Here is a 107594-nt window from a genome sequence, read left to right on the forward strand (position 1 = left end):
CCGACGAGGCCGGCGGCGGGGATGAACCCGATGACGTACCCGAAGCTCGGCAGGGCGAGGGCCTGCAGGCCGCCCTGCATGTCGGCGAAGAACGGGGCACCCGCGAGTCCGGCGACGGCGTAGACGAGCAGCGAGAGCATGCCGCGGCGTGCGCCGAGGGTCGCGCCGACGAGCACGACGGCCAGCGTCTGCCCGGTGATCGGGACCGGCCACATCGGGACCTCGAGCTGCGCCATCGCGGCGGTGAACAGGGCTCCGCCGGCGACGAGGGCGGCGTCGGTGGCCAGCCCGTGCGTGCGCAGACGGTCGGCGAGGACTGCGCGGGGAGCGAACCCGGTGGCGTTCGTCATGGATTCTCCTAGAATGGACTGCTGGTTCCGTTCGGAACCATCGGTCCCGTCAGCGTAGCGGTGCACCTCACGCACACACCGTTGTGCAAACCCACCAACTGATTGGACGTCCACTGTGCTTGCCGTGCACGAACTCGAGATCCGCGTCGGAGCTCGTCTCCTCATGGAAGAAGTGTCCTTCCGTGTCGAGAAGGGCGACAAGATCGGACTCGTCGGCCGCAACGGCGCGGGGAAGACGACGATGACCAAGGCCCTCGCGGGCGAGACGCAGCCGAACGGCGGCACGATCGACCGCGGCGGGGAGATCGGCTACCTGCCGCAGGACCCCCGCTCCGGCGACCCGGAGGAGACCGCGCGGAAGCGCATCCTCGACGCCCGTGGGCTCGGTGAGCTCGTGGAGGGCATCCGCCTCGCGACCCTCGACATGGCGAGCGACGACGCGGCCGTGGCCGAGAAGGCGATGCGCCGCTACAGCCGCCTGGACGACCAGTTCAATGCGCTCGGTGGCTACGCGGCCGAGGCCGAGGCGGCGTCGATCGCCTCGAACCTCAAGCTGCCGGACCGCATCCTCGACCAGCAGCTCAAGACGCTCTCGGGTGGTCAGCGCCGTCGCATCGAGCTCGCCCGGATCCTGTTCTCGGACGCCGAGACGATGATCCTCGACGAGCCGACCAACCACCTCGACGCCGACTCCGTCGTGTGGCTCCGCGAGCACCTGAAGACCTACCCCGGTGGCGTCATCATCATCTCCCACGACGTGGAGCTCGTCGAAGAGGTCGTGAACCGCGTCTTCTACCTGGACGCCAACCGCCAGACCATCGACATCTACAACATGGGCTGGAAGCTCTACCAGCGGCAGCGCGTCGCCGACGAGGAGCGCCGCCGCAAGGAGCGCGCGGGCGCCGAGAAGAAGGCCGCCACGCTCAAGGACCAGGCCGCTCGGTTCGGCGCGAAGGCGTCCAAGGCCGCGGCCGCGCACCAGATGGTCGCGCGTGCCGACAAGCTGCTCGCCGGCCTCGAGGACGAGCGTGTCGCCGACCGGGTCGCGAAGATCCGCTTCCCCACGCCGGCCCCGTGCGGCCGCACCCCGCTGATGGCCGAGGGGCTGTCGAAGTCGTACGGGTCGCTCGAGATCTTCGCGGGTGTCGACCTGGCGATCGACCGCGGTTCGCGCGTGGTCATCCTCGGCTTCAACGGTGCGGGCAAGACGACGCTGCTGCGCATCCTGGCGGGAGCCGACAAGCCCGACACGGGCGAGATCCAGCCCGGTCACGGTCTGCGCATCGGGTACTACGCCCAGGAGCACGAGAACATCGACATCAACCGCACCGTGATCGAGAACATGGTGTCGGCGTCGACCGACCTCAACGAGACCGAGGCCCGTCGGGTGCTCGGCTCGTTCCTGTTCACCGGCGACGACGGCTACAAGAAGGCCGGGGTCCTGTCCGGTGGAGAGAAGACCCGTCTGTCGCTCGCGATGATCGTGGTCTCCGGCGCGAACGTCCTGCTGCTCGACGAGCCGACGAACAACCTGGACCCGGCTTCGCGCGAGGAGATCCTCAACGCCCTCGCCGGCTTCGAGGGTGCGGTCGTCCTGGTGTCCCACGACGCCGGCGCGGTCGAGGCGCTCAACCCCGAGCGTGTGCTGCTGCTGCCCGACGGCACCGAGGACCACTGGAACAAGGACTACGCGGAGCTCATCGAGCTCGCGTAGTTGCCGCGCGTGTGGTCGGGCGAGGCCCGTCCGCACGGTGCCGCGTTCGCCATCCGGTGCGGCGTTGTGTGCTGGGTGCCTGCTTGTGGCGCTGCACGGTGCGCGGAAGCGCGCACGGGGTTGCGAGGTGCGCACGGTGCGGTCTGGAGGCGCGGTGCCGGTCGTGCGTCGCGCCTCCCGTCCGCACGGTGCCGGTTTCGCCATCCGGTGCGGCGTTGCGTGCTGGGTGCGCGCTTGTGGCGCTGCACGGTGCGCGGAAGCGCGCACGGGGTTGAGAGGTGCGCACGGTGCGCCGACGCACACACACGCGCACACACGGCCGCGTCTCAGCCGCGCCTCGGCCGCCCGTCAGCGACGTGACGCGATGAGCTCGTCCTCGATCTCGGCGTCGGTCTTCGGCTTCGCGTTCTTGCGGCGTTCGCGCTCGAGGGCGCGCTCGCGCTCCTCCGGGTCGTCCTGGTTGAGGTTCCGGTACTCCTGCACCATCACGTACGCCAGGAACCCGAAGCCCCCGGCGGCGAACAGGAACCACTGGATGAAGTAGCTGAGGTGCAGCCCGGTGTCGGCGTTCGGACGCTCCCAGCCGAGCGGGCGGGCCTCGGTCGGGGCGGGGGTCTCCGAGGCGAGCTGCCCGTACGCGCCCGTCCAGATCGGGTCGTCGACCTTGTTCGCCACGTCGGCCAGGGTCACCGACTGCACCTGGTCGGTGTCCTTCGGGTCGGAGCGGCCGGGGATGCGCGGTTCGCTCTGCTGCAGGCGGACGATCGCGGTGACCTCGCCGGACGGGGGAGCGGGCACGTGGTCGGGGGCGTCCTGGGCGTTGCCGGTCGGCACCCACCCGCGGTCGACGATGAAGGCGCGGCCTTCGGACGTGACCAGTGGCGTAAGGACCTCGAACCCGGGCTGCCCGTTGTGCACGCGGTTGCGCACGAGCAGCTGCGAGTCGACGTCGTAGCGGCCGGTCACGGCGACCCGGAGCCACTCCTGCTCGTCCTGCCAACTCGAGGCCTTCGGCAGCGCCCGGTCGAGGGGGACGGGGGTGTGGTCGTAGTTCTGCGCGACCTGCTCGTTCTGCCGGACGGCCTCGTTGCGGCGGTCCCACTGCCACATGCCGAACAGTGCGCACACGATGGCGAAGGCGACGGCGATCGCGAAGTAGCCGAGCCAGCGGCGGCTCCGGACGAAGCGCCAGCCGACGAACGGTTCGTCGGGGTCCCGACCGGACGGGCCCGACCTGGCGTCGTCGGTCGAGCGGGAACCCGCCGCGGTGCGCTGCAGCTTGGCGGCGTGCTTGCGGCCGTACCGGGACTGCGGGTCGAAGCCGTCGGTCATCGCGAGGTGCCGGTGGAGCGCACCCCGACGTCGTTCTTCGGCGCCGCGGTCGCCTCGCGCTCGTCGTCGAGGTGGTCGACGTCCTCGTGCATGCCGGTGACGCGCACCGGGAACGAGCGGGACCGCAGGTAGTCGGCGAGGAAGTCGCGGTGTTCTTCGCAGGCCGCCCAGATCTTCACGCGGTCGATCGCGTGGATCCGGGGGTTGCGCCAGTTCACGCGCCACCCGGCCGTCGAGGTGCAACCAGCTCGCGAGCACACCGGGGTGGATCCCGGCTCGGTCTGCAGGTCGAACGTCGCACCCATCAGCGGGGTCCCCACATCTTCGATCGGTCGCCGTTGCGCTGCCACTCGTCCTGCGCGTGCTGCGCCTGCTGGCGGAGGCGGTCCTGCTCGTCGCGGTAGGCCTGGGCCCGGGCGTCCTCCTGCTGTTCGCGGAGGCGCGGGTCGACGGCGTCGTAGAGCTCGATGGACCCGGCGGGGGAGATCATGTCGCTCTCGGTCCGGCTGCCGGCGTTCGCGATGACGACGGCGACCCAGGGGATCACCGCGGCGAGGACGATCGGGATGACCGCGACCCACGAGTGCCAGATCGAGTACACGAGCACGGCGGAGATGAAGAGGACCACTCGGATGGCCATCTGCCAGACGTAGCGGGACAGGCGGTGCGCCCGGTCCTGCTCCGGTGTGTCCGGCAGCGACGTGATGCTCGTGTGCGTGCTCTTCATACAGATGGTCTCCGTCTACCCGTGGTCAAGCCTAATCCCGCTGGACCGATCGTGGGTGCGCCGCGCGCGAACCGGCGGGGTGGTCCGCTCCGGTACGCTCGTCCGGGCGTGTCCGCCGGGTCCCCGGCACCGCGTGCCGAGCAGATCCCACCGAACGGAGCGACCATGAGCACCCCCCGTACCGTCCTCATCACCGGCGGCAACCGCGGCATCGGCCACGCGCTGGCCGAGCGGTTCGTCGCAGCCGGCCACCGGGTCGCCGTGACGTCGCGCAGCGGTCAGGGTGGTCCCGAGGGCGCGCTGACGGTGCAGGCCGACATCACCGACACGGCGTCCGTCGACGCCGCGTTCACGCAGGTCGAGGCCGAGCTCGGTCCGATCGAGGTCCTCGTCGCGAACGCCGGCATCACGAACGACCAGCTGCTCCTCCGCATGTCCGAGGACGACTTCACCAGCGTCGTCGACACGAACCTCACGGGTACCTTCCGCGTCGTCAAGCGCGCCACGAAGGGCATGATGAAGGCCAGGTTCGGCCGCATCGTGCTGATGTCGAGCGTCGTGGGCGCCTACGGCCAGATCGGCCAGGTCAACTACGCGTCCTCGAAGGCCGCCCTGGTCGGCATGGCCCGGTCGATCACCCGTGAGCTCGGCTCGCGCGGCATCACCGCCAACGTCGTGGCGCCCGGCTTCATCCAGACGGACATGACCGCCGCGCTCTCCGACGAGCTGCAGGCCGAGTTCAAGAAGGCGATCCCGGCCGCCCGCTACGGCACGGTCGACGACGTCGCGGACGCCACGCTGTTCCTGGCGAGCGACGGCGCCGGGTACGTCTCCGGTGCGATCATCCCGGTCGACGGCGGCCTCGGGATGGGCCACTAGCCCTCGGACTGATCAGCCGCGCAGGCCGAGCGTCGCGAGCACGGCGGACAGGTCGCGGTCGACGACCGCGACGTCCGCCTGCTCCCGCACGCGCGGCTTCGCGTCGAACGCCACCGACAGCGCGGCGACGCGCATCATCTCGAGGTCGTTCGCGCCGTCGCCGATCGCGATGGTCCGTGCCGGGTCGACCCCGTCGGCGTCCGCCCACTCGCGGAGCGCGACGGCCTTGGCGTGTGCGTCGACCACGTCGCCGAGCACGCGGCCGGTGAGCACGCCGTCGGTGACCTCGAGGCGGTTCGCCCGGCAGTGGTCGAGGCCCAGCTGCTCGGCGAACGGGTCGAGCACCTCGTGGAACCCGCCCGACACCACGCCGACGGTGCCGCCGGCGGCGTGCACCCCGCGGACGAGCTGGTCGGCGCCCCGCGTCACACGGACCGCCTGCTGTGCGCGGACGAAGACGTCTGCCTGGAGGCCCGCCAGGGTCGCGACACGCTCCCGGAGGCTCTCGGCGAAGTCGAGTTCCCCGCGCATGGCGCGCTCCGTGATCGCCGCCACCTGTGGCCGGCTCCCGGCGCTGTCGGCGAGCAGTTCGATCACCTCGTCCTCGAGGAGGGTGGAATCAGCATCGAGGACGACGAGGAAGCGGGGCACGCACCAACGGTACCGACTGGCGGAGGCACGGCCGCGTCCGTGACGCGAGCCGTGCCTCCAGGCCGTCCGTCCGGGGCTGCGCCCCGGGTGTCTGCGTCGTTACGCGTCGTGCTCACGCATCGACGCGGACGCCCTTGCCGACCACGGTGATGCCGGATTCGGTGACGGTGAAGCCGCGTGCCTCGTCGGCCTCGCGGTCGACGCCGACCTGCGCGCCCGGTGCGATGACGACGTCCTTGTCGAGGATGGCGCGGTTGACGACCGCGCCAGCGCCGATGGTGGCGCGCTCGAACACGATCGAGTCGAGGACCTTCGCGCCGGAGTCGATCGAGCACCAGGGCCCGATCATGCTGCGCTCGACCTGCGCACCCGACACCAGGCAACCGAGCGACACGAGCGAGTCCACCGTGGACCCGGTGTTGCCGTTGGCGTCGCGGACGAACTTCGCCGGCGGCAGGTTCGTCTGCTGGTTGAAGATCGGCCAGTCCTGGTTGTACAGGTTGAAGACCGGGACGGGCGCGATGAGGTCCATGTGGGCGTCGAAGAACGAGTCGATCGTGCCCACGTCGCGCCAGTAGTACTTGTCGCGGTCGGTGGAACCGGGGACCTCGTTGCGCTGCAGGTCGTACACGCCGGCGTCGCCGCGGTTGACGAAGTCGGGGACGATGTCGCCGCCCATGTCGTGCGCGGACGTCTCGAGCTGGCCGTCGCGCAGGACCGCGTCGACGAGGGCGTCCGCGTTGAACACGTAGTTGCCCATCGAGGCCAGGATCTCGCCGGGGGAGTCAGCCAGCCCGACGGCGTCCTTCGGCTTCTCGAGGAACGCGTCGATCTTCGTGGGGTCGTCGTCGGCCACTTGGATCACGCCGAACTGGTCCGCGAGCCCGATCGGCTGACGGATCGCCGCCACCGTGGCACTGCGGCCGGACGCGATGTGCGCCTCGACCATCTGGTGGAAGTCCATCCGGTACACGTGGTCCGCACCGACGACGACCACGATGTCGGGGCGTTCGTCGCGCAGCAGGTTGAGCGACTGCAGGATCGCGTCGGCGGAGCCGGCGAACCAGCGCTTGCCGAGCCGCTGCTGCGCGGGGACGGACGCGACGTAGGAGCCGAGCAGCCCCTCCATGCGCCACGTCTCCGCGACGTGCCGGTCGAGACTGTGCGACTTGTACTGGGTCAGGACGACGATCTTCTGCAGACCGGAGTTGACCAGGTTCGACAGTGCGAAGTCGATGAGACGGAAGTTGCCGCCGAACGGGACGGCGGGCTTCGCGCGATCGGCCGTGAGCGGCATGAGTCGTTTGCCCTCGCCGCCGGCGAGCACGATGCCGAAGACCTTCTTTGGTGCCATGCCGCTCACAGTAGGCGTCAGCACTGGGAACCGGTTACGTTGAACCAGTGCGAGTCGATCTGCTGACCAGGGAGTATCCGCCGGAGGTCTACGGCGGAGCGGGTGTCCACGTGTCCGAACTCACCGCCGCGTTGCGGTCGGGGACGGACACGGAAGTCCGTGTCCGGGCCTTCGGGGCCTTCCGTGACGAACCCGACGTGTGGGGCTACCGGACCCCGGACGGCCTCGGCCAGGCGAACGGCGCGCTGCAGGCCCTCGGTACCGACGTGGCCATCGCGGCCGACGTCGAGGGTGCCGACCTCGTGCACTCGCACACCTGGTACGCGAACTCCGCGGGCCGGATCGCGCAGCTGACCTACGGCATCCCCCACATCGTCACCGCCCACAGCCTCGAACCCCTCCGCCCGTGGAAGGCCGAGCAGCTCGGCGGCGGCTACCGCCTGTCCAGCTGGATGGAGCGCGAGGCGTTCGAACACGCCGACGGCGTCATCGCGGTCTCGAAGGCCATGCGTGCGGACATCCTGCGCTCGTACCCGTCGATCGACCCGACGAAGGTCCACGTCGTCTACAACGGCATCGACATCGATGCGTGGAAGCCGACCGTCGACGAGGACGCCGTGCGCGCCCTCGGCATCGACCCGACGCGCCCGAGCGTCGTGTTCGTCGGACGCATCACCCGCCAGAAGGGCCTGCCGTACCTGCTCCGCGCCGTGGCGTCGCTGCCGTCGGACGTGCAGATCGTGCTGTGCGCCGGCGCGCCGGACACCCCCGAGATCCTCGCCGAGGTCACCGAGCTCGTCGAGGGCCTCCGCGCGGAACGTGAAGGCGTCGTCTGGATCGACCGGATGCTCGCGCACGAGGAGATCGTGAACGTGCTGTCCTCGGGCACCGTGTTCGTCTGCCCGTCGGTCTACGAGCCGCTCGGCATCGTGAACCTCGAGGCCATGGCGTGCGGCATCCCCGTCGTCGGCACGGGCACCGGGGGCATCCCCGAGGTCGTCGCCGACGGGCTCACCGGTCGCATCGTCCCGATCGACCAGGTGCAGGACGGCACCGGCACCCCGACCGACCCCGACCGCTTCGTGGCCGACCTCGCCGCGACCCTCACCGAGGTGCTCGCCGACGAGGGGCTGGCGAAGCTCATGGGACGCGCCGGACGGCTTCGTGTCGAGACCGAATTCACCTGGGACGCGATCGCCACCAGGACACGGCAGGTCTACGACCGGGTGCTCGGCCAGAACCCGTAGGCTGGTCGCATGCCCTCGGTCGTGCGCTTGTCAGACGTCTCCGTGGTCCGCAACGGGGCCACCATCCTCGACGCGATCTCGTGGGAGGTGCAGGACGACGAACGCTGGGTCGTGCTCGGCGCGAACGGCGCCGGCAAGACGACGCTGCTGCAGGTCGCCGGTGCCCAGACGTTCCCGACCTCGGGTGACGTCGAGGTGCTCGGGACCGAACTGGGCGGTGCCGACCTGTTCGAACTCCGCCCGCGCATCGGCTTCGCGTCGACCGCGCTGGCCCGTCGCATCCCGGTGACCGAGAAGGTCATCGACGTCGTGCTCACCGCGGCGTACTCGGTGACGGGCCGCTGGAACGAGGAGTACGAGGAGCTCGACGTCCGCCGTGCGCAGCGCGTGCTCGAGGAGTGGGGCCTGGGGTCCTTCACCGACCGCACGTTCGGCGACCTGAGCGACGGCGAGCAGAAGCGCGTGCAGATCGCCCGTGCCGTGATGACCGACCCGGAGATCCTGTTCCTCGACGAACCGGCCGCGTCGCTCGACCTCGGTGCCCGTGAGAGCCTCGTCCGCACCCTCGGCGGCTACGCCCAGAGCGCGGACTCGCCAGCCATCGTCATCGTGACCCACCACGTCGAGGAGATCCCGGCCGGCTTCACCCACGCGCTCGTCCTCGCCGACGGGCACGTGCAGGCCGCAGGCCCCATCGACGAGGTCCTGACGGACCAGACCCTGACCGAGGCGTTCGGCATCGACCTCTCGGTCACCAAGGACGCCGGTCGCTACACGGCACGCGCCGCGTAGCGCTGCGATCCCGCCGTCTCTCTGGTATCGTGGACGGCTGGCGCAAGCCGACGACTTCCCGCGCAGTTCGCGCAATCCCATCACCGCTATCGAGGAATCTCCATGAAGACCGACACCCACCCCGAGTACCGCGCCATCGTCTTCCGCGACCTGGCCTCCGGTGAGACGTTCCTGACGCGTTCGACCGCGAACAGCGACAAGACCATCGAGCTCGACGGTGCGACCTACCCGGTCATCGACGTCGAGATCTCGTCCGCTTCGCACCCGTTCTACACGGGCAAGCAGCGCATCCTCGACTCGGCGGGTCGCGTCGAGAAGTTCAACCAGCGCTTCAAGGGCTTCAGCAAGTAAGCAGCCCCACGCAACGCCCACGGGCGGTCCTCCTCCGGGAGGGCCGCCCGTTCGCGTTGTGCGGTGTCTCCGGCTGCCGCTGACCCAGGGACGCGGGACACCGGTGTTCGCGCGTCACACCGCGGTCTGCGGGTGTTCGGCGCGCGAACACCGGTGTCCAGTGGGGCAGGGCGGTGTCAGGCGCCGTTGCGGTGGGGCCAGCGGCCGTCGGCGGTGAACGTCGGGTCGCGCTTCTTGCGCATGTAGTCCTGGAACGAGGCGGCCTGCTCGGCGCACCATCCGACCTGCTTGCGGTGGAGTTCCTCGGCGGAGATCCCGAGCTCGTCCGGGAACTTGCCCGCGATGGCCTGGGCGACACGCCCGGCAGCGATCGCGTCGGCACCGGCGTCGTGCGCGTCGTCGAGCGTGACGCCGTAGAGCTCGGACGCGGCCTCGAGCGTGCGCTTGCCCTTGCGGAAGGTGTCGAGCGCCTTGTCGATCACCAGCGGGTCGACGACGTTGCCGATGACGGGGGAGGCGAACCCGTGCCGCTTCGCTTCGCGGTCGAGCACGGTGAGGTCGTACGGGGCGTTGTAGATCACCAGCGGGATGCCCCGGGCGAACACGGCCTCGATCGCGGCGATGATCTCGGCCACGACCTCGGCCGCGGGACGCCCCTCGGCCTGGGCACGCTCGGTGGTGTAGCCGTGCACGGCCGCGGCGCCCTCCGGGATCGGGACGCCTGGGTCCGCGATCCAGGCACCCTCGACGATGGAGGCCCCGGTCATGTCGATGAGCCCGACGTGGGCGGTGACGATGCGTGCCGTCTCGACGTCGACCCCGGTGGTCTCGAGGTCGAAGACGCCCAGCGCGTGCCACCAGGGCCGACCCGTGAGGTCCTGGGACGGAGCGGGCGCGTCGAGCTGTGCTGTGGGGAACGTCACGCGGTCAGGCTAACGGGACGCACCGACACCCCCGACTACCGGGTCGGCGCGCCGACGTGCAGCCAGTAGAACGACTGCGTGCCCATGGTGAGCGTGACGGTGCCGTCCTCGTCGAACGACGGGAACGAGCTGCCGCCGAACAGGTCGTAGAGCGGGCGCCCCGCGAACTCCGGCGCGGAGATCGTGACCGAGGTCGGGTTCGTCGCGAACGAGAACACGCACAGGACGTCCTCGGCGGACGGCCCGAACTGCTGCCCGGAGCCCTCCCACGAGCGGACGAAGGCGAGGACCGAGTCGTTCGAGGTCTCCTGCACGTGCAGGGACCCGAGGCCGAACACCGGGTGGGCCTTGCGCGTGTGGATGACGTTGCGGACCCAGTGCAGCAGCGAGCGCGACTGGGCGAGCTGCGCCTCGACGTTGACCTGCGCGTAGTTGTACACGAGCGACTGGACGACGGGCAGGTAGAGCTTGCCCGGGTCGGCGGTGGAGAAGCCGGCGTTGCGGTCCGGCGTCCACTGCATCGGCGTGCGCGAGGAGTCACGGTCCGGCAGCCAGATGTTGTCGCCCATCCCGATCTCGTCGCCGTAGTACAGGAACGGCGAACCGGGCAGCGAGAACAGCAGCGCGTGGATGAGCTCGAGCTCCGCGCGGGAGTTGTCGAGCAGGGGAGCGAGGCGTCGGCGGATGCCGATGTTCGAGCGCATCCGCGGGTCGTAGCCGTACCAGCCGTACATCGCCTGCCGGTACTCCTCGCTGACCATCTCGAGCGTGAGCTCGTCGTGGTTGCGGAGGAAGACGCCCCACGCCGCGCTGGCCGGCACGTCGAGGGTCTCGGACAGGATCGCCTTGAGCTCGGCGGCGTGCTGGGCACGGAGCGAGTAGAAGATGCGCGGCATCACCGGGAAGTCGAACGCCATGTGGCACTCGGGCTCCTCGTCGGTGCCGAAGAACGCCGCCGTCTCGCGCGGCCACTGGTTGGCCTCGGCCAGGAGCACCCGCCCGGGGTACTCGTCGTCGACCATCGCGCGGAGCTTCTTGATGAACTCGTGGGTCTCCGGCTCGCCCTCGCCGTTGCCCTCCTCTGATTCGAACAGGTACGGGATCGCGTCGAGCCGGAGCCCGTCGACGCCCATGTCGAGCCAGTGCCGGACGACGTCGTAGATCGCCTCGATGACCGCGGGGTTCTCGAAGTTCAGGTCGGGCTGGTGCGAGAAGAAGCGGTGGAAGAAGAACTGGCGTCGGACCGGGTCGAAGGTCCAGTTGGACTCCTCGGTGTCGACGAAGATGATGCGGATGTTCGAGTAGTCCTCGTCGGTGTCCCGCCAGACGTAGAAGTCGCCGTAGGGGCCGTCCGGGTCCTCGCGGGACTGCTGGAACCACTCGTGCTGGTCGCTGGTGTGGTTGATCACCATGTCGATCACGATGCGCATGTTCCGCTCGTGCGACTTCGTCACGAGCTCGCGGAAGTCGTCGAGCGTGCCGAACTCCGGCAGGATCGCCCGGTAGTCGGCGATGTCGTACCCGCCGTCGCGCATCGGCGACTGGAAGAACGGTGGCAGCCACAGGGCGTCCACGCCGAGCCACTGCAGGTAGTCGAGCTTGCCGATCACGCCCTGGATGTCGCCGATGCCGTCTCCGTTGGAGTCGACGAACGACCGGATCATGCACTCGTAGAAGACCGAGCGCTTGTACCACTGCGGGTCGAGCGTCAGGCCGGGCAGCTGGATCGGGGCTGTGAAGGTCACCGTGCTCCTCGTCGTCATCGACGGACCGGTCGACGGCCCGCCCCGGACACGATAGGCGCGAGATGCTGCGGGTGTCCGGGGTTTCGTGCGGTTCGCTCCCTAGACTGGCGCGGATGCAACCGCCCGTGCTCTCCCCGTACCAGTCGTTGATGGCCGCCACCCCGGTCGTGCACCGGGCCGTCCAGGTCGACGGCCGGACCACGCACTACTGGGTCTACGGGCCCGAGGACGCGGATCGCACCGTGCTCGCCGTGCACGGGTTCCGCGGGGACCACCACGGGCTCGAGACCATCGCCGCGCACCTCGAAGGTGTCCGTGTGATCGTGCCGGACCTGCCCGGCTTCGGCGTGTCCGATCCGCTGCCGGTGTCGGACATCGACGCGTACGTGGCCTGGCTGACCGGGTTCCACGCCGCGCTCGGGCTCGGCCGCGACACCGTCGTGCTAGGACACTCGTTCGGGTCGATCGTGGTGTCGGCCACCGTCGCCGCCGGGCTCGACACCCGACTGCTCGTGCTCGTGAACCCCATCGCCGCCCCGGCACTGCAGGGTCCGCGTGCCGTCGGGACCGCGATCGCGAGCGGGTACTACCGCGCCGGTGCGGTGCTGCCGAAGCCGATCGGGCTCGGGATCCTGCGGAACGGCGCGATCGTCCGGGCGATGAGCATCGCGATGCTGAAGTCGCACGACCCCGCCGTCCGCCGGTGGGTGCACGACCAGCACGACCGGTACTTCTCGGCCTTCGCGAACCGCACGAGCGTGCTCGAGGCGTTCCGCACCTCGGTCACCCACGACGTCTCCGAGTACGCCGACCGGATCACGGTGCCCGTGCTGCTCGTCGCGGCCGAGCACGACGACATCACCGCCGTCCCCGAACAGCGCGCACTCGCCGAGCGCCTGCGGGACGCCGAGCTCGTCGTGATCCCGGGTGTCGGCCACCTGGTGCACTACGAGACGCCGGCTCCGGCCGCGGCGGCGGTGCTCCGCCGGATGGCGGACACGACCGGACGTGGCGCACGCCATGGACGCACTGGACGCGGCGCGGCCGCGACGGACAGCCGACCGTCGGGGGCGGGGCGGGCCTCCCGGACGGCGGACGCGTCGTGACGCGCCTGCGCATCGGCATCGACTGCCGGTACGTGCGGATCGGCCGGCACGACGGCATCAGCCGGTTCACCGCCGGGGTCGTCGCGCACCTGCCGGACCGGCACGAGTACGTGCTGCTCGTCAGCGATGAGCGCCAGCTCGAGTCGCTGCCGAGGAACCTGCCGTGGGAGCTGCTGCCCGCGCCGACGGACGCGGGTGAGCCGCTCGTCGCCCGGCGCGTCAACCGGCTCGGGCTCGACGCGGTGTTCTCGCCCATGCAGACGATGGGGTCACGGGGTCGTCGGTACGCGCTCGTCCTGACGCTGCACGACCTGATCTACTACCGCAACCGCACGCCCCCGCGGGAGTTCTCGTGGCCGCTGCGGCTCGGCTGGCGGGCGTTCCACCTGTCCTGGGCGCCGCAGCGGTTCCTGCTGAACGGCGCCGACGGGGTGGTGACGGTGTCCGAGACGACCGCCGGGCTGATCGCCGAGCACCGGCTGACGAAGCGACCCGTGACGGTCGCCTACAACGCGGCCGACCCGGCGACACCGCGGGTGCCCGGAGCGCCACGTGGACGCTCGCTCGTCTACATGGGCTCGTTCATGCCGTACAAGAACGTCGAGACCCTGGCGGCGGCGCTGCCGCTCCTCGGGGCGGACTGGACGCTGCACTGCATGTCGCGGGTGTCCGACGCCGACCGTGCACGGCTCGAGGCGCTGGCTCCCACGGGGACGATCGTGTTCCACGACGGCGCCACCGACGAGGAGTACCTGTCCGTGCTCCGTTCGGCCACCGCGCTGGCGACCGCGTCGTACGACGAGGGGTTCGGCATCCCGCTCGTCGAGGCGATGGGCGTCGGGACCCCGGTCGTCGTCAGTGACATCCCGATCTTCCGGGAGATCGGCGGCTCGGCTGCGGAGTACTTCGACCCGGCGTCGCCGTCCGCCCTTGCCGCGGCCGTCCGGCGGGTCGAGGAGCGGTGGGACGAGGCCTCGCGGCAGTCGATCGAGCGTGCCGGTCGGTTCCGGTGGCAGGACTCGGCGGAGCAGGTCGTCCGGGCCGTCGAGCGGGCCGTGGGGGACCGGCGGGGCTGAGGGCGGTGCGGGTGCGCGCGCGCGGCGCGGCACGGGCTCGTGGTTGGTGGCGATGCGGAACGACGATGCCGATGTCGTACGACGTCGACAGTGTCGTTCCACGTCGGACGCGCCACCACCACGCCACACCACGCCACACCGCACGTCACTCCGGCGCGATCACCTGCACGTCCGCCCCGGGGAACACCTTCTGCGTCTCCTCGGTCACCCGCGACACGATCGGTGGCACAGCGGCACCCCGACCCGGTGTCCGCACGACGATCGACTGGTCGCGTGCTGCGTCGGACGGATCCCCGCCGCGCTCCCACGAGCAACGGACCTCCGTCACACCGCCGATGTGGTCGAGCGTGTCCGCCAGTGCCAGGCGCTTCGCCGCGACCTCACCGGCACCGGTGACGCCGATCTGCAGGGTGCCGAGGTCGGCGACCACGACGACGCGGACACCGTTGCCGCCGGAATCGTCGGCCGCACGGCTGATGGCGGCGACCAGGTCACGCCGGGCAGCGGGGTCGAGTGCCGGGTCCGCCCGGACCGAGGCGACGGCGTCGTAGCTCGCGAACGCCGTCTTCGACGGGGCGTGGTGCCGAACGTCGGTGACGCCGGGCAGGGCACGCACTCGCGTGTCGAACCGGTCGAGCGCCACGTCGGGCCGTGGGAAGACCCCGCCGATGCCGTTCTGGACGCTCCCGATGATCGAGCCGAGCACCACCGCGATGACGGCGGCGACCGCCAGGACACTCCCGCCGATGATGAACCAGGTACGGGCCCGGGTGCGGGTGGGGACGCTCGCCGTCTCGGGACCGAACACCCGGTCGAGGTCGTCGTCCTGCTGGTCGAGGGCACGCTGACCGTGTCGGTTGGTTCCGTCGTCGGACATGTGGCTCCCCTCACCCCGGTGTGCGGGTGCGTCGGAGCCTAGTCCCCGGTCAGCCCCGGCGCTCCAAGGGGTTCTGGTACTCGAACGCGGACCCTCCGGTGGCGTCGGACACGTCGTCGATCGGGTCGTCGAACCGGACGAGTTCGGCGTGGAAGCGCTCGGGGTCCCACCGGAACGAGTGGATGGACCCGTTGCGGATCGGGGTGTTGCGGCGGTCGGCGGTGCCGGGGGCGGCGGCGTTCACGACACTGCGGATCACCGCGCCGTGGGTCGCGACCACGACGACGCCGGCGTCGAACCGGACCGCGATCTCACCGAGGGTCTCGGTGACGCGGGCGAGCAGCGCGGAGCGGGACTCCCGACCGGGGATGTCGTCGTGCGGGTACCGTGCCGACACCTCGTCGTCGGTCAGCCCCTCGGCTTCGCCGTAGGAGCGCTCGGCCAGGCCCGGGTACGTCGTCGGTGCGTCGAGGCCCAGGCGGTCGGCGATGATCGCGCCCGTCTCGGCCGCACGGGACAACGGGGAGGCGACCACCGCGTCGAACGGCCGGCGGGTCAGGAGTTCGGCGGCGTCGGCGGCCTGCCGTCGTCCGGTGTCGTTGAGCGGGATGTCGGTCGAGCCCTGGATGCGGCGCTGCGCGTTCCAGTCGGTCTCGCCGTGCCGGACGAGGTACAGGAGGGTCGTCACCCGTCGATCTTCGCAGACGCGCCCGGCAGGTCCGTCCGGCGGCAGCGCCCGCGCTGGTCCGTCCGGCGGCAGCGCCCGCGCTAGTCGGTCGACGCCGCCGCGCTGAGCCGCTCCGCCAGGTGCACGAGCGTCTCGGTGGTGCCGGCGTCGAGCTTCACGGCCGCCCGCCGGTCACTGCGGGTCTCGCCGCGGTTCACGATGACCACCGGGTTCTTGCGGCGCGCAGCGTGGTCGACCAGCCGCACGCCCGAGTTCACGGTGAGGGACGAACCGACGACGAGCAGCGCGTCGGCATCGGCGACGATCGACACGGCCTCGCGGAACTTCTCGGCCGGCACGAACTCGCCGAAGAAGACGACGTCGGGCTTCAGGTCGCCGCCGCACACGGTGCACGCGGGCACGACGAACCGTTCGACGTCGGTGATCTCGACGTCACCGTCCGGCTGCAGCTGCACGGACCCGGGCTCGTCGATCCAGGGGTTCTCGCGGTCGATGGTGGCGGCGAGGTCGGAGCGGGAGAACACCTGCCCGCAGCGCAGGCACACGGCGCGGTCCATCGAGCCGTGGATCTCGACGACGCGGCGGGACCCGGCGCGCAGGTGCAGGCCGTCGACGTTCTGCGTGATGACCCCGGCGACGATCCCGGCGTCCTCGAGTGCGGCGAGCGCCCGGTGTCCGTCGTTCGGCACGGCGGCGGCGAAGCTCCGCCAGCCCAGGTGGGATCCGGCCCAGTAGCGCTGGCGCTTCGCGGGGTCGGCCAGGAACTCCTGGAACGTCATGGGCTTGCGCACCACCCGCCCGGCACCGCGGTAGTCGGGGATACCGGAGTCGGTGCTCAGGCCGGCACCGGAGAGCACGGCGATCCGCTTGCCCGCGAGCACCTCGACGACGCGGTCCAGGTCGTCTGCGGTCACCGACCCGGCGGCCGCCCCGGTGGTCGGTCCGGTCGTCGACGCAGCATCATCCAGCACCCTGTTCACGGTACCCTCAACACCCGACCGTCCCGGTCGCTTCCCAGGCGGAGCGCATCCTCGGTGGACCCGTCCGGCGGGAGCTCGGAGCAGCCCGTCGGCAGCCCGGACCTGCGCCGGCCCCGGGCCGCCGGACCCGCGCTGGCCCCGGCCCACCGGACCCGCGCCGCCCCGCACCACACCGAAACGAGCCCCGTGCACCCCGTCCGCATCGACTCCCTCGACGATCCCCGCCTCGACGACTTCGCCCGTCTGACCGACGTGGCACTCCGCCGGGTCTCGGAGCCCGAGGGCGGCCTGTACATCGCCGAGTCGAACACGGTCATCGAGCGTGCGGTCCGCGCCGGGCACGTGCCGCGGAGCATCCTGGTGCAGGAGAAGTGGCTCGACAGTGTCCTGCCCCTGGTCGCGGAGCACGACGGCCCCGTCTTCGTCGGCGCGGACGCCCTGCTCGAGGAGCTCACCGGCTTCCGGATGCACCGCGGTGCGATCGCCGCGATGCAGCGCCCCGAGCTGCCGAGTGTCGCCGACGTGGTGCGGGACGCGAAGGTCGTCGTCGTGCTCGAGGACATCGTCGACCACACGAACGTCGGTGCCGTGTTCCGGAGCGTCGCCGGTCTCGGCGCGGACGCGGTGCTCGTCAGCCCGCGGTGTGCCGATCCGCTGTACCGCCGCAGCGTCAGGGTGAGCATGGGCACGGTCCTGCAGGTGCCGTGGACCCGCATCGGCGACTGGCCCGCGGCGGGCGAGGAACTCCGCGCGCAGGGCTTCCACCTGGCCGCGATGGCGCTGACGGACGAGTCGGTCGACCTCGACGCCTTCGTGGCGGACCTGCCCGACAAGGTCGCCCTCGTGATGGGCACCGAGGGACAGGGGCTGACGCCGGCCGCGATCGCGTCGGCCGACACGACCGTCCGGATCCCGATGGCGCACGGCGTCGACTCGCTCAACGTGGCCGCGGCGAGCGCCGTCGGTCTGTGGGCGGTCACCCACGCCCGGCGGCTCGCCTCCTAGCGCACCACCGAGACGGTCGGGAGGCCCGGGGCGGCCTGGTCCGACAGCATGCGCCCGGCACGGATCACCAGGGCACGGTCGGTGGCCGGGCCGCCGACCAGGCAGACGCCGACGGGCGCCCCGTCCACGGTCAGCGCCGGTGCGCTCACCGCGGGCAGGCCGCCGACGCTCGCGAGCGCGGTCATCGCCGTCGTGGCGGTCCGGGTGCGCTCGAGCGCAGCGGTGTCCGCGTCGAGCAGCGGAGCGGGTCCGGGCACGGTCGGGAACAGCAGGGTCCGACCGGCGAGGGCACGGCGGATCGTCGCACGGACCTCGTCGAGGTGTGCGACGGCGTCGGCGGTCGCGTCGGGGTCGTTCGCGCGTGCCGCCCGGAACCGGTCACCGACGACGGCGCTCAGTGCGCCGGGGTGCGCGTCGATCCAGGGGCCGTGGGCGGCGAGTGCCTCGGCGGCCTGGACGAGCCGCATCTGCTCCTGCAGTGCTGCGGGGTCCGGGATGCCGAGGTCGCGCAGCCGGACGGTCGCGACGGGTTCGTCGAGTGCCTCGACGAAGGCGGTGAAGGACCGGGCGACGTCCGGTTCGACGAGTGCGACGAGTTCCTCCGGGACGACGAGCACGGTCGGGTCGGGCGCCTCTGCCGTCGCGGGCGGTGGCACGGTGGCGTCGAGGGCGGCGAGCAGCACCCCGGGGCTCCGCGTGAGCCACCCGACGGTGTCGAACGACGGTGCGAGCGGGAGCAGCCCGTCGCGGGACACCGTGCCGTGGGTCGTCCGGAGGCCCCAGAGTCCCTGGTACGAGGCGGGGACCCGCACCGATCCCGCGGTGTCCGTGCCGATCCCGATCTCAACCGTGCCGAGGCCGACGGCCGACGCGGATCCGCTGGACGAGCCTCCAGGCAGTCGAGTGGGAGCCGCGCTGTTCGGCGGCGTGCCGTGGTGTGCGTTCCGGCCCGTCAGGTTGTAGGCGAACTCGTCGGTGCGTGCGATCCCGCGGATCGAGGCGCCGGCGGCGAGGAGCGCGGCGACCGCTGCGGCGGGCGCGGTCTCGACGGGTGCCTCGCGCAGGTACGTCGGGTTGCCCGCGCCGACGGGCTGGCCGGGGACGGCGTAGAGGTCCTTGACGGCGACGGTCAGGCCGTCGAGCGGTCCGGAGGCGGTGGGGGCGACGAGCGGGTCGCCGACGGCCCGCCAGACGGTGGTGTCGACGGCCTTCGGGCGGCCGGTGACGTGGGCCGCCTCGATGCGCCAGCGGGGGCGGGCACCGGTGTCGCCGTCGTTGGTCTCGCGTTCGCCGGTGTCGCCGTCGCGGCGCCAGAGCTGGGTCTGGAGGCCCTGCCCACCCGCGGCGAACCGGGACACCGACACGACGAGGGCGCGGTCCTCGGTCAGGGGGCGGACCTCGACGTGCGTCAGCGACCGGGTCGCGATCCCACCCCGTGCCCCGCGGAACGCGCGGATCGCGTCGTGCCCGACGAGCAGGCCACGGTCGTCGCCGCGCATCGTGCCGGGGGAGTCGACGAAGGCGGCGTCGAGGGCGTCGAGGTCGTTCGCCAGCAGGGCGGCCTCGTAGGCGTCGAGGGCCTCGAGCAGGCCTTCGGGCGCGGCGTCGGGCGCGGGCGACGCCGAGGAGGTGGTCATCGGGCGGGCTCCTCGAAGTCGGCCTTGCGGATGCGGGCGTGGACCCCGGTGACGAGGTCCACCACCTGCGAGATGTTGAAGTCGGTCGCTGCGGACAGGTACGCGTACGCAAGGTGGCGTTCCATGCCCCAGCGCGCGCCGAGGATCGCGACGGCGTGCCGGACGCACTGCCGGACGGCCTCGTCGAGGTCCGGGTCCATGCCGGTCGGCACGAGGAACTCCTGCGTCTCGGCGACGGGCCAGACCAGGTCCCCGAAGCGCGCGGCGGCCTCGGCGGCCGGGGTCAGGTCGAAGCGGATCGTCGCACGGAGCGAGGCCTCCATCGCGGTGAGTGCCACCTCGCCGTCGCCCTGGGCGAAGTGCGGGTCACCGACGTGGGCGAGCGCGCCGGGGACGAGCACCGGCAGGTGCAGCTGCGACCCGGCCTGCAGCAGGTTGACGTCGATGTTGCCACCGTGGCGACCGGGCGGGACGGAGTGCAGCCGCTCCCCGGGGGTGGCGACGCCCATGATCCCGAGGAACGGGGCGAGGGGGAAGTGCGCGAAGCGGTCGCCGGCGGCGGTGAGCGGGATGCGGCCCCGCCGGCCCTGGTCGGTGTCGACGACGTCGGCGAAGACGCTCACCGTCGTGCCGTCGACCGGGAACTCACCGTGCAGGGCACCGCGGCCGTGCCGGTTCGACACGACGCCGTAGTGCACGCGGGGCAGGGTCTCGAGGACCGTCATCGTCAGCACGTCACCGGGACGGGCACCGCGCACCGCGATCGGCCCGGACACCACGTGCGGTCCGTCCGACGCGGGGTCGCGGTGACCGGAGCGGGCGATCGCGACGGCGTCGGCGAGGACGTGCTCCGGAGCGACGCCGTGGTCGCCGAACCAGGCGACGGGGTCGCTGCCCTGGTCGGGGAGGATCCCCTCGTGGCTGACGGTGTCGATGGTGACCGACTCCCCGGTGCCGATCGTCAGGGCCGGGGTGTCACCGTCGCTCGGCAGCCGGCCCCACAGGACGGTCTCCGGGTCGACGGGCAGGGCGTGGTCGCCGCGGACGGGTCCGGCACCCGGCTGCAGGGTCGGGACCGCGGGGGCGGTGGTCTGGTGTGCAGTGGTGCGGTGGGTGGTGGTCATCGGTCCGTCCTCCGTTCGACCAGGTGGGCCACGTCGGCCAGGTGGTCGGCCATCGCCCGCGTCGCGCCCGCGACGTCGTGCTCCCGGATCCGGTCGAGGATCCGCTCGTGCCACTCGAACGACGACCGGCGCCCCTCGCTGGTGCTGTGCGAGCGGGCACGGACGTCCTGCACCCAGCCGCTGCTGAGCTCGCACAGGGAGACGAGCAGGGGGTTCCCCGAGGTGCGGGCGACCTGCACGTGGAAGGCGACGTCCTGGGCGAGCGACTCCTCCGGACTCAAGCCCGCGTGCGTCGCGGCGAGGATGCGTTCCAGGGTGAGCAGGTCGGCATCGCCCGCCCGCGCGGCCGCGAGTCCGGCGACCTGCGGCTCCACCACGGTCCGGAACTCGGCGACGTGCTCGGCCCGGTGGTCCAGGTCGTCGCGGTGGTGGTCGAGCAGCGCGGACGCTTCCTCCGGCCGCGGCAGCACCACGGTGCCACGACCAGGGGTCCGGGAGACCAGGCGACGACGCTCGAGCTCCTGCAGCGCCTCGCGGATGGTCGTGCGGGACACGGCGAGGTCCTCGGCGAGGGTGCGTTCCGGCGGTAGCTTGTCGCCGGGCTGCAGGTCGTCGAGCACGAGCGTGCCGAGGTGGGCGGCGGTCGCCGCGCTCAGGGTCCGTCCACGGTGCATGCCCTCGACCGTAGGGCCGGTTGGTCTGCTTGGTTCATTGGTACGACCATCTTTTACACGGCCGTCACACGCGGCGTCGGAAGCCGAAACACGGCGGGCGAATGGTGGAGCACGTCCCACCCGCACCGACTGAGAAGAGGGGTTCGACGTGGACCTGGTCCTCACCAACGCACGGCTGACCGACGGTCGATCCGTCGACGTCACCATCGCCGACGGCGTGATCGTCAGCGTGGCCGATGCGCTGCCCGGTGCCGCCGCTCCCGCTGGTTCCGCTCGCGTGGTCGACTGCGCCGGACGTGTGCTCATCCCCGGGCTCATCGAGGCACACCTGCACGTCGACAAGGCCCTGCTCGACCGGGAACGCCCGAACCCCGACGGCACCCTCGCCGGCGCCATCGCCGTCACGGGGGAGCTCAAGCGCGGCTTCACCCACGCCACCGTCCGCGACCGCGCCCGCACCCTGCTCGACCAGGCCATCACGAACGGCACCACGCTCGTCCGCGCACACCCCGACGTCGACCCGATCGTCGGGCTCACCGGCGTCGAGGTGCTGCTCGACCTGCGCGACGAGTACCGGGACGCCCTCGACCTGCAGATCGTCGCGTTCCCCCAGGAGGGCATCGCCAAGGCACCGGGCACCCTCGCGCTGCTCCGCCAGGCGCTCGCCGCGGGGGCGGACGTCATCGGGGGCTGCACCTACAACGAGCACACCCTCGCCGCGTGCCACGAGCACGTCGAGACCGTCCTCGACCTCGCCGAGGAGTTCGGGGTGCCGGCCGACCTGCACGCCGACTTCGCCGACGACACCTCCGACCCGCGGTACGCGCTCGCCGGGCACATCGCCGACCGCGTGACCGCCCGCGGGCTGCAGGGGCGGGTGGCGCTCGGGCACGTGACCTCGGTCGCGAGCCTGCCCCGCGGCGAGCGCCGGGTGCTGTTCGACCGTCTGGCCGCAGCCGGGGTCGCCGTCGTGCCGCTGCCCGCGACCGACCTGCACCTGGGCGGCCGGTCCGACGACCACGACGTGCGGCGCGGGGTCGTGCCGGTCCGCGAACTCTGGGACGCCGGGGTCACGAGCGCGTACGCGTCGAACAACGTCCGGAACGCCTTCACCCCGTTCGGCAACGCCGACCTGCTCGACGTCGGGCTGCTCCTGGCGCAGACCGGGCACCTGTCCGGCCCGGACGACCTGCGCCGGGTACTCGCCATGGCCACCACGGGGGCGGCCGAGGTCGTCGGCGTCGCGGACACCCACGGCATCCGGCCCGGTGCCGCCGCCGACCTCGTCGTGCTCTCCACCACGGACCCGGACGGCGTCCTGCTCGACCGGCCGGACCGCGCCCTGGTCGTCAAGCGAGGCCGGGTCGTCGCCGAGACCACCCGGACCACCCGCCTCACCACCAGCCGCACCACGAACCGATCGAAGGAACTCAGCCATGCGTGAACGGATCCCGCACGAGATCGTCGCCTCCGTCCTGGCCGGTGCCACGGCGTTCATCGGTGGCAACGCCCTGCACCTGCCGACCTGGGCGATCTTCATCAGCTGGGCGGGGATGTTCCTGCTCGGCAGCAAGTCGACGCTGCGGAACGCCACGCGCCTGTGGGCCGCGATGCCGATCGGCTCGGCGTTCGGCCTGGTCATCGTGCTGCTCGACCAGCGGTTCGGCACGCTGTTCGGCGAGGGGCAGGCGGCGCAGAACACCGTGCTGGCACTGCTCATCCTCGTCGTGAACTGCGCCCTGATGTACACCGGTCGCACGAGGCTGTTCGGGCTCGTCCCCGGGATGTTCCTCGGGTTCGCCTCGTTCTTCGCGACCTGCTTCGGCGGCTTCGGGTTCGACCCGGGGAACGCCTGGGCCGCCTGGGTGTCGGTCGTGCTGATGAACGCGCTCGGGCCGGTGTTCGCCTACCTGTCCCGACGCCTGACCTTCGCGCGGGCCGACACGACGGGCTCGGCCGGTTCGGCAGGCTCGTCCGACCCGGCCGCTTCGGCCGACCCGGTCGTCGCGACCGACGCCGGCGGCGCAGCGACCCCGGCTCCTGCTCCGGAACGCCAGCCCGACCAGCCGGTCGCAGCCTCGGCCTAGGAGCGGACCGGTACGCTCGGGTCCCGTGTCACGAGTCGTCCGCCGCCCCCGCTCCGCCGTCCGGAGGCCGGTCACGATCTCGGTGGTCGCCGTCCTGCTCCTGGTGGCCGGGTACCTCGTCGCCGCGGCCGTCGTGCCGTTCGGCCCGGCGAGCGCCAGCACCACCACGTACTCGGCACCGAAGACGACCGTCCCGGCGCTGAGCTTCCCGGGGTACGGCGCGACGGCGGTCGAAGCGACGGACTTCCCGGAGAGCCTGCGCACCAGCGGCGACACGAAGCCCCGGTCGATCGCGAGCATCACGAAGGTCGTCACGGCGCTCGTGGTGCTCGACGAGAAGCCGATGGCGGCGGGGGAGTCCGGCCCTTCCATCCGCTTCACGAAGCAGATGGAGGGCCTGTACGCCAAGTACGCGGCGCAGAACGGCGAGGTCGCCCCGATGCCCGCCGGCCTGAAGCTCACCGAGCACCAGACGTTCCAGGTGATGCTCATGAAGTCGGCGAACAACTACGCCGGCGCCCTCGCCATCTGGGCCTTCGGGTCGATCGCCGCCTACGAGCGCGCGGCGAACGACTGGCTCGACGAACACGGCCTGGACGACACCACGATCCACGAGCCGACCGGCCTCGACCCGGACAACACCTCGACCGCCACGGACCTGGTCGAGCTCGGGCAGCTCGCGCTGGCGAACCCGGTGGTGAAGGACATCGTCGGCACCCAGGACGTCACGATCCCGACGGTCGGTGAGATCGAGAACTCGAACAAGCTCCTCGGGCTCGACGGCATCGAGGGGATCAAGACCGGCACCCTCGACGAAGCCGGCGCCTGTCTGCTGTTCGCGGCGACGTACGAGCGCGGTGGCAAGGACGTCACCGTCGTCGGGGTGATGCTCGGCGGTGTCGACCACGACTCCCTCGACGTCGACGTGCAGCGGTTGCTGCGGTCCGTGGCGGACAACTTCCAGGTGGTGACGCTCACGCACCAGGGGCAGACGTTCGGCACCTTCTCGACCCCGTGGCAGGACGAGGCCGACGCGGTCACGACGAAGGCCGCCGAGGTGCTCGTGTGGGGCAAGACCACCGTCACCGCGAAGGCGAAGCTCGAGCAGGTGACCTTCGGCACGAAGGGTGAGCGGGTCGGGCAGGTGCGGTTCCGCATCTCCGACCACGACCCGGTCACGGTGCCGCTCGTGCTCGAACGCACGATCGACGACCCCGGCGTCTGGTGGCGCTGGACGAACCCGTTCCAGGGGGCGTGACGCCCGTCGTCCGCCGACCGTAGAGTCGGTCGGGTGACGACGATGACGACGTTCCCCCGGACCACCCCCGCCGCCCTCGGCATCGATCCCGGCGGCGTGACCGCCCTGCTCGACGCCCTCGAGTCCACGCCTGGCGTGGAGCCGCACAGCATCATGTTGCTGCGGCACGGCCAGGTCGTGGCCGAGGGCTGGTGGCAGCCCTACGCCGCGGACCGCGTGCACCTGCTCTACTCGCTGAGCAAGAGCTTCACCGCCGCCGGCGTCGGCATCGCCGTCCGGGCGGGCCTGATCGACCTCGACGCGACCGTGCTGTCGTACTTCCCGGAGCTCGACGCCGACGTCACCGACGAACGCAGCCGCCGCATCCGCGTCCGGCACCTGCTCGCGATGGCGAGCGGCCACCGCGAGGAGACGATCGACCGCGCCCAGGCCCTCGACCCGACGAACACGGTGCGCGGGTTCCTGCTGCTCCCGCCGGACGAGGAACCCGGCACCGTCTTCGCCTACAACCAGCCGTGCACGTACACGCTCGCCGAGATCGTCCGGCGGGTGACCGGCGGGTCCCTCGTCGCGTGGCTCCGCCCGCACCTGCTCGACCCGCTCGGCATCGACGACCTCGCCTGGCGCCGCGACGACACCGGCGCGGAGCTCGGCTACAGCGGGTGCTACGCGCCGACCGACGCGGTCGCCAAGCTCGGCCAGCTGTACCTGCAGGGCGGCGTCTGGGACGGCGAGCGGATCCTCGACGCCGACTGGGTCGAGCAGGCCACGAGCACGCAGGTCGCCAACCCGGACGAGGTCAACCCCGACTGGTCCCAGGGCTACGGCTTCCAGTTCTGGATGGCCCGCCACGGCTTCCGCGGCGACGGTGCCTACGGCCAGTTCTGCGTCGTCCTGCCGGAGCAGGACGTCGTGCTCGCGATGACCGGCCAGAGCCTCGACATGCAGGCCGTCCTCGACGCGGTCTGGGAACACCTGCTGCCCGCCGTCGACCGCACGTCCGACGCGTCCTCGGCATCCGCCCTGGAGGCCCGGCTCACCTCCCTGGGACTGTCCCCGGTACAGGGAGGTCGCCTTCCGGAGCACCTCGCCGACGTCGAGCTCCGGTCGCGTCCCCGCGGGATCCTCGATGCCGTCACGTTCGCCCGAGGTGCGGACGGGATCCGCCTGACGATCACCGACGACGGCCGGTCGGAGTCCGTGCCGCTCGGCGAAGGACGGTGGGCCGTCGAGGGCGCCCTCGCGGCGAGCGCGGCCACCGAGCCGGAGGGCAGCGTGCTCGTCGCGGTCCGCTTCCTGGAGACCCCGCACCTGCTGCACCTGCGCGTCGACCTCGACGCGGGCACGGTCGGGGCGAAGTGGAAGACCGAGCCGCTGCACGACGGTCCGATGACGCTCCGTCGCCCGGCGGACTGACCTGCGCGGACTCGGACGGGCGTCTGGCTACGGGGTGTCGGAGGGGTGCTCGGTGACGATCTGCAGCTCGGGCCGCTTCGCCGACACCCCGTCGCCGGACGAGGTGTGCTTGATGCGCCGGACCACCCACGGCACCAGGTACTCCCTGGCCCAGCCGAGGTCCTCGGCGCGGGCCTCACGCCACGGCCGCGCCTCGAGCGGGTCCGGGTTGAACGGTTCGAGCCCGTGCGGCACACCGAGGGTGTCGAGCACCGCCGCGGCGATCGTCGAGTGGCCCATCGGGGAGTGGTGCAGCCGGTCGGGGGCCCACATCCGCGGGTCCCGGAGCACCCGGAGTGCCCACATGTTCGCCACCAGGGCGCCGTGCTTCAGGGCGATGGCGTGCAGGTTCTCGTTGTAGATCGCCGTCTTGCCGCGGACCATGCCGAGCACCGGGGTCATCCCGACGTCCGGGCCGGTGAACAGGACGACGGTGGCTCCGTCGCGGCGCAGGTCGGCGACGAGCCGGTCCACGCGCTCGGCGAGCTCGTCGGGGTCCGAGCCGGGGCGGATGATGTCGTTGCCGCCGGCGGACACCGTGATGAGGTCCGGGTGGAGGGCGACGGCGGCCTCGGCCTGCTCGTCGATGATCTGCTGCAGCAACCGCCCGCGGATCGCGAGGTTCGCGTAGGCGAAGTCGTCGGTCTGGTGTGCGAGCACCTCGGCCACGCGGTCCGCCCAGCCGCGGTTGCCGCCCGGGACGGTGGGGTCGGGGTCCCCGATGCCCTCGGTGAACGAGTCACCGATCGCGACGTACCTGGTCCAAGGATGACGATCTGACACGTCCCGGACCCTAGTCTCGTGGCATGACGAAGGCCAACACGGACGCCGTCGGCTGGTCGGTGCCGGACGAGATGCTTGACCGCATCGCCGAGCGAGCCCCCGGCTACGACGCCGCGAACGCGTTCTGCACCGAGGACCTCGACGACCTCCGCGCCGCCGGCTACCTGCGGATCGGCGTGCCCGTCGAGCAGGGCGGGGCGGGCCTCGACCTCCGCGCCACCGCTCGGGTGCAGCGCGCCCTCGCCCAGGCCGCACCGGCGACGGCACTCGGCCTCGGCATGCACCAGGTGTGGGTGCAGGCGGCCCGCGCCGTCCGTGCGCGAGGCGAGTCGTTCCTCCAGGCCGTCACCGACCACGCTGCGGACGACCACCTGCTCGCCTTCGGGGTGAGCGAACCCGGCAACGACGCCGTGCTGTTCGACTCGTCGACGACGGCGGAGCCGGACGGCGACGGCGGCTACCGGTTCACCGGCACGAAGGTCTTCACGTCGCTCGCACCGGCGTGGGACGTCATGAGCGTCTTCGGCAAGGACACCTCGGGGCCGGAGCCACGGCTCGTGCACGGGTTCGTCCTGCGGTCCGACGGCGACGTCGAGCACCTGGACGACTGGGACACGCTCGGGATGCGCGCGACGCAGAGCCGCACCACGAAGCTGCACGGCGTGCACGTCCCCGCCGACCGCATCGTCCGGTCGCTGCCGGTCGGGCCGAACCAGGACCCGCTCGTGTTCGGCATCTTCGCGTCGTTCGAGCTCCTCATCGCCTCGGTGTACGCCGGGGTCGCGGAGCGGGCGATCACGCTCGCGACGGCCGCCGTGGCGGGGCGCACCGGGGCCGACGGCACCCCGCGGTCGCAGGACCCCGACGTGCGCCGGGCGATCGCCGACCTGCGCGGTGCGGTCGACGCGATCACGCTGCAGGTCGACTCGTTGGCGCGGTCGGTCGACGAGCTCGACGACCTCGGAGCCCGCTGGTTCCCGCTGCTCGTCGGCACGAAGGCCCGGGCGGTGGACACCGCGCAGCACGTCGTGGACGAGGCCATGCGCGTCGTCGGCGGCTCGGCGTTCCGGTCGTCGAGCGAGCTGGCGCGGCTGGCGCGTGACGTCCGGGCGGGGCAGTACCACCCGTCGTCGCGGGACTCCGCGGCGCGGACGATCGCCGCGTCGGTGCTCGGTCCGCTCGGCTGAGCGCTGCGCTCGTACGGTGCGAGGCGTTGCGCTCCGGGGCGCTCCAGTGCGAGGTTCCGCATTTGGTGGCATCCGCGCTCCCTCGCACCACGTGCGGAACCTCGCACCGTCCGATCGCGATCGGCCTCGGGCGCGGCGATGTCGGTGGTGCCTGGCATCATCTCGGTGTGAGCAAGCAGGACGGACGGAACCGCCTCGTCTCCGACGCACCGGTGGACGACGTCTCGGCGACCGTGCTGCACGTCGACATGGACGCCTTCTTCGCCTCCGTCGAACTGCTCGACCGCCCCGACCTGGTGGGGCTGCCGGTCATCGTCGGGCACGACTCCGACCGCTCCGTCGTCACCGCCGCCACCTACGAAGCCCGTCGCTACGGGGTCAACTCCGCGATGCCGATGGCCGTCGCCAAGCGACGCTGCCCGAACGCCGTCATCGTCGAGCCGCACTTCGAGAAGTACCGTGCGAAGTCCGCCGCGGTGATGGCGATCTTCGACCGGTTCACCCCGCGGGTCGAGCGCCTCGGCATCGACGAGGCGTTCCTCGACGTCGCCGGCGCCCTCCGCCTGTACGGCACCCCGTGGCAGATCGGCCAGGCGATCCGCCGCACGGTCTTCGCCGAGACCGGTCTGCACTGCTCCGTCGGCGCGGCATCGACGAAGTTCGTCGCGAAGCTCGCGTCCAGCCGGTCGAAGCCGGACGGCCTGCTCGTGGTGCCCGCCGCCGACACCGTGGCGTTCCTGCACCCGCAGCCCGTGTCCGCGCTCTGGGGCGTCGGCGGCAAGACGCAGGAGACGCTCGAACGCCGGGGCATCCGCACGGTCGGCGACCTGGCGAACACCCCGCTCGGGTCGCTGGTGTCGGCACTCGGCCCGGCCGGCGGGCAGCGGCTGCACGACCTGTCGTGGGGTCGCGACCCCCGCGTGGTCGACACCGGCGTCGGCGAGAAGTCCATCGGGCACGAGGTCACGTTCGGCCGCGACCTGACCGAGCGCGACGACGTCGCCCGCGAACTCCTGCGCCTGGCCGACAAGGTCGCCGTCCGCCTGCGCCAGGCCGACGTGCAGGCCCGGACCGTGGCGCTCAAGGTCCGGTACACCGACTTCACCACCCTCACCCGGTCGCGCACCCTGGCGGAGCCCACCGACGTCGCGAAGCGCCTGCACCGCGAAGCCGTCGAGCTGTACGACGTGCTGCACCGACCGGGCAACCAGATCCGGCTGATCGGGGTCCGCGGCGAGAACCTCGTGCCCGCGGCCGCGAGCAACGCCCTGTGGGACGACGACGCGCCGTGGCGCGACACCGAGACCACGGTCGACGCGGTCGCCGCACGCTTCGGCGCCGGCGTGCTGCGACCGGCATCCCTGGTCCGCCGGACTCCTGACGGCGGCGTCCCGCACGCTCGGCAGGACTGACGGTGGCGGTAGAATCGGGTTCAGTGAGCGCAGCGGAGTACGAAGACCAGCAGCCCGCCACGCTGTGGGCGGAGTCGGGTGACGACCAGTCCGGCGCAGGCGGATCGTCGCCGACGCACCAAACCCAGGCGCACCAAACCCAGGCGCAGGGTGACGCCACCCGTGACGAAGCCGACGCCGCGGCCCTGGCCGAAGCGGCCGGCAACTCCGCCGTCCAGCACCTGTCGCCGGCGTTCCCGGACCGGGCCGCCTGGGGCACGGCCTCGAAGCTCCGCGCCTGGCAGATCGAAGCGCTCACGAAGTACTTCGAGAAGGAACCCCGCGACTTCCTCACGGCCGCGACCCCCGGCGCCGGCAAGACCACCTTCGCGCTGCGTCTGGCGACCGAGCTCCTCGCCCGCGGCACCGTCGACCGCATCGTCGTCGTGGCCCCGACCGAGCACCTGAAGCGCCAGTGGGCCGACTCCGCTGACCGTGTGGGCATCCGGATCGACCCGATGTTCAAGAACGGCGACGGCATGTTCGGCCGGCACTACCAGGGCGTCGCGATCACCTACGCCCAGGTCGGCATGAACCCTGAGGTGCACAAGCGCATCACCGAGGGCGGTCGCACCCTGGTCGTCCTCGACGAGGTCCACCACGGTGGCGACGCCCTGACGTGGGGCGACGGCATCCGAGAGGCGTTCTCCGGCGCCACCCGCCGGCTCTCGCTGTCGGGGACCCCGTTCCGGTCCGACACCGCACCGATCCCGTTCGTGCAGTACGCCCCCGACGAGCAGGGGATCCGCACCTCGATCTCCGACTACAACTACGGCTACGGCCGAGCGCTGAAGGACGGCGTCGTCCGCCCGGTGCTGTTCATGGCCTACGCGGGCCAGATGCGCTGGAAGACCCGGATGGGCGACGAGATGTCGGCGTCCCTGGGTGAGCAGGTCACGAAGGACATCACGGCCCAGGCCTGGCGCACCGCGCTGTCACCCGAGGGCGAGTGGATGCCGGCCGTGCTCTCCGCGGCCGACAAGCGCCTGACCGAGGTTCGTCGTGGTGTGCCCGACGCCGGCGGCCTGGTCATCGCCACCGACACCACCACGGCGCGTGCCTACGCCCGGATCCTGCAGCAGATCACGGGGGAGCGTCCCACGGTGGTGCTGTCCGACGAAGCCGCCGGGTCGAGCCGCATCAGCGCGTTCGCCGAGGACACCTCGCGCTGGATGGTCGCCGTCCGCATGGTGTCCGAGGGCGTCGACGTCCCACGGCTCTGCGTCGGGGTCTACGCCACGAGCGCGAGCACGCCGCTGTTCTTCGCCCAGGTGATCGGCCGCTTCGTGCGTGCCCGTCGCCGCGGGGAGACCGCGAGTGTCTTCCTGCCGAGCGTCCCCGGCCTGATGGCCCTCGCCGCCACCCTCGAGCTCGAGCGCGACCACGCCCTCGACCGCCCGAAGGACGCCGACGACGGCATGTACAACCCCGAAGACGCGATGGTCGCCGAGGCCAACAAGGAAGACCGCGCGTCCGAGAGCCTGCTCGAGGTCCAGCCGTTCGAGGCACTCGACTCGCAGGCGTCCTTCGACCGCGTCCTCTACGACGGCGGTGAGTTCGGCACCGGCGGCGAGGTCGGTTCCCTCGAGGAGCTCGACTTCATCGGCATCCCCGGGCTCCTCGAACCCGATCAGGTGCGCGACCTCCTGCGCGCGCGACAGGCGACGCAGGCGAAGCGTTCCAAGGGCCGCACGGCCAAGGACGGCATGCCGAAGCCGCCCGAGCCCGACCGACCGATGTACATGACGATCAAGGAGCAGCGCACCGAGCTCGCCCGGCTCGTGTCGATCTGGTCCCGCCACTCGAACGAACCGCACGGATCGATCCACGCCGAACTCCGACGGATCAGCGGTGGCCCGGCCGTGGCGCAGGCGAGCATCGAGCAGATCCAGAAGCGCATCGACATCCTGCGCTCCCGCATCGGCGGACGACGGTGACGGCGGCGTGATCGAGCCGGTCGACGACCGCACCTGGTACGTCAAGCGCGACCCCGAGGCGTCACCCGAGGCGATCATCGACCGCTTCGGCGGGGGCTACCGACTGCGCCGCTTCTCGCTCACCGAGTCCCGCCGCACCCCGCACGGGGTGTTCACGGGGCCCGAACTGGCCGAGACCGCGTGGTGGCGGCTCCGCGACAGGCCGCGGAACTCATGACGCGCCAAGCCAAAGTCCGGTAGACCGGAGGAATGGCAGACTCGATCCCTCACGTCCTCGTCCTCGGCGGCGGCTCCGCTGGCTACACCACGGTCAAGCAGCTCCAGAAGCACGCGGCCACGGTGCCCATGCGCATCACGCTCGTGGACCAGAACACCTACTACACGTACCTGCCGTTCCTGCCCGAGGTCGCCGGTGGCCACATCGCGCCGAAGGACGTCACCGTCGAGCTGCGCCGTGCACTGCGCAAGACCCGGGTGATCCAGGGCAAGGTCACCGCGATCTCCTCGGCGGACAAGACCGTCTCGATCGCGACCGCCGGCGGCGACGACCGCACCCTCGGCTACGACCACCTCGTCGTCGCCCTCGGTTCCGTCACCCGCACCTTCCCGACCCCCGGGCTCGAGGAGTACGGCGTCGGCTTCAAGAGCGTCGAAGAGGCCGCCTACGTGCGCGCCAAGCTCCTCGACAACATCGCGAAGGCCGCTGCCACCCGTGACGAGGACGAGCGTCGCCGTCTGCTGACCAGCGTCTTCGTCGGCGGTGGCTACACCGGCGTCGAGGCGATCGGTGAGCTCTTCGACGTGTCGCAGGCTGCCATCAAGACCTACCCGTCGCTCGCCGGTGAGCAGCCCCGCTGGGTGCTCATCGATGCCCTCGACCGCGTCGCGCCCGAGGTCGGCCCGGAGCTGTCCAAGTGGACGCTCGAGTCGCTCCGCGCCCGCGGCATCGACGTCCGCCTGAAGACCACCATGCCGAGCGCCGAGGGCGGTGTGGTCAAGTTCTCCGACGGTGACGAGTTCGCCACCGGCCTGCTCGTCTGGACCGCGGGCGTCAAGCCGAACCCGCTCCTCGACGCCTCCGACCTGCCGCGCGGTCCGAAGGGCCACCTCGCCGCGAACGCGAAGCTCCAGGTCGAGGCCGAGGACACCCACCGGGTCGTCGAGGGCGTCTGGGGCCTCGGTGACGTCGCGCAGGTGCCCGACCTGACCGCCGACAAGCAGCCGGCGTTCTACCCGCCGAACGCGCAGAACGCCGTGCGCCAGGCCGTGGTGGCCGCCGACAACATCGTCGCGACCATCACCGGCAAGCCGCTCGAGGAGTACCGTCACCCCTCCATCGGCACCGTCGCGTCGTACGGTGTCGGCAAGGGTGCCGCGAACATCAAGGGCATCAAGATGACCAACCTGCTCGCGTGGCTCGCGCACCGCGCGTACCACGTGTACGCGATGCCGACCCTGAACCGGAAGGCCCGCATCATCATCGGCTGGATCACCGGTGCCGTGTCGGGTCGCGACGCGACCTCGCTCATCAAGGAAACGGACCCGCGACGCAACTTCGTCGAGGCGTCGAAGAGCTAGACGCGTCCGCGGACGGACGGACGGGAGGCGCGGTGCCAGCTGGCACCGCGCCTCCCGTCCGTCCGTCACGTGCGTTCGCACCCACCTGCCGCTCTCCGGCATACTGACTCCCTCGGCGCCCACGGCGGCGAGGTCCCGGAAGTCGACCGACACGTGCGCCCCACCACCACCACCACCTCCTCCGTCCGATCGTGCCTCCGATGCGGCGCCGAGCGTCACGACAGCACCGTCCACCGGTGCCCCGGTCCGGCCGACCCGCTCCGCGCCTTCGGCCTCGACGCCGGAGCCCGAACGGTGCTCGAGGTCCTGGGCGGGATCGGGCAGCCCTCCCTGGTCGGCGGAGCAGTCCGCGACGCGCTGCTCCGGGAAGCCGGGCGCGGACCGACCACCACCGGTGACGTCGACGTCGAGGTGCACGGCACCAGGACCGATCTGGTCGTCGGAGCGTTGCGTGCGGCCGGCGCGATCGTCGTCGAGGCCGGTGCGGGGTTCCCGGTCCTCAAGGTGGTGCTCGACGGATCCCGCGTCGACGTCGCAGTGACGGCGGAGTCCGGTGCGCTCGATCCGGTCACGGTGTCCGCCCTCGGTCGGGACTTCACGGTGAACGCCGTCGCCTGGGACCCCCGCACGAACGTGTTCCTCGACGCGGTCGGTGGGATCGACGATGCCGTCATCGGCGTGCTGCGGCACGCTTCCGAACGCTGCAGTGAGGACCCGCTCCGGGTCTTGCGTGCCGTGCAGCTCGTCGCCCGGTTCGACTTCGCCGTGCACCCCGCGACGCTGTGTCTGGCACGGTCGCTCGCGGCGCGGTTCGAGTCGATCGCCACCGGGCGGATCTGGCCCGAGATCCGCAAGCTGGCACTCGGCGACCACGTGTCGGCTGCCCTCCGAACGCTGCACGACAGCGGCTGGGAGCGACACCTGCCCGAGCTCGCCGCGGTCCGAGACGTGCCGCAGGACCCCCGGTGGCACCCGGAGGGTCCCGTGCAGGTCCACATCGGAGCGGCGGGGGACGCTGCCGCCCGCGCCTGCACCGCGGACGGGATCCGGGGTGACGACCGGGTGGTCATCGTGCTCGCCGCCGTGCTGCACGACCTGGGGAAGGCCGGCTCCGGCACGCAGGTCCTCGCCGACGACGCAGGTGCGGTCCGGATCCGCAGCCTGGGCCACGAGGTGTCCGGCGCTGCGGCAGCAGCAGCGCTGCTCGGTCGCCTCGGCGCGCCACGCCACATCGTCGAGCGGGTCGTCCCGCTCGTTCGCGAGCACATGGTCCCGCACTCGTCCAACGGCGCGCCACCGTCCGTTCCCGCTGCTCGGCGGCTGTTCCGACGGCTCGGATCCTCCCTGCCCGCGATGGAGTCGTGGGCCCGGGTGTGCGAAGCCGACTCGCAGGGGCGTGGTCCGGGGGCGAGTCGGTCCTCGGCGTGGTCGTGGTTCGACGTCGCGCTCCGGGACCAGGTCGCGCGTCGGCCCGTACGGCTGCTGTCCGGCCGCGACCTCGTCGACGCGGGACTCACCCCGGGGCCGGTGTTCCGCGAACTCCTCGTGGCGTCCGCGGCGGCGCAGGACGACGGCGTCTTCGATGACGTCGCCGGAGCCCGCGCGTGGCTGCGCCGAGCGGTCGACGCACGCCGGTGACGGACGGGAGGCGCGGTGCCAGCTGGCACCGCGCCTCCCGTCCGTCGGTGCGGACGCCCACCGCCTGTCCACGATCTGCGGTCCTGGGGCCGTTCCAACGTGGCGCGCGTCAGCGTGGACGCGACGAACGAGAGGAGCGTCCATGCGCGCCATGACGTACCGCGGCCCGTACCGGGTCCGCGTCGAGGAGAAGCCGGATCCCCGGATCGAGCACCCGAACGACGCGATCGTCCGGGTGGAACGGGCCGCGATCTGCGGGTCGGACCTGCACCTGTACCACGGCATGATGCCCGACACCCGGGTCGGGCACACGTTCGGCCACGAGTTCATCGGGGTGGTCGAGCAGATCGGCTCGTCCGTCGAGACCCTGTCGGTCGGGGACCGCGTGATGGTCCCGTTCAACATCTTCTGCGGGACGTGCTGGTTCTGCGCCCGCGGACTCTTCGCGAACTGCCACAACGTGAACCCGAACGCGACCGCGGTCGGCGGGATCTACGGGTACTCGCACACCACCGGCGGGTACGACGGCGGGCAGGCGGAGCGCGTGCGGGTGCCGTTCGCCGACGTCGGACCGCAGGTGATCCCGGACTGGCTCGACGACGACGACGCCCTCCTCATGACGGACGCGCTGAGCACCGGGTACTTCGGGGCGCAGCTGGCGTCGATCCGCGAGGGTGACACCGTCGTGGTGCTCGGTGCCGGGCCGGTCGGACTGTTCTCCGCGGCGTCGGCGTGGTTCATGGGAGCCGGCCGGGTGATCGTCGTCGACCAGCTCGAGTACCGGCTCGAGAAGGCCCGGAGCTTCGCGCACGCCGAGACGATCAACTTCGCCGAGGTCGACGACGTCGTGCTCGAGATGAAGAAGCAGACCGACTTCCTCGGTGCGGACAGCGTGATCGACGCCGTCGGAGCCGAGGCGGACGGCAACTTCACCCAGCAGGTCACCGCCTCGAAGCTGAAGCTCCAGGGCGGGGCCCCGACGGCGCTCAACTGGGCGATCGACGGCGTCCGCAAGGGCGGCACGGTCTCGGCGGTCGGTGCGTACGGGCCGATCCCGAGCGCGGTCAAGTTCGGTGACGCGATGAACAAGGGCGTCACGATCCACACGAACCAGGCGCACGTGAAGCGCCAGTGGCCGCGGTTGCTCGAGCACATCCAGGCGGGGCACTTCAAGCCGAGCGACATCATCACGCACCGCATCCCCCTCGAGCACATCGCCGAGGGCTACCACCTGTTCTCGTCCAAGCTCGACGGTTGCATCAAGACCGTCGTCGTGCCGTGAGGAGGCCCGACATGTCCGACCACACCCCGTACATCGCCGATCCACCCCGTCGGGTGCCGTCCTCCGAGGAGCTCCGTGCCCGCATCCCGGGGTGGGGGAGCGACCTCGACCCGGCGGACCGGCCGTCCGTCCCGAAGCTCTCACGCGAGGCCGGTTCGGCTACCGGAGCCCACTGGGACCGCCCGCCGCAGCAGGACGGTGCGCACGGCCGGGAGCGCTCGATCGAGCACGCCCACGTGACGCCGGTGTTCGGGACCGCGCAGCCTTTGCACGGCGTCTCCGGGATGGTCCGGCGGTACGCCTACCGGCGGTTCAGCGAGGGCCGCCTGGCGCACTGGATGCTGCTCGTCGTGGGGGACCGCCTGGACGTCGCGACACACCGGGTGACCGATGCGCTGCGGGGTCGGCCGGACCGGGTGATCAGCGAGACCGGTGTCGCGGCGGAGCGTGGGAACCACCCCGTTGCGTCGCGCCTGGGGTCGAGTCGGTCGGACTGGCGGCACCAGGTGCTCGACCCGGTGGTCGCGAACTGGGGCTGGCTGGCGGCGCTCGGCGCCGTCGTGCTGGTGGTGCGGCGGGTGCGCCGCTCGCGCTGACCGCGCGCGGGCCGTCCCGTGCGGCGTTGCTCACTCGGTGCGACCTTCTTCCGTCACACGGAGTGCGCAACCTCGCACCGGCCTGCGACGTGCGCATGTTCCGGCCTGGAGGCGCGCCGCGGCCCCGCCCCACGCCTCCAGTCCGCACGTCCCGCGTCCACCCGCGCACCGACGTTGCACGGAGAACGCCCCGAGCGCAGCGAGGTGGCGACGAGGCGGTGACGCCCTGAGCGCAGCGATGGCGGCACTCGCCGGGAAGACACAACAGAAAATGCCCCCCGACCGAAAGGTCAGGGGGCACGCATTTCCTGTGTCCGAGAGGGGACTTGAACCCCTACGCCCTAATACGGGCACTAGCACCTCAAGCTAGCGCGTCTACCAATTCCGCCACCCGGACAGGGTGTCTGGTGTCTGTTTCCCGGGTTGAACCCGGCGTTCCTGCCGAGAGAAGACACTAGCACGGGTCTGAACGCGCGATGAACACGGTCGCGCATCCCGGGCGAGTCCTGCGTGTCCGGCCTCGGCGACGGGGTCGGTGCCGACCGATACCGTGGAGCCATGACGAACCCGGAGCCCTCCGAGCCGCAGTCCGTGCCCGAGCTCGAGGCCACCGCGGCGATCGCCCGCGACCTCATCCGCATCGACACGACGAACTGGGGTGAGGGGAAGTCCCGTGGTGAGACGGAGGCTGCCCAATACGTCGAGGACAAGCTCCGCGCGCTGGGTCTCGAGCCGCAGTTGTTCGAGTCGGAGCCGGACCGGGTGAGCGTCGTGGCGCGGGTGCCCGGTCGGAACCGTGACAAGCCGGCGCTCGTGGTGCACGGGCACCTCGACGTCGTGCCGGCCGACCCGGCGAACTGGTCGGTCGACCCGTTCGGTGGCGTGGTCAAGGACGGGTCGCTGTGGGGTCGGGGCGCCGTCGACATGAAGAACATGGACGCGATGATGCTCACGTCGCTGGCGGACGTCATCGAACAGCACGGTGCGCCGGAGCGTGACCTGGTGATCGCGTACTTCGCCGACGAAGAGGCCGGGGGAGTCCTGGGGTCCCACCACGTGGTCGACCAGCACCCGGAGGTCTTCGCGGGGGCGTCGGCGGCGATCAGCGAGGTCGGCGGGTACTCGATCACGCTCGGTGACCGTCGCGCCTACCTGTTGCAGACCGGCGAGAAGGCGCTCATGTGGGTGAAGCTGATCGCGCGCGGCACCGCTGCCCACGGCTCGCACGTGATCCGCGACAACGCCGTCACGAAGCTCGCGGCGGCGGTCGCCCGGATCGGCAGCGAGGAGTGGCCCGTCCGCCTCTCGGCCACGACGGACGCGATGGTCGCCGAGGTGGCGCGGTTCCTCGGGGTCGACCCGACGGTGACCGGCCCGGACGAGGTCGCGCTGGCCACCGGCTCGGCGTCGCGGTTCATCCACGCCGCGCTGCACACCACGTCGAACCCGACCGTGCTGACCGCCGGTTACAAGCACAACGTCATCCCCGACGCCGCCGAGGCGCTGGTCGACATCCGCTGCCTGCCGGGCGACGAGGAGTCCGTGCTGGAACGGGTGCGGGAGCTCGCCGGACCCGACGTCGAGGTGGTCATGTCGTTCCGCGACATCGGGCTCGAGCAGGACTTCGGCGGCCCGCTGGTCGACGCCGTCCGCGACGTCCTCGGCCGGCACGACCCGGGCGCACCGGTCCTGCCGTACCTGCTGTCCGGCGGCACCGACAACAAGGCGCTCTCGACGCTCGGCATCGCGGGGTACGGGTTCGTGCCGCTGCAGCTGCCGGCCGGTGTCGACTTCCCCGCGATGTTCCACGGCGTGGACGAGCGGGTGCCGCTCGACTCGCTGGCGTTCGGTCGGCGGGTGCTGGGCGACCTGCTCGCCACGTACTGATATTGTTCATGGTCGCCGTCGTGGCGGTGCCCTGACCGACCTCCCCCGAAAGGCCCGTGCGATGCACATCCTCGAGGCGATCTTCCTCGGCTTCGTCCAGGGGCTCACCGAGTTCCTGCCAGTGTCCTCCAGCGCGCACCTGCGCATCGTGGGGCTCTTCCTGCCCGACGCGAAGGACCCCGGCGCGGCCTTCACCGCGGTGACGCAGCTCGGCACCGAGACCGCGGTGCTCATCTACTTCTGGAAGGACATCACCCGGATCATCGGGCGGTGGTTCCGGTCGGTGGTCAAGCGTGACGTACCGAAGGGCGACCCCGACGTCCGGCTCGGCTGGCTGGTGATCCTCGGCACGATCCCGATCGGGGTCGCCGGGCTCCTGCTCAAGGACTCGATCGAGACCACGTTCCGGTCCCTCTGGATCGTCGCGATCGTCCTCATCGTGTTCGGTGTCGTGCTCGGGGTGCTCGACCGGGTGGGCCGCAAGGAGCGCCGGATCGAGCAGATGACGTTCCGCGGTGGTCTGCTCATCGGCCTGGCGCAGATGCTCGCCCTGGTCCCCGGAGTGTCCCGTTCCGGCGCGACCGTGTCGATGGGTCTCGCCCTCGGGTACGCCCGTCCGGCGGCCGCGCGGTTCGCGTTCCTGCTGGCGATCCCGGCGGTGTTCCTGTCCGGGTTCTACGAGGCCGCGACGAGCCTCGGCGACCACGGCTCGCCGTTCGGACTCGCCGACACGCTCATCGCGACCGTCGTCGCGTTCGTGGTCGGGTTCGTCGTGATCGCGGCGTTCATGAACTACATCAGCAAGCGCAGCTTCATGCCCTTCGTCGTTTACCGGATCGCACTCGGTATCGTGCTCATCGTGTTGTTGTCGCTCGGAGTGATCCAGCCGTGAGGGCCTGGCAGGCCCCATCCGTCCCCGACGTCCCCGGCGCCGCGCCCCGACCGGTCGTCCACGACACCGCAACGGGCAAGCCGCTTGACCCCGCCCGCGACGAGGACCGTGCCGCGCTGTACGTCTGTGGCATCACGCCGTACGACGCCACGCACCTCGGCCACGCGGCGACCTACCTGGCGTTCGACACCCTCGGCCGCGCCTGGCGTGACGCCGGGCTCGACGTCGAGTACGCGCAGAACGTCACCGACGTCGACGACCCGCTGCTCGAGCGTGCCGCCCGCGACGGTGTCGACTGGCGTGAGCTCGCTGCGTCCCAGGTCGACCTGTTCCGTCGCGACATGGAGTCGCTGCGGATCCTGCCGCCGGACGACTTCGTGGCCGTCACCGACGAGGTCGAGCGCGTCGCCGAGGCGGTCTCGTTCCTGCAGGAGTCCGGCTACGCGTACGAGGTCCCGACGGACGACGCCGAGGGCGACGACCTCTACTTCGACGTGAACCGCCCCACCGACGCGTGGGCCCTCGGTGACGAGAGCGGCCTGGACCGCGAGACGATGCTCGCCCTCGCAGCCGAACGCGGCGGCGACCCGGATCGTCCGGGCAAGCGTGACCCGCTCGACCCGCTGCTGTGGCGCGCCGCGCGTGACGGCGAGCCGGCCTGGGACACCGAGATCGGTCCCGGGCGCCCCGGCTGGCACATCGAGTGCAGCGTCATCGCCGGTGACCGCCTCGGGCTGCCGATCAGCGTGCAGGGCGGCGGGAGCGACCTCGTCTTCCCGCACCACGAGATGAGCGCCGGGCACGCTGCTGCCCTTGCGCACCAGCCGCTCGCGCACGCGTTCGTGCACACCGGGATGATCGCCTACCAGGGCACCAAGATCTCGAAGTCGCTCGGCAACCTCGTCACCGTGCGCGGGCTGCTCGACGACGGCGCCGACCCCCGTGCCATCCGGCTCGCGCTGCTGTCGCACAAGTACTCCGACGACTGGGAGTGGTTCGACACCGAGCTGATGAGCGCCCAGACGCGGCTCGCCGGTTGGGACGCGTGGGCCTCCGGAGCCTCGGCCGGGCACACCGACGACGCTGCGGACGTCGCGGCACGCATCCGCGCGCGGGTGTCGGACGACCTCGACACCCCCGGTGCCGTCGCCGCGGTCGACACGGCGATCGCCGGTGGCACGGCGTGCACGCCGGAGCTCATCGACTTGATCGACGCGCTGCTCGGCATCCGCCTGGCCTGACCTCGGCGGGCGCGACGCGTCGCGTGTGCGCCGCCGAGGGGTCGGGAACTGTCGCCCGGGCGGGCCGCAGCCGACAGTTCGTGACCACTCGCCGGACGTGAGCGGGGCGTCGTGACCGTTCGCGGCCGCCGGACGGGAGGCCCGTGGCGGGGCCGCCCCGGGCCTCCCGTCCGCCGTCTGGTCGCGACACGTCGCGTGCGCGCCGCCGAGGGGTCCGAAACTGTCGCCGAGGCGGGCCGCAGCCGACAGTTCGTGACCACTCGCCGGAGGTGAGCGGGGTGTCGTGACCGCACGCGCACGACGGACAGGAGGCACGGTGCCAGCTGGCACCGTGCCTCCTGTCCGTCAGGGGGTGACGGCTACTGCTGGGGCCGCCACGGCCCCTCGCCACCGGCGGTGCCGCCGTCCTTGCCGTCCTTGCGCTCACGGCGACGGAGGTACTGCTCGAACTCCTGCGCGATGGCGTCGCCCGAGGCCTCGGGGGAGTCGACGGTGTCGCGCGCCTGCTCGAGCTGCCCGATGTAGGACGCCATGTCCTCGTCGTCGGCGGCGAGGGCGTCGATGCCCTCTTCCCACTCGGTGGCGTCGTCGAGCAGCGAGCCGCGCGGCACCGTGACGTCCGTGAGCTCCTCGATCTTGTCGAGCAGCGAGAGCGTGGCCTTGGGCGAGGGCGAGTTGTGCACGTAGTGCGGCACCGAGGCCCACAGGGACAGCGTGGTCAGGCCGGCCTTGTCCATCGCGTCGGCGAGGACCCCGAGGATGCCGGTCGGGCCCTCGTACGAGGACTTGTCGACGTCGAACGCGGCGCGGACCCCGGCGTTCTCGCTCGACACGAACACCGAGATCGGCCGGGTGTGGGGGACATCGGCGAGCATCGCACCGACGAAGACGACTGCGTCGATCGAGTAGACGTCCGCCAGGTCGATGATCTCCGAGCAGAAGCCCCGCCAGGTGCGCGAGGGTTCCGGGCCGACGAGCACGAAGACGTCACGGTCGGTGGGGGAGCCGGTGGCGCCGATGACCGGACGCCCCTCGGCACCGGGGCCGTGCAGCACGATCCGGGGCCACTGCACGCCGCGGTCGCCGTTGTCGTCGGTGCCGACGGTGGGCCGGTTGAACTGGTAGTCGACGTACCGCTCACCGTCGAGTTCGCGCAGCTCGTCGAGCCCGAGCGACTCGACGATGCGACGCGCCAGACCGCTCGCGGCCTCGCCGGCGTCGTTCCAGCCCTCGAAGGCGACGACGAGCAAGCGACCGTCGCTGAAGGGGGAGTGCTGTGGCACGGAGCGGACCTCCTGGTGGTGGAGCGGAGCGGGGCGGGGGCGATGCCCCCGGCCGGACACGATTCAGGCATCCACTGTAGGCCCAGGGGGTGTCGGCGCACGCGCGCGTCCGCGCCCAGCGGAACGGCCCCGGTAGACTCGTCGCCCGTGACCGCGCATCCTCCTGCCCTCGTCCCGCCCGCAGCCGTGCTGTGGGACATGGACGGCACGATCATCGACACCGAGCCGATCTGGCAGCGGTCCCAGGTCGACCTGACGAACCGCTACGGCGCCGAGTGGACCCACGAGGACGGCCTGTCCCTGGTCGGGTCCGGCCTCGAGCGCTCCGGCGAGCTCCTGCGCGCCAAGGGCGTCGACATGGAGGTCGAGGAGATCATCCAGTGGATGACCGACTACGTCATGGAGCACCTGCGCGCCGGTGAACTGCCGTGGCGACCGGGTGCCCGTGAGCTCGTCGAGGAGCTCCACGCCCGCGGCATCCCGACCGCCCTGGTCACGATGTCCCGTCGCAAGATGGCGCTCGTCGCCGCCGAGGCCCTGGGCGAGCGTGGCTTCCGCGTCGTCGTCGCCGGCGACGACGTCGACCGCCCGAAGCCGTTCCCGGACGCGTACCTGTCCGCCGCCGCGCAGCTCGGCGTCGAGCCCACCGCGTGCGTCGCGATCGAGGACTCCGCCACCGGCGTCGCGTCGGCCGTCGCCTCCGGCGCCGTCACGGTCGCCGTCGAGCACATCGTCCCGCTCTCCGAGATCGCCGGCGGCGACGTGCACCTGACCACCCTGGCGGGCGTCGACGTCGACCGGCTGGTCGAGTTGACGACGCCGGCACTGGCTGCTCGGACTGGAGGCGCGGTGCCGGACCCGGCGCACGCTGCGGACACCGAAGGGGTCACCCGATGAGCCACACCGACGACGCACGCGACGAGGCGGACGCGAGCAGCGCCTCCAGTCCGACCGCGGACCCGACCGCAGCCCTCTCGCACACCGCGGGCGGCGCGCCGCACACGCCGCCGCGCGGCCCGTTCCGGGCCGGCGACCGCGTCCAGCTGACCGGTCCGAAGGGCAAGCTCACGACGCTGTCGCTCGAGACCGCGGGTGAGTACCACACGCACCGCGGGGTGCTCCGGCACGACGACGTCATCGGCCAGCCCGACGGCTCCGTCATCCGGGCCAGCACCGGTGACGAGTACCTCGCGCTCCGCCCGCTGCTCAACGACTACGTCATGTCGATGCCGCGTGGTGCCGCGATCGTCTACCCGAAGGACGCGGCGCAGATCGTGGCCTTCGCGGACGTCTTCCCCGGGGCCCGCGTGGTCGAGGCCGGCGTCGGCTCGGGGGCGCTGTCGCTGTTCCTGCTCCGCGCGATCGGCCCGACCGGGCAGCTGCAGTCGTTCGAGCGCCGCGAGGAGTTCGCGGCGATCGCGAAGGGCAACGTCGGGACCTTCCTCGGCGCAGTCCCGGACAACTGGTCCGTCACCGTCGGTGACCTGGTCGAGTCGCTGCCCGACGCAACCGAGCCGCAGAGCATCGACCGGGTCGTACTCGACATGCTCGCGCCGTGGGAGTGCGTGGACGCCGCGGCCGACGCCCTCGTGCCCGGCGGACTCATCGTCTGCTACGTCGCGACCGTCACGCAGCTGTCCCGCACGGCCGAGGCCCTGCGCGACACCGGGCGCTTCACCGACCCGATGCCGAGCGAGACCCTGGTGCGCACCTGGCACGTCGAGGGCCTCGCCGTCCGCCCGGACCACCGCATGGTCGGGCACACCGGATTCCTCATCACGGCACGACGCCTGGCCGACGGCACCGTGCTGCCGAACCTGAAGCGCCGCGCAGGCAAGGCGGAGTTCTCGGACGAGGACATCGAGGCCTGGACCCCCGGCGCCGTGGGCGAGCGGGCGACGAGCGACAAGAAGCTCCGCAAGGTCGCCCGGCAGTCGGCGGCGCAGGCGCGCAAGGTCGCGGCGGCCGAGGCGTCGTCGGCGGCGGACGGTGCTGTGGCTCCGTCCGAGGGCGCTGTGGCTTCGTCGGATGTCGCTGCGGCTCCGTCGGATGCCGCTGCGGCTCCGTCCGGGGCCGTCGAGGACGAACGGTAGGCTGACGGCGTGCCCGTCCTGCATCGAACGGAAAGAGGGTCCGTGCGCACCATCCCCGCACTCCTGGTCACCATCGGTCTCGCGGTGTCCCTCACCGCCTGCGCCTCGAACGGTGCCGGCACCACGCCCTCGAGCTGTGCCGCGCCCGGCGCCGCGTCCGAAGCGGTGACCGCCACCGGCAAGTTCGGCTCGGAGCCGAAGATCAACGTGCCGAAGGGCCTGACCACCAAGGGCACCCAGGTGTCCGTGCTGCAGCAGGGTTCCGGTCGCACGATCGACGACGGCACCCCCGTCCTGGTCGAGTACACCCTGGTCGACGGCTCCACGGGGCAGGTCGCCCAGACGAGCGGCTACTCGGGCCAGACGGCACCGATCACCGCTGGTGCGAGCAACTACGGGGCCCTCGGCGCCTCGCTACAGTGCGCCCGCGTCGGCGACCGCCTGGCGGTCGCCCTGCCGAAGAGCGCCCTGAGCAGCACCGGCGGCACCGCTGGCAGCTCGTCGTCGAAGAAGACCGAGGACGCCGTCATCGCCGTCATCGACGTCAAGCGCGCGTTCGACGCCCGTGCCACCGGCACCCCGCAGCTCGCCGGCGACAAGATGCCGGCCGTGGTGCTCGCACCCTCCGGCGCCCCCGGCATCACGATCCCGTCGTGGAGCGCGCCGAAGTCGAACGAGACGCACCTGCTCCGCAAGGGCGACGGTCGCGAGCTCACCGCGAAGGACACCGCGGTCATCAAGTACACCGCCGTCACCTGGGGTGCCGACCCGTCCGTCGCCGGCTCCAGCTGGACCGACGGTTCCGGCGCGCAGGCCATCCCGCTCACCAAGGGCCAGGTCGACGAGGGCGTCCGGACCGCCATCGTCGGGCACCACGTCGGCGACCAGGTCCTGGCCATCGTCAACCAGCAGGGGACCGCGTACGCGTACGTGATCGACGTCCTCGGGGCGATCTCGAACTGACCCGGTCCGACCGTCCACGGACCGCGGCGCGGGTGCACTCCGGTGCACCCGCGCTGCCGTAGGATCGGCTCGTGCCAGCGACCCGTGTGCCCCGTGTGCCCGCCGAGGAGCGGCTGTTCAGCCTCGTGCTCGCGCTGCTCTCGACGGAGTCCGGGCTGACCAAGGCCGAGATCCTGGCCAACGTGCAGGGGTACCGGCAGCGGTTCTCGACCGGTGGCGACAACGCCTCGCTCGAGCGCCAGTTCGAACGCGACAAGGACGACGTCCGCGAGCTCGGCATCCCCCTCGAGACCATCGAGACCCCGGGTGCCGCGGGCAACAACCAGACGCTCCGGTACCGGATCCCGAAGGGCGAGTACGACCTGCCCGTCGACGTCCGCTTCACCCCGGACGAATCCGCGTTGCTCTCCCTGGCAGCGATGGCCTGGCGTGAAGGCGCACTGTCCGCCGACTCCCGCCGTGGGCTGCTGAAGGTCCGCTCGGCCGGTGCCGAGGACGACGACGGTGCCCTGCAGCTCGGGGTCGACGCGTACGCCCCGCGGCTCCGCGCCCGTGATGCCTCGTTCGAGCCGCTCCGTTCCGCGCTCGACCGGGGTGCAGCCGTGCGGTTCGACTACATCACCCCGGGGCAGCACGACGCCCGTCGGCGCGAAGTGGCTCCACTCGCACTGGTGCAGCACGGCGGCCGGTGGATGCTCGCCGCCCACGAGTTCGCGACGGACTCGGACAAGAACTACCTGCTGGCCCGCATCGTCGGACCCGTGACCCAGTACGAGGTCGGGCAGCACACCGCTCCCGTCGGCGCGGGGGAGCGCACCCTCGCCGAGCTCGAGCGGATCTGGGCCGAGCGCACCGCGCGCATCGCCGTGACGCCGGGTTCCGACGCCGAACGCCGACTCACCCGTCGCCGCGACACCGAGACCGACGCCGACGGCGCGCTCGTGCTGCACCACGTCGACCCGCAGATCCTCGCCGAGGAACTCGCCGCCTTCGGGCCCGAGGTCCGGGTGCTCGAGCCCGACGACCTTCGATCACGGGTCGACGAGCGCCTCCGTGCACTCGTGCGCGACCACACCGACGACGGCCCTGCCGCAGCCCCCGGAGAGGACCCCGTTCGTGGCTGACGCCCAACCCCTGCAGGCGCAGGACAAGCTCGCGTTCCTGCTCGCCCTGGTGCCGTACCTGATCGACCGCGAGCGGGTCTCGGTCGCCGAGGCAGCTCGGCACTTCGGTGTGCCCGAGGCCCGCATCCGGCGTGCCGTCGAACTCATCGCGGTCTCCGGGGTGCCCGGCGAGACGATGCAGTACCAGCACGGCGACCTGTTCGACATCGCCTGGGACGACTTCGACCAGAACGACATGATCGTGCTGACCAACCTGGTGGCGATCGACGACTCACCGCGTCTGTCGGCTCGTGAGGCGTCGGCGCTCATCGCCGGTCTGCAGTACCTCTCCGCGCTGCCCGAGGCCGCCGACCGTGACGCCATCCGCGCGCTCATGGCCAAGCTGTCCCGCGGTGCCGGGGGAGCGGCGTCGACCGTCGCCGTCGGGCAGGACCTGCACGACGTCGCCCTCGCAACCATCCGCCGGGCGATGTCCGACGGTCGCGGCCTGGTCTTCGAGTACGCCGGACCGCGCACCCAGGGCGGCACCCGACGGGTCGATCCGCTCCGGGTCGAGTCCATCGACACCGACTGGTACCTGCGCGCGTGGGACCTCGACCGGCAGGCACTCCGGACGTTCCGGCTCGATCGCATGTCCGAGGCCCGGGTCGACGACCGCCCGGCCGAGAAGACGATCGACCAGGTCGTCATCCCGGACACGCTGTTCCAGCAGGCCGCCGACGACGTCATCGTCACGGTGGAACTCGACTCCACGTCGCTGCCCCTGGTCGCCGACTTCCTGTCCGACACCGCCGACGCGCCCGACGGTGACGGTCGGGTGCGCATCCGGCTCGCGGCGTCGCACGGGTTCGACGGGGTGGTCCGGCTCGTCGCGGGGTTGCCCGGTCGTGCCGTGGTGCTCGACCCGCCCGCCGCTCGCGACGCCGTGCGCGACTTCGCGGCCGCGGCCCTCGCCACGGGCTGACGTCTGCCGCTGCGGTCCGTCCGCGCGCTGCACGTTCCGACCCGGTACGCCCGATCTCGTTGGGTACGCCCGGTCTCGCCAGGTATGCCCGATTTCGCTAGAGATGCCCGATCGCGCACGGTGGACCTCGGGTACCTGGTCGTTCCGGGCGTACCTGGTGTGATCTTCCGACCCGGTATGCCCGTTCTCGCCAGGTATGCCCGATCTCGCCAGGTAAGCCCGATGTGGCGCGGCACGCCCGATCCCGCACGGTGAAGCTCGGGTAGCTGGTCGTTCCGGGCGTACCTGGTGCGATCTTCCGACCCGGTACGCCCGGTCTCGCACGGTGGACCTCGGGTAGCTGGTCGTTCCGGGCGTACCTGGTGCGATCTTCCGACCCGGTATGCCCGGTCTCGCCAGGTACGCCCGATCGCGCACGGTGAAGCTCGGGTAGCTGGTCGTTCCGGGCATACCTCGTGCGATCTTCCGACCCGGTACGCCCGGTCTCGCCAGGTACACCCGATCCCGCCCGCTTGCCACGCGCCGCCACCCGCCCGCCGCCCGCCACGCGGCCGCGCCGACCCCCGGCGGACTGTCGGTCCCGACCCCGTAAGATCGAGCACATGGCTTCGACGACCGCGCGCGGGCGAGCGAAGCGGCAGGGGCGCCAGAAGACCGACGCCGAAGGCCGCATGTCGCTCGGGCAGCACCTCATCGAGCTGCGCAACCGTCTCTTCCGCGCAGTCGTGGCGATCGTCGTCGGTGCGATCGGCGGCTGGTTCCTCACCCCGTGGGTGCTCGACGCGCTCCGGGCACCGGTGACCGAGCTCGCCAAGGTCGGCGGACACACGGCCGAGCTGAACTTCCCGATGATCACCGGGGCGTTCGACCTGAAGCTGCAGATCGCGATCACCATCGGCGTCGTCATCGCGAGCCCGGTCTGGCTGTACCAGATCTGGGCGTTCATCGTGCCCGCGCTCGTCCGGCGTGAGCGGCAGTACGTCTGGGGCTTCCTCGGCACCGCGATCCCGCTGTTCTTCGCCGGGTGCTACTTCGGGTGGTACATCCTGCCGCACGTGGTCGGCATCCTCGGCAGCTTCGTGTCGAGCCAGGACACCTCGATCGTCGATGCGAAGGCGTACTACGACTTCGTCATCAAGCTCATCGTCGCGGTGGGCATCGCCTTCGTGCTGCCGGTGTTCATCGTGCTGCTGAACTTCGTCGGGGTGCTGTCGGCCTCCGCGATCATCAAGAGCTGGCGCGTCGCGATCCTCTGCATCCTGGTCTTCTGCGCCATCGTCACCCCGAGTGCCGACGTCATCTCGATGTTCCTGCTGGCCATCCCGATGACCGTGCTGTACGTCGCGGCCTGCTTCATCGCGTGGATCCACGACCGCCGTCTGGCCAAGCGCCAGGCGAAGCTCGACGAGGAGTACGACCTGTGAGTGGCACGAGTGCGGCCGAGCGGTTCGCCGCGGCCAAGGTGCGCAACCGGTCCCGCAACCTCGAGCTCTTCCGGACGGACCTGCGGTTCGACCTCGACCCGTTCCAGTTCGCCGCCTGCGACTCGCTCGACCAGGGCCGCAGCGTCCTGGTCGCCGCCCCGACCGGAGCCGGCAAGACCATCGTGGCCGAGTTCGCCATCTGGCTCGCCATGCGCCAGCCGACGGCGAAGGTCTTCTACACGACACCGATGAAGGCACTGAGCAACCAGAAGTACGCCGAGCTCGTCGACGTCTACGGCGAATCCGAGGTCGGGCTGCTCACCGGAGACACGAACGTGAACCCCCGCGCCCGCGTCGTCGTGATGACGACCGAGGTGCTCCGGAACATGATCTACGCCGACTCGGACCTGCTCGACGACCTCGCCTGGGTGGTGCTCGACGAGGTGCACTACCTCGCCGACCGGTTCCGCGGTGCCGTGTGGGAAGAGGTCATCCTGCACCTCCCGACCGAGGTCCGCCTGGTCTCGCTCAGCGCCACGGTGTCCAACGCCGAGGAGTTCGGCGACTGGCTGCAGACCGTCCGCGGCGACACCGACGTCATCGTCTCCGAAGACCGTCCGGTGCCGCTGGAGCAGCACGTCCTGGTCGGTTCGAAGATGGTCGACCTGTTCGACTCGAGCGGTGCCGCCGCGACGAACCGCGTGAATCCGGAACTCCTCCGCATGGTCGGCGGCGGTTCCCGGAGCGAGCGGAACGGCGGCGGCCACCGCGGCCGGCGCGGTCGTGGTGGCTACCCCGAACGTCGCGGACCCCGCACCGAGAAGGTGCACCGCGAACAGATCGCACACATGCTCGACGAGCGGATGCTCCTGCCCGCGATCTTCTTCGTGTTCAGCCGCAACGGCTGCGACCAGGGCGTCCGCAACGTCCTGCGCTCGGGCCTGTCCCTGACGACGGTGCAGGAGCGCAACGAGATCCGCGAGACGGCGGAGTACCACTGCCGCACGCTGCTCGACGAAGACCTGGCCGTCCTCGGCTACTGGGAGTGGCTCGAGGGGCTCGAGCGCGGGGTCGCGGCGCACCACGCCGGCCTGCTCCCCGCCTTCAAGGAGGTCGTCGAGAACCTCTTCCAGCGCAAGCTCCTGAAGGTCGTGTTCGCCACCGAGACCCTCGCGCTCGGCGTGAACATGCCGGCGCGCACCGTGGTGCTCGAGAAGCTCGAGAAGTTCAACGGCGAAGCCCGTGTGCCGATCACGCCGGGGGAGTACACGCAGCTCACCGGTCGTGCCGGCCGTCGTGGCATCGACGTCGAGGGGCACTCGGTCATCCAGTGGACCGACGGGCTCGACCCGCAGGCCGTCGCGTCGCTGGCCAGCCGTCGCACGTACCCGCTCAACTCGTCGTTCAAGCCGACCTACAACATGGCCGTCAACCTGATCGACCAGTTCGGCCGACAGCGCACGCGCGAGGTCCTCGAGACGTCGTTCGCCCAGTTCCAGGCCGACCGGTCGGTGGTCGACCTCGCCCGCAAGGTCCGCTCGCAGCAGGAATCCCTCGACGGCTACCGCCAGGCGATGCAGTGCCACCTCGGCGACTTCACCGAGTACTCCGCGCTCCGCCGCGAGCTCTCCGACCTCGAGCGCACGAACGTGCCCGGCGGTCGCGAGGCATCGCACGGCGCCCGCCAGGAACGCCAGGCCGCGATCACGGTGGTCCGCCGCCAGCTGCAGCGCCACCCCTGCCACGCCTGCCCGGAACGCGAGGCCCACGCCCGCTGGTCCGAGCGCTGGTGGAAGCTCAAGCGCGCCAACGACAAGCTCGTCCAGCAGATCCGGTCCCGCACGGGCGCCGTCGCGACGACGTTCGACCGCGTCACCGAGGTCCTGCTCGAGCTCGGCTACCTGGTGGACGCCGGCAACGGCGAAGCCACGGTGGCAGCGGGCGGCCGTCGCCTGCAGCGCATCTACGGCGACCGCGACCTGCTCGTCGCCGAGTGCCTCGAGGCGGGGGTCTGGAAGGACCTCACCCCGGCACAGCTCGCCGCCATGGCCGCGACGATCATCTACCAGCCCCGCCGCGAGGACGCGCCCGGCACCGAGCACGCCCTGCCCCGCGGTGCGTTCCGCCCCGCACTCGACGAGACACTGACCATCTGGTCGCGCCTCGACGACATCGAGCGTGCGGCGCGCCTGGCTGGTTCGCAGCCCCCGACCCCGGCGATGGCCGTCGGCATGTTCCGCTGGGCCTCGGGCTCGGCCCTCGACGACGTTCTCCGCACCCTCGACCTGCCGGCCGGCGACTTCGTGCGCTGGTCGAAGCAGGTCATCGACCTGCTCGACCAGATCCGGAACGCCGGCGACGACGAACTCGCCCAGACCGCCCGACGGGCGACGGACGCGGTTCGCCGCGGCATCGTCGCCTACGCGGCGGTCTGACAGGAGGCCCGGTGCGGGTTCCGGAGACAAGTGTGCGCGGGCTGCACGCTCCCGTCGGCCGCGGGGCGGTCGCGACGGGCCCGTTCGCCGCGTTGCCGCTGGGCACCGCGGTGTCGTTGGCCGTCATCGGCGGGATCCTCTTCGCCCTCGCGTTCCCGTCGCCCGGATGGTGGTTCCTCGCCTACCCGGCACTCGCCTGCATGCTGCTCGCGGTGATGGGGCAGCGGGCGCGGCGTGCGGCGTGGATCGGCTACCTCGCCGGCGCGGCGTTCTGGATCCCGGCCATCTCGTGGGCCGGTCGCTACCTGGGCCCGGTCCCGTGGTTCGCACTCGCCCTGCTCGAAGCCGCGTTCTTCGCGCTCGGCAGCGTCGCCATCGCCCTGGCGTACCGCTGGGTCGCGCGCGTGGTGCCCTCGACCGCCGGACGCGTGTGGGGCCTCCCGGCCGTCGTCGCCGCGCTCTGGACCGGACGCGAGTGGTTCTCGGGGAGCTGGCCGTACGGTGGTTTCGCCTGGGCGCGGGTGGGCCTGTCGCAGTCGCAGGGGCCGTTCACGCACCTGGCCGCGTACGTGGGCGTCCTCGGGCTGACGTTCATCGTCGTGTACTGCGTCGCTGTCGTGGTGTCGCTCGCGCTCGTGGCACCCCGTGTGCCGGGCGTCACGCTCCGGCTGCCCGTGCGGGTGGCCACGGCGGGACTGCTCATCGCGGCGGTCCTGGCCGTGCCGGCGTGGCCGACCGCCACGAGCGGCACGATCCGGGTCGAGTCGGTGCAGGGCAACGGTCCCGCGGGCTACTTCGACCGTGCGGAGCCCGGCGACGTCCTGGCAGCGCAGGTGGCGGCGACGGACGTGGACGCGAAGGGTGTGGACCTGGTCGTCTGGCCGGAGGCAGGTGCGGAGTACGACCCGCGCCAGCAGCCGGTCATCGCCTCCGCCCTCGACTCGGTGGTCGACTCGCTCGACGCCCCGATCGTCGCGGGTGCCATCACGCAGACCCCGTCGGGGGTGCTGCACAACACGTCGTTCGTGTGGACCGCCGATGGCTGGCAGTCGTCCTACGACAAGAAGCGCCCGGTGCCGTTCGGCGAGTACGTGCCCGACCGCTGGTTCTACTCCAAGCTCGCGCCGTCACTGATCGGCCTGCTGCAGCGCGACTACACGCCGGGGACGAAGCCGAACGTGCTCTCCGTCGCGGGCATCCGTGCCGGCATCTCGATCTGCTTCGACATCGTCGACGACGGGCTGACCGCCGACATGGTGCGCGGGGGAGCGCAGGTGATCCTCGCGCAGACGAACAACGCCGACTTCTCGGGCACCGACGAGAACCTGCAGCAGCTCGAGATCGCGCGGATGCGGGCCATCGAGACCGGTCGGTCGCTGGTGAACATCTCGACCGTCGGAGCGTCGCAGGTCATCGACCCGAGCGGGCGCACGATCGACCGGGTGCCGGAGTACACCGCGACGTCGATGGTGACCGACGTGCCGCTCGGCACGTCCACCACTCCCGCGTCGATCCTGTCCGGCTCGATCACGCTCCTGCTCTCCCTCGGGGGGCTCCTCGTGCTCCTCGCCTGCGCGCCCTGGAGCCGTCGCACCCGCTCCTGATCGGGCCCGCCGCGCCCAGCCACTGGGAACGGACTGTGAATGCGCCGGTACGGGATTGATGGGGCGTGGGACAGTGTTGTGGAGGGCAGACGAGCGAGAGGAGCACACACATGGCTGATCGGAGTCTCCGCGGCATGCGGCTCGGGAGTCAGAGTCTCCAGAGCGAAGAGGGCGTCGAGCTCTCAGATCGCAAGCGCGCGGTCTACCAGACGGATTCGGGTGAGACGTTCGACATCGTCTTCTCGGCCGATGCTGACGTCCCCCAGACCTGGTCGGAGCCCCGCTCCGGTCGCGAGGGCCGCCTGCTCGGCGACGACGGGATCCCCGTCGAGGTCGCCGAAGAGGACGTGAAGGCACCCCGCACCCACTGGGACATGCTGCTCGAGCGCCGCTCGCGCGAGGAACTCGAGGAGCTCCTCGAAGAGCGCCTGCAGGTCCTCCGCGCACGACGCGGCGCCTGACACCACCGAACACACGACGACGCCCGCCCCGGTTCCCCGGGGCGGGCGTCGTCGTTCGTTGGTGCCGGAGCGTCAGCGCCGACCGGAGCCGTCGCTGGTGCGGTGACCAGAGGCATCGTCGCCCGGCGTGGGCGGAGTGTCGGCGACCTGTTCAGCGGTCGCGTCGTCGGCCGCCGCGAGGTGTGCGTCGACACTGCGGTTCGACTCGGCCAGGCGTGCGTCGAGGTCGGACTCGGGAACGATGTCCGCGGCGGTGGCGTCCGCACGCGGCATCGTGGTGTCCGCGGCTGCGGTGTTCGCCAGGCTCTCGTTCGCGAGCTTCGAGATCCGGGACAGGAAGTCCGTGCCTCCGGCGCCGCCTGCGACCGGACCAGCGCCGCCACCACGGCTGGCGCTGAAGCCCTTCGCGATGCCGGACAGTGCCTCGGTGAACTCGCTCGGGATCATCCAGAGCTTGTTCGACGTGCCCTCGGCGATCTTCGGCAGGGTCTGCAGGTACTGGTAGGACAGCAGCTTCTCGTCCGGGTCACCGGTGTGGATGGCCTCGAACACGGTCGCGATGGCCTGGGCTTCACCCTCGGCACGGAGCACCTGTGCCTTGGCGTCACCCTCGGCGGCCAGGATCGCTGCCTGTCGCTGTCCCTCGGCCTCGAGGATCTGGGACTGCTTGGTGCCCTCGGCCTGGAGGATCGCGGCACGTCGGCTGCGCTCGGCACGGAGCTGCTGCTCCATGGCGTCCTGGATGGACACGGGCGGCTCGATCGCCTTGAGCTCGACTCGGCCGACGCGGATGCCCCACTTGCCCGTGGCTTCGTCGAGGACGACGCGGAGCTGGCCGTTGATGTTGTCGCGGCTGGTCAGTGCCTCTTCGAGGTTCAGGCCACCAACGACGTTGCGGAGCGTGGTGGTGGTGAGCTGCTCGACGGCGCCGAGGTAGTTCGCGATCTCGTACGTCGCGGCACGGGCGTCGGTCACCTGGAAGTAGACGACGGTGTCGATCGAGACGACCAGGTTGTCCTCGGTGATCACGGGCTGCGGCGGGAACGAGACGACCTGCTCACGCATGTCGAGCAGCGGCCGCAGGCGGTCGATGAACGGCACGAGAAGGTTCAAGCCCGGATTGAGGGTCTTGTGGTACTTGCCGAGTCGCTCGACGATGCCCGCGGTGGCCTGCGGGACGATCCGGATCGCCTTCGCCAGGACGACGATCACGAAGATGACGACGACGAGGATGAGCACGAGCAGTGCGATCGTCCCCGGGGAGATGCTGGTCACGAGGTGGCCCTTTCTGCGAGGCGCACGACCGCGGTCGACCCCTCGATCGACTCGACGACCACGGGGGTCCCGAGTGGCGGTGTGCGGTCGACGGAGCCCGCGGCGAACCGCGCGCTCCAGGTCTCGCCGTTGGCCAGGCGCACCTGACCAGGACTGGAGGAGGTGAAGGCGACCGCGACCGTGCCGGCGAGCCCGATGAGCCCCTCGACGTTGGTGCGGTGCGGGTCGGCCCCGCGGCCGAGCGCCACGAGCAGGCGCGGTCGGACGAGCGACAGCAGCACGAGTGCGGCCACCGCGGCGACGATGGCGGACAGCCACCACGGGGCGCCGAGCAGTGCGGCGATCAACCCGCCGGCGGCACCCGCCGCGAGCATGATGAAGATGAAGTCGAGGGTGAAGATCTCGACCACGCCCAGGAGCAACACCAGGCCGATCCAGACGGTGCTCTGGATCCAATCGATTCCGTTCACGCGATCTCCCTCCCTCGGTCGCGCGCGGCGGCTCGCTGCGTCGCGACAGCCGGTACAACTCCGTTCAACATATCAGGGCCGTCCGACGATCGTGCAGGCGATTGGTAGGCTCGGTGCGCCCGACCGCCCGGAACCAGACCTGGAGAACACGACTGTGAGCAACCCCCTCGCCCCCGGATCCCTCACCGACAAGCGCGCCGTCGTCACCGGTTCGTCCCGTGGCATCGGCGCCGACACCGTCGGGTACCTCGCCGAGGCCGGGGCGAAGGTCGTCGTGAACTACCGCAACAAGGCCAAGCGCGCGGAGCAGATCGCCGAGAAGATCGTCGAGGCGGGCGGCTCTGCCCTTGCCGTCGGCGCCGACCTGACCGAGCACGACTCGGTGCAGGCCCTCGTCGACACCGTCGTCCAGGAGTGGGGCGGCATCGACCTGCTCGTGCTCAACGCGTCGGGCGGCATGGAGTCCGGCGTCGGCGAGGACTACGCGCTCCGCCTGAACCGCGACGCCCAGGTCGACATGCTGCAGACCGCCGTGCCGCACATGCCCGCCGGGTCCCGCGTGGTGTTCGTCACGAGCCACCAGGCGCACTTCGTCGAGACCGCCGAGACGATGGACGAGTACGTCCCGGTCGCCAAGAGCAAGCGTGCCGGAGAACTCGCCCTCCGTGAGTTCATCCCGCAGCTCGAGGCCGCCGGCATCGAGTTCGTCGTCGTCTCCGGCGACATGATCGAGGGCACGATCACCGCGACGCTGCTGAACCGCCTGAACCCCGGCGCGATCGAGGGTCGTCGGCAGGAGGTCGGCAAGCTCTACAGCGTGTCCGAGTTCGCGGCCGAGATCGCCCTCGCCGCCGTCGAGCCGATCCCCGCCGACCACACCAAGCTGGTCGGCGACGTCAGCGGCTTCGTCGGCTAACGTCGGGCGGGTGACCGCCAAGCCCGGCCTGCGCCGCACCTCCCGCATCCTGCTGCTCGACCCCGAGGGCCGCGTGTTCCTGATGGACACGAATTCGCCCTCGTCGGACGGCGCCCACCGCTGGATCACGCCGGGTGGTGGGGTCGACCCGGGGGAGACCCACCGCGACGCCGCGATCCGCGAGCTGCGCGAGGAGACCGGGATCGTCATCGACGAACCCGGCGAACCGGTGTGGTCCTGGGACTTCACGGTCGAGTGGGACCTCGCTGACCACGACCGCGGGCACGCCGAGTTCTACGTCGTCCGCACGCCGGGCTTCGAGCTGTCGGACGCCGAGTGGACCGACGACGAACGCGTCGACATCCTCGCCTCGCGGTGGTGGACCGCCGACGAGCTCGAGGCGACCGACGAGGAGTTCGAACCCGCCGAGCTGCCGGACCTGGTGCGCCGGCACGGCGCCTGAGCACCGCACCGCGGCCTGACGGCCGACCCAGGACCGGACGGGAGGCCCGTGGCGGCCCCGCCACGGGCCTCCCGTCGGTACGCTGACCCGCATGCACACCGATCCGGTCGACGACGACCCCACCGGCGCCGACGCGCACCCTGCCGACCGGCACGGCCGGATCCGGGTACGGGGTGCCCGCGCGAACAACCTGCGCGACGTCGACGTGGACCTGCCGAAGCGGCGGCTCACGGTGTTCACCGGGGTCTCCGGCTCGGGCAAGAGCTCGCTCGTGTTCGGCACCGTCGCCGCCGAGTCGCAGCGGATGATCAACGAGACGTACAGCGCGTTCGTGCAGGGGTTCATGCCCTCGCTCGCGCGCCCGGACGTCGACCTGCTCGACGGCCTGACCACCGCGATCGTCGTCGACCAGGAGCGCATCGGCGCCGACCCGCGCTCCACCGTCGGCACCGCCACGGACGCGAACGCGATGCTGCGCGTGCTGTTCAGCCGACTCGGTCAGCCGCACATCGGGGGGCCGAACGCGTTCTCGTTCAACCTCGCCACCGTGACGGCCGGGGGAGCGATCACGGTGCAGAAGGGTGCGGACGCGAAGGCCCAGAAGGTCTCGTTCACGCGGCTCGGCGGCATGTGCGCGGACTGCGAGGGCCGGGGGCTGGTGAACGACATCGACCTGACGCAGCTGTTCGACGACACGAAGTCGCTCGGGGACGGCGCCCTCACGATCCCCGGGTACGGGACCGACGGGTGGAACGTGCGGCTGTACGCCGAGTCGGGCTACTTCGACCGGGACACCCCCATCCGCGACTTCACCGAGCAGGAGCGGCAGGACTTCCTGTACCGCGAGCCGACGAAGCAGAAGATCGCCGGCATCAACATGACCTACGAGGGGCTCGTGCACCGGGTCCGCCGATCGTTCCTGCAGAAGGACCGCGAGGCGATGCAGCCGCACATCCGGGCCTTCGTCGACCGTGCGGTGACCTTCACGACGTGTCCGGCCTGCGACGGGACCCGGTTGAACGACACCGCCCGCTCGTCGAAGGTCGCGGGCCGCAGCATCGCCGACGTCTGCGCGATGCAGATCACCGACGCCGTCGCCTGTCTGCGGGGTCTGGACGACCCCGGGGTCGGGCCGTTGCTCGAGGGGCTCCGTGACCTGCTCGAGTCCTTCGTCGAGATCGGACTCGGGTACCTGTCGCTCGACCGCCCGACCGGCACGCTGTCCGGGGGAGAGGGGCAGCGCGTGAAGATGGTGAAGCACCTCGGTTCCTCGCTCAGTGACGTCACCTACGTCTTCGACGAGCCGAGCACGGGGCTGCACCCGCACGACATCGAGCGGATGAACGAGCTGCTCGTCCGGCTGCGCGACAAGGGCAACACCGTCCTGGTCGTCGAGCACAAGCCCGAGGTCATCGCGATCGCCGACCACGTCGTCGACCTCGGACCCGGTGCCGGTTCCGGCGGTGGGACGCTCTGCTACCAGGGGTCCGTCGACGGGCTGCGTGCCAGCGGGACCGTGACCGGTCAGCACCTGGACGACCGCGTGACCGTGAAGTCCGAGGTCCGTCGTCCGGACGGGGCGATCGCGATCCGCGGCGCCTCGGCCCACAACCTGCACGACGTCGACGTGGACGTCCCCACCGGGGTGCTCACCGTCGTGACGGGGGTCGCCGGCTCGGGCAAGAGCACGCTCATCCACGGGTCGCTGGCCCGGCGCGACGACGTGGTCGCCATCGACCAGAGCGGCATCCGTGGCTCACGGCGGAGCAACCCGGCGACGTACACCGGTCTGCTCGAGCCGATCAGGAAGGCCTTCGCGAAGGCCAACGGCGTCAAGCCCGCCCTGTTCAGCGCCAACTCCGAGGGTGCCTGCCCGGCGTGCAACGGTGCCGGTGTCGTGTACACCGACCTCGGCATGATGGCGGGCGTCGCGAGCCCCTGCGTCGAGTGCGACGGCAAGCGGTTCGACCAGTCCGTGCTCGGGTACCACCTGGGCGGGAAGGACATCAGCGAGGTGCTCGGCATGTCCGTCGCCGACGCGCTGGCGTTCTTCGCGGCGGGGGAGTCCGCACTGCCGGCGGCCCACACGATCCTCGCCCGGCTCGCCGACGTGGGGCTCGGCTACCTGACGATCGGCCAGCCGCTCACCACGTTGTCAGGGGGAGAGCGGCAGCGGCTCAAGCTCGCGACGCACCTCGGTGACCGGGGCGGCGTGGTGGTGCTCGACGAGCCGACCGCGGGCCTGCACCTGGCCGACGTCGAGCAGCTGCTCGGCCTGCTCGACCGGCTCGTCGACGCCGGCCGGACGGTCGTCGTGATCGAGCACCACCAGGCCGTGATGGCCCACGCCGACTGGATCATCGACCTCGGGCCGGGCGCCGGGCACGACGGCGGACGGATCGTGTTCGAGGGGACACCCGCTGCACTCGTGGCGGCACGGTCGACGCTGACCGGGCAGCACCTGGCGGCGTACGTCGGAGCCTGAGCCGGGGGACAGACTCAGGGGGCGAATCTGGGCATAAGCCGTGTGTGAGGACTACCGTTCTGACTGACGCTCACGATCGGCTCCCCGGCCTGGATCGGCGTCCTGACCAGAAGGAGCTCCACCATGTCCAACCCCGGCAACGCGCCTGCGACCAACAGCGGCAACGGAATCGCCGTCGGCTCGCTCGTCCTCGGCATCGTCGGCGTCGTCTTTGCGTTCCTGTTCTCGATCGTCGGGCTCATCGCCGGCATCATCGGCCTGGTGCTCGGCTTCGTCGCGCGTCGTCGCGCGGTTGGCAGCCGTGGAATGGTGCTCGCCGGCATCGTCCTCAGCGTCATCGCCATCATCGTCGCGATCATCTTCATGATCATCGGCGCGGTCGTCGCGACGCAGATGATCAACAACTGACGTTCATCCGGGTCCTGCCCGCATCGTGAGCAGCAATGGTCGAGTCCAGCGGATGGACTCGACCATTGCTGCTCACCAAACGTCTCGGGCGCCGAGCTTGCAGCTGTTCAGGAACGCGGGCGTACCGTCCGGCGCATGAGCTACAGCCAGCCTGACCCAGCCGAAGAGACCACCCAGAGCGAGTCGCCGGAGCAGCCCGACACCGACCAGGACACCCTGGAGGAACAGGGCGGCGAGCCGGCAGCGCTCGAGATCGACGCCGACGACGTCCCGACGAAGCCCGCCGACTGACGCCGTCGTCATCCAGTGAGCAGAAGAGGTCGAGTCCGAACAGCGGACTCGACCTCTTCTGCTCACGAAGCGTCGTACGGGGCGTCCGCCGGAGCGCCGATAATGCATATTATGTCAACTCAGGCTTATGTCGACTCAGGTGTTCCTGCCCTGCCCGCTCGGCTGACGGGACGCTCGACATCGCTTCCCTAGCGTGGACGCGTGCACGCTCACCGAGATGACCAACGCCGCTCACGAGCTGCGACGCCCCGGGTCCTGCTCGCCGTCGCCCTGTCCGCGTTCCTCGTGCTGATCGGGACGACACCTGCGTCGGCGCACGCAGCACTGACCTCGAGTGATCCGGCGGACGGCGCCACGGTGGCTGCCGACCTTGAGCGAGTGACACTCACCTTCAGCGAGGCGCCGCTGGCCGGACTCGAAGCCGGTCTGCGCATCGAGGTCCGCGACGACGGCGGGACCGACGAGTCCTCCGGAGCGGTGGCCGTCGAAGGCACCTCGATGTCCAAGGCGGTGTCGCTCTCCCCCGGCCCGCACACCCTCGTCTGGCGGTACGTCTCCCCCGACGGCCATCCGATCGAGGGGCAGCTCGCGTTCTCGGTGGAACCAGCCGCATCCCCGACCGTCCCACCCACGACGACCGCGCCCACATCATCCTCGGAACCGACGGCAGCGGCAGCGGGAGCCGCATCGAACACGGGTGCCGGAACGCACCCGCACGGCCACGGCGGCCCGGCACTCCTGTTCGGGGTCGTCGGGATCCTGGCAGTGCTCGTCATCGGCGCGGTCGTGCTCCGCATCCGCCGGGGCGCGGACGCGCGGACCGAGGGCTGACGGGACGCCCGAGCCTCAGAACACCGCGACGGTCATGCCCGACGACGTCGCTGGTCGGTCCATCGCGACGAGCGCCTCGGGCAGGTCGTCGAAGCCGATCGTGCGGCCGATCGTCTCCTCCGGACGCAGCCGTCCGGCCACGACGGCGTCGAGCATCGCGCCGTACTCCCCGACCGCTGCACCGTGGCTGCCGAGCAGTTCGAGTTCGTCCGCGATGACCCGGCCCATCGGGATCGCCGGAGCGGCTTCGTCGTCGAGGAGTAGCCCGACCTGCACGTGCCGGCCGCGCGGACGCAGGGACGCCACGGCTGCGACCGAGGTGGCATGGCTGCCGTAGGCGTCGAGCGAGACGTGCGCTCCGCCACCCGTGTGGGACCGGACCGTGGCGACGGCATCGTCGTCCATCAGCACGGTGCCGGCGCCCAGGGCTGCTGCGCGTTCGAGTGCGGCCGTGGAGACGTCGACGGCGACGACGTGCGCGCCGGCGGCCACGGCGACCATGACCGCGGAGAGCCCGACTCCCCCGCACCCGTAGACCACGACCCACTCCCCTGCGGTGACGCGCCCTCGGGCGTGCAGGGCGTGGAACGCGGTGCCGAATCGGCATCCGAGCGCCGCCGCCACCGCGAATTCCACGGCGTCGGGCAGCGCGACGAGGTTCAGGTCGGCGTGCGGGACGACCAGGGAGTCCGCGTACGAGCCCTGCAGGTCGAACCCGGGCTGCTGCTGGGCGGTGCACACCTGGGTGGCGCCGTCGAGGCACTCGGCGCAGGTCCCGCAGGCGAACACGAACGGGGCCGTGACCCGGTCGCCGATGGTGAAGCGCTGGACGCCCGCCCCGATCGACGCGACGACGCCGGCGAACTCGTGGCCGGGCACGTGCGGCAGCCGGACCGAGTCGTCGTGCCCCTTCCACGCATGCCAGTCACTGCGGCAGACACCGGTGGCAGCCACCCGGACGACGACCCCGTGCTCGGGTGCGACCGGTTCCGGCAGGCCGACGATCGAGGGGACGGAACCGAACTGGGCGTACTGGACGGCGCGCATGCGGCCATCCTGGCAGACGCCGGACGAAGGGCGACTGACGCCCGACCCGGGCCAGCGCGCCCGACCGCCCGACGCGACCCGTGCGCCGGGGTCCCCACGGGCCTCCAGGCCGACGGGGACCCGACCACCCGACCACGCGAGCGGTCCACCGCACCCCGATCGGCCGTTGCGCCCCAGGCGCATCCGCCGGTTGACTCGTCACGTGACCGATCTGCGCTTCTCCGTCGACCCCGAAGACCTCGACGTCGCCCGCGTGCACCGCTGGCTCAGCGAGGAGTCGTACTGGGCCCGCGGTCGTGACCGGGCGACGCAGGAGGCGATCATCGCCGGCTCCCGGAACTTCGGCGTGTACGACGCGACGACCGGCGAGCAGCTCGGCTACGCGCGGGTGATCACCGACGGCGTGACGTTCGGGTGGCTCGCCGACGTGTTCGTGGACCCCGACGCCCGGGGCCGCGGCGTCGGGGTCGCACTCGTGCGCGGCGTGACCGAGGCGGTCGAGCCGCTCGGCCTGAAGCGCTTCGCCCTGTTCACCGCGGACGCCCACGGGCTGTACGAGCGGTTCGGGTTCCGCCCGCTGCCCGATCCGGACGGCTGGATGATGCGTCCCGGGCCGGGGTTCGGCGCCGACGTGCACGACTGACGGGGCCCGGGCGCACACGCAGCGCTGCCCCTCAGTACTCGATGCGGCCCTCGCGGTTGTGGAACTCCCCCGTCGGCCCGTCGGTGCCGATCGTCGCGAGCATGACCGTGGCGTCGGTGCCCTCGGTGATCGTCTGGTGTCCGCCGAACCCGTTGAACTCCGTCGCGGTGTAGCCAGGGTCGCTCGCGTTCACCCGGAATCCGGGCAGGTTCTTCGCGTACTGCACGGTCAACGCGATCACGGCCGCCTTCGACGCCGCGTACGGCACCGCCGGCACCCCGTACTCGTCGTGTCCCGGTGTCGTCAGCCAGCGCGGGAACCCCACCCCCGACGAGACGTTCACGATGACGGGTGCCGCCGAACGTCGCAGCAGGGGCAGCGCGGCCTGGGTCACCCGGACGATGCCGGTGACGTTGGTGTCGAGCACGGTCGCCATCGCGCTCGCGTCGAGGTCGTCGACCCCGAACGAGCTGCCGAGGATCCCGGCGTTGTTCACCAGGACGTCGAGCTCGGGGATGGTCGCGATCGCCGCGTCGATGCTGGTCTGGTCCGTGACGTCCAGCTGCACGACGTGGGCACCGAGCGCGCGGGCGTCGTCGCCGCTCGCCGGGTCGCGCATGCCGGCGTACACGGTGTGGCCGGCTTCGAGCAGTCGGCGTGCGGTCTCGAGTCCGAGGCTGCGGTTGGCCCCGGTGATGAGTGTCGTTGTCATGCGCCCAGCCTGCCCCCGCTGGCCCGGCTCCCCCAGGCACGGTGCGACGGTGGGACCGGCAGTACCAGGACGGACTGGAGGCGCGGGGCGATGATGGTGGACATGAGCGAGTTCGCGAACGTGTTGCGTTCCTGGCGCGACCGGGTGCGTCCCGAGGCGGTCGGCCTGCCGGCCGGCCCCGGCAGACGGACCCCGGGTCTCCGTCGCGAGGAGCTCGCCGCGCTGGCGGGCGTGAGCGTCGACTACGTCGTCCGCCTCGAGCAGGGCCGGGCGACGAACCCGTCGCCGCAGCTGCTCGGTGCCCTCGCGACGGCGCTCCGGCTGTCGTCCGAGGAGCGGGACCACCTGTGCCGGGTGGCCGGTGTCGCCCCGCCGTCGCGTCAGGTGGTACCGCGGCACATCACGCCAGGCGTGCAGCGGCTGGTCGACCGGCTCGGCGACGTCCCGCTCGCGGTGTTCACGGCGACCCACGACATCGTGCTCTGGAACGAGCTGTGGGCCGCGGTGAACGGCGACCCCTCGCGGTACGTCGGGCTCGATCGCAACCTGGTCTGGCGGCACTTCATGCAGGAGCGCGACGGGGTGGACTGGGACGACGAGCACCAGGAGGAGTTCTCGAGCGACCTCGCCGCCGATCTGCGGCAGGCGTACGGGCGCTACCCGGCGGACCGCGACCTGGCGGACCTGGTCGAACGGCTGCTGCGGGAGTCCCCCGAGTTCGCCCGGCGATGGGAGACCGGCCGGATCGCCGAGCACCGTGCGAGCCGCAAGGTCGTGCACACGCCGGTCGGGCCGGTGGAGATCGACTGCGACGTGCTGAGTGTCCCCGGCGGTGACCTGCGGATCGTCGTCTACACGGTCGTCCCGGGCTCCGAGGACGCCGCGAAGCTCGACCTGCTCCGGGTCACCGGCTTGCAGGAGCTCACGCCGCGGTGAACACCAGCGACGCGTTCTGACCGCCGAACCCGAACGAGTTGTTCAACGCCGCACGGAGCGGCGCGGTCCGGGCGGTACCGGAGACGACGTCGAGGTCCACCGCGGGGTCGAGCCGGTCGAGGTTCAGGGTCGGCGGCACGGTCCCGGTCTCGAGCGCCCGCAGGGTCAGGATCGCCTCGACCGCGCCGGCAGCGCCGAACATGTGCCCGATCGCGCTCTTCGGAGCGGTGACCAGCGCGCCGGTCCCCACCGCACGGCTGATGGCGGCCGCCTCGCCGACGTCGCCGACCGGGGTCCCGGTCGCGTGCGCGTTCACGTGGTCGACGTCGGCACCGGTGAGTCCCGCCATCCGGATCGCGGCGCGCATCGCCCGCTCCTGCTCGCTGCCGTCCGCCAGCGGTGCGGTGATGTGGTGCGCGTCCGAGGTGATCCCCCACCCGGCGAGCGTGCCGTGCGACCGCTGACCCCGGGCGGCGGCGTGGTCGGCACGTTCGAGCACGACGATGCCGGCGCCCTCGCCGAGGACGAAGCCGCGGCGGTCGGCGTCGAACGGTCGTGACAGGGTCGTGGGGTCGTCGCCGTCGGGCTTCGCGAGGGCCTGCGACTGGGCGAACGACGCCATCGTCACCGGGGTGACGGCGGCCTCGGTGCCGCCGGTGATGACGACGTCGGCCTCACCGGTGGCGATGAGTCGCGCGGCGGTGGCGATGGCCTCCGCGCCGGAGGCACATGCCGACACCGTGGTGTAAGCACCGCCCCGCGCCCCGTACGCGATGCTGATCTGCGCGGCGGCACCGTTCGCCATGAGCATCGGCACCGTGCGCGGTGAGACCCGCCGGGCACCGGACGCGCCGAGCACGTCGTGGGCGTCGAGGAGCGTCTCCACTCCCCCGATCCCGGTGCCGATCACCACGGCGAGGCGGTCGCCCTCCACCGCGGGGGCACCGGCGTCGGCCCAGGCCTCGTCCGCGGCGACGAGCGCCAGCTGCTGACTGCGGTCCAGGCGATTGGCACGGACCCGCCCGAGTGCCCCCTCGGCGTCGAGTGCGGCATCGGCCCCGACCCGGATCGGCACCTGTTCCCAGAGCGCTCCGTCGCGGTGCAGGGCGCGGACGCCGGAGCGACCGGCCACCAGGGCGTCCCAGAGCGGCGCGACGCCGTGGCCGAAGGGTGAGACCGCGCCGAAGCCGGTGATGACGATGTCCACGGGAACTCCTCTTGTACGTTGAACAAGTTGAGTTGTACCACGTACAATTCCGACATGGCAACCACGGTGGACGGCTCCGGCACGGCACGCGGCGCGGCGACACGGGCGAGGATCCTCGCCGCGACGGCCGGACTGCTCAGCGCGGGCGCTCGGAGCGTCACCGTCAGCGAGGTCGCCCGGGCCGCGGGTGTCTACCCGAACCAGATCACGCACCACTACGGCTCGAAGGACCGCCTGGTGCTCGACGCCGCGTTCGCGCTGTTCCTCCGCGACACCGCGCGACTGCAGGCGGCCGGCCGGCGCGCCCGCTCGCCGGAGTCGTTCCGACAGGTCCTCGCCCGCACCGCCCTCGCGATGCCGTCGACCCCGCTCGTGGTCCGCGCGCTCGGGGCAGCCGGGGACGACCCGGCGCAGCGTGAGCGCGTGCGGCTGCTGCTGGCCGTGCTGTTCCGGCAGTCCGAGCGCTACCTGGAGCGCGTCGTGGACGACCAGGGCTGGACGAGCCCCAGCGGCGTCGCCCGGGACGCCCGCACGTTCTGGAGCGCCGTGTTCGGCGCCACCCTGCTCGCGGACGCCGGGGTCACCGGCGGCCCCTCGGACCTCGACCTGGCGGGGACGATCTCGATCCGTTGACCGGGGCGAGCACCGCCGCCGGGGTCTCCCCCGGCGGCACTGTCACTCGCCGAAGCCGGACCGGACCAGTTCCACCAGGGCGTCGACCGCGGCCCGGGCGTCCTGCCCGGTCGCGTCGATCGACACCGTCGCACCCTTCGGCAGCGCCAGGGCCATGATCGCCAGCAGGCTCTTCGCGTCCACGCCGTTGACGTGCACGCTCGCGTCGTACTTCGCCGCCGTCTTCACGAACTCCGCGGCGGGCCGGGCGTGCAGCCCGGTCTCGTTCACCAGCTCGACCGACGCGCTGACGCGGTCGGAGCCGGCCGCGTCGTCGACGGGGGCAGCCCCGTCGGCCGGCCCCGTGCCCCCAGGCTGGTCACCGGACGGACGGGAGGCGGTGCTCGCGTCCGCCTCGGAACCCGCGGCCGATGCCGCCGCGGCCAGCACCGCATCGGCGTCACCGCCCGTCTGGGCGGCGACCGCAGCGGCCACCGCTCCCTCGACCAACGGGGCCTGCGACACGTGGACGCGGGCACGGACGTCGTCGTCCAGGAAGTCGAGCGCGGTGTCGGTCGTCAGGTAGGCGGAGCCGAGGTCGCACAGCACCACGACGGCGTCCGCCTGGGCGAGTTCCTCGATGCCGGCGGTGATCGCCTCGAACGAGGTGCCGATGCCACCGTCGTCCGTGCCGCCCGCGGCGACGAGCGGCACGTCCGCGGCCATCTGCCGTGCGAGCTCGACCGTGCCCGTCGCGATCGCCGCGCTGTGCGAGACGACCAGGATGCCGACGGTCACGCTGCGTCCACCGCTGCGCGCAGGATGTACGCGGTCGACTGCGCACCGGGATCGCGGTACCCGATCGCGCGGTCGCCCAGGTAGCTCGCACGGCCCTTGTGGGCGACGAGCGGCTCGGTGTCCGCCGCACCCTGCGCGGCGGCGTCGGCTGCTGCGGTGAGCACGGCCTTCGGGTCGTCGCCGGCACCGGCGGCCGCTGCTGCGGCGTCGACCGCGGGGCTCCACGCGTCGACCATCGTCTTGTCGCCGACCGCGGCCTTGCCGCGGGAGACGACCCCGTCGCGGGCGGCGGTGAGGACGGCGACGAGGGTGTCCGCGTCGAGTTCGGCCGCGTCACCGGCGGCCTGCGCCGCCTTCAGGTAGGCGGTGCCGAAGAGCGGGCCGGCCGCCCCGCCCACGGTCGAGATGAGCTTCGTCGCGACGGTCTTGAGCACGGCACCCGGGGTGTCGAAGGACCCGGAGTCGACGGCCTCGAGCACGGCCCGGAACCCGCGGTCGAGGTTCTCGCCGTGGTCGCCGTCCCCGATCTCACGGTCGAGCGTCACGAGCTCGGCGCGGTGTTCGTCGATCGTCGCGGCGGTGCGACGGACCCATTCGATGGCCCATGCGGTGTCGAGCGCCAATGCGGTTCCCTTCGTGTGTGTCCGGCCCGGTGGGGCCCGGTGTCGTGGTCCGGTGGTCGAGCGGCCGTGGTCGGTCGCGCTTGCCGTTGCAGTTGCGGTCGCGGCCGTGGTCGCGGTCGGTCAGCGTCCCCAGCGCAGGGCCGGGGTCTCCACCGGGGCGTCCCAGAGGGCCGTGAGTTCGTCGTCGAGCACCGTGACGGTGAGCGAGAACCCCTGCATCTCGAGGGACGTGACGTAGTCGCCGACCAAACTACGCGTGACCTGGTGGCCGCGGTCCGAGAGGACCTCGGCGGCGCGTCGGTAGGCGATGTAGAGCTCGGACAGCGGGGTGCCGCCCATCCCGTTCACCAGGAGCAGCAGCGACGACCCGGCCGGGGCGTCCAGGTCGGTCAGGATCGGTTCGAGCACGCGGTCGACCAGCTCGTCCGCCGGTGCCATCGCGATCCGCTCGCGGCCCGGCTCGCCGTGGATGCCGATGCCGAGCTCGACCTCGTCGTCGGCCAGCACGAACGACGGCTCCCCCGCGTGCGGGACGGTGCCCGATGCCAGCGCGAGCCCCATCGACCGGGTGACGTCGTTGACGTGCCGGGCCACGGCGGCGACCGCGTCCAGGTCGTCCCCGCGCTCGGCGGCGGCGCCGGCGCACTTCTCCACCACGACGGTCCCGGCGACGCCGCGACGTCCGGCGGTGAACAGGGAGTCCTGCACCGCGACGTCGTCGTCCACCACGACCGACTCGACGCGGACGTCGTCCATCGTCGCGAGCTCTGCCGCCGTCTCGAAGTTGAGCACGTCGCCGGTGTAGTTCTTCACGATGTGCAGCACGCCCGCACCGCCGTCGACGGCCTTCGTCGCGGCGACGATCGGGTCGGGCGTCGGGCTCGTGAACACCGGGCCGGGCACGGCAGCGTCGAGCATGCCGTACCCGACGAAGCCGGCGTGCAGCGGCTCGTGGCCGCTGCCACCGCCGCTGACGATCCCGACCTTGCCGGCGACGGGTGCGTCAGCGCGGTGCAGGTGGATCGGGTCCTCGACCAGGACGACGTGTCCGGCGTGTGCCCGGGCGAAGCCCCGGACGGTCTCCTCGACCACGGCCTGCGGGTCGTTGATGAGCTTCTTCATGCGGTGCCTCCACGGGTACGGGGTCGAACCGTGGCGGTCACACCGCGCGTCGTCGACCGGAGTGCGCCCAATCTACATCGACGGCACGGGCAGCCGTCCGCTCCCGATGCACGTTCGTGCAGTGCGCCGAGGACGCGTCACCGGCTCGGGATCGTGCTGGGGACACTCGTCCTGCACGTTCGTGCACGATGCCGCACTTCGCTCAGGAATTCATCGCCCGGCCGTGAGCGTCGTCACTATGGTTGGCCTCAATCACTCAACGGGGAGTGCGGCGCAGCACGGCCGGACCCCCACCTCACGCACTGGAGGTCACCGATGGACGACATCGGCGTCAAGTTCCTGTCCGAGCTCGTCGGTACGGCGATGCTCATCATCCTGGGTGGCGGCGTCGTCGCCGCCGTCTCGCTGGCGAAGTCGAAGGGCTTCGGAGCCGGGTTCCTCATGGTCACGATCGGCTGGGGCTTCGCGGTCTTCGCCGGTGTCACCGTGTCCTACAAGTCCGGCGGACAGCTCAACCCCGCGGTGAGCCTCGCGCAGGCGATCCTCGGCAACATCACCGTCGGCGAGATGTTCCTCTACTGGCTCGCCCAGCTGATCGGCGCGATCATCGGTGCGGTCATCGTCTGGCTCGCCTACAAGCAGCACTTCGACGAGGAGCCCGACGCGGCCGCCAAGCTCGGCGTCTTCTCGACCGGCCCCGCCATCCGGTCGTACGGCTGGAACCTCGTCACCGAGATCATCGGCACCTTCGTGCTGGTCTTCGTCGTCATCGCGTTCTCGAACGGTCAGACGCCGGCATCGCTCGGTGCGATCCCCGTCGCCTTCCTCGTGATCGCGATCGGTGTCAGCCTCGGTGGCCCCACCGGCTACGCCATCAACCCGGCCCGTGACCTCGGCCCCCGCATCGCGCACGCCTTCCTGCCCATCAAGGGCAAGGGCTCGAGCGACTGGGCCTACGCCTGGGTGCCGGTCGTCGGACCGCTGATCGGTGGCGCCCTCGCCGCCGGGCTGTCCTACGCCCTGCTGCCCATCGTCAGCTGACCCACCCCCACCCCGAAGGCGTGGACGGCCGTTCCGCACGACCGAACACGCACCCGCACCGAACACACCCGTAAGGAGCACCAATGGCCGACTACATCGTCGCCATCGACCAGGGCACGACCTCGACCCGAGCAATCGTGTTCGACCACTCCGGTTCGATCATCTCGACCGGGCAGAAGGAACACGAGCAGATCTTCCCGCGCGCCGGGTGGGTCGAGCACGACCCCGCCGAGATCTGGGACAACACCCGCGAGGTGATCGGTCAGGCACTGTCGCGTGCCGACATCACGCGCCACGACGTCGCAGCCGTCGGTATCACCAACCAGCGCGAGACCGCCGTCGTGTGGGACAAGACCACCGGCAAGCCGATCTACAACGCGATCGTCTGGCAGGACACCCGCACGCAGGCGCTCGTCGACAAGCTCGCCGACGGCGACACCGACAAGTACAAGGCCATCGTCGGCCTGCCGCTCGCGACCTACTTCGCCGGCACCAAGATCATGTGGATCCTCGAGAACGTCGAGGGTGCTCGTGAGAAGGCCGAGGCGGGCGACCTGCTCTTCGGTACCACCGACACCTGGGTCCTCTGGAACCTGACCGGTGGCATCGACGGCGGTGTGCACAAGACCGACGTCACGAACGCGTCCCGCACGCTGTTCATGGACCTCGAGACGCTGCAGTGGCGCGACGACATCCTCGCCGACTTCGGTGTCCCGAAGTCGATGCTCCCCGAGATCGTCAGCTCCTCCGAGGTCTACGGCCACGTCGAGTCCTCGAGCCTGCTGCGCGAGGTCCCGATCGCCGGCATCCTCGGCGACCAGCAGGCCGCGACCTTCGGTCAGGCCGCGTTCGACCAGGGCGAGTCGAAGAACACCTACGGCACCGGCAACTTCCTGATCTTCAACACCGGTACCGAGATCGTCCGCTCCGAGAACGGCCTGCTCACCACCGTCGGCTACAAGCTCGGCGACCAGGAGACGCACTACGCCCTCGAGGGGTCGATCGCCGTCACGGGCTCGCTCATCCAGTGGCTCCGCGACAACCTCGGTCTGATCGGCAGCGCCCCGGAGGTCGAGGCCCTGGCCAAGACGGTCGAGGACAACGGTGGCGTGTACTTCGTGCCGGCGTTCTCCGGGCTCTTCGCGCCGTACTGGCGTCCCGATGCCCGCGGTGCGATCGTCGGCCTCACCCGCTTCGTCAACAAGGGGCACATCGCGCGTGCCGCTCTCGAGGCGACGGCGCTGCAGACCCGCGAGGTCCTCGACGCGGTCAACGCCGACTCCGGCGTGGACCTGACCGAGCTCAAGGTCGACGGCGGCATGACCGCGAACAGCGAGCTCATGCAGTTCCAGGCCGACATGCTCAACGTGCCGGTCGTCCGTCCGGTCGTCGCGGAGACGACGGCGCTCGGCGCGGCCTACGCCGCCGGTCTCGCGGTCGGCTTCTGGGCCAACCTCGACGAGCTCCGTGCCAACTGGCAGGAGGACAAGCGCTGGGAGCCCCAGCTCGACGCCGCCGAGCGCGAGCGCACGCTCCGCCTGTGGAAGAAGGCCGTCACGAAGACCTTCGACTGGGTCGACGAGGACGTGCAGTAACGAAGCACGGGCACGCTGACCGCGTGCACTGAACGCACCGACGGGAGGCCCGGTGCCGGTTCCATGAACCGGCACCGGGCCTCCTGTGCGTCGCGTCTCCTGCGCGTCGGTCGCGGTCGGCCAGTCGGTTGGTTGCGGGGTGGGTGCCGGCACCGCACGGTGCGGGCTTGTTCACGGGTGCAGCGATGACTGCCCGGTGCGCGCCCATGGGGCCGCACCGAGCCGTCAGGCTGGCACCGGCTGACGCACTGCGCACGGTGCGGCTCGCGCGGATGCGGCACGGGATCGCGGACCGCGCACGGTGCGGACTGGAGGCGCCGGGCGGGCCCGCCACGGGCCTCCCGTCCGGCACGGGGTTGCCGACACGGCACGGTGCGGGCTTGTTCTCCGGGTGCAGGGGTGACCGCCCGGTGCGCGCCCATGGGGCCGCACCGAACCGTCAGGCCCGCGCCGGGTGACGCACCGCGCACGGTGCGCGGGGCGGCATGGACTACGCGGCGGGCGCTGCGCCGACCCAATCAGCCAGTTTGCGCGCACCGGCGCCCGAGTCGACCGCCTCGGCGGCGACGACCAGCTGCTCGCGGAAGCGCTGCAGGATCGGCCGGTCGGACTCGTTCGGGTCCTGTGCCAGCCGGAACGACACGAGGCCGGCCGCGGCGTTCAGCAGGACGATGTCGCGGACGGGTCCGGTCTCCCCCGCGAGCACCCGGTGGACGACACCTGCGTTGTGCTCGGGGTCGCCGCCGAGCAGGTCCTCCGTGCGTGCCCGGGCGATGCCGAGGTCCCGCGGGTCGAGGTCGTGCTCGGTCACGCGGCCGCCCGTGACCTCCCAGATGTGGCTGTGCCCGGTGGTGGTCAGTTCGTCGAGTCCGTCGTCGCCGCGGAACACGAGGGCGGTCGCTCCGCGCGTCTGGAACACACCCGTGATGATCGGGACGAGGTCGAGCTGGGCGACCCCCACGGCGTTGGCCTCGCACCGTGCGGGGTTGACGAGCGGGCCGAGGAAGTTGAACACCGTCGGCACGCCGATCTCGCGCCGGACCGGGCCTGCGTGAGCGAAACCGGGGTGGAACGCGTTGGCGAAGGCGAAGGTCAGGCCGACACGCCGGAAGGTGTCCGCGACACGCGCGGCGTCCATCGTGAGATCGAGTCCGAGGGCGGCGAGCACGTCGCTCGAGCCGGACTTCGACGAGCTGGCCTTGTTGCCGTGCTTGACGACGGGGACCCCGGCGGCGGCGATCACGATGGCCGCCATCGTCGAGATGTTCACGGTGCCGACCACGTCGCCGCCGGTCCCCACGATGTCGAGCGCCATCGGGTCGACGTCGAGCGGAACCGCGGCGTCCAGGATCGCGTCGCGGAACCCGACGACCTCGTCGACGGTCTCGCCCTTCGCGCGGAGCGTCACGGCGAAGGCGGCGATCTGTGCCTGGGTGGCGCGCCCGTGCACGATCTCCTCCATGGCCCATGTGGATTGCCTGATCGTCAGGTCCTCGCGCGCCATGAGCGCGCTGATCACTGCTGGCCAAGAAAGTGCGTCAGGCATGGCTCGATCGTAGTGAATTCGAGAGACCCGCCAGTCTCCTGCGAAAACACTGTCGGGGGTTTCGGCCATAATGGAGGACGTGACTAGCACCTCTCTCTCCAGATCAGCCAGCGGTCCGGCCCTCAACAGGCCGAACGCCGTGGCCGTGGGGACGATCGTGTGGCTGGGCAGCGAGGTCATGTTCTTCGCCGGCCTGTTCGCGATCTACTTCACGCTCCGCAGCACGTCCCCTGAGCTCTGGGCGACCGAGACCGCGAAGCTCGAGGTGCCCTTCGCCTCCGTGAACACGATCATCCTGGTGCTGTCCAGCTTCGCCTGCCAGTTCGCCGTGTTCGCCGCGGAGCGCTTCCAGGTGCACCGGACGAGCTGGAACCCGCGCCACTGGGGCATGACGGAGTGGTTCTTCGTCACCTACGCGATGGGTGCGATCTTCGTCTGCGGCCAGATCTTCGAGTACGCCAACCTCTGGCACGAGGGCGTGACGCTCTCCTCCAGTGCCTACGGCTCGGCGTTCTACATGACCACCGGGTTCCACGGGCTCCACGTGACCGGTGGCCTCATCGCCTTCCTGCTGACGCTCGGCCGCGGTTTCGCCGCCAAGAACTTCGGCCACAAGGAAGCGACCACCGCCATCGTCGTGTCGTACTACTGGCACTTCGTCGACGTCGTGTGGATCTTCCTCTTCGCCGTCATCTACCTTCTCAAGTAGGAACTGGACACCCCCCAGCACATGTTCAACAGAACCAAGTCCAAGAAGGGCCGCCGTTCACCGATGGCGACCGTGTCGCTCATCGTCGTGGGTCTCATGACCACCGGTGGCGCGTACGCACTGTTCAGCTCCACGGCGAACGCCGACGACAGCACGAACACCGTCGCCGCCTCGAGCCAGTCGCAGGTGAACGAGGGCGAGAAGCTCTTCGCCTCGAACTGCGCCACCTGCCATGGACTCTCCGCGCAGGGCACGAGCGAGGGCCCGTCCCTCATCGGTGTCGGCGCCGCGTCGGTCGACTTCCAGGTCGGCACCGGCCGCATGCCGATGGCTGCTCAGGGCCCGCAGGCCGAAGAGAAGCCCGCGCAGTTCACGGACGAGCAGGTCGACGCACTCGCGCAGTACGTCGCCTCCCTCGGCCCCGGCCCGTCGGTCCCCTCCACCGAGCTCACCAACGGTGAGGACGGCGACGCTGCTGAAGGCGCCGAGCTGTTCCGCATCAACTGCGCCATGTGCCACAACGTGGCCGGTGCCGGCGGTGCGCTGACCGAGGGCAAGTACGCCCCGAACCTCGAGACGGTCTCCGGCAAGCACATCTACGAGGCCATGCTCACCGGCCCGCAGAACATGCCGGTCTTCAACGACCTGAACCTGACGCCGGAGCAGAAGGCCGACATCATCACGTACCTCAAGTACGTGCAGGACAACAAGTCCCCCGGTGGCTTCGCACTCGGCTCCCTGGGGCCGGTCGCCGAGGGTCTGTTCATCTGGATCTTCGGACTCGGCGCGGTCGTCGCGATGACCGTCTGGCTGACCGCGAAGTCCAACTGATCGTCCGTGTCGAACGACACTGAAGGGAACACCATGGCAGAGCACGACGACGAGACGCTGAACTCGTCCTCGGCTGTCGAGAAGCACGGCACGACCACCTCCCCCGGGATCGCGGTCCTCCCCGTCGACCCGTTCGAGAACCCGGGCGAGCCGCCGCACCGCCCGCGTCGCACCGACGTCGACCCGAAGAAGCAGCGCCTGGCCGAGCGCCAGGTCGCCGCGTACTTCTACCTGTCGATCGTCGGCAGCGTCCTGTCGATCGCGGCGTACGTCGCCTTCCCGATCGACCCGAGCGACTTCGGGACGGTCCGCACCGCGAACCTCTTCCTGGGCCTGTCGATCGCCCTCGCGCTCCTCGCCCTCGGCCTCGGCGCCGTCTACTGGTCGAAGTCGCTCGTCGTCGACCGCGAGATCACCGAGCTCCGCCACGGCACCCGCGGCACCGACGCGACCCGCGCCAAGGCGGTCGAGGCGTTCCAGCTCGCCGACAAGGAGTCGGGCTTCAGCCGTCGCAAGCTGATCCGCAACTCGATGATCGGTGCCCTGGCCGCGTTCCCGCTCCCCGGCATCGTCCTCGTCCGTGACCTCGCTCCGGCTGAGGACCCCAACGAGCTGCTCCGCCACACCTTCTGGAAGCAGGGCCTGCGCCTGACGAAGGACCCGACGGGTCTGCCGATCAAGGCCTCCGACGTCACCATCGGTTCGGTGTTCCACGTCATCCCAGAGGGCATGCTCGAGTCCGAGCACATGCTGGAAGAGAAGGCCAAGGCCTCCGTCCTCCTCATGCGTCTCGACCCGAAGGACCTCAACCCGTCCAAGGGCCACGAGAACTGGGGCTACGACGGCATCGTCGCGTACTCCAAGATCTGCACCCACGTCGGTTGCCCCGTCGCGCTCTACGAACAGCAGACGCACCACCTGCTGTGCCCGTGCCACCAGTCCACCTTCGATGTCTCGAACAACTGCGAGGTCATCTTCGGTCCGGCAGCACGCCCCCTCCCCCAACTTCCGATCGCGATCGACGACGACGGCTACCTGGTTGCCCAGAGCGACTTCCACGAGCCGGTCGGACCGTCCTTCTGGGAGCGTGAACGCTGATGACCAGCACCACCACCACCGCACCGAACACGTCGACGAACAAGCCGGCGCCGGAGCGCGGATCCCGCATCATCGGCGGGGTCGCCAACTACATCGACGAGCGCACCAGCATCTCGGGCCTCGTCAAGGAAGTCGGCCGCAAGATCTTCCCGGACCACTGGAGCTTCATGCTCGGCGAGGTGGCGCTGTACAGCTTCGTCGTCGTGCTGCTCTCCGGGACCTTCCTGACGTTCTTCTTCCAGGCGTCCATGACCGAGGTCGTCTACAACGGCTCGTACGTCCCGCTCAAGGGCGTGGCGATGTCGACGGCCCTGCAGTCCACGCTCGACATCTCGTTCGACATCCGCGGCGGGCTCTTCGTCCGCCAGGTCCACCACTGGGCAGCCCTGCTGTTCGTGGCGTCGATCATGCTGCACATGGCCCGCGTGTTCTTCACCGGTGCCTTCCGCAAGCCGCGTGAGCTCAACTGGGTCTTCGGCTTCCTGCTCTGGGTCCTCGCCATGGCCGAGGGCTTCACCGGCTACTCGCTCCCCGACGACCTGCTCTCCGGAAACGGTCTGCGCATCATCGTCGGCATGATCGAGGGTGTCCCGGTCATCGGAGTCTGGATCGCCTACCTGCTGTTCGGTGGCGAGTTCCCGGGGACCGACATCGTCGGCCGCCTGTACACGCTGCACATCCTGCTGCTGCCGGCGATCCTCGTCGCGGTGCTCGGTGTCCACCTCGTGCTCGTCGTGATCAACAAGCACACGCAGTTCGCCGGTCCGGGCAAGACCAACGAGAACGTCGTCGGTGTCCCGATCCTCCCGGCGTTCGCCGCGAAGGCCGGTGGGTTCTTCTTCATCGTCGCGGGCATCCTGGCCCTCATCGCCTCGCTGTTCACGATCAACCCGATCTGGAACTACGGCCCGTACGACCCCTCCCCGGTGTCCGCCGGTACCCAGCCCGACTGGTACATCGGCTTCGCCGACGGTGCGCTCCGACTGGTCCCGCCGCACTGGGAGGTCGTGTGGTTCGGCTACACGGTGTCGTTCAACATCCTGGCGCCGATCGCGGTCCTGGTGCTGCTCATCCTGGCGATCCTGCTCTACCCCTTCATCGAGGCGTGGGTCACGGGCGACAAGCGTGAGCACCACATCCTCGACCGCCCGCGCAACGCCCCGACGCGCACGGCGTTCGGTGCCGCTGGCATCACGCTCTACGCCAGCCTCTGGGCAGCAGCCTCGTCGGACATCATCGCGACGCACTTCCTGGTGTCGATCGAACACGTGATCCACGTGATCCAGGCAACGACGGTCCTCGGTCCGTTCATCGCCTTCTGGATCACGAAGCGTGTCTGCCTCGCCCTCCAGAAGAAGGACCGCGAGATCGTCCTGCACGGCTACGAGTCGGGCCGCATCGTCCGGCTCCCCCACGGCGAGTACATCGAGGTGCACGAGCAGCTCGACGAGTACGAGCGGTGGAAGCTCCTGCAGTTCAACGAGTACAAGCCGCTGATGATCCGCCCGAACGCCAAGGGCAAGATCACGGGTCTGCAGAAGGTCCGTGCCGGCGTCTCCCGCTTCTTCTTCGAAGACCGCATCGAGCCGGTCTCGAAGGCAGAGCTCGAGGCAGCACACGCCGCGCACCACGGCCCGAACCTCGAGGGCGGCCACCAGGCTCCCCAGGTCGGCCCCGGCGATCACTGATCGGTAGCGAACGAAGCAACCCCCGTCACGATGTGGCGGGGGTTTCTTCGTGCACAGGGCAACACGCCGCCCCCAGTTCACGGCTGGTTCACTCTCGCGTGCTGGACTCGTCCAGGACGGTGTGGCAACGTGTTGCACCACGCATCCGCCAACGGAATGAGACCCCGATGGACAGCCGGACGGCCGAACACCCCAGGCCGAACCACTTCCTCCTCCACCTCAGCGACACGCACCTCGTCTCCGGGGACCGCGACCTGTACGGCGATGTCGACTCCGCCGCTCGGCTCACGCAGATCGTCGCGGACATCGAAGCCTCGGGCACGCGTCCCGAAGCAATCGTCGTCACCGGCGACGTGGCCGACAAGGGCGAGCCGGGCGCGTACTCCCGTGTCCGCGCGATCCTCGAACCGGCCGCGCAGCGCATCGGTGCACAGGTCATCTGGGCGATGGGCAACCACGACGAGCGTGGCGCCTTCCGCCAGGAGCTCTTCGGCCTGCAGCCCACCGATCGCCCGGTCGACTTCGTCTACGACGTCAACGGTCTCCGCGTGATCACCCTCGACACGAGCGTGCCGGGTCACCACCACGGTGAGGTCTCCCCCGAGCAGCTCGACTGGCTCGCCGAGGTCCTGTCCGAGGCCGCGCCGCACGGCACCATCCTCGCGATGCACCACCCGCCGGTGCCGAGTGTCCAGGACCTCACCGTCCTCGTCGAGCTGCGCGACCAGCAAGCCCTCGCCGAGGTCGTCGAGGGCAGCGACGTCCTCGCCATCATCGCCGGGCACCTGCACTACTCGACCAGTGCCGTCTTCGCCGGCATCCCGGTGTCCGTCGCCAGCGCCACCTGCTACACCCAGGACCTCACGGAGTACCAGGGCGGCACCCGTGGACGCGACGGAGCTCAGTCGTTCAACCTCGTGCACGTCTACGGCCACAACGTCGTGCACTCGGTCGTGCCGATCGGGCACTACGCCACCGTCGGGCAGCCCGTCTCCGCGCTCGAGACCGAGGCGAAGCTCGCCGCGCACGGCGTGACGATCCCCGCGGCCGTCGAGCCGGCGCCGGTCACCTCGAGCATCCCGGTGTTCACGCTCGACTCGGTGCCCGTCTCCCCCATCCACCGGTAGCGCCGCGCACTCCGAGTGCAGAAGAGGTCGGGTCCGCCATGCGGACCCGACCTCTTCTGCACACCAAGTGTGGGCGCGTGCGGTCATGACTCCCCGTCACTCCGCGGCGAGTGGTCGCGTTCCGTCGTTTGGCGGCGCCCCAAGCGACAGTTTGTGACCGCTCGGCGGGCAGCCAACGGGGTGTCGCGACCGCTCGGCGGGCGTGCGCGGGCGGGCGCGTCCCGACGGCAGACCCGACGGCCGGGAGGCCCGTGGCGGGCCCGACCCGCGCCTCCCGGCCCGCGGGGTGGTCGCGACCCACCGCGGGTGCTGCGTCGCGTGGTCATGTTCCGTCGGCTGTGGGCGGCGCAGGCGACGGGCTGTGACCGCTCGGCGTGGGGGTGGCGGGGAGTCATGACCGGTGGAGGGTGCGGGTGCGTCGAACCTCGTGGCTGGGTTCCGGCGCCGGGCTCGCAGGCTTCGCCCGGAGCGCCCCAGCAGGCCGCTGGCGCGTCCTGAGCGCTGGGACGCTCCCAGCAGGCCGCTGGCGCGTCCTAAGCGCTGGGGCGCTCCCACGGCGCAGGGAACGGGAAGTACCGCTCCAGGAAGCCCGTGACGCGCTGCGTGCGCTCTTCGTCGCTGACCTCCGGGAAGCTGCCGTCGTTCAGGCAGAAGAAGTCCACGTTCCGCTTCTTCAGCAGCTCGTCGAGGGCCTTGAGTCCGGAGACCATGGTCGTGTCGATGTACCCGACGGCCGCGTTCTCCTGGATGATCGCCCGACCGGTGAGCAGCGAGTAGTAGTGGTACAGCGAGTTCGTCACCGAGATGTTGTCGGCGGCACGGAAGCGTGAGGCCGCAGTGGCCGCGAACTCGTCGGCGAACTCGTGTTCCATCTCGGTCATGATCGAGGCGCGCAGGGGCGTCGGCGCGTGCTCGAGGTGCCGGGTCGTCACCGCGCCGAAGCGCTGCTGCAGCAGGCGACGGTTCACACGGGCGGAGTTCTCGAAACCGCTGCGTGCGGGGTTGTTGGAGCCGAGGCCGATCCGGGTCGACGCGAGGATGAACTTCGTGACCGATCCCGGGCTGTAGAACACCGAGGGGTCGACGAGGCGCCCGAAGAACATGTCGTCGTTCGAGTAGATGAAGTGCTCGCTGATGCCCGGGATGTGGTGCAGCTGCGACTCGACGGCCTGCGAGTTGTGCGTCGGCAGCACGGAGGGGTCGGCGAAGAACTCCTCGCTGCGGACGATCCGGACCTTCGGGTGCTCGGCGAGCCAGTGCGGCGCCGGGGAGTCCGTCGCGATGTAGATCTGGCGGATCCACGGCGCGAAGGTGTGCACCGAGCGGAGCGCGTACTTCAGCTCGTCGATCTGGCGGAACCGGGCCGGGGCGTCGTCGCCCTCGCCCAGGACGGCGTTCGACTGTGCGGCCTGGCGGGCGCGCTGGTACTCGATGGCGTTGCCGTCGACCCACGAGAAGACGATGTCGATCGGGAACCGGATGTCCGAGACATGATCGTCGAACATGTGCTCGACGGTGCGCCAGGTGCGGCCGTAGCGCTCGATGTCGACGAGGACGAACTCGTCGATGGGCAGGCTGCGACGCATCAGGGCGTTCTCGACGGGTGCGAGGACCTCGATGTCGGTGACGCGCCAGAACTCGAGCTGGACGCTCGTCTCGGCGCCGTAGCGCAGGCGTCCGAGCGGCTCGAGCCGCGGGCGGAACACGCGGAGCACGGGTTCCTCGATGGAGCCGAGTCCGTCGTCCTGCACGAGCACGGCCGGCTTGCCCGGGGGCTTCGCGTAGAAGGGCTCGTTGACGGCCGCGGACATCACGGCGCTCTCGGCGCGCTGGCGGTCACGCTCGTCGAGGGCGATCACCGGGCGCTGGTCGTTGCCGCGGATGAGCAGGTGGTCGACGTCAGCCGCGGTGAGTGCGTCGTCGAGGAACAGCAGGTCCTCGATCATCGACTGCTGCGGCGTGAGGTGTCCGTTGATCAGGGTCAGTCGCCCCTTGCGGACGACGACGTCGGATCGGTCGAGACCGCCGGAGGACGGTCGAGGGTTCAGCAGAGGACTCTCGGTCACCGGCTCGGTCTCGTCGTTCATCCATGCCCTTCGGGTGTGCGGCCGGGTCCTGTACCCGACCTGCCGATCCTACCGTCCGTCCGACTCGCGGGGCACCTTGACCACGATGCCCACCACGATGAACAGCGCGGCGGCCACCAGCTGCAGTGCCGCCCACACCTGTCCGGGGATCGACACCGTGACGAGCGGGTTCCAGCAGACGGCGACGGCGGCCATGAGCAGGGCGGCCCACCAGACCTTGCCGCGCACGCTGAAGACCAGCACGATCAACGCGAGCACCGTGACGCCCCAGCGGGCGAAGACGAAGCCCGACGAGTCGACGATGGCGACGCAGGCCAGCAGCACGATCGCCGCGATCATCGACGGCGCCAGCGCGGGCCGGGTGAAGGGCGGGGTGGTGCGGTCACCGTTGGCGGGTGCGGCGGCTGCGGGTCGCGGGGACCCTGCGGGCACGCCGTGCTGGGACGACCCCACCGGGGGCCGCCCCTTGCGTGCGGCCATCAGTCCGCGGAGCCGTCGAGGTCGATCGCCTGGATCGACCGCGACATCGGCGGCAGGTCGCGGACGCGCTCGAGCGCCGGCACCAGCTCACCGACCAGCGCGCGGTAGCCGTCTTCGGTCAGGTGCAGGCCGTCCTCGGTGAAGCGGGCGTCCAGGTGGTCGCCGTCGGCCAGGGCAGGCCAGGCGTCGAGGTACTGCGCGTGGCACGTGGCGACGAACTGGCGGAGGTGCCGGTTGGCCTGCTCGATCTTCGTCGCGTACTCGGCCTGCCGGGGCAGGATCGACACGAGCAGCAGGCGCACGCCCGGCAGCTCGCGGCGGAGCGTGACGAGGATGGTCTCGACGTTGCGGACCACGTGCTCGGCGCTCGCGCGGTGGTTGCCGAAGTCGTTCGTGCCGATGAGCAGCACGATCACCTCGGGCTGTTCGGCGACGACGGCGTCGAGGCGCGTCAGCACGCCGTCGGTCGTGTCGCCACCGATGCCCTGGTTCAGCGTGTGCTCGTCGGGGAGCCAGGTGTCCCAGTCGCCCTGTTCGGTGATGCTGTCCCCCAGGAAGAGGACGGGGCTGCGGTCGTCGGTCATGCTGCCTCCTCGTGCGCCGGCTCGGGGGTCCCGGTCTGCTGCGTCCGGTTGCGCTGCGTGGACTCGGTGTGGTCGGACTCCCGCTCGGCGGCGGCGGTGATGCGCTCGACCATACCGGGGAAGATGACGCCGTGGAACGGCAGGATGCCGTACCAGTACAGCCGCCCGGCCAGGCCCTGGGGGAAGTAGATGGCGCGCTGGTGGTAGTCGCTGCCGCCGTCGGGGTTCGGTGTGACGGTCATCTCGAGCCAGGCACGACCGGGCGACTTGAACTCGGCGCGGAGTCGCAGGTACCGGCCGCGCTCGAGTCGTTCGACGCGCCACCAGTCGAGCGCGTCGCCCTGCTCCAGGCGCTGCTGGTCACGCCGGCCGCGGTTCAGGCCGACACCGCCGGCGATCTTGTCCATCCAGCCGCGGGCGACCCAGGCGAGCGGGAACGAGTACCAGCCGTTGTCGCCTCCGATCGACTCGACGACGCGCCAGACGTCCTCGGCGGAGGCACTGGAGTGCCGCTTCCGGTCGTCGACGTAGACCGTGTGCCCGGCCCAGTCGGGGTCGTTCGGCATCGGGTCGGCCGAGGCGCTCGAGAGCGTCGCGCTCCGCCAGCTCGTCTGGACCTGACCGCTGCGCATCTTGTTCAGCGCGAGGCGGACGGCCCGACGGTACGAGGTGAGCCCGCCCTCGGGCTGCGGCACGACGTCGTCGATGTCGTGCTCGCGCTGCACGCACTCGAACTGCAGCGACTCGATGATCGGCGTCGCGAGCTTGCGCGGGATCGGGGTGACGGCGTTGAACCAGTGTGCGGCGAGGCGCGGGGTGAGCACCGGCAGGACCGTGATCGGGCGCTGGGGCAGCTTCGCCTCGACCGCGTAGCCGTTCAGCATCTGGCCGTACCGCAGGACGTCGGGGCCGCCGATGTCGAAGGTGCGGTTGACGTCGGCGGGGACGTCGAGCGCGGCCACCAGGTAGTAGAGGACGTCGCGGACCGCGATCGGCTGGATGTGGTTGCGGACCCAGCGCGGCGCGGGCATCCACGGCAGGACGTCGGTCAGGTGCCGGATCATCTCGAACGAGGTGCTGCCCGAGCCGATCACGACCCCGGCCTGGTACGCCACCGTCGGCACGCCCGATCCGAGGAGGATCTCTCCCACCTCCTTGCGGCTGCGGAGGTGCTTCGACAGCTCGCCGTCCGGGTGCAGCCCGCCCAGGTAGACGAACCGGCTGACGCCGGCCGCCTTCGCCTCGCGCGCCATGGTCTCGGCGGCCTCGCGCTCGGCCGACTCGAAGTCGCCGTCGGCCCCCATCGCATGGGCGAGGTAGTAGACCGCCTCGATCCCGTCGACGGCCGCGCGTACCGCCTCGGCGTCCTGGAGGTCGCCCTCCGCGACGTCGACCTCACTGCTCCACGGGACGTCCTGGAGCTTCCGGGGGTTGCGCACGAACACCCGGACGGAGTGGCCGGCTTCGAGGAGACGAGGGACGAGACGACCACCGATGTACCCGGTGGCGCCGGTGACGAGGACCTGCATGCCCTGCACGCTACGCGGCACGCCTGACGGGTAGGCTTGCCGGGTGGACAACGCAGCCTTCCCCGTCACCGTCGATGCCGTCCGTGGCCTCATCGACCACGCGATCCTGAAGCCCGAACTCACCCGCGCGGACGTCGACGCCCAGCTCGACGAAGCCGCCGCCCACCGCGTCTTCAGCGTCTGCGTCCGTCCGAGCGACGTCGCCCACGCCGTCGAGCGCCTCACGGGCACCGGCGTCGGCGTCGGCACCGTGATCGGCTTCCCGCACGGCACCACGTCCACCGCCGCGAAGGTCGCCGAGTCGCTGCAGGCCCTGGCCGACGGCGCGTTCGAGCTCGACATGGTGCAGAACATCGGCGCAGCGAAGTCGGGCGACTGGCAGCGCGTCGAGCAGGACGTCCGCGCGGTCGTCGACGCCGCGGGCGACACCGTGGTCAAGGTGATCCTCGAGACCGCGTTCCTGACCGATGACGAGATCGTCGCGGCGTCGCGTGCGGCACAGACCGCCGGCGCCGCCTTCGTGAAGACCTCGACCGGGTTCGCCGGCGGCGGCGCGACGGCCGAGCACATCGCCCTCATGCGCCGCACGGTCGGTGCCGACACCGGCGTGAAGGCCTCCGGCGGAGTCCGCGGCCTCGACACCCTGCTCGAGATGGTCGAGGCGGGCGCGAACCGCATCGGCACGAGCGCCTCGGCCCGCATCCTCGACGAGGTCGCGCACCGCGCCGAGACGGGCGCCGCGTCGGCGCTCGGCGACGACACGACGTCTTACTGAACCCGCGGGGCTGAGCCGACGGGGCTGAGCCCACCGGGCTGAGCCCACGCACCCAGCACGACCCACCACGACCAGGCCGGTGCCCACCGGACGCGACGACGCGTCGGCGACCCGCACCGTGCCTCCAGACCGCCGCATCGGAGCGCGCATGTCCAGCACCGCACCCCAGTCCCCCGCCCTCGCCCTGGCCGTCGACCTCGGCGGCACGAAGGTCGAGGCCGCGCTCGTCACCGACCAGGGTGTCGTGCTGCCGGCGACCAGGTTCCGCAGCCCCACCGGGCCGCAGCGCTCCTCGGACGAGCTGCAGGCCGCCGTCGACGAGGTCGTCACGGCCGCGCTCGGCGCGCTGCCCGCCGACGCGACGCTCGTCGGCGTCGGCGTCGGTTCAGCCGGCCCGGTCGACGAGGAGCACGGCCTCGTCTCCCCGCTCAACATGCCGGTCTGGCGTGGTCACCCGCTGCGTGACCGGATCGCGGCGCTCGTGCCGGACGACGTCCCGGTGACGCTCCGCATGGACGGCCTGGCGATCACCCTCGCCGAGCACTGGGTCGGCGCGGCCCAGGGCTACGAGCACGTCATGGGCATGATCGTCTCCACGGGTGTCGGCGGCGGGCTGATCCTGCACGGTCGCACCGTCAGCGGACCGACGGGCAACGCCGGCCACATCGGGCACGTCGAGTGCGGCGGCTACGACGACCCCTGCGCCTGCGGCGGCACCGGTTGCCTCGAGGCGATCGCCAGCGGCCCGAAGACCGTGGCCTGGGCACGTCGTCAGGGCTTCGCGGGCACGACCGGCGAGGAGCTCTCGGCCGCGTACGCCGCCGGTGACGAGATCGCCGTCGCAGCGATCCAGCGGAGCGGCCGTGCCCTCGGGCAGGCCATCGCCGCCGCCACGAGCCTGGTCGACCTCGAGATCGTCGCCATCGGCGGCGGGTTCTCGCACGTCACCCCGGACCTGTTCGAGTACGCCCGGCAGGCCGTGGCGGAGCGTGTCGAGTTCGGCTTCGTCACGAAGGTGCAGATCGTGCCGACCGGGTTGTCCCAGGACGGTCCGCTGATCGGTGCCGCGGCGCTCGTGCACCGCGCCGACGTCCTGCGCTGAGCGCGCGCCTCGCGCCCGATCCGGGGTGCGGCCGTCAGCTGGCTGCGTCGTCGACGCGGCCCACGCCGTGGACGTGACCGGCGACGGCCTGGAGGCGCGGTGCGGGCCCGCCACGTGCCTCCCGGCTTGCCCGTGGCTTGTCCACAGGCCTGTCGGTCGCGTGCGCAGGTCGGGCAGGATGTGCGGGTGCCCCGCCCGCGACTGCTGACCAGTGACGACTGGCCGGAACCCGAGCTGCGTGCGGCGGTCCTGGCCGGCGAGCTGGTCGCCGTCGGTCCCTGCTGGGCCTCCCCCGCTGAACCGCAGACGCCGTCGTTGCGCGCCGCCGCTGCCGCCTGGGTCCTGCGGGACGCGCGCCTGATCGCCTGCACGCTGACCGCCGCGTGGATCTGGGGTGCGGTGTCCCGGCCGCCGGCGCCGCTCGAGGCCTGCATCCCGCCCCAGGTCCGTGTCCACGTCGGGCCGGACGTCCGCCTGCGGGAGGTCCGGATCGACGTCGACGACACCGTCGAGCTCTCGCGGCTGCGGGTCACGGTGCCGGCGCGGACCGCGGTCGACCTGCTCCGGACGCCGGGGCCGACGGCCGGTGCGTTCGGGGACGCCGAGGCGACGGCCGTGCACGGGCTGCTCGCGATCGGGGCGGTCACGGCTGCCGAGCTGCGGGCACGCCTGACGTCGCTCGGGACGATCCCCATGGTGCGGCAGGCCGAGCGGCGGTTGCGGGGGCTGCAGGGGGCTGCTGGGGGTGCTGTCCGGTAGGGGGTCGCGCGCTGGGTGCGGGCGCGGGCGGTCAGGACACCTCGCTCACGTTCGTCGAGTGGTCACGGACTGTCGGATGGCAGGACCGCAGCCGACGGTTCCTGACCGCTCGGCGGTGCCCGCGCGACGATTCGTGACCGGTCGACGGGCGGGAGGCCCGGGGCGGGGCCGCCCCGGGCCTCCCGGTCCGGCGCGTGCGAGCGGTCAGAACACCCCGCTCACGTCCGCCGAGTGGTCACGGACCGTCGGTTGGCGGGGCCACAGTCGACGGTTCGTGACCAGTCGATGGACGGGCCGCGCGGGCCCTGCCGCTAGCCGGCGCTGACGCGGTAGACGTCGTAGACGGCGTCGATGCGTCGCACTGCGTTGAGCACACGGTCGAGGTGGATGGTGTCGCCCATCTCGAACACGAACCGGCTCAGCGCGAGACGGTCGGACGAGGTCGAAACCGTCGCGGACAGGATGTTCACGTGGTGGTCCGTCAGCACCCGGGTGACGTCGCTGAGCAGGCCCGACCGATCGAGCGCCTCGATCTGGATCTGCACCAGGAACACCGACTTCGACGACGGGGCCCACTCGACCTCGATCATCCGGTCGGGCTCGTTCATGAGCGACTTCACGTTGGTGCACGACGACTGGTGCACCGAGACGCCCTGGCCGCGGGTGATGAAGCCCACGATCTGGTCGCCCGGCACCGGCGTGCAGCACTTCGCGAGCTTCACGAGGATGTCGGGCGCACCGCGGACCAGCACGCCGCTGTCGCTCGTGCGCAGCTGCCGACTGGTGACCTGGCGCGGGAACGCGAGTTCGGGTTCGTCGGTCTCGGTCTCGGTCTGGACGTTGCCGAGGACCTTCTCGATCACCGACTGCGTCGAGACGTGGCCCTCGCCGATGGCGGCGTACAGGGCGGAGACGTCCTCGTACCGCATCGACGAGGCGACCTCGGCGATGCTGTCCTGGCTCATGATGCGCTGGAGCGGCAGGTTCTGCTTGCGCATCGCCCGGGCGATGGCATCGCGACCCTGCTCGATCGCCTCTTCGCGGCGTTCCTTGGTGAACCACTGCTTGATCTTGTTGCGGGCGCGAGGACTGCGGACGAACTGCAGCCAGTCCTGCGAGGGGCCGGAGTCGGGGTTCTTCGACGTGAAGATCTCGACGACGTCGCCACTGGACAGCTGGCTCTCGAGCGGGACCAGGCGGCCGTTGACCTTCGCACCCATCGTGCGGTGGCCGATCTCGGTGTGCACGGCGTAGGCGAAGTCGACCGGGGTGGCTCCCGCGGGGAGCCCGATGACCTTGCCCTGCGGCGTGAAGACGTACGTCTCCTTGGCGCCGATCTCGTAGCGCAGGGAGTCGAGGAACTCGCCCGGGTCGCTGGTCTCGGCCTGCCAGTCGGTGATGTGGGCGAGCCACGCCATGTCCTGGTCGTCCGTGGTCGACGAGGTACCGGCGTCACGGCCGGCAGCGCGCTGCTTGTACTTCCAGTGGGCGGCGACACCGAACTCGGCGCGCTGGTGCATCTCGTGCGTACGGATCTGGATCTCGACCGCACGACCCTGCGGTCCGAGCACCGTGGTGTGCAGCGACTGGTACAGGTTGAACTTGGGGGTCGCGATGTAGTCCTTGAAGCGACCGGGCAGCGGGGTCCAGCGGGCGTGCACCGAGCCGAGCATGGCGTAGCAGTCGCGCACGGTCGGCACGAGCACACGGATGCCGACGAGGTCGTAGATCTCGTCGAACTCGCGACCGCGCACGATCATCTTCTGGTAGATCGAGTAGTACTGCTTCGGCCGGCCCATGACGTCGCCGCGGACCTTGGCGGCCTTCAGGTCCTTCTTCAGGGTCCCGATGACGTTCTGGACGAACTGCTCGCGCTTCGGCTGGCGTTCCTTGACCAGGCTGTCGATCTCGACGTAGAGCTTCGGGTGCAGGACCGCGAACGAGAGGTCCTCGAGCTCGAGCTTGATCATCTGGATGCCGAGCCGGTGCGCGAGCGGCGCGTAGATCTCCAGCGTTTCCTTCGCCTTGCGCGTGGCGGAGGTCGACTCGACGAAGCCCCACGTGCGGGCGTTGTGCAGGCGGTCGGCGAGCTTGATGACGAGGACGCGGATGTCCTTCGACATCGCGATGACCATCTTGCGGACGGTCTCGGCCTGGGCGCTGTCGCCGTACTTGACCTTGTCGAGCTTGGTGACGCCGTCGACGAGCATCGCGATCTCGTCGCCGAAGTCGGCTCGCAGCTGGTCGAGCTGGTAGTCGGTGTCCTCCACCGTGTCGTGCAGGAGGGCGGCCGCGATGGTGATCGTGCCGATGCCGAGGTCGGCCAGGATCTGCGCGACCGCGACGGGGTGCGTGATGTACGGCTCACCGGACTTGCGCTTCTGTCCGTCGTGCGCGCGCTCGGCGACCGAGTAGGCCCGCTCGATGAGGGTCACGTCGGCCTTGGGGTGGTGCGAGCGGACCGTGCGGATCAGCGTGTCCACGGCGCCGGCCGGCTGGGCGCGCGAGAACAGGCGCGGCAGCAGCGAGCGGAGGGAACCGAGGTTGCCGGTGGTGTTCGGACCGATCGGGCTCGAGGGCCGCGGGGCGGAACCCGGGCGGCTCGGCGCGGACGGCTCTTCGCGGGTGTCCGTCATGATGCGCCTCCCAGGACTCGGTCCGAGAGCTCGATCCGAGCTCGATCCGACAAGACTACGCGTCCCCGGTCAGTGCCCGTGACGCGGTTCGCCCTGGGCGTCGCGCTCCACCGGTGCCCCCGCCTGCTCCCAGGCGAGCATGCCGCCGGAGAGGTTGACGGCCGGGACCCCCGACTGCTCGAGCGCCGCGACGATGCGCGACGAACGACCGCCGGAGTGGCAGACGATGATGGCCGGCTGGTCGCCGCCGTCGATCTCCTGCCAGCGGTCCACGAACTCCGACATCGGCACGAGCGTGGCCTGGGGAGCGTGGACCTCGTCCCACTCTCCCTGCTCGCGGACGTCGAACAGACGGGCTCCGGCGTCGATGCGGCGCTGGGCCTCGGTGACGTCGATCTCCTCGATCTCGATGGGCATCAGACGTTCGCCTCTGCTGCGTCGACCTCACGCCGACGCTTCTCGGCCGCCGCGGTCTTCTTGGCGTCCGACTCCTTGATCTTCGGCTCGTTCTCGCGCAGCTGCGCGTACATCGGCGACGCGATGAAGATCGTCGAGTAGGTGCCGACGATGATGCCGATGAACAGCGCGAGCGAGATGTCGCGCAGGGTACCGGCGCCGAGCACGTACGACCCGATGAAGAGGATCGCCGCGACCGGCAGCAGCGCCACGACCGAGGTGTTGATCGATCGGACGAGGGTCTGGTTGACCGCGAGGTTGACCGACTGCTTGAACGTCCGGATCGATTCCTGCGCGGTGTTCTCGCGCACCTTGTCGAAGACCACCACGGTGTCGTAGAGCGAGTACCCGAGGATCGTCAGGAAGCCGATCACCGCCGCGGGCGTGACCTCGAGCCCGACGATGCCGTACACGCCCGCCGTGATGAGCAGGTCGTGCAGCAGCGCCGCCATCGCGGACAGCGACATCTTCCAGGTGCGGAAGTACAGCGTCATGAAGACCGCGGCGAGGGCCAGGAAGATCACGAGACCACGGATGGCCTGCGCGAGGACGTCGGCACCCCACGTCGCGCCGATGAAGGTCGCGGCGACCTGACTCTCCGGGACGTCGTAGGCCTTGGCCAGGGCGTCCTGCACGTCGGTCGTCTGGGCGTCGGTGAGCTGCCCGGTCTGCACGCGGATGCCGTGCGTGCCGAGCTGCGAGACACGAGGGATGGTGTCGGCGACGACGCCCTCGACCGTGTCGGTCGCGATGCTCTGGTCGAGCGACTTGACGTCGGAGATCGTGAACTCGGAGCCGCCGGTGAACTCGATGCCGAGCTGGTACCCGCCACGCAGCCACGGCGTGACGAGCGAGATCACGATCATCGCCAGGGCGATGAGGTACCAGGTCTTCCGGCGCCCGATGATGTCGTACGACCGCTTCCCCGTGTAGAGGTCGCTGCCGAACTGGCTGAAGCTGGCCATCAGTCGTCCTTCCCGTCCGGCGACGAGCCGTTGTCGCCGGAGGCCTGCTGGGCCTTCCGTTCCGCGATCGTCTGTCGGCGCTGTGCCTCACCGGCACTGCGCTGGCGCTTGCCGTCCACGACGGGTGCGCGGAACTGTGCGCGCCCCCGGTAGACGGCACCGAGTGCTGCCGGGTCGAGACCGCTGAACCGGTGCCCCTCGCCGAAGAACCGGCTGCGGGCGATGAGCTGCATCATCGGGTGGGTGAAGAGCGCGACCACCACGATGTCGATGAGGGTCGTGAGGAGCAGCGTGAACGCGAAGCCCTTCACGTCCGCGACCGCGAGCACGTAGAGCGTGACGGCGGCGAGGAAGTTCACCGCGTCGGAGGCCAGGATCGTGCGGAGCGCGCGCTTCCAGCCGGACTCGACCGCGCTCTCGAGGGCGCGTCCGTCACGGAGTTCGTCACGGATGCGCTCGAAGTAGACGATGAACGAGTCCGCCGTGATGCCGATGGCGACGATCAGACCCGCCACACCGGCCAACGACAGGCGGTAGTCGACGCGCCACGACATGATCGCGATAACGAGGTACGTGAGCACCGCGGCGATCCCGAGCGACAGCACGGTGACGAACGCCAGGGCGCGGTACTGAATGACCGAGTAGATGATCACGAGGATCAGGCCGATCAGACCGGCGACGAGGCCACCGATGAGCTGCGCGGTGCCGAGCGTCGCCGAGATGTTCTCGTTCGACTGCACCTGGAAGTTGATCGGCAGCGCACCGTACTTGAGCTGGTCGGCGAGGGTCTTGGCGGACTCGGCGGTGAAGTTCCCGCTGATCTGCGCCTTGCCGTTGGTGATCGCCGAGTTCGTCGTCGGGGCTTCGATCACCGTGCCGTCGAGCACGATCGCGAACTGGTTCTGCGGCTGCTGGAGCGACACGAGACGGTTCGTGACGGTGCGGAAGTCCTTCGAACCCTCACCGTTGAACGTCAGGTTGACGGCCCACTGGCCCGTCGAAGTGCCCTGCGAGTCGGTGGCGAGACCCGAGGTGGCGTTGCTGACGTCGGCGCCGAGGACCTCGACCGGTCCGAGGATGAACTTCGCCGCGCCCGTCTGGTCACAGGTGACGAGGGGCTCGTCATCGGGTGCCGCGGTGATGTCGTCCGGCGCTGCGCAGTTGTAGTTGGTGTACAGGTCCTGGAGCTTCGGCGTGACCCAGTTCAGGTCGCTCGCGTTCGACGGCTTCGCGCTCGGCGTCGCGGCGAGCGATGCCGGGGGCGAGTAGGGCGTCGGCGACGCGGTGCCCTTGCCGTCGCCACCGACGGCCGAGCTCGAGGCGGCCTCGGTGAAGAGCACCGGACGGAAGGTCAGCTTGGCGGCTGCCTCGATGCGGTCGATCGTGGCCTTGTCGGGGCGACCCGGGATCGAGACGACGATGTTGTTCGCGCCCTGGGTGTTGATCTCGGACTCGGAGACACCGGTGGCGTCGATGCGCTGGCGGATGATGTTCACCGCCTGCTGCAGCTGCTGCGAGGTGACGGAGTCGCCCTCGGTGTTCTGCGCCGCGAGGGTCAGCTGCGTGCCGCCCTGCAGGTCCAGAGCCAGCTCGGGTACCCAGCTCGCGCCCTGGTACCACTTGTCGGTGTCGTCCTTCGAAGAGCCGGCGAGGACCGACGCGGCGGTGTTCAGGCCGGCGAGGATCGCCATCAGGATCACCAACCAGGTGAGCGAGCGCAGCGCCTTCTTGACGGGTGTCGATCGTGCCACCGGTCGTCTCGTCTTTCTGTTCAGGACCGTCGGCACACCGTGCGACGGCAAGAGGAAGCCGCCGGATCAGACGACCCGGCGGCCGAGGGCGTCAGTCGTCGGACTTGCGCTTCGTGGCGTCGGTCTCGTCGACGCGGTCGGTGTCGACACGCTCGCCGTAGACCGGCTCACCGTTGAGCTCGGCCACCGGCTTCGGCTCGTCCTCGGTGGTCGTGGTGGTCTCGACGTCGGAAGCGTTGTCGTCGACGACGCGCGACAGGGTCTGGCGGTGCACGGTGACGACGGTCCCCGGTGCGATCTCGACGTCAGCGGTGACCTTCTCCTCGTTCACGGAGAGGAGCGTGCCGTACAGGCCGAAGGACAGCATGACCTTGGCGCCGGGGACCATCTTGTCCACGAGTTCGGCCTGCTGCTTCTTGCGCTTGCGGCTGTTGTAGAACATGAAGGCCGCGAACGCCACGACGATGACGATGAGGATGACTTCTTGACCCATGATGCGTTGCCTTCTCTGGTTGCTCGGTTTCGGGCCGTAGCAGTCTAGGGCACGCCGGTGTCCGTGGCATGTCACTCGACTGATCGGCGTTCAGTCGTCGGTGTCCTGGTCGTCGAAGAGCCCCGGCTGCCCGCCGTCGGCCTGTCCCGGGGTGAGGCCGAGGTGCCGCCAGGCACGTGGTGTGGCGATGCGCCCGCGGGGCGTGCGCGTCACGAGACCGACCCGGACGAGGAACGGTTCGACGACCGACTCGATCGTCTCGGACTCCTCGCCGACGGAGACGGCGAGGGTGTTCAGGCCGACCGGGCCCCCGTCGAACCGGGTCAGCATGATCTCGACGACGGCCCGGTCGAGCCGGTCGAGGCCGAGTTCGTCGACGTCGTACAGGTCGAGTGCACCCTGGACCGCGGCCATGCCGTCGGTGGTGCGGTGCACGAGGGCGTAGTCGCGCACCCTCCGGAGCAGGCGGTTCGCGATGCGCGGGGTGCCGCGGGAGCGTCCGGCGATCTCGCGCAGGGCGGTCCGGTCGATGTCGAGTTCGAGCAGGTGGGCCGCACGGATCAGGACCTGCTCAAGCTCGTCCTTCTCGTAGAACTCGAGGTGGGCGGTGAACCCGAAGCGGTCGCGCAGCGGGTTCGGCAGCAGGCCGGCCCGCGTGGTGGCGCCGACGAGCGTGAACGGTGCGAGGTCGAGCGGGATGCTCGTGGCACCGGCACCCTTGCCCACCATCACGTCGATGCGGAAGTCCTCCATCGCCAGGTAGAGCATCTCTTCTGCCGAGCGGGCCATGCGGTGGATCTCGTCGATGAACAGCACTTCGCCCGGGACCAGAGAGGACAGCACGGCGGCGAGGTCACCGGCGTGCTGGATCGCCGGCCCGCTCGACATGCGCAGCGGTCGGCCGGTCTCGTGCGCGACGATCATCGCGAGCGTGGTCTTGCCGAGGCCGGGAGGACCCGCCATCAGGATGTGGTCGGGCGTGCGCTCCTGCATGCCCGCGGCCTTGAGGAGCAGGTCGAGCTGCCCGCGGACCTTGCGCTGCCCGACGAACTCGTCGAGCGAGCGCGGACGGAGCGCACCTTCGAACGCGAGTTCCTCCTGCGACTCGGCGCCGGCGGACGTGATGCCGCTCACCGGCCGGCTGCCGCGGGTCGGAGCGCACCGAGGGCGGCGCGGAGCAGGGCCTGGGTGCCCATCGCGGCGGCACCGGGCTCGTTGGCGACGGCGTCGTCGACCGCGGACTGTGCCGCGTCCTCGCGCCAGCCGAGGCCGATGAGCGCCGAGACGACGTCGACCGCGGCGGGGTGGACTGCGGTCCCCCGTGCGGCGGCGACCACGGCGGCCTGCTCGAAGGCCACGAGCTTGCCGGATAGCGCGACGATGATGAGCTTGGCGGTCTTCGGGCCGATACCGGAGACCTTGCGGAACGCACCGTCGTCCTCGTTCGCGACGGCGTTCGCGACCTGCGCCGGGTCCATGTGGGCCAGGACGCCCATCGCGGACTTCGGGCCGACGCCGGAGACCCCGCGGAGCAGGTCGAACACCTGCAGCGCGTCGGTCGACTCGAACCCGAAGAGCAGGTGCTCGTCCTCGCGCACGATCATGGCGGTGCGCACGAACACCTCGGACCCATGGCGCATCGTCAGCGCGTGCGCGGGGGTCACGGTGACGGCGTACCCGACGCCCCCGACCTCGATCACCACGGCCGAACCGGCGATGTCGATGCAGGTGCCCCGGAGACTCGCGATCATGCTCCGAGCCTAGGGCCGCCCACCGACGACGCCGACCTGCCACGCTGCGGGCGGGCCGCGGCGGCGGCCGCGCGGGCCAGCGGCGAGTCGACGGTGCCGCCCTGGGCGTCCCGCCAGGCGCGCTGTGCCGGCGTGAGGTTCGTGGCACGCGAGCCGGCGGCGTCGGGTGATCCGAGCCTCCAGGCATGGCACACGGCCAACGCGAGCGCGTCGGCGGCGTCGGCCGGCTTCGGGGCCTCGTCCAGACCGAGCACGCGCGCGATCATGGTCTGCACCTGACGCTTGTCGGCGTTGCCGTAGCCGGTGACGGCGGCCTTGACCTCGGAGGGGGTGTGCAGCCCGACGGGCAGGCCGCGGGCGGCCGCGGCGTGCAGCGCCAGGCCGGCCGCCTGCGCCGTGCCCATCACGGTGCGGACGTTCGCCTGCGCGAACACCCGCTCGACGGCGACCGCATCCGGGTGGTGCTCGTCGATCTCGGCGGCGATGCCGTCGGCGATGCGGAGCAGCCGCTGCTCGAGCGGCATGTCCGGCGGGGTACGCACGACCGTCACGTGGACGAGTCGTGCGCGCCGGTTCGGTGCGACCTCGACGACACCGACGCCGCACCGGGTGAGCCCGGGGTCCACCCCGAGCACACGGAGCACGGTTACTCGCCCTCGTCCTCGTCGAGCTCGGCCTGGACGTCCGCGGGGATGTCGAAGTTCGAGTAGACGTTCTGCACGTCGTCGGAGTCCTCGAGCGCGTCGATCAGGCGGAACACCTTGCGGGCGGTCTCGGCGTCGACCGGGACCTTGAGGCCGGGCACGAACTCGGCGTCGGCGGAGTCGTAGTCGATGCCGGCGTCCTGCAGGGCGGTGCGGGCGGCGACCAGGTCGCTGGCCTCGGTGATGATCTCGAAGCCACCACCCTGGTCGATGACGTCCTCGACACCGGCGTCCAGCACCGCGGTCATCACGGTGTCCTCGTCGAGGCCGTCGGTCTTCGTGACCGAGATGACGCCCTTGCGCGAGAAGTTGTAGGCGACGCTGCCCGGGTCGGCCATGGTGCCGCCGTTGCGCGACATCGCCGTCCGGACCTCGGCCGCGGCACGGTTCTTGTTGTCCGTGAGGCACTCGATGAGCATCGCGACGCCGTTGGGGCCGTAGCCCTCGTACATGATCGTCGTGTACTCGATGGTCTCGCCCGTGAGACCGGCACCGCGCTTGACGGCGCGGTCGATGTTGTCGTTGGGGACCGAGGTCTTCTTCGCCTTCTGCACGGCGTCGACCAGGGTCGGGTTGCCGGACATGTCGGCACCGCCCATCTTCGCGGCGACCTCGATGTTCTTGATCAGCTTGGCGAACGACTTGGAACGGCGCTGGTCGATGACCGCCTTCTTGTGCTTGGTCGTTGCCCACTTGGAATGCCCGGACACGGTTCTCCTTGCGTATTGCGGAAAGTCCCGCTCAGTTTAGCGGCCCTGTGGGCCGAACACCGGCCTGGAGGCGCGGCGCGGCTTCCGTCCCGCCGGTGCGGCGGGTGGGCGGTCACGCCTCAGGCGCTGCGCACCAGGTCGAGGAACCGGCGGTGGAAGCGGTCCTCGCCGGCGACCTCGGGGTGGAACGCACTCGCGATGACGTTGCCCTGCTGCACGGCGACGACCTGGCCGTCGGGCAACGCGCCGAGGACGTGGACGTCGTCGCCGCGCTGCTCCACGACGGGGGCCCGGATGAACACCGCGTGCACCGGGGCCTCGCCGAGGTCGGGCATCGGGATGTCGATCTCGAACGAGTCGTTCTGCGCACCGAACGCGTTGCGGCGCACGGTGGTGTCGAGCACGTCGAGGGTCTGCTGGCCGCTGATGCCGTCGGCGATCCGCGACGACAGCATGATCATGCCGGCGCAGGTGCCGTAGGTGGGCAGGCCACCGCGGATCGCGTCGGCAAGGGGCTCGGCGACGCCGAACGCCCGGGACAGCTTGTCCATCACGCTCGACTCGCCCCCGGGGATCACGACGCCGTCGAGGGTCTCGATCTCCTCGGGGCGACGGAGCGGCACCACGTCGGCGCCGAGTTCTGTCAGCGAGGCGATGTGCTCGCGGAAGTCACCCTGCAGCGCCAGGACCCCGATGCGGGGCCGAGCGCCGCTCGTCGGACTACCAGCCACGCTCGGCGAGGCGGTGCGGTGCGGGGACGTCGGCGACGTTGATGCCGACCATCGCCTCGCCCAGACCTCGGGACACCTCGGCGATGACCTTGGGGTCGTCGTGGAAGGTCGTCGCCTTGACGATCGCGGCGGCACGCGCTGCCGGGTCGCCGGACTTGAAGATGCCGGAACCGACGAAGACACCGTCGGCGCCGAGCTGCATCATCATCGCGGCGTCGGCCGGGGTGGCCACACCACCGGCGGTGAAGAGGACGACGGGGAGCTTGCCGGTGCGGGCGACTTCCTGCACGACGTCGATCGGGGCCTGGAGCTCCTTGGCGGCGACGTAGAGCTCGTCGTCACGCAGGTTGCGGAGCGCCGCGATCTCCTTGGTGATGGTGCGGATGTGCTTGGTGGCCTCGGACACGTCACCGGTGCCGGCCTCGCCCTTGGAACGGATCATCGCCGCACCCTCGGTGATGCGACGGAGCGCCTCGCCCAGGTTGGTGGCACCGCAGACGAAGGGGGTGGTGAACTTCCACTTGTCGATGTGGTTCACGTAGTCGGCCGGGGACAGCACCTCGGACTCGTCGATGTAGTCGACGCCGAGCTCCTGCAGCACCTGCGCCTCGACGAAGTGGCCGATGCGTGCCTTCGCCATGACGGGGATCGACACCGCGGCGATGATCTCCTCGATCATCGAGGGGTCGGACATGCGGGCGACGCCGCCCTGCGCACGGATGTCGGCGGGGACGCGCTCGAGGGCCATGACGGCGGTCGCACCGGCTTCTTCCGCGATGCGGGCCTGCTCGGCGTCGACGACGTCCATGATCACGCCGCCCTTGAGCATCTCGGCGAGTCCGCGCTTGACGCGGTCGGAGCCGGTGATCGAGGTGCCAGGGGTGCCGGAGGTGCTGGTGCTGTCGCTCATGATGCCGACCAGTCTAGTGCGCCCGGGGCCACCCGTCGGCGACGAGTCGACGGGTCTCGCCGAGCAACTGCGACATGGACTTCGTCCGGGCGATGATCGGGAAGAAGTTCGCGTCCGACTGCCACCGCGGGACGATGTGCTGGTGCAGGTGTGCGGCCACGCCGGCACCGGCGACCTCGCCCTGGTTCATACCGATGTTGAAACCGTCGCAGTGCGAGACCTCGCGCAGCACCCGCATCGCGGTCTGGGTCAGCTCGCCGATCTCGCGCAGTTCGTCCGGCGTGGCCTCGTCGTAGAGCGGGACGTGACGGTACGGGCAGACCAGTAGGTGCCCGTTGTTGTACGGGAACAGGTTGAGCAGCACGTAGGCGTGCTCACCCCGGGCCACGATCAGGGCGTCCTCGTCGGACTTCCGCGGGGCTTCGCAGAACGGGCAGTCGTCGTCGTGCCCGCGTCCCCGGCCTTCGCGGCCGGCGTCGATGTAGGCCATCCGGTGCGGGTTCCAGAGTCGCTGGAACGCGTCCGGGACGGCTGCACCGGTGGCCGCGTCGCGGATCACCAGCGGATCGGTGTCCGCGCCTTCGGAGCCCGCGGCGGCGGTGGGGCCGGCCACGTCGTCGACGTGACCGGTCCCCGCGGCCTGCTCCGGGCCTCCCGACTGTGCCATCAGACCTGCGTGCGCTCGCGGATCGCGGTGAGGATGCGGTCCACGGCCTCGTCGACGGGCACCGCGTTGTCCTGGCGGCCGTCGCGGAAGCGGAAGCTGACGGCGCCGGCGTCACGGTCGTCGCCACCGGCGATGAGCTGGAACGGCACCTTCGCCTTGGTGTGCGTGCGGATCTTCTTCTGCATGCGGTCGTCCGAGTGGTCGACCTCGGCGCGGACGCCGTGCGCGCGGAGCTTCGCGATGACCTCGTCGAGGTAGTCGCCGTACTCGGCCGCGACCGGGATGCCGACGACCTGGACGGGCGACAGCCACGCCGGGAACGCGCCCGCGTAGTGCTCGGTGAGGACCCCGAAGAAGCGCTCGATCGAGCCGAACAGCGCGCGGTGGATCATCACCGGACGCTGGCGGGAGCCGTCGGCAGCGGTGTAGTCGATGCCGAAGCGCTCGGGCAGGTTGAAGTCGAGCTGCACGGTCGACATCTGCCAGGTGCGGCCGATGGCGTCGCGGGCCTGCACGGAGATCTTCGGGCCGTAGAACGCGGCGCCGGCCGGGTCCGGCACGAGCTCGAGGCCGGACTCCTCGGCGACCTGGCGCAGGGTCTCCGTCGCCACGTCCCAGACCTCGTCGTCACCGACGTACTTCTCCGGGTCCTTCGTGGAGAGCTCGAGGTAGAAGTCGTCGAGGCCGTAGTCGCGCAGGAGCGAGAGCACGAACGCGAGGGTCGTGGTCAGCTCCTCCTTCATCTTCTCCTGCGTGGTGAAGATGTGCGCGTCGTCCTGGGTCAGGCCGCGCACGCGGGTGAGGCCGTGGATGACGCCGGACTTCTCGTTGCGGTACACCGTGCCGAACTCGAACATCCGGAGCGGCAGGTCGCGGTAGGAGCGGGGCTGCGACCGGTACGCCAGGATGTGCATCGGGCAGTTCATCGGCTTGAGGTAGTAGTCGGCTCCCTGCCGGGTGACGTTGCCGTCCTCGTCCTTGGCCTCGTCCATGTGCATGGCCGGGAACATGCCGTCCTTGTACCAGCCGAGGTGCCCGGAGGTCTCGAACAGGTCGCCCTTGGTGATGTGGGGCGTGTAGACGAACGAGTAGCCGTTCTCCTCGTGCCGACGGCGCGAGTAGTCCTCCATCTCGCGGCGGATGATGCCGCCCTTGGGGTGGAAGATCGCCAGGCCGGAACCGATCTCGTCGGGGAACGAGAACAGGTCGAGTTCGGCGCCGAGCTTGCGGTGGTCGCGCTTGGCGGCTTCCTCGAGGCGCACGAGGTACGCCTTGAGCTGGTCCTTGTCGGGCCAGGCGGTGCCGTAGATGCGCTGCAGCTGCGGGTTCTTCTCGGAGCCGCGCCAGTACGCGGCGGCGACGCGCATGAGCTTGGCCGCGTTGCCGATCCAGCGGGTGTGCGGGACGTGCGGACCGCGGCAGAGGTCCTGCCAGAGCACCTCGCCCGACTTCGGGTCGACGTTCTCGTACACGGTGAGCTCGCCGGCACCGACCTCGACGCTCTCGCCGGAGTCACCGTCGGACGCCGCACCCTTGAGCCCGATGAGCTCCTGCTTGTAGGGCTCCCCCGCCATCAGCTCGCGTGCCTGCTCGTCGGTGACGACCACGCGACGGAAGCGCTGGGCCTGCTTGACGATGCGGTCCATGCCCTTCTCGATCGCCTTGAGGTCTTCGGGGGTGAAGGGCTCGGCGACGTCGAAGTCGTAGTAGAAGCCGTCGGTGACGGGCGGCCCGATGCCGAGCTTGGCGTCCGGGTTGATCTGCTGCACGGCCTGCGCCAGCACGTGGGCGGCCGAGTGCCGGAGGATGTCGAGCCCGTCCTGCTCCTGCAGGGTGACGGCCTCGGCGGTCTCACCGGCCTGCACGTCCGCCGCGAGGTCCTTCAGGACGCCGTCGACGCGGATCGCGACGACGCCGCGCTCACCGTCGAAGAGCTCGGTGCCGGTCGTGGTCGTCGTCGCGGTCCGGGGCTCGGGTGCCTGGGGAAGCTCGGCGGGCGCGGGTGCGACTGACTCGGTCACGATGATGGGACTCCTCGATCGAAATGGTGCGTCAAGACTAGTGCGAGACGTGCTGGCGTGCGGACGCCGGGGACGCGCCTGTGGAGAGAGCGGGTGCCGCCCTGACCGCGCGGTTGCCGGCGCTCAGGCCGGGACGGCGCCGAGCGTCGCGACGGGCAGGCGCGGCTCGAGACGCTCGCGCCCGTTGAGGCCGTCGAGCTCGAGCAGGGCGGCGAACCCGATGGCCTGGTAGCCGGCGCGCTCGAGCAGGGTGATGGTCGCAGCGCCGGTCCCCCCGGTGGCCAGGACGTCGTCGACGACGAGCACCCGCGTGCCGGCCGGCAACTGGCCGGGGCGCAGTTCGAGTTCGGCCTCGCCGTACTCCAGGGCGTACTGCTCGCTGAGGACCTCGCCGGGGAGCTTCCCCGCCTTGCGCACGGTGAGCACGCCGACCTGGTGCTGGGCGGCGATGCCCCCGGCCAGCGCGAAGCCGCGGGCCTCGATGCCGGCGACCGCGTCGAACCCGGCTCCGACCGCGAACGGTGCCGCGAGTGCTTCGCACACGCGGCCGAACGCGACGGCGTCCGAGAACACCGGCGTCACGTCACGGAAGAGCACCCCCGGCTTCGGGAAGTCCGGCACGAGGGCGGTGAGGCGTTCGACGAGTGCAGCTGCGGTTTCGGTCACCCGCCAACGGTACGGGAGGCCCGGGGTGCGTCCGGACGCCCCGCACGGTGCGAGGGTGGCCCGGCGTGGTGCGAGGTCCCGGACGTGGTGCCACCCCGAGGGGCGGTCACCGAGTACGGAACCTCGCACCATGCGTGCGAGCGTGTGGCGTCGGCGCGCAGCGCCACGGGTCAGCGCCACATCCGCATGGCGGCGCCCTGGGTGATCCAGTCGGCCTCGCGCTGCTGGCGCTCCCGCTCGAGGCGGGCCAGCGTGGCGAGGTCGACCTCGGGCCGCTCCTTGCGGGTGCGTCGGCTCCAGATGATGAGCGACATCCCGACCCGGAGTGCGATGCGGTCGGCGAGTGAGACCCGGCGGCGCACCGCGCGGGTATCGGGTGGACGGGTGGTGGTCTTCGTGGACACGGTGTTCCCCTTCAGGGCACGGCAGAGCTGCCCGGGTGTCGGGCAGGACGAATCCGCCCGGGTTGCGGGCAGCAGGAATTGAATGCGTGAGAATGCACTCCGGGATGGTCCGGAAATGTTCGGACAACGATCGCGGAATGCTCGTCGACACCGAGAGCGTCGCACTGTCCACCGACATTCTTCCGGCGTCGTCCGCGCAGATCGGACGGCTTGCATCAACGAGCCGTCGAGCCGTTCAGCGGATGAACGAACCGGTGCTGCACGAGCCTGATCGGCTCAGTGCACGGTGCCCGGAGGCACAGGTGTCAGGAGAGTGGGACGCTCCGGGTCAGCGGACGCGGAACGGGGTACCGACGCGTCCACGGATTCCACGGAACGGAGTGGTTGCGGAGATCATCATGGTCGGCCCCCTTTCGGTCTCGAGCTGGCGGAGTCGTCCGGGTCGAATGTTCGACCGTTCGCGACGAGTGAACACTATCGGCACCGCAAATCGGAGCGCAACCCCTTTTCCGGAAAACATCCGGAATTGCATTCCCGAACACCTGATCACGGTGCGAGGTTGGTGTTCTGGTGTCGACTCGCCGGCTGTGTGCCGAGTCCCGTCGCGCACCAGCGCCGGGCCTCCCGGCTGCACCGTGCGCCGTCGGCGGATCGGTGGCAGCTTGCGCGCTCGGTGCCGGATCGCAGGCGCGCACGGTGCGGGCAACCTCGCACCGCGTGACGGAGCACGCACGGTGCGCGGCGGCGGCGCGCACGGCGGCGGTCCGCGCACGCCGAAGGCCCGGTACCGAATCGGTACCGGGCCTTCGTGTGCGTGTGCGACCGGACTAGACCGCCGCGTGCTCCGCGACGCTCGCCGTCAGGGAGTTGCCCTCGACGTCGATCCGCACGGTGTCACCCGCGGCGACACCGCCCTCGACCACCAGGGTCGCGATGCGGTCGTCGACCTCGCGCTGGATGAGCCGACGGAGCGGGCGTGCGCCGTACTCCGGCTCGTACCCGTGCTCGGCGAGCCAGTCGACCGCCGCGTCGGACACCGACAGGAGCATGTCCTGTGCGACCAGCCGGAGCGCCGTGTCCTGCAGCAGCAGCGACACGATCGACGCGATCTGGGACCGGTCGAGCTTGCGGAACAGCACGATCTCGTCGATGCGGTTGATGAACTCGGGCCGCATCGCCTCACGCAGCTTGCCCATCACGCGGGCCCGCAGGTCGTCCTCGGCGTACCCGTCCGTCGCACCGACCGGGGAGAACCCGAGTGCTCCCGAGCGGGAGGCCAGGAACTCCGAGCCGATGTTCGACGTCATGATGACGACGGTGTTCCGGAAGTCGACCGTCCGCCCCTGCCCGTCGGTGAGCCGGCCGTCGTCGAGCACCTGCAGCAGCAGGTTGAAGACGTCCGGGTGGGCCTTCTCGACCTCGTCGAGCAGGATCACCGAGTACGGGTTGCGGCGGACACGCTCGGTGAGCTGGCCGGCCTCGTCGTAGCCGACGTACCCGGGAGGGGCACCGACCAGGCGGGAGACGGTGTGGCGTTCGCCGAACTCGCTCATGTCGAAGCGGAGCATGGCGGACTCGTCACCGAACAGCGACGACGCCAGGGCCTTCGCGAGTTCGGTCTTGCCGACACCCGTCGGGCCGAGGAACAGGAAACTGCCCACCGGACGACGCGGGTCGCCCATGCCGGTCCGGCTGCGCCGTACCGCCTTCGCGATCGCCCGCACGGCGTCGTCCTGGCCGACGACTCGGTCGTGCAGCTCGGACTCGAGCGCCGCGAGCCGCGTCTTGTCGGCCGAGCCGAGGCGGGTCACCGGGATCCCGGTGGCGCGGGACACCACGGCGGCGATGTCGGCCTCCGTGATCGACGTGTCCGCGGATTCCGGAATGGAGGGGCGGCGGGCGTCCGCCGACGAGGCGGCGGTGATCCGGGCCTCCAGTCCGACGATCTCGTCGCGCAGGTCGGACGCTTCCTCGTAGTGCTCCTCGGCGACCGCGCGGTCCTTGCGGGCCGTCAGGTCGGCGACCTGGGCACGCAGTGCCTCGACGTCGACGTCGCCCGACAGGGCGAGGCGACGGCGTGCACCGGCCTGGTCGATGAGGTCGATGGCCTTGTCCGGCAGGTGCCGGTCGGTCACGTAGCGGTGCGAGAGCTCGACCGCTGCGTGGAGCGCCTCGGGCGTGTAGGCGACGCCGTGGTGCTCCTCGTAGCGCGGGGCGAGGCCGGTCAGGATCGCGACGGCGTCCTCGACGTTCGGCTCCCCCACCGTGACGGGCTGGAACCGGCGCTCGAGCGCGGCGTCCTTCTCGATCCGGCGGTACTCGTTGAGTGTCGTCGCGCCGACCAGGTGCAGGTCGCCGCGGGCGAGCCGGGGCTTGAGGATGTTGCCGGCGTCCATCGAGCCGCCCTCGCCGCCGCCACCGGCGCCGACGACGGTGTGGAGCTCGTCGACGAAGACGATGAGCTCGTCGGCGTGCGCCGCGATCTCGTCCATCGCCTTGGTGAGGCGCTCCTCGAAGTCGCCGCGGTAGCGGGTGCCGGAGAGCATGCTGGGCAGGTCGAGTGCGACGACCCGCTTGCCCTGCAGCAGGGCGGGGACGTCACCGTCGACGATGCGCTGGGCGAGGCCCTCGACGATCGCGGTCTTGCCGACGCCGGGCTCACCGATCAGCACCGGGTTGTTCTTGGTGCGACGGAGCAGGATCTCGACGGTCTGCTCGATCTCGTCGGCGCGGCCGATCACCGGGTCGACGTGCCCGTCACGGGCGCGCTCGGTCAGGTCGGTGCCGAACTGGTCGAGCGTCGGGGTGTCGCTGTCGGAACCGGACTCGGCCGTTCCGATCGTCGCACCGGTTCCTGGCATGGGGCGCCCCTCTCGTGCTGCTGCCGCGGCCTGCTGGGCGTAGTCCTGCATGACCTGCGGGGTGATCCCGGCGCTGGCGAGCAGCTGGCCGGTCACGGTCTCCTGGTCCATCACGAGCGCGAAGAAGACGTGCTCGGGGTCGGTGTAGGTGCTGCCGAAGCCCCGCGCGGCCTGCGTCGCCTCGACGAGGATGCGCTGGGCGGTGCCGGTCAGTGCCGGGCGGCCGGGCTGCTCGGTGAGCGGCTCGTGCGCCATCGGCAGGCGCTGCTCGATCTCCTCGGCGAGTCGCTGGGGATCGACCCCGGCGGAACGCACGACGGCGTCGAACGGTTCGGTGCGGACGAGCACGTGCAGGATGTGCAGTGCGTCGATCTCGCGCTGCCCCTGCGCGACCGCGTACTCGGCGGTGTGCTGGAGCAGCTCGTGGGTCCGGCGGCTGAGCAGCCGGGTGATGTCGACCGGTCGACCGAACGCGCGGACGCGCTGCTGGTCACCGGTGCGCTGTGCCGCGAGCAGGCGGGCGAGGAACTCGTCGAACGAGTCGTTGCTACCGGTCGGGCCGAACGTCTCTGGCAAAGGGACCTCCTGGGGAACTTGAGTGCCTTCGACTCAATGCAACGCAGGCGGGCCCGGGTCATTCCCGGATGCCGAAAAAACTTGCGGCGACTCGACTCAGGTCCGCGCGATGGGTGCGGCGACCGCCTCGGTGATCCGCGCGAGGTCCGTCGGCGCCACCTCGACGTCGAAGCCGCGACGTCCGCCGGACACGAAGATGCTCGCGTACGACAGCGCCGACTCGTCGAGCACGGTGCGGAGTCGGGTCTTCTGGCCGACCGGGCTGATCCCGCCGACCACGTAGCCCGTGCGCTTCTCGGCGAGGGCGGGATCGGCCAGCGTCGCCTTCTTGCCGCCGACCGCGGCGGCGATCGCCTTGAGGTCGAGCCGGTTCGCCACCGGCACGATCGCGACGGCGAGGGTGCCGTCGACGGAGACGACGAGGGTCTTGAAGACCTGCTCCTCGCGCAGCCCGAGGGCGGCGGCCGCCTCTTCTCCGAAGTTGGTGGCGCTCTCGTGGTGCTCGTACACGTGCGGCGTGTACGGGACCCCGGCCGCCTCGAGCGCGACGGTCGCTGGGGTGCTCGGCGAACCTGCGGTCATGCCGTGATCCTCCCCCGCCGCACCTTCCGGTCCTCGACGGCACGCGGGCGTTACGCTGAACGGACCATGACCGCCGTCCTGCTGCTGCTCCGCGCCACCGCCGCGCTGGTGCTCGGCGACCCGGCCGCCGGGGTGCTGCCCCTGCTGGCCGTGGCGGCACTCGGGCTGACCGCCGTCGCGGTGACCGTCGTCGTCGCCCGGCTGCTCGTCGCGGTGCTGGCAGCCGTCCTCGGGGTCGGCTCGGCATCCGTGTCGGATCGGTCGGCGGTGCCCGACCTGGTCACCCGGATCGGGTGGAGCCACCCCGACGCCGACGGGCACGTCCGCTCACGGGCACCGGGGGTCGCGACCCCGGCCTGACCACCGACCGGTGGCCGGGCCGCTCGCGCACCCCGCTGACCCACCACCGATCGGAACCGTCATGGACCTGTCCACCCTGCCCCTCGTCGGCCCGCTGCTGCACGGCGGCGCGGACCTCGTCGCCGCCCTCACCGCGGCGCTCTCCCCAGTCGCCGGCTCGTTCGCCGCGGCGATCGCCGTCGTGCTCCTCACCCTGGCCGTCCGCCTGGTGCTCGTCCCGCTGTCCGTGCTGCAGGTGCGGGCCGAGCGCGACCGTCGGCGCCTCGCACCCCAGCTCGCTGCGCTGCGGAAGCGGTACGGCCGCGACGCCCAGCGCCTGCAGCGGGCGGTGCAGCAGCTGTACACCGACGAGAAGGTCTCACCGCTGGCCGGCTGCCTGCCCGTCCTCGCGCAGGCACCCGTCGTGTCGCTCGTCTACGCCCTGTTCACGCACGCCTCGATCGGCGGCACCGCGAACGCCCTGCTCGACGCCACGCTGGTCGGGGTCCCGCTCGGCCACTCGCTCGTCGTCACCCTGACGTCGCCGCTGTGGGTGCACGCCTGGGTGGTGCTGGTCCTGCTGGCGGTTCTCGCGGTCGTCGTCGAGCTCAGCCGCCGGTCGAACGCCCACTGGAACCCGGTGCCGGCACCGGAACCGGGGGTCCCCGGAGCCGCCGCCACCGCCGCTGTGGGCCGGTACGTGCCGTTCGTCACGGTCGTGTTCGCGGCGATCGCACCGCTGGCCGCCGCGCTCTACGTGGTGACGAGTGCGGCCTGGACCTACGGCGAACGCGCCGTGCTGCGACGGGTCGTCCGTTAGCCGCCCTGGCCCTCCTGCTGCGGTCCCTGGTCGACCGGGTCGTACTCGGTACCGCGGCCCTGCTCCTCGTCGGCGGTCGGCACGTGACGTTCCGTGCCGGCACCGCCGGGGCTGGTCGCGACGTAGTCGGCCTCGCCGGACTGGGTGTCGTGGCTCAGCGGTTCGAGGGTCTCGGCGTCGGCGTCGTGCTGCGGCATGGGGTCGGTGCTCATGCACCACGCCTACTCCCTCGTTCTGGGTGCGCGCGCACGGCTGTGCGGTGCCACGATGGACCTGTCCACGCGACCGGCAGAGCGGAAGTGCGCATGGCCCACGACGACGTGGCAGCGGAACGGGCACGGCTCGAAGCCGTCGCCTGGGGAGCAGGATCGAGCCCGGCGGACGCGGCGCGCGCCCGGATCGCGCTGCAGGACCTGGAACGCGGACGACGACCCCGCGTGCGTGCGGGGTCGACGGCGCGGGATCCCCTGCCGGGAGGCCCGGGTCCGGTCCGGACGTCCGTCCCGTCCGCGACGCGGTCGGGTCCAGGGCCCGCGCCGGTGCCCGTGTCTTCGCCCGCTGACGCGGCGGTCGTGTCCTCGCCCGCCAGTTCGGCGGCGGTGCCTGCCGGAGCCGACGTGTCGGAGGCAACCGACGGCGGTGGGGGCGACCACGTCGACGACGCGCGGGGCGAGGGCGGGGACGAGCCGGGCCTCCAGGCAGTGCCGACCGAGCGATCGCGGTGGGGGCGGTGGCTGTGGACGGAGCGACCACGCGCCTGGATCGCGGGCGGCGCGGCCGCGGCGGTGGGCGTCGCGTTCGCCGCCGGGACGCTCGTCGGGACCGCGCAGCCCGACGTCGCCGCGGCGCCGAGCGTCACACCGACGGCGGGGACGATCACGCTCGAACAGCTGCTCGACGTGCCGCAGACGTACGCCGACCAGCTGCCGGGACCGGTCGCTGCGCCGGTGAGCCTGCACACGACGCGACTCGTCTTCACGAACCGGGCGCTCGACGGCGGGACCGCGGAGACCCCCTGGAACGTCTGGGCCGGCATCGGGACCGACCGGTCGACGATCTGTCTCGTGGCGACGGCAGACCGCATCGAGTCGTCGACGGCGTGCTTCCCGCGGCAGGCGGCGCTGCACGGGTCGGTGTCGATGTCGGCGCAGTCCAGGAGCGGCACGTTGACGATCGAGCTGCGCGGCGGCGGGGTCCAGGGCCGGGTGACGAACGAGTACTGAGCGGGCGATCAGTACCTGAGTGTTTCGTTGGAGCGCTCCGATGTATTTGCTGGATGCCCTCGCGAGAGTCGTTCCATCGTGCAACACTGGATGAGCGCACTCGTCGTGGAGTCGTACCCACATCATCCACATCCGCCAGCGAGCGCGCCCCGCAGACCCTCCCGGTCACCGCCGTCAGAACGATCGGCATCGTCGCGCGCTCCACCGTGCCTCGGAGGAGGTCAGCAGCGTGTCCACCAACACCACCACCTCGGCCGTGTCGACCCACACGCGGCCGATCACCGTCACCAGCCAGTCCATCGTCGGCATCGCCGTGCTCGGACTGGCCACGTTCTTCGCCATCACCACCGAGCTCATGCCCGTCGGGCTGCTCGGCACGATGAGCGCCGACCTCGGCGTGACCGAGGCCACCATGGGCATCGTCATCACCGTGTACGCCGCGGCCGTCGCGCTCCTCGCGCTGCCGCTCACCGCGTTCACCGCGAAGCTGCCCCGCAAGACCGTGCTCGTCGCCACGCTCGTCGGCTACACCGTGTCGAACCTGATGGTCGCGCTCGCGCCGTCCTTCGCCGTGGTCTGCGCCGGACGTGTCGTCGGCGGCATCGCGCACGCACTGTTCTTCTCGGTCGCCTCGGCGTACGCCACCCGGATCGTCCCGCCGCGGCTGGCGGGACGGGCGATCGCGTTCGTGTACTCGGGCAGCTCGCTCGGGTTCGTGCTCGGTGTGCCCGTCGCGACCTGGGTCGCGCAGCACATCGGCTGGCGCCAGGCCGTGTTCTCCGTCGGGGTCGCCGCAGCGGCACTCGCGGTCGTCGCCCTGCTGTTCCTGCCCGCCGTCCGCGGTGCCTCGTCGCCGCACATCGGGTCGCCGAAGGCCTGGGCGCGCACCGGATTGCTGTCCGTCGTGATCGCCGACATGCTCCTGTTCGGCGGGCACTACGTCGTCTACACCTACATCGGGCCGTACGCGATCGACGCCGGGCTCGACGCCGGCATGGTCAGCGGGGCGCTGCTCGTGCTCGGTGGCACCGGTGTCGTCGGTCTCTGGCTCGCCGGCATGTTCGTCGACCGTGCGCCCCGGCAGACGCTGATCGCCTCGGTCGCCGTGATGGCCGTGGCCTTCGCGACGATGCCGTTCGTGCACGGCTCCCTGATCGGGACGATGGTCGTCGCGGGCATCTGGATGGCCGCGAACGGCACGACCGGCACGCTCTTCATGGCCGCGGCGATCCGTGCCGGAGGCGTCTCCCCCGACATCGCCGGCGCGCTGGTCAACGGGGCGTCGAACATCGGCATCGCCGGTGGTGCGGCGTTCGGTGGGCAGGCCCTCGGGATCGTCGGGCTGCAGTACCTGCCGTTCGCCGGTGCCGCGGTGCTGGTCGGAGCACTCGGGGTCGTCGTGCTGGCGCGCCGTGGGTTCCCGGTGCAATCGCACACGCAGGAGCACCTGTCGACCTCGTCCATCGAGGCCATCACGTCGTCGCTCGCGGTCGTCACCACGTCGGTGCCGGTCGTCGGGCGGGCGATCCAGACGGTCACGGGGTCGATCGGCGTCGTCACGGGTTCGGTGCGGCGGCCGCGGACGCGCTAGGGGCTGGCGCGGGCGGCGGGCGCGGGCGTGACGCGTTCGCCGAGTGGTCACGACATGCCGTTGGCGTGGCGTCGGGGTCGCACGAACTGTCG

At 71.0% G+C, this 107594-nt stretch carries 102 protein-coding genes and 1 tRNA gene (1 of these 103 cut by a window edge); 55 read left to right on the forward strand and 48 right to left on the reverse strand.

Annotated features, from left to right (window positions below; genetic code table 11):
* Positions 1-350, reverse strand: the 5' portion of a protein-coding gene (locus tag QRN49_RS04205) for a biotin transporter BioY (RefSeq protein WP_262133008.1). The gene continues 250 nt to the left of window position 1, outside the view; 350 of the gene's 600 nt are visible here — the first part of the coding sequence; the start codon lies at positions 348-350; the stop codon falls past the left edge of the window.
* Positions 351-465: 115 nt separating this feature from the next.
* Here QRN49_RS04205 and QRN49_RS04210 point away from each other — a divergent pair, with 115 nt between their 5' ends.
* Complete coding sequence (locus tag QRN49_RS04210; RefSeq protein ID WP_194653069.1) at positions 466-2064, forward strand: ABC-F family ATP-binding cassette domain-containing protein; 1599 nt, start codon at positions 466-468, stop codon at positions 2062-2064.
* Positions 2065-2412: 348 nt separating this feature from the next.
* Here QRN49_RS04210 and QRN49_RS04215 read toward each other — a convergent pair whose 3' ends face one another.
* Genes QRN49_RS04215 through QRN49_RS04225 form a run of 3 tightly spaced genes read right to left on the reverse strand, consistent with a single transcriptional unit; the run spans position 2413 to position 4123 of the window.
* Positions 2413-3396 carry an SURF1 family cytochrome oxidase biogenesis protein gene (locus QRN49_RS04215; RefSeq protein WP_284754017.1) on the reverse strand — a complete coding sequence of 328 codons (984 nt, stop codon included), beginning with the start codon at positions 3394-3396 and terminating at the stop codon, positions 2413-2415.
* Positions 3393-3701: a hypothetical protein gene (locus QRN49_RS04220; protein ID WP_372439414.1), complete on the reverse strand. Its 309-nt coding sequence runs from the start codon at positions 3699-3701 to the stop codon at positions 3393-3395. The genes QRN49_RS04215 and QRN49_RS04220 overlap by 4 nt, the downstream gene beginning before the upstream one ends.
* The gene (locus tag QRN49_RS04225; RefSeq protein WP_111023030.1) at positions 3701-4123 is read right to left on the reverse strand and encodes a DUF3099 domain-containing protein; all 423 of its coding nucleotides are present in this window, start codon (positions 4121-4123) and stop codon (positions 3701-3703) included. Before QRN49_RS04225 ends, QRN49_RS04220 begins: the two co-directional genes overlap by 1 nt.
* Before the next feature lie 165 nt (positions 4124-4288).
* Here QRN49_RS04225 and fabG point away from each other — a divergent pair, with 165 nt between their 5' ends.
* Positions 4289-5002 carry a 3-oxoacyl-ACP reductase FabG gene (gene fabG / locus QRN49_RS04230; RefSeq protein ID WP_284754018.1) on the forward strand — a complete coding sequence of 238 codons (714 nt, stop codon included), beginning with the start codon at positions 4289-4291 and terminating at the stop codon, positions 5000-5002.
* Between the two features lie 12 nt (positions 5003-5014).
* Here fabG and serB read toward each other — a convergent pair whose 3' ends face one another.
* On the reverse strand, positions 5015-5653 hold the full coding sequence (gene serB / locus QRN49_RS04235) for a phosphoserine phosphatase SerB (RefSeq protein WP_284754019.1): 639 nt from the start codon (positions 5651-5653) through the stop codon (positions 5015-5017).
* Between the two features lie 112 nt (positions 5654-5765).
* A complete protein-coding gene (locus QRN49_RS04240) occupies positions 5766-7007 on the reverse strand; it encodes a glucose-1-phosphate adenylyltransferase (RefSeq protein WP_111023028.1) in 1242 nt (413 codons plus the stop codon).
* 47 nt (positions 7008-7054) lie between these two features.
* On the opposite strand from QRN49_RS04240, the gene glgA reads away from it, so the two are divergent.
* The 3 genes from glgA (at position 7055) to QRN49_RS04255 (ending at position 9397) form a co-directional block, all read left to right on the forward strand.
* A complete protein-coding gene (gene glgA, locus QRN49_RS04245; RefSeq protein WP_284754020.1) occupies positions 7055-8254 on the forward strand; it encodes a glycogen synthase in 1200 nt (399 codons plus the stop codon).
* Positions 8255-8263: 9 nt separating this feature from the next.
* Positions 8264-9046, forward strand: a complete 783-nt coding sequence (locus tag QRN49_RS04250) for an ABC transporter ATP-binding protein (protein WP_017887279.1) — start codon at positions 8264-8266, stop codon at positions 9044-9046.
* Positions 9047-9148: 102 nt separating this feature from the next.
* Positions 9149-9397, forward strand: a complete 249-nt coding sequence (locus QRN49_RS04255) for a type B 50S ribosomal protein L31 (RefSeq protein WP_017887280.1) — start codon at positions 9149-9151, stop codon at positions 9395-9397.
* Positions 9398-9573: 176 nt separating this feature from the next.
* Here the strand turns inward: QRN49_RS04255 and QRN49_RS04260 are convergent, their stop codons facing one another.
* Positions 9574-10320, reverse strand: a complete 747-nt coding sequence (locus QRN49_RS04260; protein ID WP_244993108.1) for a 3'-5' exonuclease — start codon at positions 10318-10320, stop codon at positions 9574-9576.
* A gap of 35 nt (positions 10321-10355) precedes the next feature.
* Positions 10356-12065, reverse strand: coding sequence for a maltose alpha-D-glucosyltransferase (treS, locus tag QRN49_RS04265; RefSeq protein ID WP_071403984.1), 1710 nt, complete (start codon positions 12063-12065; stop codon positions 10356-10358).
* 113 nt (positions 12066-12178) lie between these two features.
* Here treS and QRN49_RS04270 point away from each other — a divergent pair, with 113 nt between their 5' ends.
* Both QRN49_RS04270 and QRN49_RS04275 read left to right on the forward strand, forming a co-directional pair.
* Positions 12179-13171, forward strand: coding sequence for an alpha/beta fold hydrolase (locus QRN49_RS04270; protein WP_284754021.1), 993 nt, complete (start codon positions 12179-12181; stop codon positions 13169-13171).
* Positions 13172-13176: 5 nt separating this feature from the next.
* On the forward strand, positions 13177-14247 hold the full coding sequence (locus QRN49_RS04275) for a glycosyltransferase family 4 protein (protein ID WP_209081553.1): 1071 nt from the start codon (positions 13177-13179) through the stop codon (positions 14245-14247).
* Positions 14248-14392: 145 nt separating this feature from the next.
* Here the strand turns inward: QRN49_RS04275 and QRN49_RS04280 are convergent, their stop codons facing one another.
* From QRN49_RS04280 to QRN49_RS04290, 3 genes are all read right to left on the reverse strand, one after another.
* Positions 14393-15124, reverse strand: a complete 732-nt coding sequence (locus tag QRN49_RS04280) for a hypothetical protein (RefSeq protein WP_284754022.1) — start codon at positions 15122-15124, stop codon at positions 14393-14395.
* Between the two features lie 49 nt (positions 15125-15173).
* Positions 15174-15812, reverse strand: coding sequence for a histidine phosphatase family protein (locus tag QRN49_RS04285; protein ID WP_194653064.1), 639 nt, complete (start codon positions 15810-15812; stop codon positions 15174-15176).
* Positions 15813-15892: 80 nt separating this feature from the next.
* Entirely contained in the window at positions 15893-16726 is an 834-nt protein-coding gene (locus QRN49_RS04290) for a Sir2 family NAD-dependent protein deacetylase (RefSeq protein WP_111024994.1), read from the reverse strand.
* 252 nt (positions 16727-16978) lie between these two features.
* On the opposite strand from QRN49_RS04290, the gene QRN49_RS04295 reads away from it, so the two are divergent.
* Entirely contained in the window at positions 16979-17797 is an 819-nt protein-coding gene (locus tag QRN49_RS04295) for a TrmH family RNA methyltransferase (RefSeq protein ID WP_071403769.1), read from the forward strand.
* Here QRN49_RS04295 and QRN49_RS04300 read toward each other — a convergent pair.
* Genes QRN49_RS04300 through QRN49_RS04310 form a run of 3 tightly spaced genes read right to left on the reverse strand, consistent with a single transcriptional unit; the run spans position 17794 to position 21232 of the window.
* The gene (locus QRN49_RS04300) at positions 17794-19434 is read right to left on the reverse strand and encodes an AtzH-like domain-containing protein (RefSeq protein ID WP_284754023.1); all 1641 of its coding nucleotides are present in this window, start codon (positions 19432-19434) and stop codon (positions 17794-17796) included. The genes QRN49_RS04295 and QRN49_RS04300 overlap by 4 nt on opposite strands.
* On the reverse strand, positions 19431-20558 hold the full coding sequence (locus QRN49_RS04305; RefSeq protein ID WP_284754024.1) for an acetamidase/formamidase family protein: 1128 nt from the start codon (positions 20556-20558) through the stop codon (positions 19431-19433). Before QRN49_RS04305 ends, QRN49_RS04300 begins: the two co-directional genes overlap by 4 nt.
* Positions 20555-21232 (reverse strand): FadR/GntR family transcriptional regulator, encoded by a 678-nt coding sequence (locus tag QRN49_RS04310; protein WP_128779944.1) that lies wholly within the window; start codon positions 21230-21232, stop codon positions 20555-20557. Before QRN49_RS04310 ends, QRN49_RS04305 begins: the two co-directional genes overlap by 4 nt.
* 148 nt (positions 21233-21380) lie before the next feature.
* Between QRN49_RS04310 and QRN49_RS04315 the strand changes: the two genes are divergently transcribed.
* From QRN49_RS04315 to QRN49_RS04330, 4 genes are read left to right on the forward strand one after another with little or no spacing between them, the layout of a single operon-like run.
* Positions 21381-22676, forward strand: a complete 1296-nt coding sequence (locus QRN49_RS04315; RefSeq protein WP_111055565.1) for an amidohydrolase family protein — start codon at positions 21381-21383, stop codon at positions 22674-22676.
* A complete protein-coding gene (locus tag QRN49_RS04320; protein WP_284754025.1) occupies positions 22669-23319 on the forward strand; it encodes a DUF1097 domain-containing protein in 651 nt (216 codons plus the stop codon). The genes QRN49_RS04315 and QRN49_RS04320 overlap by 8 nt, the downstream gene beginning before the upstream one ends.
* A 25-nt stretch (positions 23320-23344) precedes the next feature.
* Positions 23345-24577: a D-alanyl-D-alanine carboxypeptidase family protein gene (locus tag QRN49_RS04325; RefSeq protein ID WP_284754026.1), complete on the forward strand. Its 1233-nt coding sequence runs from the start codon at positions 23345-23347 to the stop codon at positions 24575-24577.
* Positions 24578-24619: 42 nt separating this feature from the next.
* Positions 24620-25993, forward strand: coding sequence for a serine hydrolase domain-containing protein (locus QRN49_RS04330; RefSeq protein ID WP_284754062.1), 1374 nt, complete (start codon positions 24620-24622; stop codon positions 25991-25993).
* Positions 25994-26020: 27 nt separating this feature from the next.
* On the opposite strand, the gene QRN49_RS04335 is transcribed toward QRN49_RS04330, so the two are convergent.
* A complete protein-coding gene (locus tag QRN49_RS04335; protein WP_071244716.1) occupies positions 26021-26815 on the reverse strand; it encodes an SGNH/GDSL hydrolase family protein in 795 nt (264 codons plus the stop codon).
* Between the two features lie 23 nt (positions 26816-26838).
* Between QRN49_RS04335 and QRN49_RS04340 the strand changes: the two genes are divergently transcribed.
* The 8 genes from QRN49_RS04340 to QRN49_RS04375 all read left to right on the forward strand — a co-directional run bounded on the left by QRN49_RS04340 (position 26839) and on the right by QRN49_RS04375 (position 36484).
* Positions 26839-28002: an acyl-CoA dehydrogenase family protein gene (locus QRN49_RS04340; RefSeq protein ID WP_284754027.1), complete on the forward strand. Its 1164-nt coding sequence runs from the start codon at positions 26839-26841 to the stop codon at positions 28000-28002.
* A 167-nt stretch (positions 28003-28169) separates the two neighbouring features.
* Positions 28170-29414 carry a DNA polymerase IV gene (dinB, locus tag QRN49_RS04345; protein ID WP_194621913.1) on the forward strand — a complete coding sequence of 415 codons (1245 nt, stop codon included), beginning with the start codon at positions 28170-28172 and terminating at the stop codon, positions 29412-29414.
* Between the two features lie 185 nt (positions 29415-29599).
* The gene (locus QRN49_RS04350) at positions 29600-31390 is read left to right on the forward strand and encodes a DEAD/DEAH box helicase (protein WP_111089390.1); all 1791 of its coding nucleotides are present in this window, start codon (positions 29600-29602) and stop codon (positions 31388-31390) included.
* 7 nt (positions 31391-31397) lie between these two features.
* Positions 31398-31607: a hypothetical protein gene (locus QRN49_RS04355; protein ID WP_017887301.1), complete on the forward strand. Its 210-nt coding sequence runs from the start codon at positions 31398-31400 to the stop codon at positions 31605-31607.
* 32 nt (positions 31608-31639) lie between these two features.
* Complete coding sequence (locus tag QRN49_RS04360; protein ID WP_284754028.1) at positions 31640-32968, forward strand: NAD(P)/FAD-dependent oxidoreductase; 1329 nt, start codon at positions 31640-31642, stop codon at positions 32966-32968.
* A gap of 153 nt (positions 32969-33121) precedes the next feature.
* The gene (locus tag QRN49_RS04365; RefSeq protein WP_284754029.1) at positions 33122-34606 is read left to right on the forward strand and encodes an HD domain-containing protein; all 1485 of its coding nucleotides are present in this window, start codon (positions 33122-33124) and stop codon (positions 34604-34606) included.
* Between the two features lie 142 nt (positions 34607-34748).
* Positions 34749-35888 (forward strand): zinc-dependent alcohol dehydrogenase, encoded by a 1140-nt coding sequence (locus QRN49_RS04370; protein ID WP_284754030.1) that lies wholly within the window; start codon positions 34749-34751, stop codon positions 35886-35888.
* Between the two features lie 11 nt (positions 35889-35899).
* Complete coding sequence (locus tag QRN49_RS04375) at positions 35900-36484, forward strand: CxxCxxCC domain-containing protein (RefSeq protein WP_209081414.1); 585 nt, start codon at positions 35900-35902, stop codon at positions 36482-36484.
* Between the two features lie 311 nt (positions 36485-36795).
* On the opposite strand, the gene QRN49_RS04380 is transcribed toward QRN49_RS04375, so the two are convergent.
* Positions 36796-36881, reverse strand: a tRNA-Leu gene (locus QRN49_RS04380).
* Positions 36882-37042: 161 nt separating this feature from the next.
* On the opposite strand from QRN49_RS04380, the gene QRN49_RS04385 reads away from it, so the two are divergent.
* The 3 genes from QRN49_RS04385 (at position 37043) to mshC (ending at position 40504) form a co-directional block, all read left to right on the forward strand.
* On the forward strand, positions 37043-38371 hold the full coding sequence (locus QRN49_RS04385; RefSeq protein WP_284754031.1) for a M20/M25/M40 family metallo-hydrolase: 1329 nt from the start codon (positions 37043-37045) through the stop codon (positions 38369-38371).
* 61 nt (positions 38372-38432) lie between these two features.
* Entirely contained in the window at positions 38433-39263 is an 831-nt protein-coding gene (locus QRN49_RS04390; RefSeq protein ID WP_284754032.1) for an undecaprenyl-diphosphate phosphatase, read from the forward strand.
* Positions 39260-40504 (forward strand): cysteine--1-D-myo-inosityl 2-amino-2-deoxy-alpha-D-glucopyranoside ligase, encoded by a 1245-nt coding sequence (mshC, locus tag QRN49_RS04395; protein WP_284754033.1) that lies wholly within the window; start codon positions 39260-39262, stop codon positions 40502-40504. The genes QRN49_RS04390 and mshC overlap by 4 nt, the downstream gene beginning before the upstream one ends.
* A gap of 359 nt (positions 40505-40863) precedes the next feature.
* Here mshC and QRN49_RS04400 read toward each other — a convergent pair whose 3' ends face one another.
* Positions 40864-41787 carry a proteasome assembly chaperone family protein gene (locus QRN49_RS04400; protein WP_027465645.1) on the reverse strand — a complete coding sequence of 308 codons (924 nt, stop codon included), beginning with the start codon at positions 41785-41787 and terminating at the stop codon, positions 40864-40866.
* A 147-nt stretch (positions 41788-41934) separates the two neighbouring features.
* Between QRN49_RS04400 and QRN49_RS04405 the strand changes: the two genes are divergently transcribed.
* From QRN49_RS04405 to QRN49_RS04445, 9 genes are all read left to right on the forward strand, one after another.
* The gene (locus QRN49_RS04405; RefSeq protein WP_253183650.1) at positions 41935-42684 is read left to right on the forward strand and encodes an HAD family hydrolase; all 750 of its coding nucleotides are present in this window, start codon (positions 41935-41937) and stop codon (positions 42682-42684) included.
* Positions 42681-43880 (forward strand): tRNA (adenine-N1)-methyltransferase, encoded by a 1200-nt coding sequence (locus QRN49_RS04410; RefSeq protein ID WP_284754034.1) that lies wholly within the window; start codon positions 42681-42683, stop codon positions 43878-43880. The genes QRN49_RS04405 and QRN49_RS04410 overlap by 4 nt, the downstream gene beginning before the upstream one ends.
* Positions 43881-43922: 42 nt before the next feature.
* Positions 43923-44843, forward strand: a complete 921-nt coding sequence (locus tag QRN49_RS04415) for an FKBP-type peptidyl-prolyl cis-trans isomerase (RefSeq protein ID WP_194621921.1) — start codon at positions 43923-43925, stop codon at positions 44841-44843.
* A 71-nt stretch (positions 44844-44914) separates the two neighbouring features.
* Positions 44915-45967: a helix-turn-helix transcriptional regulator gene (locus tag QRN49_RS04420; RefSeq protein WP_111025034.1), complete on the forward strand. Its 1053-nt coding sequence runs from the start codon at positions 44915-44917 to the stop codon at positions 45965-45967.
* A complete protein-coding gene (locus QRN49_RS04425; RefSeq protein WP_111025035.1) occupies positions 45960-46931 on the forward strand; it encodes a helix-turn-helix transcriptional regulator in 972 nt (323 codons plus the stop codon). Before QRN49_RS04420 ends, QRN49_RS04425 begins: the two co-directional genes overlap by 8 nt.
* A 671-nt stretch (positions 46932-47602) precedes the next feature.
* Positions 47603-48355, forward strand: a complete 753-nt coding sequence (gene tatC, locus QRN49_RS04430) for a twin-arginine translocase subunit TatC (RefSeq protein ID WP_110863923.1) — start codon at positions 47603-47605, stop codon at positions 48353-48355.
* Positions 48352-50790 (forward strand): DEAD/DEAH box helicase, encoded by a 2439-nt coding sequence (locus QRN49_RS04435; protein ID WP_284754035.1) that lies wholly within the window; start codon positions 48352-48354, stop codon positions 50788-50790. The genes tatC and QRN49_RS04435 overlap by 4 nt, the downstream gene beginning before the upstream one ends.
* Before the next feature lie 32 nt (positions 50791-50822).
* The gene (gene lnt / locus QRN49_RS04440; protein WP_284754036.1) at positions 50823-52394 is read left to right on the forward strand and encodes an apolipoprotein N-acyltransferase; all 1572 of its coding nucleotides are present in this window, start codon (positions 50823-50825) and stop codon (positions 52392-52394) included.
* A 110-nt stretch (positions 52395-52504) separates the two neighbouring features.
* Positions 52505-52855: an RNA polymerase-binding protein RbpA gene (locus QRN49_RS04445; protein WP_027465636.1), complete on the forward strand. Its 351-nt coding sequence runs from the start codon at positions 52505-52507 to the stop codon at positions 52853-52855.
* 72 nt (positions 52856-52927) lie between these two features.
* On the opposite strand, the gene QRN49_RS04450 is transcribed toward QRN49_RS04445, so the two are convergent.
* Both QRN49_RS04450 and QRN49_RS04455 read right to left on the reverse strand, forming a co-directional pair.
* Positions 52928-54130, reverse strand: a complete 1203-nt coding sequence (locus tag QRN49_RS04450; protein WP_259492550.1) for an SPFH domain-containing protein — start codon at positions 54128-54130, stop codon at positions 52928-52930.
* A complete protein-coding gene (locus QRN49_RS04455) occupies positions 54127-54600 on the reverse strand; it encodes an NfeD family protein (RefSeq protein WP_110863722.1) in 474 nt (157 codons plus the stop codon). The genes QRN49_RS04450 and QRN49_RS04455 overlap by 4 nt, the downstream gene beginning before the upstream one ends.
* Before the next feature lie 154 nt (positions 54601-54754).
* Here QRN49_RS04455 and QRN49_RS04460 point away from each other — a divergent pair, with 154 nt between their 5' ends.
* The 6 genes from QRN49_RS04460 (at position 54755) to QRN49_RS04485 (ending at position 59994) form a co-directional block, all read left to right on the forward strand.
* Complete coding sequence (locus QRN49_RS04460) at positions 54755-55516, forward strand: SDR family oxidoreductase (protein WP_284754037.1); 762 nt, start codon at positions 54755-54757, stop codon at positions 55514-55516.
* 10 nt (positions 55517-55526) lie between these two features.
* Entirely contained in the window at positions 55527-55979 is a 453-nt protein-coding gene (locus QRN49_RS04465; protein WP_110863723.1) for an NUDIX hydrolase, read from the forward strand.
* A 91-nt stretch (positions 55980-56070) separates the two neighbouring features.
* A complete protein-coding gene (locus QRN49_RS04470) occupies positions 56071-58464 on the forward strand; it encodes an ATP-binding cassette domain-containing protein (RefSeq protein WP_284754038.1) in 2394 nt (797 codons plus the stop codon).
* 123 nt (positions 58465-58587) lie between these two features.
* Entirely contained in the window at positions 58588-58872 is a 285-nt protein-coding gene (locus QRN49_RS04475; protein WP_111087989.1) for a DUF4190 domain-containing protein, read from the forward strand.
* Positions 58873-59007: 135 nt separating this feature from the next.
* Positions 59008-59163 (forward strand): hypothetical protein, encoded by a 156-nt coding sequence (locus QRN49_RS04480; protein ID WP_163343611.1) that lies wholly within the window; start codon positions 59008-59010, stop codon positions 59161-59163.
* A gap of 201 nt (positions 59164-59364) precedes the next feature.
* The gene (locus QRN49_RS04485; RefSeq protein ID WP_284754039.1) at positions 59365-59994 is read left to right on the forward strand and encodes a copper resistance CopC family protein; all 630 of its coding nucleotides are present in this window, start codon (positions 59365-59367) and stop codon (positions 59992-59994) included.
* Positions 59995-60009: 15 nt separating this feature from the next.
* Here the strand turns inward: QRN49_RS04485 and QRN49_RS04490 are convergent, their stop codons facing one another.
* A complete protein-coding gene (locus QRN49_RS04490; protein WP_284754040.1) occupies positions 60010-61041 on the reverse strand; it encodes an alcohol dehydrogenase catalytic domain-containing protein in 1032 nt (343 codons plus the stop codon).
* A gap of 202 nt (positions 61042-61243) precedes the next feature.
* On the opposite strand from QRN49_RS04490, the gene QRN49_RS04495 reads away from it, so the two are divergent.
* Positions 61244-61684, forward strand: a complete 441-nt coding sequence (locus QRN49_RS04495) for a GNAT family N-acetyltransferase (RefSeq protein ID WP_284754041.1) — start codon at positions 61244-61246, stop codon at positions 61682-61684.
* 31 nt (positions 61685-61715) lie between these two features.
* Here the strand turns inward: QRN49_RS04495 and QRN49_RS04500 are convergent, their stop codons facing one another.
* The gene (locus QRN49_RS04500; RefSeq protein WP_284754042.1) at positions 61716-62396 is read right to left on the reverse strand and encodes an SDR family NAD(P)-dependent oxidoreductase; all 681 of its coding nucleotides are present in this window, start codon (positions 62394-62396) and stop codon (positions 61716-61718) included.
* Between the two features lie 102 nt (positions 62397-62498).
* On the opposite strand from QRN49_RS04500, the gene QRN49_RS04505 reads away from it, so the two are divergent.
* Entirely contained in the window at positions 62499-63332 is an 834-nt protein-coding gene (locus QRN49_RS04505) for a helix-turn-helix domain-containing protein (protein WP_194654322.1), read from the forward strand.
* Here the strand turns inward: QRN49_RS04505 and QRN49_RS04510 are convergent.
* Positions 63319-64539 carry a beta-ketoacyl-[acyl-carrier-protein] synthase family protein gene (locus QRN49_RS04510; protein WP_284754043.1) on the reverse strand — a complete coding sequence of 407 codons (1221 nt, stop codon included), beginning with the start codon at positions 64537-64539 and terminating at the stop codon, positions 63319-63321. The genes QRN49_RS04505 and QRN49_RS04510 overlap by 14 nt on opposite strands.
* 54 nt (positions 64540-64593) lie before the next feature.
* On the opposite strand from QRN49_RS04510, the gene QRN49_RS04515 reads away from it, so the two are divergent.
* The gene (locus tag QRN49_RS04515; protein WP_284754044.1) at positions 64594-65172 is read left to right on the forward strand and encodes a TetR/AcrR family transcriptional regulator C-terminal domain-containing protein; all 579 of its coding nucleotides are present in this window, start codon (positions 64594-64596) and stop codon (positions 65170-65172) included.
* Positions 65173-65214: 42 nt separating this feature from the next.
* On the opposite strand, the gene dhaM is transcribed toward QRN49_RS04515, so the two are convergent.
* The 3 genes from dhaM to dhaK all read right to left on the reverse strand — a co-directional run bounded on the left by dhaM (position 65215) and on the right by dhaK (position 67694).
* Positions 65215-65949: a dihydroxyacetone kinase phosphoryl donor subunit DhaM gene (dhaM, locus tag QRN49_RS04520; RefSeq protein WP_284754045.1), complete on the reverse strand. Its 735-nt coding sequence runs from the start codon at positions 65947-65949 to the stop codon at positions 65215-65217.
* The gene (gene dhaL, locus QRN49_RS04525) at positions 65946-66572 is read right to left on the reverse strand and encodes a dihydroxyacetone kinase subunit DhaL (RefSeq protein WP_111024411.1); all 627 of its coding nucleotides are present in this window, start codon (positions 66570-66572) and stop codon (positions 65946-65948) included. Before dhaL ends, dhaM begins: the two co-directional genes overlap by 4 nt.
* 120 nt (positions 66573-66692) lie before the next feature.
* Positions 66693-67694, reverse strand: a complete 1002-nt coding sequence (gene dhaK / locus QRN49_RS04530; protein ID WP_284754046.1) for a dihydroxyacetone kinase subunit DhaK — start codon at positions 67692-67694, stop codon at positions 66693-66695.
* A gap of 315 nt (positions 67695-68009) precedes the next feature.
* Here dhaK and QRN49_RS04535 point away from each other — a divergent pair, with 315 nt between their 5' ends.
* Positions 68010-68735: an MIP/aquaporin family protein gene (locus QRN49_RS04535; RefSeq protein ID WP_284754047.1), complete on the forward strand. Its 726-nt coding sequence runs from the start codon at positions 68010-68012 to the stop codon at positions 68733-68735.
* 83 nt (positions 68736-68818) lie between these two features.
* On the forward strand, positions 68819-70330 hold the full coding sequence (glpK, locus tag QRN49_RS04540; protein WP_071403832.1) for a glycerol kinase GlpK: 1512 nt from the start codon (positions 68819-68821) through the stop codon (positions 70328-70330).
* Between the two features lie 490 nt (positions 70331-70820).
* Here the strand turns inward: glpK and trpD are convergent, their stop codons facing one another.
* Positions 70821-71876, reverse strand: coding sequence for an anthranilate phosphoribosyltransferase (gene trpD / locus QRN49_RS04545; protein WP_111030102.1), 1056 nt, complete (start codon positions 71874-71876; stop codon positions 70821-70823).
* A 70-nt stretch (positions 71877-71946) separates the two neighbouring features.
* Here trpD and ctaE point away from each other — a divergent pair, with 70 nt between their 5' ends.
* From ctaE to QRN49_RS04570, 5 genes are all read left to right on the forward strand, one after another.
* The gene (gene ctaE / locus QRN49_RS04550) at positions 71947-72585 is read left to right on the forward strand and encodes an aa3-type cytochrome oxidase subunit III (RefSeq protein WP_027465617.1); all 639 of its coding nucleotides are present in this window, start codon (positions 71947-71949) and stop codon (positions 72583-72585) included.
* 21 nt (positions 72586-72606) lie between these two features.
* Entirely contained in the window at positions 72607-73416 is an 810-nt protein-coding gene (gene qcrC, locus QRN49_RS04555) for a cytochrome bc1 complex diheme cytochrome c subunit (RefSeq protein ID WP_071403834.1), read from the forward strand.
* 33 nt (positions 73417-73449) lie between these two features.
* Complete coding sequence (qcrA, locus tag QRN49_RS04560) at positions 73450-74514, forward strand: cytochrome bc1 complex Rieske iron-sulfur subunit (protein ID WP_027465615.1); 1065 nt, start codon at positions 73450-73452, stop codon at positions 74512-74514.
* On the forward strand, positions 74514-76202 hold the full coding sequence (gene qcrB / locus QRN49_RS04565; protein WP_071403835.1) for a cytochrome bc1 complex cytochrome b subunit: 1689 nt from the start codon (positions 74514-74516) through the stop codon (positions 76200-76202). The genes qcrA and qcrB overlap by 1 nt, the downstream gene beginning before the upstream one ends.
* A gap of 167 nt (positions 76203-76369) precedes the next feature.
* Positions 76370-77329, forward strand: a complete 960-nt coding sequence (locus QRN49_RS04570; protein ID WP_284754048.1) for a phosphodiesterase — start codon at positions 76370-76372, stop codon at positions 77327-77329.
* 533 nt (positions 77330-77862) lie between these two features.
* On the opposite strand, the gene QRN49_RS04575 is transcribed toward QRN49_RS04570, so the two are convergent.
* The 4 genes from QRN49_RS04575 to QRN49_RS04590 are packed head-to-tail and all read right to left on the reverse strand — an operon-like array spanning position 77863 to position 82009.
* A complete protein-coding gene (locus QRN49_RS04575) occupies positions 77863-79416 on the reverse strand; it encodes a stealth family protein (RefSeq protein WP_111039343.1) in 1554 nt (517 codons plus the stop codon).
* Between the two features lie 48 nt (positions 79417-79464).
* Positions 79465-79896, reverse strand: a complete 432-nt coding sequence (locus QRN49_RS04580; protein ID WP_284754049.1) for a DUF6804 family protein — start codon at positions 79894-79896, stop codon at positions 79465-79467.
* Entirely contained in the window at positions 79896-80480 is a 585-nt protein-coding gene (locus QRN49_RS04585; protein ID WP_071403838.1) for a GDSL-type esterase/lipase family protein, read from the reverse strand. Before QRN49_RS04585 ends, QRN49_RS04580 begins: the two co-directional genes overlap by 1 nt.
* Positions 80477-82009: an SDR family oxidoreductase gene (locus QRN49_RS04590; RefSeq protein ID WP_175330830.1), complete on the reverse strand. Its 1533-nt coding sequence runs from the start codon at positions 82007-82009 to the stop codon at positions 80477-80479. Before QRN49_RS04590 ends, QRN49_RS04585 begins: the two co-directional genes overlap by 4 nt.
* 43 nt (positions 82010-82052) lie before the next feature.
* Here QRN49_RS04590 and deoC point away from each other — a divergent pair, with 43 nt between their 5' ends.
* From deoC to QRN49_RS04605, 3 genes are all read left to right on the forward strand, one after another.
* The gene (gene deoC / locus QRN49_RS04595) at positions 82053-82784 is read left to right on the forward strand and encodes a deoxyribose-phosphate aldolase (RefSeq protein WP_083404120.1); all 732 of its coding nucleotides are present in this window, start codon (positions 82053-82055) and stop codon (positions 82782-82784) included.
* A gap of 148 nt (positions 82785-82932) precedes the next feature.
* Positions 82933-83886: an ROK family protein gene (locus tag QRN49_RS04600; RefSeq protein ID WP_284754050.1), complete on the forward strand. Its 954-nt coding sequence runs from the start codon at positions 82933-82935 to the stop codon at positions 83884-83886.
* A gap of 186 nt (positions 83887-84072) precedes the next feature.
* The gene (locus QRN49_RS04605; RefSeq protein WP_284754051.1) at positions 84073-84645 is read left to right on the forward strand and encodes a type IV toxin-antitoxin system AbiEi family antitoxin; all 573 of its coding nucleotides are present in this window, start codon (positions 84073-84075) and stop codon (positions 84643-84645) included.
* Positions 84646-84956: 311 nt separating this feature from the next.
* Here QRN49_RS04605 and QRN49_RS04610 read toward each other — a convergent pair whose 3' ends face one another.
* From QRN49_RS04610 to ybaK, 17 genes are all read right to left on the reverse strand, one after another.
* A complete protein-coding gene (locus QRN49_RS04610) occupies positions 84957-87281 on the reverse strand; it encodes a RelA/SpoT family protein (RefSeq protein ID WP_228513657.1) in 2325 nt (774 codons plus the stop codon).
* Positions 87282-87350: 69 nt separating this feature from the next.
* On the reverse strand, positions 87351-87698 hold the full coding sequence (locus QRN49_RS04615; protein ID WP_284754052.1) for a rhodanese-like domain-containing protein: 348 nt from the start codon (positions 87696-87698) through the stop codon (positions 87351-87353).
* On the reverse strand, positions 87698-88702 hold the full coding sequence (secF, locus tag QRN49_RS04620) for a protein translocase subunit SecF (protein WP_209049642.1): 1005 nt from the start codon (positions 88700-88702) through the stop codon (positions 87698-87700). The genes QRN49_RS04615 and secF overlap by 1 nt, the downstream gene beginning before the upstream one ends.
* Positions 88702-90453, reverse strand: coding sequence for a protein translocase subunit SecD (secD, locus tag QRN49_RS04625; protein ID WP_284754053.1), 1752 nt, complete (start codon positions 90451-90453; stop codon positions 88702-88704). The genes secF and secD overlap by 1 nt, the downstream gene beginning before the upstream one ends.
* 91 nt (positions 90454-90544) lie before the next feature.
* Positions 90545-90946: a preprotein translocase subunit YajC gene (locus QRN49_RS04630; protein ID WP_111024399.1), complete on the reverse strand. Its 402-nt coding sequence runs from the start codon at positions 90944-90946 to the stop codon at positions 90545-90547.
* 90 nt (positions 90947-91036) lie between these two features.
* A complete protein-coding gene (gene ruvB / locus QRN49_RS04635) occupies positions 91037-92080 on the reverse strand; it encodes a Holliday junction branch migration DNA helicase RuvB (protein ID WP_071403843.1) in 1044 nt (347 codons plus the stop codon).
* Positions 92077-92697, reverse strand: a complete 621-nt coding sequence (gene ruvA / locus QRN49_RS04640) for a Holliday junction branch migration protein RuvA (protein WP_111024398.1) — start codon at positions 92695-92697, stop codon at positions 92077-92079. The genes ruvB and ruvA overlap by 4 nt, the downstream gene beginning before the upstream one ends.
* On the reverse strand, positions 92694-93341 hold the full coding sequence (ruvC, locus tag QRN49_RS04645; protein ID WP_035808297.1) for a crossover junction endodeoxyribonuclease RuvC: 648 nt from the start codon (positions 93339-93341) through the stop codon (positions 92694-92696). Before ruvC ends, ruvA begins: the two co-directional genes overlap by 4 nt.
* Positions 93342-93343: 2 nt before the next feature.
* The gene (locus tag QRN49_RS04650; protein WP_284754054.1) at positions 93344-94111 is read right to left on the reverse strand and encodes a YebC/PmpR family DNA-binding transcriptional regulator; all 768 of its coding nucleotides are present in this window, start codon (positions 94109-94111) and stop codon (positions 93344-93346) included.
* A gap of 119 nt (positions 94112-94230) precedes the next feature.
* Positions 94231-94842, reverse strand: coding sequence for a pyridoxal 5'-phosphate synthase glutaminase subunit PdxT (pdxT, locus tag QRN49_RS04655; protein ID WP_284754055.1), 612 nt, complete (start codon positions 94840-94842; stop codon positions 94231-94233).
* Positions 94832-95752: a pyridoxal 5'-phosphate synthase lyase subunit PdxS gene (pdxS, locus tag QRN49_RS04660; RefSeq protein WP_017887361.1), complete on the reverse strand. Its 921-nt coding sequence runs from the start codon at positions 95750-95752 to the stop codon at positions 94832-94834. Before pdxS ends, pdxT begins: the two co-directional genes overlap by 11 nt.
* 13 nt (positions 95753-95765) lie before the next feature.
* Positions 95766-96419 (reverse strand): HIT family protein, encoded by a 654-nt coding sequence (locus QRN49_RS04665; RefSeq protein ID WP_246552672.1) that lies wholly within the window; start codon positions 96417-96419, stop codon positions 95766-95768.
* Entirely contained in the window at positions 96419-98440 is a 2022-nt protein-coding gene (gene thrS, locus QRN49_RS04670) for a threonine--tRNA ligase (protein ID WP_110863745.1), read from the reverse strand. Before thrS ends, QRN49_RS04665 begins: the two co-directional genes overlap by 1 nt.
* A 123-nt stretch (positions 98441-98563) precedes the next feature.
* On the reverse strand, positions 98564-99106 hold the full coding sequence (locus QRN49_RS04675) for an adenine phosphoribosyltransferase (RefSeq protein WP_017887364.1): 543 nt from the start codon (positions 99104-99106) through the stop codon (positions 98564-98566).
* A gap of 170 nt (positions 99107-99276) precedes the next feature.
* Positions 99277-99510, reverse strand: a complete 234-nt coding sequence (locus QRN49_RS04680) for a hypothetical protein (protein WP_146238520.1) — start codon at positions 99508-99510, stop codon at positions 99277-99279.
* 827 nt (positions 99511-100337) lie between these two features.
* Positions 100338-102947: an ATP-dependent Clp protease ATP-binding subunit gene (locus QRN49_RS04685; protein WP_284754056.1), complete on the reverse strand. Its 2610-nt coding sequence runs from the start codon at positions 102945-102947 to the stop codon at positions 100338-100340.
* A 96-nt stretch (positions 102948-103043) separates the two neighbouring features.
* The gene (gene ybaK, locus QRN49_RS04690) at positions 103044-103529 is read right to left on the reverse strand and encodes a Cys-tRNA(Pro) deacylase (RefSeq protein WP_071244681.1); all 486 of its coding nucleotides are present in this window, start codon (positions 103527-103529) and stop codon (positions 103044-103046) included.
* Between the two features lie 66 nt (positions 103530-103595).
* Here ybaK and QRN49_RS04695 point away from each other — a divergent pair, with 66 nt between their 5' ends.
* Both QRN49_RS04695 and QRN49_RS04700 read left to right on the forward strand, forming a co-directional pair.
* Positions 103596-103889: a hypothetical protein gene (locus QRN49_RS04695; RefSeq protein WP_110863747.1), complete on the forward strand. Its 294-nt coding sequence runs from the start codon at positions 103596-103598 to the stop codon at positions 103887-103889.
* 61 nt (positions 103890-103950) lie between these two features.
* Complete coding sequence (locus tag QRN49_RS04700; RefSeq protein ID WP_284754057.1) at positions 103951-104688, forward strand: YidC/Oxa1 family membrane protein insertase; 738 nt, start codon at positions 103951-103953, stop codon at positions 104686-104688.
* Here QRN49_RS04700 and QRN49_RS04705 read toward each other — a convergent pair.
* On the reverse strand, positions 104685-104900 hold the full coding sequence (locus tag QRN49_RS04705) for a hypothetical protein (protein ID WP_027465592.1): 216 nt from the start codon (positions 104898-104900) through the stop codon (positions 104685-104687). The genes QRN49_RS04700 and QRN49_RS04705 overlap by 4 nt on opposite strands.
* A gap of 405 nt (positions 104901-105305) precedes the next feature.
* Here QRN49_RS04705 and QRN49_RS04710 point away from each other — a divergent pair, with 405 nt between their 5' ends.
* Both QRN49_RS04710 and QRN49_RS04715 read left to right on the forward strand, forming a co-directional pair.
* Positions 105306-105911, forward strand: a complete 606-nt coding sequence (locus tag QRN49_RS04710) for a hypothetical protein (RefSeq protein WP_262132931.1) — start codon at positions 105306-105308, stop codon at positions 105909-105911.
* 229 nt (positions 105912-106140) lie between these two features.
* Positions 106141-107502, forward strand: a complete 1362-nt coding sequence (locus QRN49_RS04715) for an MFS transporter (protein WP_284754058.1) — start codon at positions 106141-106143, stop codon at positions 107500-107502.
* The last annotated feature ends 92 nt before the right edge of the window (positions 107503-107594 follow it).

It is taken from the genome of Curtobacterium sp. ME-Dv--P-122a (assembly GCF_030209645.1).
Lineage (GTDB): Bacteria > Actinomycetota > Actinomycetes > Actinomycetales > Microbacteriaceae > Curtobacterium > Curtobacterium flaccumfaciens.

Excerpts from the sequence above, each read along its gene's own strand:
- QRN49_RS04340 (WP_284754027.1), top strand. The coding sequence starts at position 26,839 with ATGACGAAGGCCAACACGGACGCCGTCGGCTGGTCGGTGCCGGACGAG.
- QRN49_RS04490 (WP_284754040.1), bottom strand. The coding sequence starts at position 61,041 with ATGCGCGCCGTCCAGTACGCCCAGTTCGGTTCCGTCCCCTCGATCGTC.
- pdxS (WP_017887361.1), bottom strand. The coding sequence starts at position 95,752 with ATGAGCGACAGCACCAGCACCTCCGGCACCCCTGGCACCTCGATCACC.
- QRN49_RS04615 (WP_284754052.1), bottom strand. The coding sequence starts at position 87,698 with ATGCCCATCGAGATCGAGGAGATCGACGTCACCGAGGCCCAGCGCCGC.
- QRN49_RS04270 (WP_284754021.1), top strand. The coding sequence starts at position 12,179 with ATGCAACCGCCCGTGCTCTCCCCGTACCAGTCGTTGATGGCCGCCACC.
- QRN49_RS04535 (WP_284754047.1), top strand. The coding sequence starts at position 68,010 with ATGGACGACATCGGCGTCAAGTTCCTGTCCGAGCTCGTCGGTACGGCG.
- secF (WP_209049642.1), bottom strand. The coding sequence starts at position 88,702 with ATGGCCAGCTTCAGCCAGTTCGGCAGCGACCTCTACACGGGGAAGCGG.
- QRN49_RS04480 (WP_163343611.1), top strand. The coding sequence starts at position 59,008 with ATGAGCTACAGCCAGCCTGACCCAGCCGAAGAGACCACCCAGAGCGAG.
- QRN49_RS04240 (WP_111023028.1), bottom strand. The coding sequence starts at position 7,007 with ATGGCACCAAAGAAGGTCTTCGGCATCGTGCTCGCCGGCGGCGAGGGC.
- QRN49_RS04500 (WP_284754042.1), bottom strand. The coding sequence starts at position 62,396 with ATGACAACGACACTCATCACCGGGGCCAACCGCAGCCTCGGACTCGAG.
- QRN49_RS04630 (WP_111024399.1), bottom strand. The coding sequence starts at position 90,946 with ATGGGTCAAGAAGTCATCCTCATCGTCATCGTCGTGGCGTTCGCGGCC.
- QRN49_RS04665 (WP_246552672.1), bottom strand. The coding sequence starts at position 96,419 with ATGGCACAGTCGGGAGGCCCGGAGCAGGCCGCGGGGACCGGTCACGTC.
- tatC (WP_110863923.1), top strand. The coding sequence starts at position 47,603 with ATGTCGCTCGGGCAGCACCTCATCGAGCTGCGCAACCGTCTCTTCCGC.
- QRN49_RS04700 (WP_284754057.1), top strand. The coding sequence starts at position 103,951 with ATGGACCTGTCCACCCTGCCCCTCGTCGGCCCGCTGCTGCACGGCGGC.
- QRN49_RS04515 (WP_284754044.1), top strand. The coding sequence starts at position 64,594 with ATGGCAACCACGGTGGACGGCTCCGGCACGGCACGCGGCGCGGCGACA.
- qcrB (WP_071403835.1), top strand. The coding sequence starts at position 74,514 with ATGACCAGCACCACCACCACCGCACCGAACACGTCGACGAACAAGCCG.
- QRN49_RS04580 (WP_284754049.1), bottom strand. The coding sequence starts at position 79,896 with ATGGCCGCACGCAAGGGGCGGCCCCCGGTGGGGTCGTCCCAGCACGGC.
- QRN49_RS04215 (WP_284754017.1), bottom strand. The coding sequence starts at position 3,396 with ATGACCGACGGCTTCGACCCGCAGTCCCGGTACGGCCGCAAGCACGCC.
- ybaK (WP_071244681.1), bottom strand. The coding sequence starts at position 103,529 with ATGACCGCAGGTTCGCCGAGCACCCCAGCGACCGTCGCGCTCGAGGCG.
- QRN49_RS04220 (WP_372439414.1), bottom strand. The coding sequence starts at position 3,701 with ATGGGTGCGACGTTCGACCTGCAGACCGAGCCGGGATCCACCCCGGTG.
- QRN49_RS04575 (WP_111039343.1), bottom strand. The coding sequence starts at position 79,416 with ATGAACGACGAGACCGAGCCGGTGACCGAGAGTCCTCTGCTGAACCCT.
- glpK (WP_071403832.1), top strand. The coding sequence starts at position 68,819 with ATGGCCGACTACATCGTCGCCATCGACCAGGGCACGACCTCGACCCGA.
- ruvA (WP_111024398.1), bottom strand. The coding sequence starts at position 92,697 with ATGATCGCGAGTCTCCGGGGCACCTGCATCGACATCGCCGGTTCGGCC.
- QRN49_RS04360 (WP_284754028.1), top strand. The coding sequence starts at position 31,640 with ATGGCAGACTCGATCCCTCACGTCCTCGTCCTCGGCGGCGGCTCCGCT.
- QRN49_RS04475 (WP_111087989.1), top strand. The coding sequence starts at position 58,588 with ATGTCCAACCCCGGCAACGCGCCTGCGACCAACAGCGGCAACGGAATC.
- qcrA (WP_027465615.1), top strand. The coding sequence starts at position 73,450 with ATGGCAGAGCACGACGACGAGACGCTGAACTCGTCCTCGGCTGTCGAG.
- QRN49_RS04280 (WP_284754022.1), bottom strand. The coding sequence starts at position 15,124 with ATGTCCGACGACGGAACCAACCGACACGGTCAGCGTGCCCTCGACCAG.
- QRN49_RS04570 (WP_284754048.1), top strand. The coding sequence starts at position 76,370 with ATGGACAGCCGGACGGCCGAACACCCCAGGCCGAACCACTTCCTCCTC.
- QRN49_RS04330 (WP_284754062.1), top strand. The coding sequence starts at position 24,620 with ATGACGACGTTCCCCCGGACCACCCCCGCCGCCCTCGGCATCGATCCC.
- QRN49_RS04410 (WP_284754034.1), top strand. The coding sequence starts at position 42,681 with ATGAGCCACACCGACGACGCACGCGACGAGGCGGACGCGAGCAGCGCC.
- QRN49_RS04255 (WP_017887280.1), top strand. The coding sequence starts at position 9,149 with ATGAAGACCGACACCCACCCCGAGTACCGCGCCATCGTCTTCCGCGAC.
- QRN49_RS04445 (WP_027465636.1), top strand. The coding sequence starts at position 52,505 with ATGGCTGATCGGAGTCTCCGCGGCATGCGGCTCGGGAGTCAGAGTCTC.
- QRN49_RS04470 (WP_284754038.1), top strand. The coding sequence starts at position 56,071 with ATGCACACCGATCCGGTCGACGACGACCCCACCGGCGCCGACGCGCAC.
- QRN49_RS04310 (WP_128779944.1), bottom strand. The coding sequence starts at position 21,232 with ATGCACCGTGGACGGACCCTGAGCGCGGCGACCGCCGCCCACCTCGGC.
- QRN49_RS04320 (WP_284754025.1), top strand. The coding sequence starts at position 22,669 with ATGCGTGAACGGATCCCGCACGAGATCGTCGCCTCCGTCCTGGCCGGT.
- QRN49_RS04370 (WP_284754030.1), top strand. The coding sequence starts at position 34,749 with ATGCGCGCCATGACGTACCGCGGCCCGTACCGGGTCCGCGTCGAGGAG.
- dhaK (WP_284754046.1), bottom strand. The coding sequence starts at position 67,694 with ATGAAGAAGCTCATCAACGACCCGCAGGCCGTGGTCGAGGAGACCGTC.
- QRN49_RS04250 (WP_017887279.1), top strand. The coding sequence starts at position 8,264 with ATGCCCTCGGTCGTGCGCTTGTCAGACGTCTCCGTGGTCCGCAACGGG.
- QRN49_RS04600 (WP_284754050.1), top strand. The coding sequence starts at position 82,933 with ATGTCCAGCACCGCACCCCAGTCCCCCGCCCTCGCCCTGGCCGTCGAC.
- QRN49_RS04705 (WP_027465592.1), bottom strand. The coding sequence starts at position 104,900 with ATGAGCACCGACCCCATGCCGCAGCACGACGCCGACGCCGAGACCCTC.
- ctaE (WP_027465617.1), top strand. The coding sequence starts at position 71,947 with ATGGAGGACGTGACTAGCACCTCTCTCTCCAGATCAGCCAGCGGTCCG.
- QRN49_RS04590 (WP_175330830.1), bottom strand. The coding sequence starts at position 82,009 with ATGCAGGTCCTCGTCACCGGCGCCACCGGGTACATCGGTGGTCGTCTC.
- QRN49_RS04385 (WP_284754031.1), top strand. The coding sequence starts at position 37,043 with ATGACGAACCCGGAGCCCTCCGAGCCGCAGTCCGTGCCCGAGCTCGAG.
- qcrC (WP_071403834.1), top strand. The coding sequence starts at position 72,607 with ATGTTCAACAGAACCAAGTCCAAGAAGGGCCGCCGTTCACCGATGGCG.
- QRN49_RS04225 (WP_111023030.1), bottom strand. The coding sequence starts at position 4,123 with ATGAAGAGCACGCACACGAGCATCACGTCGCTGCCGGACACACCGGAG.
- QRN49_RS04390 (WP_284754032.1), top strand. The coding sequence starts at position 38,433 with ATGCACATCCTCGAGGCGATCTTCCTCGGCTTCGTCCAGGGGCTCACC.
- QRN49_RS04305 (WP_284754024.1), bottom strand. The coding sequence starts at position 20,558 with ATGACCACCACCCACCGCACCACTGCACACCAGACCACCGCCCCCGCG.
- trpD (WP_111030102.1), bottom strand. The coding sequence starts at position 71,876 with ATGCCTGACGCACTTTCTTGGCCAGCAGTGATCAGCGCGCTCATGGCG.
- QRN49_RS04300 (WP_284754023.1), bottom strand. The coding sequence starts at position 19,434 with ATGACCACCTCCTCGGCGTCGCCCGCGCCCGACGCCGCGCCCGAAGGC.
- QRN49_RS04375 (WP_209081414.1), top strand. The coding sequence starts at position 35,900 with ATGTCCGACCACACCCCGTACATCGCCGATCCACCCCGTCGGGTGCCG.
- QRN49_RS04695 (WP_110863747.1), top strand. The coding sequence starts at position 103,596 with ATGACCGCCGTCCTGCTGCTGCTCCGCGCCACCGCCGCGCTGGTGCTC.
- QRN49_RS04585 (WP_071403838.1), bottom strand. The coding sequence starts at position 80,480 with ATGACCGACGACCGCAGCCCCGTCCTCTTCCTGGGGGACAGCATCACC.
- QRN49_RS04610 (WP_228513657.1), bottom strand. The coding sequence starts at position 87,281 with ATGACGGACACCCGCGAAGAGCCGTCCGCGCCGAGCCGCCCGGGTTCC.
- QRN49_RS04505 (WP_194654322.1), top strand. The coding sequence starts at position 62,499 with ATGAGCGAGTTCGCGAACGTGTTGCGTTCCTGGCGCGACCGGGTGCGT.
- fabG (WP_284754018.1), top strand. The coding sequence starts at position 4,289 with ATGAGCACCCCCCGTACCGTCCTCATCACCGGCGGCAACCGCGGCATC.